Origin of the sequence: Marinobacter salexigens (genome assembly GCF_002806945.1) — a bacterium.
Taxonomy (GTDB): domain Bacteria; phylum Pseudomonadota; class Gammaproteobacteria; order Pseudomonadales; family Oleiphilaceae; genus Marinobacter; species Marinobacter salexigens.
Map to the genome: position 1 here is coordinate 576,716 of NZ_NIHC01000003.1, position 82,563 is coordinate 659,278.

At 54.2% G+C, this 82,563-nt stretch carries 78 protein-coding genes and 1 tRNA gene (1 of these 79 running past the window's edge); 27 read left to right on the top strand and 52 right to left on the bottom strand.

The features are described from left to right. Positions 1 to 254, top strand: the final stretch of a protein-coding gene (gene trmB, locus CDH47_RS07585; RefSeq protein WP_100639237.1) for a tRNA (guanosine(46)-N7)-methyltransferase TrmB. 499 nt of this gene lie to the left of the window's left edge; only the last 254 of its 753 coding nucleotides appear in the window; its start codon lies beyond the left edge, outside the window; it ends in the stop codon at positions 252 to 254. 17 nt (positions 255 to 271) lie between these two features. On the opposite strand, the gene CDH47_RS07590 is transcribed toward trmB, so the two are convergent. The 10 genes from CDH47_RS07590 to CDH47_RS07635 all read right to left on the bottom strand — a co-directional run bounded on the left by CDH47_RS07590 (position 272) and on the right by CDH47_RS07635 (position 9,332). Further along, positions 272 to 805, bottom strand: a complete 534-nt coding sequence (locus CDH47_RS07590; RefSeq protein ID WP_100639238.1) for a hypothetical protein — start codon at positions 803 to 805, stop codon at positions 272 to 274. Continuing rightward, positions 805 to 1,941 (bottom strand): radical SAM family heme chaperone HemW, encoded by a 1,137-nt coding sequence (hemW, locus tag CDH47_RS07595; protein ID WP_420843664.1) that lies wholly within the window; start codon positions 1,939 to 1,941, stop codon positions 805 to 807. Before hemW ends, CDH47_RS07590 begins: the two co-directional genes overlap by 1 nt. Positions 1,942 to 1,958: 17 nt before the next feature. Beyond that, on the bottom strand, positions 1,959 to 2,558 hold the full coding sequence (rdgB, locus tag CDH47_RS07600) for an RdgB/HAM1 family non-canonical purine NTP pyrophosphatase (RefSeq protein WP_100639240.1): 600 nt from the start codon (positions 2,556 to 2,558) through the stop codon (positions 1,959 to 1,961). A gap of 7 nt (positions 2,559 to 2,565) precedes the next feature. Next, positions 2,566 to 3,024: a DUF4426 domain-containing protein gene (locus CDH47_RS07605; protein ID WP_420843665.1), complete on the bottom strand. Its 459-nt coding sequence runs from the start codon at positions 3,022 to 3,024 to the stop codon at positions 2,566 to 2,568. Continuing rightward, the gene (gene metW / locus CDH47_RS07610; RefSeq protein WP_100639241.1) at positions 3,024 to 3,626 is read right to left on the bottom strand and encodes a methionine biosynthesis protein MetW; all 603 of its coding nucleotides are present in this window, start codon (positions 3,624 to 3,626) and stop codon (positions 3,024 to 3,026) included. The genes CDH47_RS07605 and metW overlap by 1 nt, the downstream gene beginning before the upstream one ends. Further along, positions 3,623 to 4,771, bottom strand: a complete 1,149-nt coding sequence (gene metX / locus CDH47_RS07615) for a homoserine O-succinyltransferase MetX (RefSeq protein WP_100639242.1) — start codon at positions 4,769 to 4,771, stop codon at positions 3,623 to 3,625. Before metX ends, metW begins: the two co-directional genes overlap by 4 nt. A 133-nt stretch (positions 4,772 to 4,904) precedes the next feature. Further along, positions 4,905 to 6,869: a dynamin family protein gene (locus CDH47_RS07620; protein ID WP_100639243.1), complete on the bottom strand. Its 1,965-nt coding sequence runs from the start codon at positions 6,867 to 6,869 to the stop codon at positions 4,905 to 4,907. Between the two features lie 249 nt (positions 6,870 to 7,118). After that, positions 7,119 to 7,703, bottom strand: coding sequence for a YggT family protein (locus tag CDH47_RS07625; RefSeq protein WP_100639244.1), 585 nt, complete (start codon positions 7,701 to 7,703; stop codon positions 7,119 to 7,121). A 30-nt stretch (positions 7,704 to 7,733) separates the two neighbouring features. Then, a complete protein-coding gene (proC, locus tag CDH47_RS07630; protein ID WP_100639245.1) occupies positions 7,734 to 8,567 on the bottom strand; it encodes a pyrroline-5-carboxylate reductase in 834 nt (277 codons plus the stop codon). A gap of 60 nt (positions 8,568 to 8,627) precedes the next feature. Then, positions 8,628 to 9,332, bottom strand: coding sequence for a YggS family pyridoxal phosphate-dependent enzyme (locus CDH47_RS07635; protein ID WP_100639246.1), 705 nt, complete (start codon positions 9,330 to 9,332; stop codon positions 8,628 to 8,630). A gap of 139 nt (positions 9,333 to 9,471) precedes the next feature. Between CDH47_RS07635 and CDH47_RS07640 the strand changes: the two genes are divergently transcribed. The 3 genes from CDH47_RS07640 (at position 9,472) to CDH47_RS07650 (ending at position 13,428) form a co-directional block, all read left to right on the top strand. Further along, a complete protein-coding gene (locus tag CDH47_RS07640) occupies positions 9,472 to 10,506 on the top strand; it encodes a type IV pilus twitching motility protein PilT (protein WP_100639247.1) in 1,035 nt (344 codons plus the stop codon). 175 nt (positions 10,507 to 10,681) lie between these two features. Then, positions 10,682 to 11,803 carry a PilT/PilU family type 4a pilus ATPase gene (locus CDH47_RS07645; RefSeq protein WP_100639248.1) on the top strand — a complete coding sequence of 374 codons (1,122 nt, stop codon included), beginning with the start codon at positions 10,682 to 10,684 and terminating at the stop codon, positions 11,801 to 11,803. Positions 11,804 to 11,925: 122 nt separating this feature from the next. Continuing rightward, positions 11,926 to 13,428 (top strand): OmpP1/FadL family transporter, encoded by a 1,503-nt coding sequence (locus CDH47_RS07650; protein WP_100639249.1) that lies wholly within the window; start codon positions 11,926 to 11,928, stop codon positions 13,426 to 13,428. 64 nt (positions 13,429 to 13,492) lie between these two features. Here CDH47_RS07650 and polA read toward each other — a convergent pair whose 3' ends face one another. After that, positions 13,493 to 16,246 carry a DNA polymerase I gene (gene polA / locus CDH47_RS07655; protein ID WP_100639250.1) on the bottom strand — a complete coding sequence of 918 codons (2,754 nt, stop codon included), beginning with the start codon at positions 16,244 to 16,246 and terminating at the stop codon, positions 13,493 to 13,495. An 87-nt stretch (positions 16,247 to 16,333) separates the two neighbouring features. Between polA and CDH47_RS07660 the strand changes: the two genes are divergently transcribed. Both CDH47_RS07660 and CDH47_RS07665 read left to right on the top strand, forming a co-directional pair. Further along, positions 16,334 to 16,672: a DUF2782 domain-containing protein gene (locus CDH47_RS07660; protein WP_100639251.1), complete on the top strand. Its 339-nt coding sequence runs from the start codon at positions 16,334 to 16,336 to the stop codon at positions 16,670 to 16,672. A 214-nt stretch (positions 16,673 to 16,886) separates the two neighbouring features. Next, entirely contained in the window at positions 16,887 to 17,288 is a 402-nt protein-coding gene (locus CDH47_RS07665; RefSeq protein ID WP_100639252.1) for a hypothetical protein, read from the top strand. Between the two features lie 126 nt (positions 17,289 to 17,414). On the opposite strand, the gene CDH47_RS07670 is transcribed toward CDH47_RS07665, so the two are convergent. Together CDH47_RS07670 and pyrE are read right to left on the bottom strand one after the other, a co-directional pair. Then, positions 17,415 to 18,068 carry a DUF4124 domain-containing protein gene (locus CDH47_RS07670; RefSeq protein WP_100639253.1) on the bottom strand — a complete coding sequence of 218 codons (654 nt, stop codon included), beginning with the start codon at positions 18,066 to 18,068 and terminating at the stop codon, positions 17,415 to 17,417. A gap of 3 nt (positions 18,069 to 18,071) precedes the next feature. Continuing rightward, positions 18,072 to 18,710, bottom strand: a complete 639-nt coding sequence (gene pyrE / locus CDH47_RS07675) for an orotate phosphoribosyltransferase (RefSeq protein WP_100639254.1) — start codon at positions 18,708 to 18,710, stop codon at positions 18,072 to 18,074. A gap of 80 nt (positions 18,711 to 18,790) precedes the next feature. Between pyrE and CDH47_RS07680 the strand changes: the two genes are divergently transcribed. Then, positions 18,791 to 19,597 (top strand): exodeoxyribonuclease III, encoded by an 807-nt coding sequence (locus CDH47_RS07680; RefSeq protein ID WP_100639255.1) that lies wholly within the window; start codon positions 18,791 to 18,793, stop codon positions 19,595 to 19,597. 199 nt (positions 19,598 to 19,796) lie between these two features. On the opposite strand, the gene rph is transcribed toward CDH47_RS07680, so the two are convergent. After that, on the bottom strand, positions 19,797 to 20,513 hold the full coding sequence (gene rph, locus CDH47_RS07685; protein ID WP_100639256.1) for a ribonuclease PH: 717 nt from the start codon (positions 20,511 to 20,513) through the stop codon (positions 19,797 to 19,799). Positions 20,514 to 20,680: 167 nt separating this feature from the next. Between rph and CDH47_RS07690 the strand changes: the two genes are divergently transcribed. After that, the gene (locus tag CDH47_RS07690; protein WP_100639257.1) at positions 20,681 to 21,547 is read left to right on the top strand and encodes a YicC/YloC family endoribonuclease; all 867 of its coding nucleotides are present in this window, start codon (positions 20,681 to 20,683) and stop codon (positions 21,545 to 21,547) included. A gap of 35 nt (positions 21,548 to 21,582) precedes the next feature. On the opposite strand, the gene CDH47_RS17490 is transcribed toward CDH47_RS07690, so the two are convergent. Further along, positions 21,583 to 21,780, bottom strand: coding sequence for a hypothetical protein (locus CDH47_RS17490; RefSeq protein WP_153045472.1), 198 nt, complete (start codon positions 21,778 to 21,780; stop codon positions 21,583 to 21,585). A 453-nt stretch (positions 21,781 to 22,233) separates the two neighbouring features. Between CDH47_RS17490 and CDH47_RS07695 the strand changes: the two genes are divergently transcribed. Further along, positions 22,234 to 23,007, top strand: a complete 774-nt coding sequence (locus tag CDH47_RS07695; protein WP_100639258.1) for an enoyl-CoA hydratase/isomerase family protein — start codon at positions 22,234 to 22,236, stop codon at positions 23,005 to 23,007. 6 nt (positions 23,008 to 23,013) lie between these two features. Here the strand turns inward: CDH47_RS07695 and CDH47_RS07700 are convergent, their stop codons facing one another. Together CDH47_RS07700 and CDH47_RS07705 are read right to left on the bottom strand one after the other, a co-directional pair. After that, complete coding sequence (locus tag CDH47_RS07700) at positions 23,014 to 23,829, bottom strand: RluA family pseudouridine synthase (RefSeq protein WP_100639259.1); 816 nt, start codon at positions 23,827 to 23,829, stop codon at positions 23,014 to 23,016. After that, complete coding sequence (locus CDH47_RS07705) at positions 23,829 to 24,716, bottom strand: universal stress protein (protein WP_100639260.1); 888 nt, start codon at positions 24,714 to 24,716, stop codon at positions 23,829 to 23,831. Before CDH47_RS07705 ends, CDH47_RS07700 begins: the two co-directional genes overlap by 1 nt. Before the next feature lie 175 nt (positions 24,717 to 24,891). Between CDH47_RS07705 and gmk the strand changes: the two genes are divergently transcribed. The 4 genes from gmk to CDH47_RS07725 all read left to right on the top strand — a co-directional run bounded on the left by gmk (position 24,892) and on the right by CDH47_RS07725 (position 28,478). Then, on the top strand, positions 24,892 to 25,539 hold the full coding sequence (gmk, locus tag CDH47_RS07710) for a guanylate kinase (RefSeq protein ID WP_100639261.1): 648 nt from the start codon (positions 24,892 to 24,894) through the stop codon (positions 25,537 to 25,539). A gap of 86 nt (positions 25,540 to 25,625) precedes the next feature. Beyond that, positions 25,626 to 25,838 carry a DNA-directed RNA polymerase subunit omega gene (gene rpoZ / locus CDH47_RS07715; protein WP_100639262.1) on the top strand — a complete coding sequence of 71 codons (213 nt, stop codon included), beginning with the start codon at positions 25,626 to 25,628 and terminating at the stop codon, positions 25,836 to 25,838. Positions 25,839 to 25,867: 29 nt separating this feature from the next. Beyond that, the gene (locus tag CDH47_RS07720; RefSeq protein WP_100639263.1) at positions 25,868 to 28,012 is read left to right on the top strand and encodes a RelA/SpoT family protein; all 2,145 of its coding nucleotides are present in this window, start codon (positions 25,868 to 25,870) and stop codon (positions 28,010 to 28,012) included. Between the two features lie 79 nt (positions 28,013 to 28,091). Next, complete coding sequence (locus tag CDH47_RS07725) at positions 28,092 to 28,478, top strand: RidA family protein (RefSeq protein WP_100639264.1); 387 nt, start codon at positions 28,092 to 28,094, stop codon at positions 28,476 to 28,478. A gap of 65 nt (positions 28,479 to 28,543) precedes the next feature. On the opposite strand, the gene CDH47_RS07730 is transcribed toward CDH47_RS07725, so the two are convergent. After that, entirely contained in the window at positions 28,544 to 29,410 is an 867-nt protein-coding gene (locus tag CDH47_RS07730) for an NAD-dependent epimerase/dehydratase family protein (protein ID WP_100639265.1), read from the bottom strand. A 76-nt stretch (positions 29,411 to 29,486) separates the two neighbouring features. On the opposite strand from CDH47_RS07730, the gene CDH47_RS07735 reads away from it, so the two are divergent. The 3 genes from CDH47_RS07735 to CDH47_RS07745 all read left to right on the top strand — a co-directional run bounded on the left by CDH47_RS07735 (position 29,487) and on the right by CDH47_RS07745 (position 34,043). Beyond that, positions 29,487 to 30,446 (top strand): hydrogen peroxide-inducible genes activator, encoded by a 960-nt coding sequence (locus tag CDH47_RS07735; protein ID WP_100639266.1) that lies wholly within the window; start codon positions 29,487 to 29,489, stop codon positions 30,444 to 30,446. A gap of 8 nt (positions 30,447 to 30,454) precedes the next feature. Next, positions 30,455 to 32,530 (top strand): ATP-dependent DNA helicase RecG, encoded by a 2,076-nt coding sequence (gene recG, locus CDH47_RS07740; RefSeq protein ID WP_100639267.1) that lies wholly within the window; start codon positions 30,455 to 30,457, stop codon positions 32,528 to 32,530. Between the two features lie 145 nt (positions 32,531 to 32,675). Next, positions 32,676 to 34,043: an aminoacyl-tRNA deacylase and HDOD domain-containing protein gene (locus CDH47_RS07745; protein WP_100639354.1), complete on the top strand. Its 1,368-nt coding sequence runs from the start codon at positions 32,676 to 32,678 to the stop codon at positions 34,041 to 34,043. 277 nt (positions 34,044 to 34,320) lie between these two features. On the opposite strand, the gene CDH47_RS07750 is transcribed toward CDH47_RS07745, so the two are convergent. The 11 genes from CDH47_RS07750 to rpsU all read right to left on the bottom strand — a co-directional run bounded on the left by CDH47_RS07750 (position 34,321) and on the right by rpsU (position 48,376). Further along, complete coding sequence (locus tag CDH47_RS07750) at positions 34,321 to 34,776, bottom strand: DUF2489 domain-containing protein (RefSeq protein WP_100639268.1); 456 nt, start codon at positions 34,774 to 34,776, stop codon at positions 34,321 to 34,323. Between the two features lie 19 nt (positions 34,777 to 34,795). Continuing rightward, a complete protein-coding gene (locus CDH47_RS07755; protein WP_100639269.1) occupies positions 34,796 to 37,096 on the bottom strand; it encodes a molybdopterin-dependent oxidoreductase in 2,301 nt (766 codons plus the stop codon). Between the two features lie 152 nt (positions 37,097 to 37,248). Next, positions 37,249 to 40,539: an Ig-like domain-containing domain gene (locus tag CDH47_RS07760; protein ID WP_100639270.1), complete on the bottom strand. Its 3,291-nt coding sequence runs from the start codon at positions 40,537 to 40,539 to the stop codon at positions 37,249 to 37,251. A 13-nt stretch (positions 40,540 to 40,552) separates the two neighbouring features. Continuing rightward, positions 40,553 to 41,902: an alkane uptake protein AupA gene (gene aupA / locus CDH47_RS07765; protein ID WP_100639271.1), complete on the bottom strand. Its 1,350-nt coding sequence runs from the start codon at positions 41,900 to 41,902 to the stop codon at positions 40,553 to 40,555. A gap of 326 nt (positions 41,903 to 42,228) precedes the next feature. Continuing rightward, a complete protein-coding gene (locus tag CDH47_RS07770) occupies positions 42,229 to 42,486 on the bottom strand; it encodes an HP1242/YdcH family protein (RefSeq protein WP_100639272.1) in 258 nt (85 codons plus the stop codon). A gap of 45 nt (positions 42,487 to 42,531) precedes the next feature. Further along, positions 42,532 to 43,341 (bottom strand): outer membrane lipoprotein YfiB, encoded by an 810-nt coding sequence (gene yfiB / locus CDH47_RS07775; protein ID WP_100639273.1) that lies wholly within the window; start codon positions 43,339 to 43,341, stop codon positions 42,532 to 42,534. Positions 43,342 to 43,367: 26 nt separating this feature from the next. Further along, on the bottom strand, positions 43,368 to 43,742 hold the full coding sequence (locus tag CDH47_RS07780) for a DUF4398 domain-containing protein (RefSeq protein ID WP_100639274.1): 375 nt from the start codon (positions 43,740 to 43,742) through the stop codon (positions 43,368 to 43,370). 397 nt (positions 43,743 to 44,139) lie between these two features. Continuing rightward, positions 44,140 to 44,216: transfer RNA gene (locus tag CDH47_RS07785), tRNA-Ile, on the bottom strand. 100 nt (positions 44,217 to 44,316) lie between these two features. Then, positions 44,317 to 46,167, bottom strand: a complete 1,851-nt coding sequence (gene rpoD / locus CDH47_RS07790; protein WP_100639275.1) for an RNA polymerase sigma factor RpoD — start codon at positions 46,165 to 46,167, stop codon at positions 44,317 to 44,319. A gap of 107 nt (positions 46,168 to 46,274) precedes the next feature. Then, positions 46,275 to 48,011 carry a DNA primase gene (gene dnaG / locus CDH47_RS07795; RefSeq protein WP_100639276.1) on the bottom strand — a complete coding sequence of 579 codons (1,737 nt, stop codon included), beginning with the start codon at positions 48,009 to 48,011 and terminating at the stop codon, positions 46,275 to 46,277. A 149-nt stretch (positions 48,012 to 48,160) separates the two neighbouring features. Continuing rightward, complete coding sequence (gene rpsU, locus CDH47_RS07800; protein ID WP_072794797.1) at positions 48,161 to 48,376, bottom strand: 30S ribosomal protein S21; 216 nt, start codon at positions 48,374 to 48,376, stop codon at positions 48,161 to 48,163. A 249-nt stretch (positions 48,377 to 48,625) separates the two neighbouring features. On the opposite strand from rpsU, the gene tsaD reads away from it, so the two are divergent. Continuing rightward, on the top strand, positions 48,626 to 49,684 hold the full coding sequence (tsaD, locus tag CDH47_RS07805) for a tRNA (adenosine(37)-N6)-threonylcarbamoyltransferase complex transferase subunit TsaD (protein ID WP_100639355.1): 1,059 nt from the start codon (positions 48,626 to 48,628) through the stop codon (positions 49,682 to 49,684). A gap of 1 nt (position 49,685) precedes the next feature. Here the strand turns inward: tsaD and plsY are convergent, their stop codons facing one another. Beyond that, positions 49,686 to 50,276 (bottom strand): glycerol-3-phosphate 1-O-acyltransferase PlsY, encoded by a 591-nt coding sequence (plsY, locus tag CDH47_RS07810; RefSeq protein ID WP_100639277.1) that lies wholly within the window; start codon positions 50,274 to 50,276, stop codon positions 49,686 to 49,688. A 141-nt stretch (positions 50,277 to 50,417) separates the two neighbouring features. Between plsY and CDH47_RS07815 the strand changes: the two genes are divergently transcribed. Beyond that, a complete protein-coding gene (locus tag CDH47_RS07815; RefSeq protein WP_193601595.1) occupies positions 50,418 to 50,774 on the top strand; it encodes a dihydroneopterin aldolase in 357 nt (118 codons plus the stop codon). After that, positions 50,774 to 51,298: a 2-amino-4-hydroxy-6-hydroxymethyldihydropteridine diphosphokinase gene (gene folK / locus CDH47_RS07820; RefSeq protein WP_100639279.1), complete on the top strand. Its 525-nt coding sequence runs from the start codon at positions 50,774 to 50,776 to the stop codon at positions 51,296 to 51,298. The genes CDH47_RS07815 and folK (CDH47_RS07820) overlap by 1 nt, the downstream gene beginning before the upstream one ends. On the opposite strand, the gene pgi is transcribed toward folK (CDH47_RS07820), so the two are convergent. From pgi to dksA, 11 genes are all read right to left on the bottom strand, one after another. Continuing rightward, the gene (gene pgi, locus CDH47_RS07825) at positions 51,281 to 52,942 is read right to left on the bottom strand and encodes a glucose-6-phosphate isomerase (protein ID WP_100639280.1); all 1,662 of its coding nucleotides are present in this window, start codon (positions 52,940 to 52,942) and stop codon (positions 51,281 to 51,283) included. The two genes, folK (CDH47_RS07820) and pgi, sit on opposite strands and share 18 nt — an antisense overlap. Positions 52,943 to 52,977: 35 nt before the next feature. Then, positions 52,978 to 53,826, bottom strand: coding sequence for a pantoate--beta-alanine ligase (gene panC, locus CDH47_RS07830; protein ID WP_100639281.1), 849 nt, complete (start codon positions 53,824 to 53,826; stop codon positions 52,978 to 52,980). Then, on the bottom strand, positions 53,823 to 54,620 hold the full coding sequence (gene panB, locus CDH47_RS07835) for a 3-methyl-2-oxobutanoate hydroxymethyltransferase (RefSeq protein WP_205077548.1): 798 nt from the start codon (positions 54,618 to 54,620) through the stop codon (positions 53,823 to 53,825). Before panB ends, panC begins: the two co-directional genes overlap by 4 nt. 91 nt (positions 54,621 to 54,711) lie before the next feature. Beyond that, positions 54,712 to 55,209 (bottom strand): 2-amino-4-hydroxy-6-hydroxymethyldihydropteridine diphosphokinase, encoded by a 498-nt coding sequence (gene folK / locus CDH47_RS07840; protein ID WP_100639283.1) that lies wholly within the window; start codon positions 55,207 to 55,209, stop codon positions 54,712 to 54,714. Further along, positions 55,209 to 56,531, bottom strand: coding sequence for a polynucleotide adenylyltransferase PcnB (pcnB, locus tag CDH47_RS07845; protein WP_420843670.1), 1,323 nt, complete (start codon positions 56,529 to 56,531; stop codon positions 55,209 to 55,211). Before pcnB ends, folK (CDH47_RS07840) begins: the two co-directional genes overlap by 1 nt. A 168-nt stretch (positions 56,532 to 56,699) precedes the next feature. Next, positions 56,700 to 57,071 carry a hypothetical protein gene (locus CDH47_RS17690; RefSeq protein ID WP_239985630.1) on the bottom strand — a complete coding sequence of 124 codons (372 nt, stop codon included), beginning with the start codon at positions 57,069 to 57,071 and terminating at the stop codon, positions 56,700 to 56,702. A 216-nt stretch (positions 57,072 to 57,287) separates the two neighbouring features. Beyond that, on the bottom strand, positions 57,288 to 58,685 hold the full coding sequence (locus CDH47_RS07855) for a sigma-54-dependent transcriptional regulator (protein ID WP_100639284.1): 1,398 nt from the start codon (positions 58,683 to 58,685) through the stop codon (positions 57,288 to 57,290). 7 nt (positions 58,686 to 58,692) lie between these two features. Continuing rightward, positions 58,693 to 61,656 (bottom strand): ATP-binding protein, encoded by a 2,964-nt coding sequence (locus CDH47_RS07860; protein ID WP_100639285.1) that lies wholly within the window; start codon positions 61,654 to 61,656, stop codon positions 58,693 to 58,695. Then, entirely contained in the window at positions 61,646 to 61,822 is a 177-nt protein-coding gene (locus CDH47_RS17580; RefSeq protein ID WP_193601597.1) for a hypothetical protein, read from the bottom strand. The genes CDH47_RS07860 and CDH47_RS17580 overlap by 11 nt, the downstream gene beginning before the upstream one ends. 50 nt (positions 61,823 to 61,872) lie before the next feature. Then, the gene (gluQRS, locus tag CDH47_RS07865) at positions 61,873 to 62,745 is read right to left on the bottom strand and encodes a tRNA glutamyl-Q(34) synthetase GluQRS (protein ID WP_100639286.1); all 873 of its coding nucleotides are present in this window, start codon (positions 62,743 to 62,745) and stop codon (positions 61,873 to 61,875) included. Positions 62,746 to 62,808: 63 nt separating this feature from the next. Continuing rightward, on the bottom strand, positions 62,809 to 63,249 hold the full coding sequence (gene dksA, locus CDH47_RS07870; RefSeq protein ID WP_100639287.1) for an RNA polymerase-binding protein DksA: 441 nt from the start codon (positions 63,247 to 63,249) through the stop codon (positions 62,809 to 62,811). Between the two features lie 181 nt (positions 63,250 to 63,430). On the opposite strand from dksA, the gene sfsA reads away from it, so the two are divergent. Beyond that, positions 63,431 to 64,162 carry a DNA/RNA nuclease SfsA gene (sfsA, locus tag CDH47_RS07875; protein ID WP_100639288.1) on the top strand — a complete coding sequence of 244 codons (732 nt, stop codon included), beginning with the start codon at positions 63,431 to 63,433 and terminating at the stop codon, positions 64,160 to 64,162. Here the strand turns inward: sfsA and CDH47_RS17695 are convergent. Beyond that, positions 64,146 to 64,529, bottom strand: a complete 384-nt coding sequence (locus CDH47_RS17695) for a Rieske (2Fe-2S) protein (RefSeq protein ID WP_275667846.1) — start codon at positions 64,527 to 64,529, stop codon at positions 64,146 to 64,148. The genes sfsA and CDH47_RS17695 overlap by 17 nt on opposite strands. Beyond that, positions 64,522 to 66,099, bottom strand: coding sequence for a bifunctional aminoglycoside phosphotransferase/ATP-binding protein (locus CDH47_RS07885; protein WP_100639290.1), 1,578 nt, complete (start codon positions 66,097 to 66,099; stop codon positions 64,522 to 64,524). The genes CDH47_RS17695 and CDH47_RS07885 overlap by 8 nt, the downstream gene beginning before the upstream one ends. Before the next feature lie 121 nt (positions 66,100 to 66,220). Between CDH47_RS07885 and mrcB the strand changes: the two genes are divergently transcribed. Then, positions 66,221 to 68,554, top strand: a complete 2,334-nt coding sequence (gene mrcB, locus CDH47_RS07890; RefSeq protein WP_100639291.1) for a penicillin-binding protein 1B — start codon at positions 66,221 to 66,223, stop codon at positions 68,552 to 68,554. Then, the gene (locus CDH47_RS07895; protein WP_100639292.1) at positions 68,551 to 69,120 is read left to right on the top strand and encodes a tetratricopeptide repeat protein; all 570 of its coding nucleotides are present in this window, start codon (positions 68,551 to 68,553) and stop codon (positions 69,118 to 69,120) included. The genes mrcB and CDH47_RS07895 overlap by 4 nt, the downstream gene beginning before the upstream one ends. A gap of 54 nt (positions 69,121 to 69,174) precedes the next feature. Here CDH47_RS07895 and CDH47_RS07900 read toward each other — a convergent pair whose 3' ends face one another. The 6 genes from CDH47_RS07900 to CDH47_RS07925 all read right to left on the bottom strand — a co-directional run bounded on the left by CDH47_RS07900 (position 69,175) and on the right by CDH47_RS07925 (position 75,363). Continuing rightward, the gene (locus CDH47_RS07900) at positions 69,175 to 70,089 is read right to left on the bottom strand and encodes a lipase family alpha/beta hydrolase (RefSeq protein WP_100639293.1); all 915 of its coding nucleotides are present in this window, start codon (positions 70,087 to 70,089) and stop codon (positions 69,175 to 69,177) included. A gap of 320 nt (positions 70,090 to 70,409) precedes the next feature. After that, a complete protein-coding gene (gene hemL / locus CDH47_RS07905) occupies positions 70,410 to 71,690 on the bottom strand; it encodes a glutamate-1-semialdehyde 2,1-aminomutase (protein WP_100639294.1) in 1,281 nt (426 codons plus the stop codon). Positions 71,691 to 71,693: 3 nt separating this feature from the next. Continuing rightward, on the bottom strand, positions 71,694 to 72,374 hold the full coding sequence (thiE, locus tag CDH47_RS07910) for a thiamine phosphate synthase (RefSeq protein WP_100639295.1): 681 nt from the start codon (positions 72,372 to 72,374) through the stop codon (positions 71,694 to 71,696). Then, positions 72,362 to 73,150, bottom strand: a complete 789-nt coding sequence (gene thiD, locus CDH47_RS07915; RefSeq protein ID WP_420843671.1) for a bifunctional hydroxymethylpyrimidine kinase/phosphomethylpyrimidine kinase — start codon at positions 73,148 to 73,150, stop codon at positions 72,362 to 72,364. Before thiD ends, thiE begins: the two co-directional genes overlap by 13 nt. Before the next feature lie 12 nt (positions 73,151 to 73,162). After that, positions 73,163 to 73,585 carry a protoporphyrinogen oxidase HemJ gene (gene hemJ / locus CDH47_RS07920; protein WP_100639297.1) on the bottom strand — a complete coding sequence of 141 codons (423 nt, stop codon included), beginning with the start codon at positions 73,583 to 73,585 and terminating at the stop codon, positions 73,163 to 73,165. 2 nt (positions 73,586 to 73,587) lie between these two features. Then, positions 73,588 to 75,363: a chloride channel protein gene (locus CDH47_RS07925; RefSeq protein WP_100639298.1), complete on the bottom strand. Its 1,776-nt coding sequence runs from the start codon at positions 75,361 to 75,363 to the stop codon at positions 73,588 to 73,590. Between the two features lie 170 nt (positions 75,364 to 75,533). On the opposite strand from CDH47_RS07925, the gene argC reads away from it, so the two are divergent. From argC to erpA, 4 genes are all read left to right on the top strand, one after another. Beyond that, on the top strand, positions 75,534 to 76,571 hold the full coding sequence (argC, locus tag CDH47_RS07930) for an N-acetyl-gamma-glutamyl-phosphate reductase (RefSeq protein WP_100639299.1): 1,038 nt from the start codon (positions 75,534 to 75,536) through the stop codon (positions 76,569 to 76,571). A gap of 9 nt (positions 76,572 to 76,580) precedes the next feature. Next, a complete protein-coding gene (locus CDH47_RS07935; RefSeq protein ID WP_100639300.1) occupies positions 76,581 to 77,321 on the top strand; it encodes a DUF6776 family protein in 741 nt (246 codons plus the stop codon). A 2-nt stretch (positions 77,322 to 77,323) separates the two neighbouring features. After that, entirely contained in the window at positions 77,324 to 77,806 is a 483-nt protein-coding gene (locus tag CDH47_RS07940) for a bactofilin family protein (protein WP_100639301.1), read from the top strand. An 84-nt stretch (positions 77,807 to 77,890) separates the two neighbouring features. Next, positions 77,891 to 78,223, top strand: coding sequence for an iron-sulfur cluster insertion protein ErpA (gene erpA / locus CDH47_RS07945; RefSeq protein ID WP_205077552.1), 333 nt, complete (start codon positions 77,891 to 77,893; stop codon positions 78,221 to 78,223). 42 nt (positions 78,224 to 78,265) lie between these two features. Here erpA and CDH47_RS07950 read toward each other — a convergent pair whose 3' ends face one another. After that, positions 78,266 to 79,363, bottom strand: coding sequence for an anhydro-N-acetylmuramic acid kinase (locus CDH47_RS07950; RefSeq protein WP_100639303.1), 1,098 nt, complete (start codon positions 79,361 to 79,363; stop codon positions 78,266 to 78,268). Between the two features lie 5 nt (positions 79,364 to 79,368). Beyond that, on the bottom strand, positions 79,369 to 80,772 hold the full coding sequence (locus CDH47_RS07955) for a M23 family metallopeptidase (protein WP_100639357.1): 1,404 nt from the start codon (positions 80,770 to 80,772) through the stop codon (positions 79,369 to 79,371). A 305-nt stretch (positions 80,773 to 81,077) separates the two neighbouring features. On the opposite strand from CDH47_RS07955, the gene tyrS reads away from it, so the two are divergent. Further along, positions 81,078 to 82,280, top strand: a complete 1,203-nt coding sequence (gene tyrS, locus CDH47_RS07960; protein WP_100639304.1) for a tyrosine--tRNA ligase — start codon at positions 81,078 to 81,080, stop codon at positions 82,278 to 82,280. Positions 82,281 to 82,291: 11 nt separating this feature from the next. On the opposite strand, the gene CDH47_RS17605 is transcribed toward tyrS, so the two are convergent. Then, the coding region (locus CDH47_RS17605; protein WP_205077545.1) for a hypothetical protein at positions 82,292 to 82,563 on the bottom strand (272 nt) is incomplete at its 5' end.

Genomic DNA, 82,563 nt, shown 5'->3' on the forward strand with positions numbered 1-82,563 from the left:
TGGTTCAGCCTGAATTTGTTCAGCGCATTCGCCATAAGTTGCGAGTCGGTGGCATTCTGCATCTGGCCACAGACTGGGAAAACTATGCAGAGCATATGATGGAAGTAATGGGTGAATCTGAAGGGTTTGCCAATACCCAGGAGCAGGGCGAATACTCACCACGGCCTGACTACCGCCCGATTACCAAGTTTGAAAAACGTGGCGAGAATCTGGGGCATGGTGTTTGGGACTTGCTGTTTCACCGCACTAACTAAACTACGCGGTGAGGCATTTACCCTGGCGTCAGTGGATGACGCCGGGCTGCGCGGATAATCACCAGGCCTGCAATGCCAAGTGTGAGAGCTGTAAACTTGGCCAGCGCGCTGATGGCAGCTGCGGAGCTGATAGCATTGGTGGGTGCATCAAGGTTGTTCAGCAGGAGCATGTTCTCCGTAATATCGACGACACCAGCAGTTATAAACAGGGCGCGAACCCAGCGTGCGGCCGTGCGCTCGCGAACACCGGGCCTGTCCTGAGTGCAGTGCCGGGTGAGCAGTATCAGAGTCAGGCAATAAATCGGAATAAACAGGAAATCCAGCCACAAGGAGAGCTTGGCCCATTTCAGGTTCTCAGCGCCCCAGCTTTGTACAATCGCCAGCGCCTGCTCGGCACTTCCCGCCAGCTGAAAACTCACAATACCCTGCTGCGCAGCCTCTGTTTTCAGGGGCTGGTTGATCAACACCAAGGCTGCCAGTAACACCACCGTTGCTATCAGGCAGGCTTTCAGGCTTTTGGGGAAAGCCGGTAATCCCTTTTCCGTGTCCATTACAGAAAACGCTCCAACAGACTATTCAGATACCTTTGCCCCAGGCTTGTGGCTTGAAGGCGGTCACCCATGAGCAATTTATCATCACGCAGCTTCTGAAGTTGTACCGCAACGGATGCCAAGGGTAAACCCGTGCGCTCATAGAAAAGGCTTTCATCCACGCCTTGCCGCAGCCGTAGTGCGTTCATCAGAAACTCCAGGGGCAGTTCCTCAGGCTCAATATTAGCGCTCCCGGCGGTACGGCTACCTATGCGGTTGAGGTAGGCCTCAGGCTGTCGTGTTTTCCAGTAACGTTTGATCGTGCCATCGGGAAGGCTGATTTTACCGTGCCCTCCTGCCCCCAGCGCCAGATAATCTCCGAAGGTCCAGTAGTTAAGATTGTGTCTTGAAGCTTTGCCTTCCCGGCACCACGCAGACACCTCGTAATCCTTGAATCCGTGCAGGTGCAAGTATTCGCTCCCGCGCTGAGCAATCTCCCAGAGCAGGTCGTCGTCTGGCAAATCCGGTGGCCGGCTGTAGAACTCTGTATTGGGCTCAAGAGTCAGTTGGTACCAGGATATATGAGGCGGTTCATGGCTCATTGCAGTCTTGAGATCTTGCAGGGCCTCGTCTGGGGTTTGGTCTGGCAGGCCGTGCATCAGGTCCAGATTGAAGTTATCGAAGCCCGCTTTTTTGGCGGACTCGATTGCTCTATGTGCTGCTGCACTGTCATGGATACGGCCGAGGGTTTTCAGGTGTATCGGGTTAAAGCTCTGCACACCGATAGACAAGCGATTGATGCCGGCGTTGCGGAAGGCCTCAAATCGCCCTTCTTCAAGGGTGCCGGGGTTGGCCTCCAGTGTGATTTCAACATCCGCAGCAAAGTCCAGGCGCTCCCGCAGTCCTTCAAAAAGCGTTTGGTAAAACTCACCGCTCATCAGGGAGGGCGTGCCTCCGCCGATAAACACGGTTTCCACGGGGCGGCCTGATGCCAGTGCGAGATCCTGGTCAATGTCTTCAAACAGTGCGTTCAGGTAGGCGGATTCGGGGATGTCACCCTGGATGGCGTGGGAATTGAAGTCACAGTAGGGGCATTTACGCACGCACCAAGGCACATGAACATACAGGCTCAGAGGTGGAGTTACTGGCGCTGACATATTCACCGCCATGGAGGTCAGGCCTCTGCCTTAAGCTGTTCCGTCAGCAATGCCAAGGCCCGGCCTCGATGGCTGATCCGGTTTTTCTCGCCCCGGCTCAGTTCCGAGGCGCTGCAGTTCTTTTCCGGGCAGAGAAAGATGGGGTCGTAGCCAAATCCACCGTCGCCCCGGGGTGCTCTGAGGATTGTGCCGGGCCACCGCCCATGGCAAACAATCGGTGTCGGATCGTCTGCATGGCGCAAGTACACCAGTACACAGTGAAATTGCGCGCCCCGTTGGCCATCGGGTATATCAACCAACGCTTTCAGCAGAGCGTTTAGATTGTCCAGATCGGACGCACCAGCGCCTGCATACCGTGCCGAGCGCACTCCCGGTGCACCGCCTAGCGCATCCACTGCCAGCCCGCTGTCATCTGCCAGGGCAGGCAAGCCGGTTTCCCGGGCGGCATGACGTGCTTTCAGAATGGCGTTTTCCACAAAGGTCACCGCCGGTTCTTCGGCCTCGCCAACCCCCAGTTCGCCTTGGGATACGGGCACCAGGTTTAACGGTGCAAGAAGCTCCGTGAATTCGCTGATTTTACCTTTGTTGTTACTGGCAATAACAAGTTGCTCAGACATAGGCTGCTCAGTCGCCAAAAAGGGTGTGGGCAAACCGTACCGGCAATTCCTGCTTATATCCGGTAGGGCGGGCGGTAACGTTGAATGTCATCAGCTCTCCGGACGAATACTGATACTGGGCAATAAAGTAAACGGAATCGCCTTCCTGTATTCTGCGAAAGGCCAGAAACTTTACTTGCTGGATATCGTTTGAAACCTTGCCTTCCACCTGGCCGGATACAGGGCTGATAACACCGTTTGCATCTTCCTGCATAATAGAAATATTAACGACGCCAATACTTCTGCTACGCTGAAGGTTGTTTGTCTTTGCTACTTCAGGTGTCAGAAAGGTGCTTGGGAACACACTCCAGTGGATCTGGTAGTCTCCGAAGTCTTCCGACCCGGCGAGAGCAGGAAAGCTCAAGAAGGCGGCGAAGAGAGCAGCTGCCGCCATGCCAAGAATGTTGTGCAGGGCTATGGTTTTCATTACATTTTCTCCCGGGTGATGCGGTAGATTGCGATCTCGCCCAACAGGTTTGGCCAGAAGCGCGCCAGCCAGTTGTTCTGGTGCTGACCATCTACTACGCGACGGCTTTTTATGCGAATGCCCTTCTGACGGCATAGAGCTTCAAAATCCTTGAAGGTACATAACCGTATGTTGGGGGTGTTGTACCATTTATATGGCAGGGCGTCTGATTCGGGCATACGGCCGCTGAGGGCCAGCCCCCAGCGTAGCCGCCAGTGCGCGAAGTTGGGAAAGGTGACTATTCCTTCGTCGCCCAGGCGCAGCATTTCATCCAGTACCTTGTCTGGGCGGCGTACCGCCTGCAGTGCCTGTGTCATTAGTACAATGTCAAAACTGTTGTCTTCAAAGTTATCCAGACCCTGGGTGTCCAGGTTCTGCTCAATGACGGAAACTCCGCGGTTCATGCAGGTGGTTATATGGTCGGGGTTAATTTCCAGACCAAACCCGCTGGCATTGCGTTCCCGCTTGAGGTAGTCGAGCAGTGTGCCGTCGCCACAGCCAAGATCCAGTACATGGTGGCCAGGCTTTACCCATTGTTGAATGATTTCAAGATCCGCCCTCATGCGCCCACCTCTCTGGCGACACGATCCATGTACGCGGTAAAGATATCAGTATAGCGCGGGGTTGGAATAAGAAACGCATCATGACCCCAAGGTGCATCAATTTCTGCGTAGCTCACCTTCCGGCGTGCGGCGATCATGGCATTCACCATTTCTTCCGAGCGGGCCGGTGTAAAGCGCCAGTCCGTGCTGAACGAGAGCACCAGAAACTCACAACTGGCTTTGGCCATCGCTTTTGACAAGTCGCCGCCAAACTCGTAGGCCGGGTCAAAGTAGTCCAGGGCCCGGGTCATCAGCAGATAGGTATTGGCGTCGAAACTTTCAGAAAAGCGCTCGCCCTGATAACGAAGGTAGCTTTCCACCTGAAACTCCGCATCGTAACCAAATTTGTAGGCCTGATCTCTTAGCTCCCGGCCGAACTTCTCCCCCATGGAAGCATCTGAGAGATAGGTAATGTGGCCTACCATACGGGCAAGCATCAAGCCGCGGCGAGGCAGCGCATTGAAATCGGAGTAGCGGCCTTCATGGAATTCCCGGTCTGAGGTGATGGCCTGACGTGCCACTTCGTTAAAGGCAATGTTCTGAGCTGTAAGACGGGGGCTGGATGCAATGGCTACTGCATGCTTCAGGCGGTCCGGGTAGTCCAGGCTCCATTGCAGCGCCTGCATGCCGCCCAATGAGCCGCCCACCACGGCTGCCCAGCAGTCGATCCCGAGGCGATCCGCCAGCAGTGCCTGGCTTTTTACCCAGTCACCCACCGTAACCACGGGAAAATCCGGGCCGTAAGGTTTGTTTGTGTTCGGGTTTATCGAGTTGGGGCCTGTGCTGCCATGACACCCACCCAGGTTGTTAAGGCAGACTACAAAAAAACGGTTGGTATCGACTGGCTTCCCGGGGCCTATGCACGTATCCCACCAGCCTGGTTTGCGATCGTCCATGGAGTGGTAGCCGGCGGCGTGGTGATGACCGCTCAGAGCGTGGCATATGAGCACAGCATTGCTGCGGTCGGCATTGAGTTCGCCATAGGTCTCAACGACGAGATCATAGCGTTCCAGAGTTTGGCCACATGCGAGCTCAATGGGCTTTTCAAAGTGATATGTCTGCGGGGTGACTACCCCGACAGAATCCACAGGCAGGGATTCGGGCATCGGCGCGACAGGTTCCTGGTTCGGTCTGTTGATAACTGCTTTACTGGTCAGGGAGAACCTGAACCAATAAAACAGTTTAAAGGCGGGTCGTCACGGCTGCAACTGACAGACTGTGCAGGAATGTAGCAGGAGGCTAGATTGCGCCCGAGATATTGACCACTTTTTGCTGGATCATGGTGGGTGCGGGCTTGCGAATTTGTCGCTGCATGGCATCTGCCAGTTCCAGTTGCCGGCGCAAATCGGTGATGGTATTGCGCAGTCTTTCCCGTTCGGAGCGGCTGTCACGATCGCTTCTTACCATATCCCGCAGGCGCTGTATTTGATGCTCCAGTAGCTGCTTTTGCTCCATGGAGTATTGCATGATCGGAAGCAGCGCTTCTGAGGGCCAGCGCTCTACATCACTTTGTACACGGGCGTGCAGGGTTCTGGCTTCACTCACCATGACATTGAAAAAGCGACGTACCAGAATCGACTGTTCTGTGAGAAGGTTCTTGGGGTTGGCGCGGAAGCGACGTGCTTTTTTACGCAGTTCTCTTACTGCGATGACGTGGCGGCCGGCACGTAGTGGAATGGGTTCCAGATGCCGTGCACGGGTATCCTCGTTGTAGCGACGGTAAATGGCACCAACCATTTTCTCCGCGAGACGCCCCTCGCTAAGCAGATTGGCGAAATCACTCTCCAGCAACTCAAAAAACTGGTCCATGGCATTGTTCATGCCCGCCGTGGTCCAGCTTTTCGACATGCTTTTGCGGACTTTTTCGGCATGAGTCTCAAACCGACTTTCATCTACAAGCTTTTTCAGCATGTCGCCCTGGGAGTTCATAAGCCGCCGGCTCGACCTTAGCGTTATCAGCTTCTTGTAATAAAAATCGTAATCTTTCTGGGCGCGATCGGCTAGCCGGGTGAGAGCAGCTTTATCCATGGTAGTTCCGGCACAGGCGTTGAATTCCTCATTAAGGGAATCAAGCCGGGTTTGCATGGCCGCCTGGCTGTTCTGGAGCATGCCCAGCAAGTCGTTGATCAGGCTCTGGGTGATCAGTTGCTCCTTGTGCATCAGGATGCGCTGAATGATCAGCTGCTCCAGATTGCCAATGTTTGAACGCGCGAACAAATCGGGGTCTTTCCGCACTCTGGCAACCAGCCCCTGTTTTGCTGACAGCGGGATGACATCTTGCTGGCGGATGCCCAGGTGGTCTGCGGTATAGCCACGCACCCGTTCAATGGCATCGTGAGTGTGTTTCTCACCCTGCAGGTCGTCCCATAGCACGTCAATCTTGTTCAGTACCGCAAAGCGCCCGGCACGGTGGTCAGCGTGCTCTATATCAATGTACTCTTTCCAGATGGTCATATCGCTGGCGGTGACGCCAGTATCGGCACTTAGGACAAAGATAATGGCGTGGGCCTGGGGCAGCATGCTGATGGTAAGCTCTGGTTCGGAGCCAAGTGCATTCAGTCCCGGCGTGTCCAGAATCCGCAGTCCGCGCTCAAACAGAGGGTGGCGAATACTGATCTGGGCGTTGCGCCAGGCAGGAATCAGAACTTTGCCGGGAACGTTACGATCATGCTCCAGCATGCTTTCGTCGAAGCCCAGAGCGCGGGCTTCTGTAGGGGAAACGCTTTTGACCCGGGCCACTTCACCCAGTATTTCACGCATGATTTCAGGATCGCTCTCATCCAGTTCGTGCTTTACCCAGCGCTCCGGCTGTTTACGCAGTTGCTGCAGCGACAAATCGCCAGTGCGGGTTTCGATGGGGAGCAGCAGGAGGTAGTTTTCGTTGGCGTTGCGGTCAAAAAACAGCTCTGTGGGGCACATGGTTGTGCGCCCAGCCTGGGAAGGCAGCATGCGCTGGCCGAATTCTGAGAAAAACAGGGCGTTTATGAGTTCGGTTTTGCCGCGAGAATATTCACCGACGAACGCGATGGTCAGCTCGTCTTCAATCAGCAGTTCAAGCCCGTGGCGAATCCTTGCACTGATGTCGTCAGAAAACAGGTTGTTGTCCTGAAGCCACAGGCGGTAACGGCCGATCTGGCGGATCAGCTCTTTTTTCCAATTATGGTAGGCCTCTACCTGCTGGGTAAGATTTCCCTGAAGGCTCATCGGATATTCCCTCTGCACGACTTCCGGCATTTTCCCGGCTAGCTGAGCCAGGATCCGCGTGATGGACGAATTAATTCCTTTTAATATTAACCTGTTCCCGAGTGTTTTGCGGGGCAGTGTATGCGGGTGTGTCGTACTTTCAGGCAGGATGTAAAAAATAAAAGCCGGAAAATCAACAGGTTAATTTTCCGGCTTGCAGATCAGGCTTTTTGTGGAGAAGTGTTACAGATTGTTTGTTTGAGACTTGGGTTACATCCCCAGCCCAATAGCCCCAAGCCCGACAGCCATTTTCATGTGCTCAATGACAACAGAAATGACATTGAGAATAAGGAATACGATAATGGGTGACAGATCCAGCCCACCCATGGAAGGCATCAGGTTGCGCACCGGGCGCATCACCGGCTCAGTGATCTGTGCAACAAGCTGAATGGCTGGATGACTGCTGCCAGGCGCAATCCAACTGATAACCACTACGGCGATAACGGACCAGAAATAGATCTTTACGATCAGATCCAGAACATTCAGCACGGCCCAGACCAGCAGGGTGAGCGGATTAAATGATGGAATGCCGCCACTCAAGGCCACAAGAATCAAAAAGAAGGTAATGGCCTGGATAACGATGGCAAGCACCAAGGCGGCACCGTCAATTCCGCCCCAGCCCGGAATAAAACGGCGCAAAGGCCTTAGCAATGGGTTGGTTGCTTTCACCGCGAACTGGGAAATCGGGTTATAGAAATCGGCCCGGGCCAGTTGCAGCAAAAAGCGCAGCAGAATGATGGTCATGTAAAAAGTGGACGCGATCAGCAGGATCGTAATCAGGATGTCTGCCAGCATGTAGCCTGTTCTCCGTTGTCAGTGACTGTTTTACTCTTTGCCTGCCAGTTCTTTGGCCATTTCTTCCGAGCGCTTGTAAGCAGCGTTGTACGCCTTTTTAACCAATTCACGCATGCCGCCTTCTTCAAAGGTATGAACGGCCTGTTCAGTCGTGCCGCCCGGAGACATCACGTTTTTCTTCAACTGCGCTGGATTGTGTTCGCTCTTGGCAGCCATTTCAGCAGCGCCTGCCATGGTCTGAATAGCAAGTTGACGGGCGGTTGCAGGGTTTACACCGGCTTCTGTTGCCGCAGTCTCAAGGGCCTCCAGCATCAGGAAGAAATAGGCTGGGCCGCTACCTGATAGGGCGGTTACGCCATGAAGCAGCGCCTCATCCTCAACCCATACTGCAATGCCTATGCCTTCGAAAACCGACTGCACTGCTTCTTTCTGGGCTCTGGAGACGCTTTCGTTGGCAAAAAGCCCGGCTGCGCCCTTGCCCACCAACGACGGTGTGTTGGGCATAACCCGCACAACAGGAAGGCCGCCACCAAGCCACTCATCAAGGGTTTCTGAGCCCAGGCCAGCTGCGATAGAGACCATCAGCGGGCGAGTGTTCTGAGCGATGGGCGCGATGTCACGACACACGTCGGCCATAGCCTGGGGTTTGACTGCGAGTACCACTATATCTGCCTGTTGTGCGCAGTAGCGGTTATCTGTTGTCACGCTGATTCCAAAACGCTTACGAATGGATTGCAGGTGCCCGTCGTCCGGCGCACTGGCCCAAATGCTGCTGGCTTTGAAGCCGCTATCCAGCATGCCGCCAATAATGGCGCTGGCCATGTTGCCCGCACCGATAAACGAAATGGTAGGTGATTTGCTCAAGGTTTGCTCCAGCGGTTATTCGGTTATATCCGGTTCCGATAATAGCAGGTACGGGCCTGTTCAGCTCTTCTGTGAGCGCTCACCAAAGATAGCCGTACCAATGCGAACACAGGTGGCGCCTTCGGCTATTGCTGTTTCGAGATCTCCGGACATGCCCATGGACAAGGTGTCCAATGGCCCTGCCTCCGGGTATCTCAACTGTAGCTCTTTCAGCAGGTTGGCCAGGTTGCGAAAGCTCTCCTTGAGGGCCGATTCAGTTTGGCCCGGATCGGGGATTGCCATCAGCCCCCTGAGCCGGAGCCCCGGTAACTGGCTTACCTGAGAGGCCAGTTCTGGCAGTTCATCTGGCCGGCAGCCAGACTTGCTCGGTTCATTGTTAATATTGACCTGAAGGCAAATATTCAATGGGGGTAGACCGGTTTCTCTCTGCTCGCTCAGTCGTCGTGCCACTTTCAGGCGATCTACGCTGTGCACCCAGGAAAAAGCTGAGGCAATCTGCCGGGTTTTGTTGGATTGAACCGGGCCAATAAAGTGCCAGTCGATGGCAGTCAAGTCGCGGAGTTCTGCAATTTTGTCGAGGGCTTCCTGAAGGTAGCTCTCCCCGAATGCCAGTTGGCCAGCCGACACGGCTTCTCGCAGTTCTTGTGCGGAGCGTGTTTTGCTGACCGCCAACAGGCTCACAGAACCGGGTTTACGGCCTGCCTGCAATGTTGCTTTTTGTATGCGTCGGGTTACGCTCCCGAGGTTGTCTGCTATGCTGCTCATAGTATGAAATAGTCGCGTTTGGTCTGCCCATTCTATGGCGACACGTTACTCGCAGGTCACTGAAATGCCAAGTGATCAGAGTAGGATCATGCCAGACAGGCGCTACCTGGATAAAAGAATAAGCCTTCCGAGGACTTGTATGGATATTACTGAACTGCTTGCCTTCTCGGCGAAACAGGGTGCGTCTGATTTGCATCTTTCCGCCGGCCTGCCACCGATGATTCGTGTTGATGGCGATGTTCGCCGCATCAACCTTCCGCCCATGGAGCACAAAGAGGTTCACGGGCTGATCTACGACATCATGAACGACAAGCAGCGCAAGGACTACGAGGAATTTCTGGAAACGGACTTTTCCTTCGAAGTGCCCGGTGTTGCCCGCTTCCGTGTTAACGCCTTTAATCAGAACCGTGGTGCTGGTGCCGTTTTCCGTACTATCCCCTCAAAAGTTCTGACAATGGAAGACCTTGGCATGGGCCAGGTGTTCAAGGATATTTCCTCTGTGCCCCGGGGGCTAGTGTTGGTTACCGGGCCAACGGGTTCGGGTAAGTCGACCACCCTGGCGGCCATGATTGATTACATCAACGATACCCGTTACGAGCACGTTTTAACGATAGAAGACCCGATCGAATTTGTGCATGACTCCAAAAAGTGTCTGGTTAACCAGCGGGAAGTGCATAGGGATACCCTCGGTTTTAACGAAGCTCTGCGTTCCGCCTTGCGGGAAGACCCCGATATTATCCTCGTTGGTGAGCTTCGGGACCTGGAGACCATCCGTTTGGCGCTTACTGCGGCAGAAACAGGGCACTTGGTGTTCGGCACCCTGCACACCACCTCGGCAGCAAAAACCATCGACCGGGTTGTGGATGTTTTCCCGGCTCAGGAAAAGTCCATGGTGCGCTCCATGCTTTCCGAATCTTTGCAGGCGGTTGTTTCCCAGACTCTGATGAAAAAAATGGGCGGTGGGCGTATCGCCGCGCACGAAATCATGATTGGTACATCTGCCATCCGGAACCTGATTCGCGAAGACAAAATTGCCCAGATGTACTCATCCATTCAAACCGGTGGCTCGCTGGGCATGCAGACGCTGGATCAGTGCCTTGAGCGTTTGTTGCATAAAGGTCTGATTTCCCGCGAGGCTGCGCGGGTGAAAGCGAAGATGCCAGACAACTTTTGACCCTGAGCTGCTCGGGCAGGAGAGGGGTGGCAAGGGGCGCAGGGACACGCCGTGAATACGTCCGTGTAGGCTTGACGGCAGCATCCTTGCTGCCGACAGTCCCTGCGCCCCTTGCCACCCCTCTCTCAGATTCTGACGAGTAGTCATTTAGTACAGAAAGCATAGGTAAAATAAAATGGAATTCGAAAAGCTGCTTCGTCTCATGGTCGAGAAAGGGGGGTCAGACCTCTTTATCACCGCAGGTGTTCCTCCCAGCATGAAAGTGCACGGTAAAGTGCTGCCGGTTACCAAAAACGCACTAACGCCGGAGCAGACGAGGGAGCTGGTTTATGGCGCGATGACGGATAAGCAGCGCGTTGAGTTTGAGGAGTCTCACGAGTGCAACTTCGCGATCAGTGCCCGCGGCATTGGCCGTTTCCGGGTAAGTGCTTTCTTTCAGCGCAACCTGTGCGGCATGGTACTGCGACGGATTGAGGTGAAGATTCCTCAGGTTGACGATCTGGGGCTGCCGGATATTGTAAAAGAACTGGCCATGACCAAGCGTGGCCTGATCATGTTTGTGGGCGCCACAGGCACTGGTAAATCAACATCGCTGGCTGCCATGCTGGGCCACCGCAACCGCAATAGCCGTGGTCACATCATTTCCATCGAAGATCCCATTGAGTTCGTGCACCAGCACCAGGGCTGCATTGTGACCCAGCGGGAAGTGGGCATTGATACCGAGAGTTTTGAAGTGGCGCTGAAAAATACCCTGCGCCAGGCTCCAGACGTTATCCTGATTGGTGAGGTGCGCACCCGCCAGACCATGGAGTATTCGGTTCAGTTTGCCGAGACCGGTCACCTTTGCCTGGCAACACTGCACGCCAACAACGCCAACCAGGCGCTCGACCGGATTATCCAGTTCTTCCCGCCGGAACAGCACAACCAGATATGGATGGACTTATCGCTGAACCTCAAGGCCATTGTGGCGCAGCAGTTGATTCCCACACCGGATGGTAAAGGCCGTAAGGCTGTTGTTGAGGTTCTGATCAATACGCCACTGGTTGCCGATCTGATTCGTAAGGGCGAGGTTCACAAGCTTAAAGAACTGATGTCCAAGTCCAACGAATCCGGTATGCGGACCTTCGACCAGGCGCTTTATGAGCTGTACGCTGAGGGCTCGATTACCTACGAAGATGCCTTGGCTCACGCCGATTCTGCCAACGACCTGCGCCTGATGATCAAACTGGGCGCGGATGCCCAGGGGGCAGACAAGCTTTCGTCCTCTGTTGACAAGTTGACCATACAGGATAACTGACAAAGTATTGGCCGGTCGGGGTCGAAGTAGTTAGTAGTGTAAATTATTAGGATTGGCATTTGAGGCCATCAACCCCGGCTGCGTATACTCCGCCACATCCACACAATGGAGTTACCGCTGTTATGAAAATTACAAATCTGAATCGAGCTATTCGGCTGGCCGCGCTGGCCGCAGTAGCTGCCCCGGCCAGCGTTTTCGCTGGTGGTTACACCCTCAACGAGCAGAGTGCGAGTGCCATGGGTGTTGCTAACGCCGGTGCGGCAGCAAATCCGGAAAATGCGTCTACCGTGTTCTTCAACCCAGCCGGCATGAGTCAGCTGAAGGGTACCAATATTTCTTTTGGTGCGGCTGTTTTGAGTATTGATGCTGAGGCAAAGAGAGCAGAGGCCCGGCGTAATGTGCCTGGTGCAAATCCAGTAATGGTTGATGGTAATCTTGGCGGTGATATTGCCGACCTGGCCGTACTCCCTAACTTTTACCTGACCCACGAAATCAATGACTCCGTTGATGTGGGATTTGGTATCCATGCCCCATATGGCTTAGCTGCAGACTATGACGACAATTTTATTGGTCGCTATTTTGCTGATAAAACGGAACTGACCGCGATTGCATTTACTCCATCCATTTCTGTGAATAACGGCAATGGCTTATCGATGGGGCTAGGGTTTAACGTTATTTATGCTGAGGGTCGCCTGACAAAATATCAAGATGTGTCGGCTTCTGCCGTTCAGCAAGGTGCTACTCAGGGTGCACAGCAGGCTGTAGCTGCGCTCTTGGCTAACAACCCTCAAGCTACGTCTCAGCAAATTGCTGCTGCCCAGCAGGCGGGTGCTGCGGCTGGACAGCAGCAGGCTTTGAACAATCTGCCAGCAGATCCCTATGCTGATATAGAAGGTGACGATATTGGCGTGACGATGCGGGTTGGATTCCTCTATGAATTGAATGATCGTACCCAGTTTGGGTTGTCGGCTCAAACAGGCACGGAACTGCGGCTGAAAGGGGATGCCAAGATCTCCAATTTCCCGGGTTCGTCACAGCCCTTGACGGAAAAAGTAGAGGTTGCGCTGCCAGTTCCAGAAAGCATTACCTTTGGGGCCAGGCACAGGTTAACCGATGAGTTCACAGTTCTGGCCGGTGCCACCTATGCTCGCTGGGGGCGCTTTGAGGAGCTGGATATCTATAGCCGGGAAGGTGGCACTGGTGCTGTTTCCAGCCTGGCTGGTGATCCTATAACCCACATTACCGAAAAGTGGCAAAATACGTGGCAGTTCAACCTTGGTGGTATCTGGCAGGCTACGCCTGAGTGGGCGTTCAAGGCAGGCTACGCTTGGGATGAGTCACCAGTCGACCAATATATTACAGCGCGTATTCCTTCCAGCGATCGTCACTGGTTAACCCTTGGTGCGCAATGGAAAGATATTCAGAGCGGTTGGGGTGTCGACGTGGCAGTGGGTACGCTTCTGTTCACCGACGATCCCGAGTTCACCGAGCGAAATTATCAACATGCCAATCCGGACCAAGTGGCCAACCTGCCAGGAACAGCCATCGAAGATCCGAGTTATTATAAGGCGAAGTATGATCTGTCTGCCTGGAGTGCAGCCATCGAGGTCAGCAAAGCTTTCTAAGCACAGACTTAGCTAACTGGAAATGAAAAACGCCCGGTCGAGTCCTCTCACCGGGCGTTTTTATTCAGTGTGCCTGATCCCAGTTATCACCCACGCCAGCTTCCACCAGCAGTGGCACTGCAAGCTTCGCCGCTTCAGACATGCGTTTGATCAGCCCCTCGCGAACCGCATCAACAGTTTCTTCTTTCACTTCAATGATCAGTTCATCATGTACCTGCATGGTCATGCGGGCGGTATCCGGGTGCTCTGAAAGCAGCCAGTTTTCCACTTCAATCATCGCCAGCTTGATGATGTCCGCAGCTGTGCCCTGCATGGGGGCGTTGATCGCTGTGCGCTCGGCGGCCTGTTGAAGTTGCTTGTTGCGGGCATTGATTTCCGGCAGGTACAGGCGTCGGCCAAACAAGGTTTCAACAAAACCGTCGTCGTGTGCCTGCTTGCGGATGTTGTCCATGTATTGCAGTACGCCCGGATAGCGCTCGAAGTAGCGGTCTATGTATTGCTGCGCCACCTTGCGCTCTACATCCAGCTGGCGAGCCAGCCCGAAAGCTGACATGCCATAGATCAGGCCAAAGTTGATGGCCTTGGCGCTGCGGCGCTGGTCGCTGCTAACGTCACTTAAAGGCACACTGAACACTTCTGAGGCTGTCGCCTTGTGAATGTCTTCACCGTTCTCGAACGCTGTCAAAAGCCCCTTGTCACCAGACAAGTGAGCCATGATCCTTAGCTCAATCTGGGAATAGTCAGCAGCCAGAAGCTTGAAGCCTTTTTCGGCAATAAACGCCTGGCGAATACGTCGGCCCTGTTCTGTGCGTACCGGAATGTTCTGCAGGTTGGGTTCTGATGAGCTCAGCCGGCCGGTGGCGGTTACAGCCTGGTGGTACGAGGTATGCACACGGCCTGTGCGATGGTGAATCAGTTCCGGCAGAGTGTCCGTATAGGTGGACTTGAGCTTGCTCAGGCTGCGGTGTTCCAGAATCAATCTGGGTAATTCGTGCTCATGGGCCAGCTCCTGCAAAACAGGTTCTGCGGTAGAAGGTGCGCCTTTTGGTGTTTTCTTGATGACTGGCAGCCCCATTTTCTCGTAGAAGATGGCCTGCAGCTGCTTGGGTGAAGCCAGGTTGAAGTTTTCGCCAGCCACATCGTGGGCAGCTTTTTCCAGCTCTGCCATTCGTTCTGCCAACTCCTGACTATGCTGGCGCAGGGTGCTTGCACTGATTAAAGTACCGCGCTGCTCCATGCGAGACAGAACAGGTACCAAGGGCAGGTCTATGTCTGTATAAACTGATTCCAGCTTGCCCACTTTGGTCAGTTGCGGGCGTATAGCCTGGTGGAGACGCAGGGTTATGTCTGCGTCTTCAGCGGCATAGGGGCCGGCTTTTTCCAGATCCAGCTGGTTAAAAGTGAGTTGTTTGGCCCCTTTGCCGGCAATGGATTCAAAGGAGATGGTTTCCTCACCCAGGTAGTTTCGGGCCAGAGTGTCCATGTCGTGGCGGGAGGACACGGAGTTCAGCACGTAAGACTCCACCATGGTGTCTTCGGCAATGCCTTCCAGGCATATGTCGTGGTTGGCCAGCACGTTTTTGTCGTACTTCAGGTTCTGGCCCACTTTTTTCAGGTTCGGGTCTTCCAGTAGAGGTTTGAGTTGCGCCAGAACGTCATCGCGATCAAGCTGCTCCGGGGCGCCCATATAATCGTGCCCAAATGGCACATAGGCGGCTTCGCCTGCTTCAATGGCAAAAGACACGCCCACCACTTCAGCGCTCATGTACTTCAGACTGGTTGTTTCGGTATCAAAAGCGAACAGCTCGGATTCCTTAAGCCTTGCTACCCACTCATCAAGCTCTGTTTGGCTGGTGATTACGCTGTAGCGCTTGTCTTTTGGTGTCTGCGGGGTGTTGTCTGGGGCGCCGGGGCTTGAGGTTTCCTGGTCCTGTTCTTTTGTAACAGATTCTGATGTTTTTGCTTCCAGCTCTTCGGTCCAGCCGCGTAGCTCATACTCCCTGAACAGTTGCAGCAGCTCTTTGTCACTTTGTTGCCGTTCCTCCAGGTCTTCCAGGCCGAACGCCAGTTCCACATCCATTTTGATGGTGGCCAGTTCACGGCTTAATGGCAGGGTGTCGAGTGATTCGCGAAGATACTCGCCAATTTTCCCCTTGATTTCATCGGCATGCTCCATTACTCCATCCAGGTTACCGTAGGCCTGCAACCACTTTGCCGCTGTTTTCGGGCCGCATTTATTGACACCGGGAATGTTATCCACCTTGTCGCCCACCAAGGCGAGATAGTCAATTATCTGGTCTGGGCGAACATCAAACTTTTCGACAACGCCGTCCCAGTCCGTGTGGACTTCGGTCATAGTGTTGATCAGGGTTACATGATCGCTCACCAGCTGAGCCATATCCTTGTCGCCGGTTGATACCACTACATCAATGCCCTTGCTGGTCGCTTCGTTGGCCAGAGTGCCGATCACATCGTCAGCCTCAACCCCTTCCACAATCAACAGTGGCAGGCCCATGGCTCTAACCATCTGGTGAATGGGTTCAATCTGTATAGCCAGGTCTTCCGGCATCGGTGGCCGGTTGGCTTTATACTCTTCGTACAGATCGTGGCGGAAGGTTTTTCCTTTGGCATCGAATACCACAACCACTTTGGAGCCGGGAAAGTCCTGGTCAAGGCGCCGAATCATCGCGATAACGCCTTTTATGGCGCCAGTGGGGTGGTTCTTGCTGGTGGTCAGTGGCGGAAGTGCATGATATGCACGGAATAAATAGGACGAACCGTCCACAAGCACCACGGGTGGGGTCTTTTGTTCAGTCATGTCAAAACGGATCCGGATTCTGATTGAAGCGTGGGTTGGCTTATGCAACTCTGTACTTAAAATGATGATCGAAAGGGTATCACGAAAATGAAACGAATCACCTGCTCTGCTTTTTTGCTAGTTTGCGGCCTTGGTTCGGCACTGGCGCAGGAAAGCGGTGCCTTGAATGAGGGCCTTGTAGAAACGCCCAAAGAGCCGGTCGTGATTTCTGACTATCAGCCATCCAGCGCTGGCCCCCAGATTGTTATCCGGCCTGGCGAGGGTGAGGTGTTCTACGAGTACCGGGTGAACGGGCAGCTTATGGAGATCAAGGTGGTGCCAGAAGTGGGCCGTGAATATTACCTGGTGCCCGCGGATGGCGGCGGTTGGATCCGGGAAACCGATTCCGGCATGCTGGTGCCTAGCTGGATTCTGTTCCGCTGGTAACCTGGCTGACAAGGGAGGAGTCCGTAAAAGTAACTATGCTGCATCGAGTGCGCCAAGTTGCTTTTAGTATGAACATTCTAATTTTTCACCGTAACCTTAGTTACAGATTCAGAGAAAGACGCTCAACCCTTTACTGGCTCAGCAAGTACAAATTGTGGTCAGAGTTGTAGGCAAGAGAGTCTGGAAAATCTTCATCAAGCTAAGGAGAAGTGATATGAGCAAACTTAAAACTTATCAGGAACAGCTTCAGGAAATCGTTGAGAAAGGCATCAATGCCGCTGAAGAGCAGCAGAAGAAGCTGGCAGCCAAGCCTTTCGACTTCGCTGAAAAGCTCGAAACCGAAGCGCGTGAGTACAGCGTTAAGTCTCTGCGTAAGCGTTACAACGGCTACAGCGACAGCTTGTTTGGCCAGCTGCGCACCCTGAACGACCGCTTTGGCAACTTTGCCGCTGAGCTGGTTGCGAAGCTTGAGAAAGAAGCAGCTGAAGGCGCAGATGCGGTTTCTGAAGCAGCAGACGATGTATCTAAAGCTGCCAAGGATGCCAAGAAGACTGTAACCGCCAAGAAGCCGGCCGCTAAGGCGACTGCGAAGAAGAAGCCAGCTGCTACTGCCTGATTTCAAGGTTATGCAGTGATGCTTGCACGAAGTTAGTGCAGGCGAACAAGAAGGGGCACCAAGCTAGGTTTGGATGCCCCTTTTGTTTGGCCGATGGTATTGCGCTTACTCTGCAGCGAAGGCCGGCTAATCTTCGGAGTCAGCGGGTTCCAGTGACAGCGTGCGGGTTTCCCCGGTCACTCTTTCGAGTCGTTCGATGTCTGTTTCGTACACTCGTTTCAAAGAGTCTATTTCCTGAGCTTGCCAGGAGATTTCCCGCTCAATATCACGAATCTGGGATTCAAGGCGGCGGATCTTGTCGAGGGTTGCCTCGGGTATTTTCTGGCCGGATCGCTCCATATTGGCTGCGCGGCTTTGTTCGCTGTCGAGCTGGCTTGATATAACGGAGATGTTGCCCCGCTTGAGCTGAATCAGTCCCCGCAGTTCATCCAGTTTGCGGTGCATGGCCTTGATGGCCTGATCAGGGTGGCTGAAACGTTTCAGGAGCTGTGCGTCTTGCTCGCGCTGAATCGCGAGTTCTTTCTGGCGCTGCTTTTCGGCCTCGCGCGCAGCGATTTCATCTGCAGTTGGCGCCGGGGGGATGGTTTCTATCACACGCCCGCTGGAGTTGAGGATGTCATAGCCGCGCTTGGTGGCCGGCTGTGGAATGGTGTTGCTGATGACGAGTTGGCCGTCTTCATCCGTGAAGCGATACATGCTGGCCTCTGCTTTGGCTGGCATAACCAGCGAAAGCAGAAATGCCGAGGCAGTAGCTGAAAATACGGTGCGGCGTTTGTGCATCAATCAGACTCCATAGCGTTCCCGGTAGCTGGCTACCTTTGCGGCATGGCCAGAAAACTCCGGGTTGGTCTCAAGATAGTCTAAAATCTGTTCCAGGCGGATGATACTGACCACCGGAATACCAAATTCGCTTTCTACTTCCTGTATTGCAGAAAGCGCGCCTTTCCCCCGCTCCTGCCTGTCCAGCGCGATAAGTACGCCGGCCGGTTCGGCGCCGGAAGCGCGAATAAGGTCGATGGATTCGCGTATCGCAGTACCGGCAGTAATGACATCATCGACGATTAACACTTTGCCCTGCAATTGGGCGCCGACAATATTACCGCCTTCACCGTGATCTTTCTTTTCTTTACGGTTGAAGGCAAAGGGCTTGCTGTTGCCCTCTTGGGCCAGCGCCATGGCGGTTACAGTGGCCAACGGAATGCCCTTATAGGCAGGCCCGAATATGATGTCATAATTAACGCCGCTGCGGTCGATGGCAGCTGCGTAGGCCTGGCTCAGATGTAGTAGGTCGTCTCCGGTGTTAAATAGCCCGGCGTTAAAAAAATACGGGCTGGTGCGACCGGATTTAAGAGTAAAATCACCAAAACGAAGTACATTGCGACGGATGGCGAATTCAATGAATTTTTGCTGATAGTCGTGCATGGCAAGGCTTCTGGCGGTGTGAATCTTTTAATAACGTGTGAAATCGGTATCATACACACAAACCGAATCAGGGAACATGTATGCGGGTAGTATCAATCAGCGTCAACGGTCTTGCCCAGGCCGTTGAAAAGGGTTTTTTTGACTGGCTGGCCGAGCAGGATGCAGATGTTGTCTGTGTTCAGGATCACCGCATGCGTGCCTATGAGATTGAGGACTTCAACCTCATTCCAGAAGGCTATGATGCCTACTTCATAGATGGCGAAAACAATGAGGATGGTGGCGTGGGTATTTACACGCGGCATTTCCCCAAGGCTATCATGTACGGTTTTGCCAACGAGCAGGCGGACCGGGAAGGGCGTTTTATTCAGGCGGATTTCGACAAGGTTTCAGTTGCCTCTGTGTTGGCACCTTGTGCCCTGGGGCGTGAGGAAGAGCTGATCAGTGAAGACGATCTGACAGTTCTTGACCATAAAGATGACTTTATGGACGCTTTTGGTTTGCACATGCAGAAAACCCTGCGTAAGCGTCGGCAGTTTATTTTTGGTGCCAACCTGCAGACTGCCCATCATGTAACGGATGCAAGCCCGTTGTATCACCGGTTGGACTTTTCCGGGTTTCTTCCCCACGAGCGGGCCTGGCTGGATCGTTTGTTTGATGAAATGGGGTGCGTGGATGCGTTCCGGGATATCAACAAGCAGAGTAATCAGTTTACCTGGTGGCCGGAGCAAGCCGAGGGTTCTCGGAAGAAGGCGGGGATTCGGGTGGATTATCAATTGATGACACCGGGTATTCGCAAGACCATTCAGGATGGCTGGATTGATAGCACGACCCGCTTTTCGGATCACGCTCCGGTGATTATGGATTACGATATCGAGATTGGCATTTGAGGTAGGCGGTCGCGTGTTCGGCGGGGGAAGCCTCTCCGAAACACGCTACAAGCACATCCCTGTGCGCTCGACTCCGGCCGTCCTTGGCCGGAGACGGTTTCGGAGAGGCTTCCCCCGCCGAACCCGCTAGATTGCAATAAGCTTCAACAGTCTGGGGCAGCGTCACCGCGCAGGCACCCAGACTTATGAGTTGCCTTCCTTAGCCTTCCAGCGCTTCTTTCTGCAGTTCAAACAGCTTCTCAATACCTTGCTTGGCCAATGCCAGCATGCTGTCCAGTTCTTCCTGGACAAACGGCGCAGCTTCTGCAGTTCCCTGAATTTCGATGAAACCACCCTGGTCGGTCATGATTACGTTCAGGTCGGTATCGGCTTCGGAGTCTTCCGGGTAGTCCAGATCAACCACCGGTTCTCCTTTGTAAATGCCAACAGACACGGCCGCTATCATCTGCTTCAGCGGTGATTTTTTCAGGCGCTTGGTTTCAACCAGGTGGTTCAGGGCGTCTGCCAAGGCCACGCAGCCGCCAGTGATGGCTGCAGTGCGTGTGCCACCGTCGGCCTGGATTACGTCGCAGTCGATGGTGATGGTGTGCTCGCCCAGCGCTTTCATATCGACAGCCGCGCGCAGGGAGCGGCCAATCAAGCGCTGGATTTCGACGGTGCGGCCGCCTTGTTTGCCGCGGGCGGCTTCGCGGCCCATGCGGCTGCCGGTAGAGCGGGGCAGCATGCCGTATTCGGCGGTGATCCAGCCTTTGCCTTCGCCGCGCAGGAAGGGTGGTACTTTGTTTTCTACAGAGGCCGTGCAGATAACCTTGGTGTCGCCGAATTCCACCAGTACGGAACCCTCGGCGTGGCGGGTGTAGTTCCGGGTAAGGCGAATTTCTCTGGGCTGTTCGGGCGTTCTGCCGCTTGGACGCATAGTGTTTCCTGATTTCTGAGGTAAGTGTCCGGGATGTCGCCCCGGGTGAGTTCGAATTTGGTAGCCGGCAAGTATATCACGTTGGATCTGGGTGCCGGGCTGGCTGCTGGCTGTTAGACTCTGGCTTTACGAAAACTATTACGATTAGCAACCAAGCCGGAGCTGCCATGATCAGAAGTATGACCGCATTCGCCCGGAAAGATGTTCAGGATGGCCAGGGAACGCTCACCTGTGAGATTCGTACCGTAAACCATCGGTATCTGGAGCCATCTTTCAGATTGCCAGAGGCTCTTCGGGAGCTCGAGAACCCTTTCAGGGAGGAGCTGAGGAAGCAGTTGAAGCGAGGCAAGGTGGATGTGTCGATTCGCCTGCAGTCTGCGGAAGCGGGTGTTCCCGGGTTTGAGATCAATGAGGACATCGCCAAAGCAGTTAATGATGCTGCCAACCACGTAAACCGCATGCTGGATAATCCTGCGCATATTAATGCTTTGGATATTCTGCGCTGGCCGGGAGTGCTTTCAGTGCCCGAGCAAGACTACAGCACTGTTAAAGAGGCAGCTCTGAGGTTGTTCAAGGAGACCGTTGAAGAGCTCTCGGTTGTAAGAGCGCGCGAAGGGGAGCGGTTGCGGCCTCTATTTGAAGATCGCCTCACGCACATGAAAACCCTGGTAGAAACTGTCCGCGAAGGCATGCCAGGGCTGCTTAAAGCACAGGAAGAGCATCTGAAGGAGCGATTCCAAAAGGCTCAGGTAGAGCTGGATCCCGAGCGCATCGCTCAGGAAATGGTCATGCTGGCGCAGAAGATTGATGTGGCTGAAGAGCTGGATAGGCTGGATGCTCATATCAGTGAGGTGACGGACACCCTCACGCGAGATGAGGCTATTGGTCGCCGGCTTGATTTTCTGATGCAGGAGCTGAATCGGGAAGCCAATACCCTGAGCAGCAAAAGCATTGATGCCGGCGTAACCAGGGCAGCAGTGGATTTGAAGGTGCTGATAGAGCAGGTGCGTGAGCAGGTGCAGAATATAGAGTGATTCCCTCCCGGGGGCGGCTTTTGTGCTGTCGCCCTTTATTGTTGCCCAGCCGCGACCCGGTGAATCAACTGCTCCGCCGTGGGTGCCAGTGCCATCAGAGAGTTGCCATCTTTTTCAGTGAGCTCATAGAGAATGAGCTCGTTGATCCCCGCCACCAGCGCCATGCTCATTAGTAGGCTCAAAGGCTGCAGTGTCGTGTTATCCGCGCGCTGCTGCTCCACTTGTTTCTGCAAGAATACCGGTGGCACCTGCCCCGATTACCAGCACTGAAGGCTGCCTTTTATTTTTCATAATATCTCCCTCTAGCTGGCCGACATCCGGCCCTCTGCACTCCGCTGTATTCCGAGCGTTTATCTGGATCGGCTTTTCGTGAACACTTGTGGTCAAAAGTGTTCATGGGCGGTTAACAGCTAATTATAAAAGAAGTGCAGAAACAAACTTTTTGAACCTTGGTGACTTGTTTTAGATATTGATGTTCAAATTTAGGTTTGAGATCTAAGAAAAATCGGTTCCTCATGAAAGATATCGCAGATGAATATTTGCGTTCAGAGGTACAGTCTAGGTATACGGAAAATAGCGGCCGTGATCTTGGCAAAGTTGCGAGACTCATGGCAGCCGGGGTGCAGGTTCTGGTTGATGCCGGCGCGAAAACAAAAGAATCGATTTAACTGAGAAGGAACGATGAAATGAGTGACACGCCAGTTCTTTTGTCCCGCGATGGGCAAGTTGCGACGATTACACTCAATCGGCCGGAGCACTACAACGCTCTGAATGCGCCTATGCGCAAAGCCTTGACCTCGACTCTGGCTGAGGTGGAGGCAGATCCAACCATTCGGGTTTGCATTATCGGTGCAGCCGGTAAGGGCTTTTCTGCAGGGCAGGATTTGCAGGATTTCGATTATGAGCAAATATCCGATCTGTTGCTGGACGAATACGAGCCGCTGCTGAAAACCATTCACCATGGCAACAAGCTGTATATCGCGCGGGTACATGGCCAGGCTGCCGGTATTGGTGCCGCGTTGGCGCTGACATGCGATCTGGTGATGATGGCGGAAGATGCCAGGGTCTATCTGGCATTTGCAGCCATTGCGCTCGTGCCGGATGGCGGATTGACCTGGCACCTGCTGAATGCCATGGGGCGTCACCGTGCGCTGTCGGCAATCATCGAAGGAAAGCGGCTTGATGCGGCTACTTGTCTCGATTACGGGCTTGCCAATAAAGCTGTGCCTGCTGATAGCCTTGAGCAAGAAACCTTTGATTGGGCCAGTTCATTAGCAAGCGCTGCGCCACTTGCTGTCGCAGGGACCAAGCGCTTGCTGAGAGAAGTGGCCAGCTGTGACTGGCGCTCGGCGTTAGCCGCAGAAGCCAAGGAGCAGAACGTTACAACGAAATCAAAAGACTTTATGCGGGGCGTTCAGGCGTTTGCTGATCGCCGTGCCCCAGAGTTCAAAGGTAACTGAGTGTGCTCACTCGGCCAGGGTGGCAAGCTCTTTCGGCAGTTCCAGTTTTACCCGCTGGTGGCTGAGGGGGCAGTCAAACTCCAGGCCGGCAGCGAGTAGTTGCAGGGGCGCTCGCGCAGGTTTGCCGTAGAGGCGATCGCCAATAATCGGGTGCCCAATGCTTTGCAGATGCTTGCGGATCTGGTGTTTGCGTCCCGTCTCGATAATAACTTGCAGAAGGCTGGTTTCGGCGGCGTCATCGATGCTTAGCGTAGACGCGTGACTGATGGCGGCCTTGCCGTCAATCGGTGCGTCTATTCGCTGGTTCTGGGTGTTGATGACACCGGCTACTCTGGCAAGGTAGCGCTTGGCCATGGTGCGCCCGGAGAAACACTGGGACAGAGACCCTGCGGCTTTTGAGTCGTGGGCAATCAGCATGAGCCCGGCCGCGTCACCATCCAGCCGGTGAATGAGGAAGCAAGGGCGCTTCAGCTCAAGCTCAGCCGAGCGCAACAGGCTGCAGTGGTCTCCCCATTGGGAGCCTTGGGCCAATAAACCGTGTGGTTTGAACCAGACACTGTAGCGGCTTTTATCCTCGATCAGAATTGCCGCTTCGGGTTTGCGGTTCAGCACATTCTCATCGTAATAAAGCTGTAGCCGGGTACCGGCTTTTACCTCTTTGGTTGCGCGCCGCAGCCTTACTTGCTTGCCTTTCAGTGTCCACCAGCAGGCACCCTTGTTCATGGCATCTTTAATGCGCTGGCGAGACAGCCCTGATGCCTCGCTCAGGGCTTCACTCGCTGTGGTGGGCTGGTCCGTTGTAACGTCGAATTTCCTGCGCATTATTGGCCGGCGTCCCCGGGCTTGATGGCAAGCAAGTCGGTCCTCAGGTGAGTGAGCACCTTCTCTGCGGTGTTGCCAATCACTCTTGCCCGGAGGCCGGTTTTTCCGCTGGTGCCAATCACTACCATATCGGCCTTCAATTTACTGGCGACACGGGGGATAACCTTGTGTGCAGGCCCGACGGGCAAGTGAATTTGTTCCGGGCTCAGGCGCCAAGTGTTGCAAAGGTGGGTGATAACCGGCTCCAAAGCCGCCCTGCGCCTTTGCTCATGTTCGACCACATTGATGATCTCAAGGTCTGCGAGTACCTCGGAAATGTGCAGGGCGTGTACCAGATGAATTTTCGTGTCGAGGGCTTTCGCAAGTTCGGTGGCCTGCTCAATGATTTTCGCATTGAGGGCTTTTTTGACCGGCTTGGTGGAGCTTAGATCGACCGCCGCCAGAATCGGGTGAGCATGATTCCACTTTTGTTCTGCAACCAGCATGACCGGTACCGGGCATTCACGGATCAGATGCCAGTCGGTTGGTGTATACAGCAAGGTTTCCGAGCGGCTTCCAGTTTTGATTATGGCCTTGAAGCGGTTTGGGTGGCAGTGCTCAATGATCCATTGGTGGATATTTTTCTCCCACACAGTATGCGTGGTGACCTGCAGATCGCTGCAGTCTGAAAGGGCCAGCATCTGGTCGAGCCAGCGCTGGCGAAGTTCAATCAGGGCATCCCGGGCACGCTGCTGCACAGTGGGGTCCGAAGGCAAAGCGCCGAGATGTTCATGGGTGAAAGCCACAATTTCAAGATGGGCGCCTGTGGCGCGTGCCAGTTCGATTCCCCGGGCCAGAGCCTTCTGGTGCTTGTGGGCCGGATCCATGACAATCAGAAGTTTATCCATGCTGCCTACCGTCTTTTGTTGAGCTTGAGTGTGGTGCGTTGTCGTTCCACTGTTATACCCTAGATGTTACCAGTTGTGGCCGCATCCGGGATGCGGTGTTTCGTCAAAGGTCGTATAATTATTCGCTTTGCGGGCCCCGGTAAGGGGTCGGGTCCAGTGCAGGAGTTGTTCAGTCATGAGCCAGGCCGGTGAAATGGGTACGTTGTTTGTTATTTCTGCGCCATCGGGTGCTGGCAAGACCAGTCTTGTAGCAGAAATGCTGCATGCTGACCAAAGGCTGGGAGTGTCTGTTTCCCACACTACACGCCCCATGCGTGAAGGCGAGAAAGACGGAATTAACTACCACTTTACGAGCCGTGAAGAGTTTGAGGCCATGATTGGCCGTGGCGATTTTCTGGAGCATGCTGATGTTTTCGGTAATTACTATGGCACCTCCCAGGTGTGGGCCAGGGAAATGCTCGCCAGTGGTCATGACGTTATTCTGGAAATTGACTGGCAGGGCGCCGCTCAGGTGCGCCGATTGATACCTGAGTGTGTGAGCATTTTTATTGTTCCGCCTTCGGCTGAAATTCTCCGGGAGCGCCTTGTGGGCCGGGGTACCGATGAGCCGGAAGTTGTGAATCGGCGCCTGACGGAGGCCAGAGAAGAGTGCCGCCACGTTGGCGAGTTTGACTATATAGTTGTAAACGATGATTTCAAGGAAGCGCTGGCAGACTTGCTGGCGGTTGTTCGTAGCCAACGTTTGCATGTAACGGCACAGCGCTTACGGCACAGGCAACTGCTTGCGGGGCTTTGTGGTGAAAGCGAGAGCCCGGGCGCATAGGGGCTTTTGCTGTATACAAATTGTGCCGCTGGCAGTACACTACGCGGTCTGCTAAATCAGTCATTTTTATTATTGTCGGGGATTTCATGGCACGAGTTACTGTTGAAGATTGTCTGGAACACGTAGATAACCGGTTCCAGCTGGTCATGTTGGCTACCAAACGCTCCCGTCAGATCGCCACTAAAGGTGCCGAGCCGATGGTTCAGGAAGAAAACGACAAGCCGACGGTTATTGCCCTGCGCGAAATCGCTGGTGGTTTGGTGAGCCGCGATCTGCTGACCGAAATCGAAGAGGATTAAGACGGCTGCAAACAGATTATGGAGGCGAGGTGTCGCTTGACGAGGCTACGGTAGAAGCGCTGGCTGTTGAGCTCAGCACCTATCTGGATACCAATCGCATTAATCAAGTGCGACGTGCCTACTATTATGCCGAGCAGGCCCATGAAGGCCAGATGCGCAAAAGCGGCGACCGCTACATAACGCACCCCCTTGCAGTTGCTCATATACTCGCTGGCCTCAAGCTCGACCATCAGAGCTTGATGGCCGCGATGTTGCACGATGTTATTGAAGATACCGGTATCCCCAAGGACGCCCTTGCTGAGCAGTTTGGCGAGGATGTGGCGGAGCTGGTGGACGGTGTCAGCAAACTGACCCAGATAGAATTCCGCTCCCGTGCGGAAGCCCAGGCTGAAAACTTCCAGAAAATGACTCTGGCCATGGCCAGAGATATCCGCGTTATTTTGGTGAAACTGGCTGACCGCCTGCACAACATGCGCACTCTGGGCCCCATGCCCTACGAAAAGCGCAAGCGTATAGCCACAGAAACCCTCGATATCTACGCTCCCATTGCCAATCGTCTTGGCATGCATGCCATATCCACAGAACTTGAAGATTTGGGCTTCGCGGCACTGCACCCGATGCGTTCCCGCTATATCTCCAAAGCCGTGGACAAAGCGCGCGGCAGCCACCGTGAGATTATTGAAGAAATACGTGGTCGATTGCAGGAAAAACTGCAAGAGCGTGGCCTTCCGGGCCGGATAATGGGGCGTGAGAAGCATCTGAACAGCATCTATAACAAGATGAAGCTCAAACAGAAGTCGTTTTACGAGATTATGGACGTATACGCCTTCCGCATCATTACCGACACAGAAGACGATTGTTATCGAATCCTGGGGGCAGTTCACAGCCTCTACAAACCAATGCCGGGCCGCTTCAAAGACTACATCGCCATGCCCAAGGCAAACGGTTATCAGTCTCTGCATACCACACTCTTTGGGATGCATGTAAATATCGAAATTCAGATCCGCACCGAGGAAATGGAGCACATAGCCAACGATGGTATTGCGGCCCACTGGATGTATAAAAACGAGCCAACCGGTGTTACCAGCGCGAACCAGACGCGAGTCGATCGCTGGGTTAAAGGCTTGATGGAGATGCGTGAACGTGCGGACGACTCTCTCGAGTTCATCGAGCATGTAAAAGTGGACCTCTTCCCGGATGAAATCTATGTTTTTACCCCGAGGGGCAAGATCATGGAACTGCCAAGAGGTGCCACTCCGGTAGATTTCGCTTATGCAATCCATACGGACATTGGCAATGCGACGGTCGCTTGCCGTATCAACCGGAATCTCGGTTCTTTGAGTAAGCCTCTTCAAAGTGGTCAAACGGTCGAAGTCATTACAGCGCCGGGCGCTCGCCCCAATCCTGCCTGGCTCAGTTTTGTGGTGACCGGCAAAGCGCGCAGCAGCATACGCCACACCCTGAAGAGTCAGAAACTGGCAGAATCTCTGGAGTTGGGGCGCGTGTTACTGAAAAAGTCCCTCAATGGGTTTGGCAAGCGCTTGTCGGATATTGATGATGCCCAGAAGCAGGCGGTTGTGAAGCATAACCAGGTGAACAATTTCGATGAGCTGATCAGCGAGATTGGCATGGGTAATCGAATGGCGTATCTGGTTGCACGCCAGCTAGTGGTTGATTCTGAGGGCGCAGAGCCCGGTGAGGCTGCCATGGATATCCAGGGCGGCAGCGACGCGCCAATCACCATCCAGGGCACCGAGGGCATGCTGGTTCACTTTGCCGATTGTTGCAAACCGATCCCTGGGGATCCGGTGGTTGGTGTTATGGGTACAGGTAAGGGAATGGTTATTCATTCCGACACCTGTTCCCGTTTGCCGGAAGACAGCGAAGGTCGCTCCCGCTTGACCCATCTTACCTGGGCCAAGGATATTACTGACGAGTTCTCCGTAGAGCTGAGGGTTGAGCTGGAGCGGCACCACGGGGTGATCGCCGAAGTGGCCAATGCGGTGGCTATGGCAGACGGTAATATCGAGCGGATAAATGTAGACGAACAGAATGCCCGGTATGGCGTGGTCAGCCTTGTGGTGAAGGTGCATGGGCGTAAACATCTGGCTCGCGTGATGCGCAGGGTTCGAAACATCAAAGCCATAACGTCGATCAACCGCGTGAAATACTGAGTTCTGCCAGAATAACCTGGTTGACAGCTCGCGTATGGAAGGGCGACGATTAGCGTTTTAGACGAAAGGGAAACGCGGTATGACCAACAAATCCATAATTCAGACTGAAAGCGCACCCAAGGCAATAGGGCCTTATTCCCAAGCCGTAAAGGCGGGTGATACGGTCTATATTTCTGGCCAGATTCCGCTGGATCCTGAAACCATGGAAGTGGTTGCCGGGGACTTCTCAGCCAAGACCCGTCAGGTATTCGATAACCTCAAAGCCGTATGTGAAGCTGCTGGAGGTGGATTGAAGGACATTGTAAAAGTGAACATCTACGTGACTGATTTGGCAAACTTTGCCACGGTCAACGAGATTATGGCGACCTATTTTCCAGAGCCATACCCCGCTCGGGCGGCAGTTGAGGTTTCAGCATTGCCCAAGGCTGTTCCAGTAGAGGTAGAAGCAGTCATGGTGCTGAGCTGATATACAAGTGCATCAGGATGTTCAGAACAAAGGCGGCTTTCGAGCCGCCTTTGTGCGTTTAGGGCTTAGCCACTATCGATCATTTCGCGGTAGCCGGTGCGGAAGTCCGGGTAGCGAAAGGAAAAACCGGTTTGCAGTAGCCGCTGATTGCTGCAGCGTTTACTGCCAGCCCGGCCACCCTTCCTGGCGCCGGCTACAGGCTCAGCGCAGGGTACCTGCTGGCGCACCCAGTCAACCACCTCGTCAAGTCGAACCGGTTCACAATCGCTGGCAATATAGCAGTTACCCAGCGGCATACCTGATAGCGCCAGCCCGTTGAGGTAGGCAACGGCTGCTGCAGCATCGTCTTCATGAATACGGTTGCTGAACGGCGCCGGCTTCACCGGGTTCATGCGGCCTTCAATCACCTCCTCCAGAAAGCGCCTTCTTGATGGCCCGTAAATCCCGCTAAAGCGAATAATGGTGGCGGGGTGGCCACTGTTCAGAGCCGTTTTCTCCCCAGCCAGAATTTGCTGGCCTGTTACCCGAGTGGGCTTGGTTGGGCTGGTTTCATCAACCAAACTGTCGTCATTCTGGGCATAAACGCTGGTGCTGCTGATAAAAAACAGCCGTTTTAGCCGCTGGTTACCTATCGCCTCCAGCAAATTGGATAAGCCGTTAACGTAGGCGTCGCGATAGCCCTGCTCGTCATAGCTTGAAGGCGTCAGGCAGTAGATAACTGTATCCAGAGTATCAGGCAGTTTGCCCACTAAGGTTTCCGGGCGGGTCAGGTCCGCGCCTATACTCGCAACGCCCTCGGGTACCTTGGCAGGGTTACGGCGTAAGCCATACACTTGTGCCGACTCTGTCAGCATGCTGGCGATGGCCCCCCCTAGCTTGCCACAACCTGCTACGAGAATTCCCGGCATACTATTGCGATCAGCGATTGCCATAGACAATATCAATCCTTATCCTCTGTCTCATAAATAAGTGAAACCTCGATCCGTATCCTTTTGACCGGAGATCACCATGACTCTTACCGAGTTACGATACGTCGTTACGCTTGCCCGCGAAAGGCATTTTGGCCGTGCCGCCGAACGCTGCCACGTTAGCCAGCCGACACTCAGCGTTGCGGTCAAAAAGCTGGAGGAGGAGTTGGGTATCCCACTGTTTGAGCGCAGTAAAAGCAGCATTCGTGTAACAGAAACCGGTCAGCGCATTGTAGCGCAGGCCCAACGTGTTCTGGATCAGGTGGGTGTAATCCGCGACATGGCACAGGATGGCAAAAACCAATTGAGCTCGCCGCTCAAGGTAGGCGCCATCTATACTATCGGGCCTTATCTGTTCCCGCACCTGTTGCCGGAGTTGCGCCGCGCCGCGCCAGACATGCCGCTCTATATCGAAGAAAACTACACCGCTAACCTGCGTAAGAAGCTGCGCCAGTCCGAGTTGGACGCCATTATCATTGCGCTGCCGTTTGAAGAGGCGGAAGTGCTGACCCTGCCACTGTACGACGAGCCGTTTGTGGTGCTACTGCCGGCGGACCACCCCCTTGCGGCCAAGGCGGAGGTCACAGGGGAAGAGCTGGCCAACGAGCAATTGCTCTTGCTGGGCCCCGGCCACTGCTTCCGGGATCAGGTGCTGGAAGCCTGCCCACCTCTGGTGGAGGCTGTCACTCGCCGAGCGGATGCAGGGGCGCCTTCGCTGGTTACTGAAGGCAGCTCTTTGGAAACCATACGCCACATGGTTGCCTCCGGATTGGGAATTACCGTACTACCACTTTCCGCCGCCACCGGTATGCGCTACCAGCAGGATGTGCTTGTAACCCGGCCTTTTGCCGCGCCGGTGCCATCTCGAACCGTGGCCCTGGCCTGGAGAGTCACTTTCCCACGGCCCAAAGCCATTGATGTTCTCTCGCTTGCAGCTGGCCAGTGCCGGGTGATTGAAAAGGCGACAGAGGACACCCCGGTTGCTGCCGCAACGGACTGACCCTAGCCATGGCCTCACTGGATGATATCCCGGTTACCGAGCTGAAAGGCGTAGGCAGCGCCCTTGCCGAGAAGCTTGGGCGGCTGGGTGTCGCCTCCATGCAGGATTTATTGTTCCACCTTCCCCATCGATACGAAGACCGCACGCGAATTATACCCATGGGTAGTTTGCGGGTAGGTGATGTGGCCGTTGTGGAAGGCGAGGTAATGAAAACGGATCTGGTGATGGGGCGTCGCCGTAGCCTGCAGGTTACCCTGAAAGACAGTAGCGGGTTCTTGGTGCTACGCTTTTTTCACTTTAACGCGGCCCAGAAAAATCAGCTGTCGGAAGGTACCCGGGTTCGCTGCTTCGGGGAAGTACGCCCGGGCCGTGCGGGTTACGAGTTTTACCACCCGGAGTACCAAACCAACCCACCGGCTATGCCCACAGGGGAGCAAGCCACCCTTACGCCGGTTTATCCACTGACTGAAGGCATACAGCAGCCCAGGGTGCGAGGGTTGTGTCAGCAGGCTGTGGGATACCTTAAGCGCCATCCCATACGGGACTGGCTGCCTGCTGAGTTGCTGGCGGGCTATCAGCTACCGGGAATTACGGAAGCCGTGCAGTTGGTGCATTCTCCACCGGCCAGTGCTCCGGTTCATCTGCTGATGGAAGGCCGCCACCCGGCGCAGCAGCGCCTGGTTATGGAAGAGTTACTGGCGCATCAGTTGAGTATGCTGCAGGTTCGCGAACAGATTCAGGCCCGGCAAGCATTGCCCATGCTCCCTGCGGGCGACCTGCCTGAGCGCTTTCTCGAGGAGTTGCCATTCAAGCTTACCAGTGCCCAGTGCCATGTAATGAGCGAGATCCGGCAAGATCTCAGCCAGCCCCTGCCTATGCTGCGATTGGTGCAGGGGGATGTAGGTTCAGGCAAAACCGTGGTGGCCGCGCTGGCAGCGCTACAGGCCATAGGCGCAGGTGCCCAAGTTGCGCTCATGGCGCCCACAGAAATATTGGCTGAACAGCACTACCAGAACTTTAAAGGCTGGCTGGAGCCTCTGGGCATCCAGCTTGCCTGGCTGACTGGCAAGGTAAAAGGGAAAGCCCGAAAAGAGGCGCTGGATGCAGTGAATACGGGTACCGCCAATGTTGTAATCGGTACCCATGCACTTTTTCAGGATGAGGTGTTGTTTCACCGTTTGGCCTTGGTTATCGTGGATGAGCAGCACCGGTTTGGCGTGCACCAGCGCTTGGCCTTGCGGGAGAAGGGTGTGGGTGGAACTCTGGCTCCACATCAGCTCATCATGACGGCAACTCCCATTCCGCGCACCTTGGCGATGAGTGCCTACGCTGATCTTGATACTTCGGTGATCGATGAATTGCCCCCGGGCAGGAAGCCGATTGAAACCATAGTGATTCCCGATAGCCGCAGGGAAGATGTGATTGAGCGCGTGCGCAACGCTTGCGCTGGCGGTCGCCAGGCCTACTGGGTGTGCACTCTGATTGAAGAATCGGAAGCCATGCAGTGCCAGGCGGCAGAAGCCACAGCGCAAGAGCTCACGGAGCGCTTACCCGATTTGAAGGTTGGGTTAATTCACGGCAGGCTGAAATCGGCGGAAAAAGCCGAGGTGATGGATCGATTCAAACAAGGTGAGGTGGATCTGCTTGTTGCCACCACTGTGATTGAAGTGGGTGTGGATGTGCCCAACGCTTCCCTGATCATCATAGAAAACCCGGAGCGCCTGGGTCTGGCGCAGCTGCACCAACTCCGTGGCAGAGTGGGGCGGGGTGAGCAGGCCAGCTTCTGCGTACTCATGTACCATCCACCCCTGTCTGCTAACGGCAAAGCGCGTCTGCAGGCCCTGCGTGACAGCCAGGATGGCTTTGTTATTGCCGAAAAAGACCTGGAAATACGTGGGCCGGGAGAGGTGCTTGGTACCCGCCAGACTGGCATGATGCAATTCCGGCTGGCAGACTTTGAGAGGGATAAAGGCTGGATTGAGCCGGTGCGCGAGATGGCGCCTGGACTTATGAGGCATCCACAGCTAGTGCAGGCTTTGATCCGGCGCTGGCTGGGAGGAAAAATACGCTATGGAGACGTTTGAGCCAGCTTAAGGTTAGCGGAGGCCGGAATGCATCTCCTTGAACGGGGGCTGCATCAACATTTACAGCGCAATCATGTCCTATACTAAAGACCCAACGGCAAATTGTGATGGCCGGATGGCAAACAGCGATACTCGGGAGAAAATGATGGAATTACCTGTCACGGTGCAACAAGCTCTGGGTGAATCTGCCAAGGGTGTGTCGCTGAGAGATATGCGCCAGGCTAACCAACACGAACTGTTGCGGATGGTTTTGCTCCACGATGGGGAGGGCAGCCTTCAGGTGATTTGCTGCAAAGACGACCTGATTGACCTCGAGAGGCTGAATAAGCAGCTGGACCGGGATTTCCGTCTGATGAAGCCCCGAGAGCAAATTCGCGTTAAAGAGCGGGCAGGGCTAAGGGAACTCCCCGCATTGCCGTCGCTTACCGGTTGGCCCACCATTGTGGACCGCCGGGTAGATGACTTGCCCTCAGTCGCTTTGGCCTTGGGGGAGCAAAATCTGGCCATGGTGATGCCCGCGGATGATTTTCGAGCGCTGACGGCTGATGCGGATCGCCGGCCGTTTACGGTTGTATCGGAAAACATAGTGGTAAATCTCGATGATTCAGCTAATGACCGCAGTCAGCTAACCTTCGCCATCAAAAAGTTTACCAGTCTGCGTATTCAGCAGCGCCTGGAAGACACGCTGGAATTACCGCCTCTCCCGGAAACAGCTCAGCGCATTATCCATCTCCGCGTAAATCCAAATGCAGCAATGGGTGATTTGGTCGATATTGTTGAGAGCGACCCTAGCCTGGCCGCCCAGGTGGTTAGCTGGGCATCTTCATCCTTTTACGCTGCGGCGGGGCAAGTGCGTTCCGTGCATGACGCCATCTCACGCGTGCTTGGCTTTGACATGGTGATGAACCTGGCCATGGGGTTGTCTTTGGGGCGTGCACTCAAGCAGCCTCAGGATAACCCGGAAGGCTACGTGGATTATTGGCAGCAAGCTATCTGGCAAGCCCAGTCTGCCGGAATTCTGGCGAGCATGATGCCTAGGGGCGAGCGCCCGGTATTCGGGCTGGCCTATCTCTCAGGCCTGCTTCACAATTTTGGTTACCTTTTGTTGGCTCAGATTTTTCCTCCTCACTTCAAATTGGTGTGCCGCTCATTGGAAGTCAATCCGGATATCGACTCTTCGGTCACCGAGCACTACCTTCTGGGCATTACCCGAGAGCAAATCGCAGGGCAGCTGATGGAAAACTGGGGTATGCCAGATGAGGTTACTTTGGCGATAAGGTATCAAAAGAGCCAAGGCTACCAAGGTACCCATAGCGTCTATGCCCGGCTACTCTGGCTTGGCCGGCAACTGCTGAGCGCCAGGGGTGTGGCTATGGGCGCCCATGTACCCGTAGGCCAGGAGGTCTATGACGAGCTGGGACTTAACCGTGAACAGGTAGAAGAACAGTTTGATGAGTTGGTGGCCAGCAGAGACAAGATTATGACCATGGCAGGGATGATGAACCAGTCATAAAAAAGCCGGCCCGAGGGGCCGGCAAAGCTTCTGCTCATAGCAGACTCGTCCGAACATAACAGGAGAAACAACACTGGGCGAGCAACGTAATAGAAAAAAAGCGAGTCGCCTTGGTTATAATCTAGACAATAACGTTGAAAAGAAAAGGCAGATAAGCTGGCAATAAGAAGCTGAGAACCTCGTCACTTTTTGTTTACAGAGCAAACGACTGATATCAAATCGTTAAAATTGTTTCTTGCACACACTCGAGTTACAAAAAGACACAAAACAATCCTGATTAAAACCCGTGATTCCGGATGGCAGTGGCCGCGCGGCGTATTTCATCAGCATAGCGCTCCTCCACTTCAAATCTCTCCTTGTCCATCTTTTCCACGAAGCGGGCTTCTGTGTTTTGGCGAGCCTGATGCGTTGGCATATGACGAAGCTGTTCGTATACCTTCATGAATACCCTATAAGGCGATCTTTCCATCAACTCTGGCGCAACATGATCCAGCAAGCCCTTCAGGCGTAAACAGGCCTCTGAATATTCGATCTGATCTTCCTCAACGGCCATCGCGATAACCCTGATGCTCTCGATCATGTCTCGCCGGCGTTTCGCGTGAAATGCCGCGGCCTTTTTTTCACGCCTGCGGTTTTCTGCCAATATAATCATTTGCCGCCGGATAAAACCCAGCAAGACAAGGATGGCGATTGTGCCTGCAATAATCAGGCTCCACTGCAGCCACTGAGGCATGTTGTTCTCCAATTCTATTTCAGGCGGCGGGTAAGGGTTGCTGTTTTGATTGCCAGACTTTGACAGTTACTGGCTGGCCATTCAATACAGAAGTGCCCGCTACGGGGTCGGTTATCTGATCACACAACACATCGTTGATACTCGCACCCGCATGGGCTGCCGCCGTTGATTGCACAGTGCCGTCACGGTTATGTCCCCAACCGTGGGGGATAGACACTACACCAGGCATCATATCTTCAGTAACTTCCACTGGCAGCACTACATAGCGCTCATCGGCACGGATCTCGGCGCTGCTGCCTTCATTCAGGTTCAGCCGCTTGGCATCATCCGGGTGCATAAGCACGGTGCAGCGGACCTTGCCTTTTACGAGCCTGTGGCTGTTGTGCATCCAGGAGTTGTTGCTGCGCACATGGCGCCGGCCAATCAGCAAAAGCTGGCCGGGGGATAATGAGGTGAAGAGTTTCTGATTGAGGCGCTCTACGTCTTTAAGGTAACGCCGCGGGGCCAGATTGATTTTACCGTCCCGGGTGAATAATCGGTTAGGTAGTGTTGGCCGCAGAGCGCCAAGGTCAACCCCGCTTGGATTGTCTTTTAATCGTTTCAGCGACAGTCCTTTAGGGAGTTCCCGCCATTGCGGATTGAGAGAACTCAGCTTGGCAAGGTCGCGCAGAGGGTGTGGTTTGGGGAGTAGATCCAGAAACAGGCTTGTGGCAGGTTCCAGAAGGCCGCGTGCTCGGCCAGCATCTGTGCCATAGGGTCCGGTACGCAGGAGTAAATCAATAATCGGGTCGGGGCCCAACCGTTTGAAAGCCTGCCAGCCCAGCTCTGAACGAATTGGTAGTTTTCCACCCTTGCGCAGTTTCTCCAGCCGATGAGCAAGCTCCAAAAGAATTTGCCAGTCGTGGCGGCTGCCTGGCCCCGCATCAAACAGTGCTTCGCTGTATTTCGACACGTTGCGAACCGCCAGCATGTTGAAAATAATATCGTAATGGCTGCGCTCAAGTGCGGCTGTTGGCGGCAGAATAATGTCCGCATGGCGAGTGGTTTCGTTTATGTAGTAATCCACCGACACCATAAAATCCAGCCCGGTTAACGCCTCATCCAGCCGGCGCCCATTGGGGCTGGAAAGCACAGGGTTGCCTGCCACAGTCACAAAGGCGCGAATTTGCCCCTCACCCGGGGTAAGCATTTCATCGGCCATGGTGCTGGCGGGATACTCGCCGGCAAACTCCGGTAGCCCTTTTACTCGGCTGTGGCGCTTGCCGAAATGCCCCCGCTGCCCAGACATGGCGCCAAGAGCGATCAGGTCAATGGCAGGTTGGGTAAACATAACGCCGCCTACGGTATCCAGCTTGCCGGTAAGAATATTCAGGCAATACGCCAGCCAGGTGGTGATACTGCCAAAGGTTTGGGTGCTGGTGCCCATGCGGGTGTAAAGTGCTGCTTTAGGCGTGTTGGCGAGCTGGCGCGCCAGGCCCCGTATGCTGGCTGCTGCAATACCTGTGCACTCTGCGACGGCGTCAGGCGTGAACGGAAGCGAGGCCAGACGTAAGAGATCCAGATCCTTTACAAGGTGTTCTGCGGCGCCGGGGCGGATCAAATCATCGGCAAACAGCGTGTTTACCATAGCCATCAGCAGAAATGCATCGGTGCCGGGACGGATAAAATGAAATTCTTCCGCCAGTTTTGCGGTTTCTGAGCGCCTTGGGTCCACCACAATCATTTTGCCGCCGCGCTGCTTCAGCGCTTTCAGCCGGCCACGGAAATCCGGCACGGTCATCAGGCTGCCGTTGGAAGCCATGGGGTTGCCGCCAATACAGATAAACAGATCGGTGTTGTCGATATCCGGAATAGGGAACAGAACCTGGTGCCCGAAAATCTCCAGGCTCGCAAGCATGTGTGGCAACTGGTCATTGGATGTAGCAGAAAAGCGGTTCTGGGAGCCAACAGCCCGCAGAAACGGCATGGTAGCGATTAGTGAGCCGTGGTTGTGCACATTCGGATTGCCCAGATACACGCCAATGCTGTTGCGACCATGGGTTGTACGGGTGCTGTGAAGTTTTTCAGCCACGATGGTAAAAGCGTCATCCCACTCAATTTCCTCCCAGCCGGCGGATGTTTTACGAACCGGCTTGCGTAAGCGCTCAGGGTCTTCGTGAAGATCCTGCAGAGCCACCGCCTTAGGGCAAATATGCCCCCGGCTCAATGGATCCTTCTCATCTCCGCGAATCGACGCGATCTTCCCTGCTTTCACTTCAACGGCAACGCCGCACATGGCTTCGCACAGATGACAGGTGCGGTAATGGGTGCCGTTTTGCATGAGAGGTCTCCCGAAATTATTGTTGTTACAGGTTGGGTTTCATTGTGCAACCAGATTAGCAGGAAAATGGTGGGGGTGGGTAATGCTGGTGCTTTGTTTTAGGCATGAAAAAGGCCAGTCCGGAGACTGACCTGTTATTTGTCGCCGCAGTATTACTGGACTGCGGGTAGGTCTTTTACAGGGTTGGATATAAAGTTTAAATATAGCCCCCGCTCTGGAATGACTAGCGGTATCTGCTTCTTCACCAAGCCCGCAAGCACTTCTGACTTAACTGTCACTTCAGGTATGTTCAGGTTGTACTGTTCGATTTGCATGCGCCCGTCATCGAAGAAAGTCACGTCCCCAACCAGGTCCAGCGTGAACTCGTAATTAAACAAGTTGTGCTCTGCTGTTAGGATCGACTTGAGGCGCAGGCCCGGTGCATCAAGGAAAACATCCACCTTTGTTTTGAAAACAGACTGGCCCTCATCATCTTCAATGATATAACCCGGGATCAGCTGGTCCCTGGGGCATTCGCCGCCACTTGCTACGCACTCAGCATCTTTAGCATACCGCATTCTGAGAATCTGGGGTCCAGTGGTAGAGACAATGCTGAAGAGCTCAAGGTGCACGTCCAGCGACGATGTTACGATTGTTGTTGGGTACAAAAGTACCTTTATCGCGTCCTTTCCTTTGTCAGGACCTTCTTCGATAGTTGTAACGCCAATGACTTCGGTGTTCAGGGCATAAGTTTGATAAATGAACTTATTTCGTTCGCAACTTTCGGTTTCCGTTGAACCGACAGCACATCCCACACGAGCCTCTTGCGTCTCACTTCCATAGTTGGTGAGAAGTTTCGCAGCGTTAGCTGATGGCAGATAGCCACCATTGCCGTCCGGCTTATGAGCAAATGGTTCGTTTTCCTCATCGATCTGGAAGTCTGCGTTGACGTCGCGAACCGGCAGATTACGCAAGGCAGTAAATACACTGTTTTTTGCTTCTACGCCTTTGAAATAAATTTTTAGAGACTGAACGGGCTCATTACCTTTTCCTCCTCCGTCATTGAGTCCTTCCAGTAGGTCGGTTTTCAATGGGTAGTTATTGGTTCCACAGATTGAGGTCGGCTCAGGCCCGAGACAGTATTGGGAGTATGCAGGTTTAGCGACCTCATCAGTCCCTCTTTTGGATACCAACGTGTACTGGTAGTAGGCGCCGTCTTCCCAGGCTTTGTCAGGGTAAAAACGAATACGTTGATTGTTTTTTTCCAATCGGCCTTTTACTTCTCCTTTCTCACTCTCGATGTCGCTTCCATCGGCGTTTACCTTCCTCACTATAAAGGTTTTACCAAGCTGGATTGACTCGAGGTTCATTGGTTGAGAGAAAACCACCATGATTGGGCGGTCTGCAGGCATCTCGCTTACGGGTAGGAAATCTCCACCAGTCGTGGTGTCTTTGCTCGATTCAATAGAGTTCGCGCCTTTTGTGTAGCACTCGCCAAGAATGTTATTTTCGAAGTCGAGCTGAGCGTAATTTGTTTCGCAAGGGAAACCTGGGTAGGTCGTGAGGGCAACGGGAGGTGCGGCGGCGGGCGCATCGCGCTGGCCATCAAGGCTGAAGGATAGATCACCCGTCAATACGAAAGGGTTTCCGGCCAAGTCGACTAAGCCTGGAGCTGAAACCTTGTATTGAACACCGGGCTTCAAGCCGCCTTGCGGGTTCACTTCCGGGTTCGCTGCCGGATTCAGTGTTAAAGTTGTCCCGTCGAGAGCGGTGTTGAGCAGGCCATTGGCTGCGGTAAGCTCTTGACCATCTGCATAGAGTTTTACACCTTCGGCGATTGACGCAGGGTCCAGCGGCTCATCAAAAAACAAAATCACTGGATCTCCAGGCCGGTGCATCGACTGCCGAGTTTTAGGGATGGCATCTGCTGCCCCAGGCGCCCAGCTCACCAATTTGGGTGGTGTGTTGTCCAGTTCGCGAAGCAGTTCTGCATCCAGAACCGATTCAGCATCGGTATTTGCCTTAAGGTGGAAGGCAATGGTGGAGTCGGTGTACTCCTGGCCAAGCAGGTTGGGTTCAACCATGCCGATGGCATCAATGGTAAGCACGCCATCTCTAACCAGCGCTATACCTCGCAGTTCCACGCCCATAAGATCCTGGGAGAGGGCGGCGTTCGGCTGTGCTTCTTCCGTGTTCATGGAAACATCCATGAACAAGGTGATTTGCCGGGGAGCATTTATATCGTTGGTGTAGGCGTTCGGGCTCAGGTAGCCGGATGCATCGGAGAGCATGGTTACCTTGATGTCACCCGTGGTTTGAAGCTGGTTGGTTGCAGCATCAAGAACGGGCACCTTGCCGCCAACGAGCACATCCAGGCTGGTGCTTCGAAGAACACTGCCCTTTGCAATGCGCAAAGGCAGGGCTTCGGTCGCCTCGAACGCAGGTGCATAAGCAAGCTCGGCGAACAGGTCGCCGGTCTGCTGGGAGGGGCCAGCCACGCCCTGCAGTACGGAATTCAGTGTAACGCCATTGATGATCTGGCCGTTGAGTATGGACTTGGTGAGGTTTTCCTCATTGCTCTCGCCGGCTGCCAGGCCGGAGTCAATCGCGCTTTGCTGCAGAACTACCGTCGGGCCCGTCTCCCGGGGGGTAAAGTTGAACTCACCGTTAAACCGGTTTTCAGCGCTGGAGTCAGTCAGGCTTGCCAGTTCAGTGAACTTTAGGGTGTAGGTTTCGCCGCTGTTGAGAACGTCGTCTTTGCCGCCGCACTGCACTTGGCTCGGCGCCACGCAAGGGTCAACTGTAATGCGGTTGCCTTTGGCCAGAACGGTTGCAGGTACTGGCTGGCCATCTTTGTCCAGCAGTTCAATTGTACCGCCAAGTTTTCTCCAGTCCGGGTGTACCGGCTGCGTCATGGCAAAGCGGAATGTGGAAAAATTGAGCGCCTCAAAGCGCTTGTCGGCTTGGCTGTCATCGGCCGGAACCTTCCAGGCAACATCAAAGCTGTTTGTGAGGTTCGCTAAACCTGCCAAGCCGGAATAGCTACTCCGGGTATCGAACTGAATACCCGGCTCACCGTCACCATTGGGTGTATCGATCAAGCGATTGCCTTCAGCCTTAAGTGGCTCTTTAAAAGCAATAGAATAGCCCGATGCTGTTTTAAGGGATGCGTCTGTGGTCAGTTTAAGGCTCTTTCCGCCGTCAATTTTCTCAAGACTGAAGTCGATATTGTCAGCGCCAGATGTCAGGCTGATTTTATCCTTCAGATCCTTCTGTTCTTCAATAATCGCATCGGAAAACCGAAGCGCAATATCTGTTTTAGGGCTGACATCCGCTTGGCCATCCGCCGGGTACGAGTAGATCACCGAGCCAGGTGTTGTTTTCTGGTTCATGGTCTGTTCATCCCCGCCACATGCTGCCAGCAGCAGGGCGGGAATCAGTGCCAGGGTCTTGTTGTACTTCATGGCAAACCTCTCCTCAGAACTTCAGGGTAACTGAGCCGCTTACAATGTGAATGTCGCCGTCTGCTGTTACGTCGGTATCGGTTACTACACCGTTGGTGTCGGTGGATACCACCGTGAAGTCGCGCTTTTTCAGCTGCTGGTATTGATAGCCCAGGTCAAGGCGAACAGGGAAGGCCAACAGGCGGGTGCGATCGTAGGTGGCGCTTATGCCGAGGCCAACGATCAGCTTGTCATTGTCCATATAGTTGATTTCGGGATTGCGCGTGGTTTTAAGAGGGGATTCCTCATAGGCCACACCGCCCCGCACCGAGAAGTTTTTGTTGAGGTCGTACTCGGCCCCAAGGCGTGGTATCAGGATGTCATCAAACTTTATCCGGCTGGCAGCAGGGGTTGTGGACTGGTTTTTGATGGTGTCGCCTTTGAAAATATTCGACAGCTCAGACCAGTTCTGTTGCTCAATGCTGCCCCCAATGCGCCAGCCATCGCCCTTGTACTGAGCGCCGAACCCAATGGTTTCGGGCTGATAGGAGTCGATGGTTGTTACCGCCAGGCTGAGGCCGGGGTCGGGAATGGTTTGTGTCACAATGATGCTGGAATCAACAGTTGTAGATGCAGATGACTTGGTGCGGTAGGTGAAAGCCGTTTCCCAGCCTTGCAGAAAACAGTCGCTGTCAGGGCAGAAGGTGCTACCAAGATCGATGCTGGTACCAAGAATAGTTTTGAGCTGGGGCTCGGCATCAACTGCCAAACGCTCCCGGCTGGTTTCGCCGCCGAGTGTAGAAACAGCTTCAAGGTTCGCCGTTGCATCCAGGGTGATACGAAAGGACGCTCCCACCGAAATGCCTCGCCATATTGGTGTGGCGCCGCCCAGGTTAAGGAACAGAGGTTCTCTTCCATGCTGCAGGAACTGACCGGTTTCTGATGTTCGTGAATCGAAGGCCATCATTTCCTGGCCGTACTTTTCTACACCGGCAATGAATCCCAGGTAGAGCGGGTGGTCAAAACGGGTCAGGGATCCCAGGTTGGTTTTCATGCCAATCAATACGTGCTGGCTGGGTGAGCTGGACACCACGTCTCCATTGGCGTTCGGGTTTTTGGCCCGCAGCTCCTGCTCGGAATGCAGGATGCCTGAGGTCAGTTCACCACGTTCGTCCCGGGTTAGGGAAGCCGGGTTGTAATAGGTAACAGAAACCTGGTCGTTAAACATGGAGAGAGACTGGGCGGTAGCAACATCTATGGGCATTACGCCATAGGTTGTACCTATGTTGCCCATGCTGGCAGAGGCCGACATGGCGAAAGTTGTGGATACCGCTGCAACCGCAAGGCTCAGCGCCCGTACTGATAACCGGGTGGTGGGAACCATTAATACACTCCATCTATCGCGTTGTTTTTATACTCTTATCGCGCGTTCATCACCTTGGGTGTGGGCAACTTTGCACGACTGGTACCTTGACTCGGGCGGCAGTGTATTCAGCTTGCTCTGGCAGGACGTTGGCATGATTGACATGGGAGCGTGTCGAAATGACCATTCCTGGTGAGTTGTTTCAATAAAGCTATTTAAAAACAGATGGTTATCGTTATATTAAATTTACGATACGCTTGGGGATTGCGGGGAGGAGGGGGGATGGCAATTGGAGGAGGGTAACAAGCCCCACATCATTTTGCGGGGCTTGCAGAAGCTCGCCGGGTTCAGCTTGCCATTGAGGCTTCATAGTCGCGGATCATGGCATATAACTGATCTTTCAGACTTAACCGCTTCTTTTTCTGTTCCTCCAGATACTCGTCGGAAGTGGTCTCCACTCCCTGTTCTATGCGGTAAACTTCATGATCAAGGTCGTGATAGGTTTCGAAGAGTTTCGCAAAATGCTGATCGCTTGTCTTCAGGGTATGAATTGTCTCCTTGGACTCCGGGAGGTCATGGGCAAGATCGTGTTTTTCAAGTGGCATTCGTTAGTGCTCCTTGGTTAGCGAAACAAACAGTTCAGTTCGAGTTTACCGCTCCTGGATATTCCCGTCTTTATCGGAGATGACAATTTCTACCCGGCGGTTTTGTTGCCGGCCTGCGGAGGTGTCATTACTGGCGACAGGGTGCTCTTCTCCAAAGCCTCTTGTCTCCACCCGGCTTCGGTCAATACCTTTTGAGACCAGTTCATCGCGAACCGCCTGGGCGCGGCGCTCGGACAGCTGTTGGTTATAGGTTTCGTCACCGGTGCTGTCGGTGTAGCCTTCCACCCTCACTCTTCTGTCTTCATACTCCCTCATGAACTCAGCCAGCCGCCCGATGGTTTGCTCACCGGAAGATTTCAGGTCGGCTTTGTTGAGGTCGAAAAGCACATCGCCCAGTGTCAGTACCATGCCACGGTCCGTTCGCTCAGCCTGTAGCTCTTCCATTCTTTTGCGCAGCATTTCAGCTTCTTTACGGGCCCGTTCGGCTTCACCGGAGCGTTTGTCAAGCATCAGGGTGCGGCGGCGCTCTTCTGCGGAATCAATCTGTTTTTGCAGCCTTGCGCGCTCTGCTTGTTCACTGGCAATCTGGGCGTGGCGGTTGGAAAGATAGGCCGCATGTTCAATGAGCACGATGTCTTCGCCCTCTTGCAGCAAGGACTCTGCACGATTCAGTTCGTCTCTTGCACTACGCAATTGACGGTCGCCGCTGCGGGCAACATCCGGATCATCTTTAATTTTGGCATAAGACGCGCGAGCTTCATTTACCATCGCGTTTTCAGACGGCGCTGAAGCACAGCCGGCAATCATGACTGACAAGCCCATCGCCATGCCCAGTGTTATGTTGCGTTTGTTCATAACAATCTCCTTTCCAGATGGGGCGGTTACTGGTCTTGATTGATTTGCTGGCGCAGAGACTCAATATTGCCATTGATCTCCTCTACGGCGTGCTTAGCCTTCGCAGTGTCCGCACGTGCTCCCGCAAGCTGTGCATCAACAGCAGCTTGTTCGAGTAGCCGCTCGGCCTGTGAGTACTTTTCCTGTTCAATCAAATTTTTAGCGTCGGCCACTTTGTTCTGGGCATTGTTGAGCAGAACAGGCTCGAATTCGCGGGCGTCTGCCGCAACGGCCTGCTGAAGAGAGCTCTCTGCGGATTGAAGGTCGGAATCCGGCCGTTCGCCAGAGCTGGCGCAACCACCCAAGGTGAGCACTAGTCCGGCAATGCCGGTGGTGTATAACATCGATTTATGCTTCTTCATGCACGGTCTCCTTTCAGCGATATATCTGCTCTGCAGGAAAGTGCTGGCTGCACGAATACAATCCTGCCGTCGGGTTTGACGGTCACTTACATGAACGGCAAAACGTGCCGTAAAACTGCGGAGTGCCATACGCACCTGTTTATAAGGTTAGCAGTCAGCTGGCAATCAACCATGACTGATTTGCAATAAATTCGGGTAGTAGGCCGCTGCGGACAAGCAGCACGACGGTTGTGAAGGGAGCTCAAGTGGCTGAAATAGGGGCTGTTTGGGCAGTCAGGCGTGGTGTGAATCAGCTGTCACGATGGGTGATTGGGTGGCCGGTAATCAAAATGCGCTGGTAAAGGTAAGCCGCAAACAAAAAAGCCCGCTCGAAAGCAGGCTAAGTTGTTGAAGAATATGGTGGGCCCAGGTGGACTCGAACCACCGACCAAAGGATTATGAGTCCTCTGCTCTAACCAACTGAGCTATAGGCCCGAAAGGCAATGCTTGCTTTAAGAAGTTTCCGGAAGGGGAAACAAAGCGGGCGCCATTATACCGATGAGGCGCGGCGCCCGCTACTGTTAGTTCTTAAGAATTACCCCTGATTTCCCTGGTCGTCTATAAAGCCGCGCAGGTGATCGGAGCGGGAAGGGTGGCGCAATTTGCGCAGTGCCTTGGCTTCGATCTGACGGATCCGCTCACGGGTTACGTCGAACTGCTTGCCGACTTCTTCCAGTGTGTGGTCTGTGTTCATCTCGATACCGAAGCGCATGCGCAGTACCTTTGATTCACGTGCGGTGAGGCCTGCAAGTACGGAGCGTGTAGCTTCGCGCAGCCCCTCTGCCGTGGCAGAGTCCACCGGTGATAGAGCCTGGATGTCTTCAATGAAATCTCCCAGGTGGCTGTCTTCATCGTCACCGATGGGTGTTTCCATGGAAATCGGCTCTTTGGCGATTTTCAGAACCTTGCGGATTTTGTCCTCAGGCATTTCCATGCGCTCACCCAACTCTTCCGGAGTGGGCTCGCGACCCATTTCCTGTAGCATCTGCCTGGAAATGCGGTTGAGCTTGTTGATGGTTTCGATCATATGCACCGGAATACGGATGGTGCGGGCCTGGTCCGCAATGGAGCGGGTAATAGCCTGGCGAATCCACCAGGTGGCGTAGGTAGAAAACTTGTAGCCACGACGGTACTCAAACTTGTCGACAGCCTTCATCAAGCCTATGTTGCCTTCCTGAATCAGATCAAGGAATTGCAAGCCACGGTTGGTGTATTTCTTGGCGATAGAAATAACCAGGCGCAGGTTGGCCTCAACCATTTCTTTCTTGGCGCGGCGGGCTCGCGCCTCACCAATGGAAACACGACGGTTGATTTCCTTGATGTCGACAACCGCCAGGTCCACTTCTGTTTGCACATTCATGATGCGCTTTTGAAGGCGGACGATTTCGTCCATACGCTCATTAATAGCGGCAGCGTAGGGTTTTTTGCTCTTGCCAATCTTCTCGCCCCATTCCTGGTTTGCTTCATTGCCCGGGAACGATTTGATGAAGTCTTTACGTGGCATTTTGCACTCGCGCACACAGATCTTCATGATTGCGCGCTCGTTCTCGCGCACCAAGTCGTTGGTAGAGCGAACAACGTTAACCAGCTCGTCAAAGGCTTTGTTGCCCAGTTTGAACGGAGCGAAAACCGCGCCCAGATCGTTCAGGGCAGCCTGGGTTTTCTTGTCAGCACGACCATGCTTGGCCAACAGTTTATCTGCCGCTTCCAGTTTTTCCTTGAGTAGCTCAAAGCGCAAGCGGGTCTCTTCAGGATCTGGACCACTCTCTGGTTCTTCTTCCTCTTCCTCATCGTCAGCATCTTCGTCGGTTGCGTCATCGGATGAGGTTTCGGGCTTTGGCGGTGGTTCCGGCATGAACGGTTCTGCGTCGTCCGGATCCAGAAAACCGGTGATGATGTCGGTGATGCGGCCTTCATTCTCGATGATGCGGTCATAGGCCTGGATAACGGTACCCACGGTGCCCGGGAAGTGGGCAACGGCGGCCATAACATCGCGAATACCTTCCTCGATGCGTTTGGCGATAACAATTTCGCCTTCACGGGTCAGCAGTTCCACGGTGCCCATCTCGCGCATGTACATGCGGACAGGATCTGTGGTGCGGCCTGCGTCTGACTCTACGGCGGCGAGAGCGGCAGCAGCTTCAGCAGCAGCGGCTTCGTCGGCGGTGGAATCACCATCGGTCATCAACAGGGTATCGGCATCCGGTGCCACTTCGGATACCTGAATGCCCATATCGTTGATCATGCGAATGATGTCTTCGACCTGATCCGGATCGGCAATGTCTTCCGGGAGGTGGTCATTTACCTCGGCGTAAGTCAGGTAGCCCTGTTCCTTGCCTCGTGCGATGAGGTCTTTCAAACGTGATTTCTGCGAATTGCCTGACATAGACACCCTGTGAACTCGCTTAAATAAATAAAAATGAAACAGCCATTATAGCTGTCGCTCTAATGCACTGCCACCGAATGGTTAGATGGTGATCAATGCGCAAAGTTTCAAGTGCTGTTATCCGGGGTTCCCCGGCTCAGCTCTCGCAGCTCCTGCCGTTGGTCGGCGGTAAGGTTTGAGAAGTTACGTAAAAGTGTAGCCAGTTTTTGCTGTCTTGCTGCTTCTTCGTTGGGGCTTAACAGTTCTCGTGCCGCGGCCAGCGTGCTTTCCCGGGTTGGGATGTGCTCAATGCCGTCAAACAGGTTGTAGAACCGTTCCCGTGCCTGGCTATCCGTTGCCAGGGTCGTTATAAGTGATTTCCGATCCCTGATTTTTTGCTCCAGAATAAAACCGGCAAATGACATGGCCTGATTGAATTGGCGGGAGCTGCGCGCCAGTTCTGTGACTTCTGTGGCCAGATCCGGCGCTTCCAGAAGGGCAAGGCACAAGATGCTGTCTTTGCTCAGCTTTACGTCAATGCGTTCTTCGGTAACTCGGTCCCGCCGTTCGCCTTTCCAGTTGCCCCACTGTTGTGGCTTACGGCCTTGCCATTGGTTGCGTCCCCCGCATAGCCGCAGCATTTCGTGCCACATGGCATCCCTTAGGGTGCTTCTGGGCATTTTGTTCAGAAGCGGTTCCGTTCTCGCTCTCAGCTCGCCGCGGTTTTCCGGCAGTTGCAAATCCAGGCCTTCGCTCTGGCGGTCAAATAGATACCGGGAGAACGGAGTAGCGCCATCAACTCGTTTCTGGAAGGCTTCCGGGCCCTCTTTACGTATCAGAGTGTCCGGGTCTTCACCTTCAGGCAGCATTAAAAATTGCAGGTGTAGCCCGTCTGCCATTAACTCCAGAGCATTCTCCATGGCTCTGTCTGCTGCTCTGAATCCCGCCTGGTCGCCGTCAAAACAGAACACGATATGTCGCACCTGTCTTAGCAGGGCAGTGAGGCTGTCCTGGTTTGTGGCTGTGCCCAAGGTCGCCACGGCGTAATGAATGCCATTTTGTGCAAGGGCAATAACATCCATGTAGCCTTCAACTACGAGCAGCTTGTCGAGCTGCTTTAGCGCCTGCTTTGCTTCAAACAGACCGTATATTTCACGGCTTTTGTGAAATACATCTGACTCCGGAGAGTTGATGTATTTGGCTTTGTCATCGCCAAGCGTCCGGCCGCCAAAGGCTATAGTTTTGCCCCGGCTGTTACGGATAGGGAACATTACCCTGTTGCGGAAAAGATCCCGCGGTCTGCCGTATTTGTCAGAGACAGTGCCTGTTTCCAGCAGTGGTCCCTGTAAATCTTTGTTTGCGGCATCAAACAGTGCAGTGCCTGTAGAGGGTGCATAGCCCACTTGATACTGCTGAATAATAGTGTCGTCCAGCCCCCGCTGCCTAAGATAATCGCGGGCGAAGGAGCCTTGCTGGGCATTAAGCGCCGAATGGTAAAAGCGGCTGGCAAAGTCCAGCGCGTCCGTTAGCGTTCGTGCCTGCTGAATTTCTTGTCTTGCAGCTTGGTCGTAAGGTACTTCGAGTCCGGCGCGGCGCGCCAGCTCTTCTACGGCGTCGGTAAATCCCAGGCCTTCAAACTCACGAATAAAGCTGATGGCGTCTCCGTGGGCGCCACAACCGAAACAATGGTAAAAGCCTTTGTCAGGCCGAACATTGAATGACGGCGTTTTTTCATCGTGAAAAGGGCAGCAGGCCTTGTAGTTGGCGCCGGCCTTTTTTAGTGTAATGCGCGAGCCGATCAGCTCTGCGAGATCCACCCGATCGAGCAGGTCTTCAACAAAGCGTTGGGGGATCAGTCCGCTCATAATGGCTCCACAACAGGCCGATAGTGCATAAGGGCCAATAGCCAAAAATGCCGCCGAAGCCAAGCCCCGGCGGCATTTTTAGTCGCTCTGTGCAGCCTGTGGCTGAACAGGCAATCAGTGCTTTGCAGTCAAGCGGCGTCTGCTGTAACTCAGTACAGACGCTCGAACTTGCGCTGTTCCCGCTGAAGCTTCTTGAGATGACGCTTAACGGCAGCGGCTGCTTTGCGCTTGCGAACGGAAGTCGGCTTCTCATAGTGCTCACGACGACGTACTTCCGAAAGCACACCCGCTTTTTCGCAGGAACGCTTGAAGCGACGCAGTGCTACGTCAAACGGTTCATTCTCTTTCACTTTAACAGCTGGCATTCGACAATCACCTACCTGATAGATTCGGTTTCAATTAGATGCGCATCTGGCATTGCCAGACTGGCTCGATTCTCTCGATTCCTGGTCTGATTGGCTAAAACTCGACCAGTTCGTAATTTAGGGCGGCAATGATAGCGCCTGGATCATGGCAAGGTCAATGTTTGTTCGATGAAACTGCCTGTGAGTTTCGGGTTTCTGCTAAAATACGGCCCGTTTATTCATTTACGCCAACCGATGTGGCCAGGTTATATGCTGATTCTGGGTATTGAGACTTCCTGTGATGAAACCGGTGTTGCGCTGTTTGATACCGAAAAGGGGCTTTTGAGCCACGCTTTGTTCAGTCAGATCGACATGCACGCTGATTATGGCGGCGTGGTGCCGGAGCTGGCATCCCGTGACCATGTTCGCAAGTTGCTGCCTCTATGTGAGCAGATTCTTGCAGAGGCGGGCTGTGTTCGCGAAGACATTGATGGGATTGCGTACACGGCAGGCCCAGGTTTGATTGGCGCATTGATGGTGGGCGGCTCAGTAGCGCATGCGTTGGGTTTTGCCCTTGGTATACCCGTGTTGGGCGTGCACCACATGGAGGGCCACCTGCTAGCGCCCATGCTGGAAGACAATCCGCCGGCTTTTCCGTTTGTGGCTTTGCTGGTATCGGGTGGGCACACCCAGTTGGTGCGGGTGGATGGCATTGGGGAATACCAAATGCTGGGGGAGTCGGTAGATGACGCAGCAGGCGAGGCCTTCGATAAAACCGCAAAAATGTTGGGTTTGGATTACCCCGGTGGTCCCCGGGTTGCAGCGTTGGCCGAAAAGGGTGTGCCTGGCCGTTATCGTTTTCCCCGGCCTATGACCGATCGCCCAGGGCTGGATTTCAGCTTCAGTGGGTTGAAGACATTCACCCTGAATACCGTCAATACAGAGAAGAAGACTGAAGAAGGGCTAAGTGATCAAGTTCGAGCTGATATTGCCTTGGCGTTTGAGACGGCAGCGGTTGATACCCTGGTGATCAAGTGTCGCAGAGCCCTGGAGCAAACAGGCTGTGACCGCCTGGTTATTGCTGGGGGAGTGAGTGCTAACAAGCGGTTGCGGGCTGGTTTGGAGAAAATGGCACAAAAGCTTCGAGCCCATGTGTTTTATGCCCGCCCGGAATTTTGCACGGATAACGGGGCGATGATTGCTTATGCCGGCGCACAGCGCATGAAGGCAGGTCAGCGCGACGGCGAACGCATTGTAGCGCTGCCCAGGTGGCCAATGGATAAGCTTCCATCTCTCAGTGAAACTCGGCTGGAAGGTCTTGTGGATTGACTCAGAGGCCGGCTTCACGGCCTTGAGCAAGGCGGATCAGGTTATTGCGATGGCGCACAACAACCAGAATCGCGAGAAAACCGAACATAGGGAGGTGTTCGGGTTCTATGAACGCGCTGATAAGAGGCCCGCTGGCAATAGCTATTACGGATGCCAGCGCGGAAATCCTCCAGCGCCACACCACCAGTAGCCATATCGCAGCCATAACCAGAGTGGTAACAGGTGCCAAAGCAAGGCCAGCGCCTAAAGCTGTTGCAACTCCCTTGCCCCCTTTGAACCGGTAAAAAACCGGGATCATATGTCCCATAACTGCAAATAGTGCCACCATCGCCTGAACTAGCGGTGACAGCCCCGCAAGATTAGCAAGCCACACTGGCAACCAGCCTTTTGCTGCATCCAGCGCCAAGGTTAGTGCTGCCGGAAGCCATCCTCCAGTGCGGTATACGTTGGTAGCTCCTGGGTTTGCTGAGCCTTGGGCACGAGGGTCTGGCAACTTCCAAAGCTGGCTAACTGGCAGTGCAAACAGCACAGAGCCTCCCAGATAGGCGGCCATGCACAGCAGAACGGTTACTACCGGGTCACTCAAGGGCATTTGGAGTCTCAGAGACGAAGACGTGTCAGGGTAAAATGTGCGAAAATGCCGGCCCTCAAAATAGTAGGTTGGCAAAGTTACAGTAGCCGCAGTTTGTATGTTATTCAATCAGTAGAGTGTGGGAATTCCCCGGGAGCCCTCTTGGCAGACAGCGTATTGATCGAAGGACTGGTTGTAGAAACCGTTGTGGGTGTTTACGACTGGGAGCGTGAAGTAACCCAGGCATTGGTTGTGGATTTGGAAATGGCTTGGGATAACCGTACCCCTGGCGCTTCTGATGATGTGGCAGATGCACTTGATTACGCCTCGGTCAGTGAGTGTGTCGCGTGCTGCCTGGATGAGCTCAAGCCAAAGCTTCTGGAGCACGGCGCCGAGGTGTTGGCTGGCGTTCTACAGCGGGAGTTCGGCATTGACTGGCTTCGGCTAACCATTCGTAAGCCGGGAGCTGTTCCGGCAGCACGGTCTGTAGGCGTTTGTATAGAAAGAGGTGTTCGGTAATGCCAGATCAGGTTCCGGTTTATATCAGCATTGGCAGCAATATTGACAGGGAGCGTTATGTGGGGGCTGCTTTGGATGCGCTGGAGGGCTGGTTTGGTGTGCTGGACATCTCTCCGGTGTACGAAAGTGAAGCAGTAGGGTTTGACGGCTCGCCGTTTCTGAATCTGGTTGTGGGAGTGAAGACGAATCTGTCTGTAGGTAAGCTTTCACAACACTTCAAACAGTTGGAGGCTGAGAACGGTCGGCGGCCCGACGCTCCTAAATTCAGCGCAAGAACTCTGGATCTCGATATTTTGACGTATGGTGAAGCAGTGGGTCAGCTGGACGGCGTTGAGCTACCCAGAAGCGAGATACTGAAAAATGCGTTTGTGCTGCGCCCATTGGCGGATCTGGCACCGGGAGTTAAGCACCCTATATGCCGTAAGAGCTACCTTGAGCTCTGGCAGGCTTATAACACCGCCCAGAAACTCTGGCCGGTGGATTTTGTCTGGCAGGGGAGAAAAATTTCAACTGCTGTTTGCTGAGCGGAACAGGGCAATAAGGTTGTCTGTAGCGCTGTCGCTTGGTTCGCCGGAGCGGGATGAGCCCAGCAGTCTCGGTAGAATGTTTTCGCCCAGCTTCTTGCCCAGCTCAACGCCCCACTGATCAAACGAATCAAGGTCCCAGATAACGCCCTGCACGAAGGTGCGATGCTCGTAAAGTGCGATCAACGCGCCGACTGTTTCCGGTGTGACCTTCTTCATCATCAAGGTGTTGCTGGGCTGGTTGCCTGGTATCACCTTGTGTGGCGCCAGGCGCTCGATCTCCGCTTCTGCCATGCCGCTGGCTGCAAGTTCGGCTCTCGCCTCTGCAAGTGTTTTTCCCGCCATCATCGCGCGGGATTGGCCGAGGCAGTTGGCGAACAAATCCGCATGATGGGTCGCAACCGGGTTGTGAGTTTGCAGCGGTATGATGAAGTCGGCCGAAATCAACCGTGTGCCCTGGTGGATCAACTGATGGTATGCATGCTGACCATTGGCACCAACACCGCCCCAGATAACGGGCCCTGAGTGGTATCCAAGGGGTTGGCCCTGCTGATCCACGCGCTTACCACTACTTTCCATATCCAGTTGCTGGAGGTGGTCCGGCAGGCTGCGCAGGTAGTGGTCGTAAGGCAGGATAGCGTGGGTTTCCGCGCCCCAGAAATTGCTGTACCAGATGCCCAGCATGGCCATGACAACGGGCAGGTTCTTTTCCAGGGGTGCATCCCGGAAATGGTTATCCATGGCATGGGCGCCTGCGAGCAGGGCCCGGAAGTTGTCCATGCCTATGGTCAGCGCTACGGGTAATCCGATGGCCGACCAGAGGGAGTAGCGCCCACCGACCCAGTCCCACATAGGAAATACGTTGCCGGGGTTGATGCCGAATTTTTGCGCGGCGCTTACATTGGCAGTCACCGCCATGAAGTGGCTGGCAACCGCCTGCTCGTTCCCGCTGCGCTCTATAAACCAGGTTCGTGCGACCTTGCTGTTCTCCAGGGTCTCCCGGGTGCCAAAGGATTTCGACTGAACCAAAAACAGAGTGGTTTCAGGGTTCACTTTCGCCAGGGTTTCGCTGATTTCTGTGCCATCAATGTTGGCCACATAATGGCAGCGAATGCCGGGTATCCGGTACGGTTGCAGCGCTTCGGTCACCAGCTTGGGGCCCAAAAATGAGCCGCCGATGCCAATGCTGACTACGTCGGTGAACGCCTTGCCGGTATAACCGGTGCGGGAGTGGTTCAGCACCTCTGCCACGAAGGTCCCCATGCGGTCCAGAGTGGCATTTACTTCCGCAATCACATCTTGCCCGTCGACTCTGAGAGAACCCGTTCCCGGGTTGCGCAGCGCGGTGTGCAGTGCTGGGCGGGCCTCGGTAATGTTTACCTTGTCGCCGCGCAGTAAAGCTGTTCTGCGATCTTCCAGCTTCCGGCTACGAGCCAGAGCCATCAGTGCCTCAAGGGTCTCATCGGTTAGCCGGTTTCTGGAGAAGTCGAGAGAAAGGCCGGCTCCTTCGATGAAGTACCGGGTTGCCCGCCCTGGATCTTCTGCAAAAAGTGCTTTCATGGGACGGTTTTGCAGGCGCTTCTTGCAGGCCTCCAGTTCGAACCACTCAGGAGACGATGTCAGTGCAGCGTCTGGAAAAATCATCAGAGAATCCCTTCTTCGAACTTTTGTATCATGTCTCAACGCGTTACTGAGATGTTATCAATTAGCCTGGTGGTGCCAAGAAAGGCCGCTGCCAGCAGGGTAACCTCTTGGTCTTCCGATGTGGCAGGCTTCAGGGTCTGGCTGTTTGCAATGTTGAAATAATCAAGGCGCAGGCCGGCTTCTTGCAGGCTTTCACCTGCCTCCTTTGCCAGTGCGGCGAAATCATCGCGCCCATCTGTAATCTTTGCGGCTGTGGCTTGAAGCACCTGATATATAGCCGGGGCAGCCTCGCGCTCTTCTACGGAGAGATAGCCGTTGCGGGAGCTTTTTGCCAAGCCATCTTCTTCACGCACAGTCGGTGCGCCAATCACCTCAACAGGCATCATCAAGTCCCGCACCATCTTGCGAATAACGGCAAGTTGCTGAAAGTCTTTTTCGCCAAAGACAGCAAAGTCAGGCTGAATCATGTTGAACAGAACAGACACTACTGTTGCGACACCTTCAAAGTGCCCCGGGCGGCTGGCTCCGCAGTGGCCATCACTCACCTCTGGTACCGCAATGCGAGTGTGTCGGGTCAGGCCATCCGGGTAGACCTCCTCGGCTGAAGGCGCGAATACCAGAGTGTTCCCGGCTTCCCCGAGTTTGTTCTGATCGTCGATCAGGGTTCGCGGATAGGTGTCGAGATCCTCGTTGGCACCAAACTGCATCGGATTCACGAAAATGCTGGTGACCACAATATCTGCCGCTTCCGCAGCTTTGCGAACCAGTGAAATGTGCCCTTCGTGCAGGTTGCCCATGGTGGGTACCAGGCCGATGGTTTTTTCCTGCTGGCGGTAACCGCGGAGGATGGCGCGCAGTTCTTTCAGCGAATGTACGGTTCTCATGCCTTGAACGTATGCTCCTCGGCGGGGAATGTGCGCTCACGCACTGCTTTTGAGTAGGCAGCAATGGCCTCCTGAATGGAGTCGGTCTCTGCCAGAAAGTTTTTAACAAATCTTGGTTTTCGGCCTGTGGTAACGCCCAGCATGTCGTGCAGTACGAGAATCTGGCCATCTGTGTCGGCGCCGGCACCAATGCCGATCACCGGAGCTGTTACGGCCTGGGAGATGCGGGCGGCCAGCGGTGCCGGTACGCATTCCAGCAGGATAACGTCAGCGCCGGCTGCTACCAGTTCGCAGGCGTGGTTGATCATCAACTCTGCAGATTTTTCGTCACGACCCTGAACCTTGTATCCGCCAAACTTGTTGACGAACTGGGGCGTGAGGCCCAGATGTGCGCATACCGGCACCGCTCGCTCGCTGAGCGCGCTTATGGTGTCTTTCATCCAGTCTGTGCCTTCAAGCTTGACCATGTGGGCGCCGGCCCGCATGAGCTCTGCGGCATTTTCCAACGCAGCCTCTACAGTGCCGTAACTCATAAAAGGCATATCAGCCATGATCAGGGAGCCACGGTTGCCTTTGGCGACACAGCTGGTGTGATACACGATCTGATCCATGGTGACGGGCAAGGTGCTGTCGTGGCCTTGAAGCACCATGCCCAGGGAATCGCCAATCAGGATAACATCCACGCCGGCTTCGCTGACTACCTGTGCAAAGGTGGAGTCATAAGAGGTGAGGGCGGAGAAGGCTTCGCCTTTTTGCTTGTATTCCAGCAGGGTGTTGATGGTAACAGCCATAATATCCTTGCCTTTTGGGTAGGTGGGCCAAGACCGTGCCGGGATGACCGGCGTTCAGTTGCTATCTAATTGCTATCTAATTGCTATCCAATTGCTAAGGGTAATCCCGAGGCGGAAGTTTGCGCAACCGGTTGTCAGGGCATTGTGCCCTCAAGTTAGCGATTGTGGTGCCATCAGGCAACTTCAGGTCGGGTTTTAGATCCAGTAGCGGCTGAAGGGCAAAGTTCCTGTTAGGGAGTTCTCGGTGGGGAACGGTAAGTCGGTCGTCGTCCAGTACCTGGTTGCCAAACACCAGCAGGTCAAGATCCAGAGTCCTTGGCCCCCAGTGCTTGAGACGTTCCCTGCCGTGGGCTTGTTCAATGGCTTGAAGCTGGTCGAGCAGGGCGTGGGGCCCAAGCTCGGTGGAGATCCATGCTGCGCCATTTACAAAGTCTGGCTGATCTTGCGGGCCCACGGGACTGCTGGCATAAAACGGCGATTGTGCGATCAGCGTCGTCTCGGGTAGGGCGGCCAACTCAGCTACCGCTCTTGCCAGCTGGGCTGCTGGCTCTTGCAGGTTGCTGCCCAAGCCAATAAAGGCATCGGTTTTCATCAGGGCGCAGGCCGTTTGACCGGCTTGCGGCGACGGCGCTTTTTAGGGGCGTCGCTGCTGAGTTCTGAAAGCATGCGCTCTTGCCCGCGCTCATCCATGCGCTGAAACTCTGTCCACCAATGGCCCAGGCCAGATTCGATCTCGCCGCAGTCTTCCCGCACCAGCAAGAAGTCGTAGGCCGCTCGGAACCTCGGGTGGCTCATGGTTACATAGGCTCGCTTGCCCTGGCGGCGGGGCAGGCGCATCTGGAGTTCCCAGATCTCCTTCATGGGGCCCGAAAAGCGTTTGGGTATAGACGTTGCTTGCACTTGGCGGCCAATGACCTTGCTGATTGCGCCATGCAGAGCAGGCTGTACCGGGTCGCCGTTATCCTGACGGTGGCGCCATTCTCTTTGCAGTGCAGGCCAAAGCATGGCTGCAAACAGAAAGTAAGGGGTAACGGACTTGCCTTGTGCAATCCGGCTATCGGTGTTGCGCAGCGCCTGCCGAATCAGCTCATCCGGTTCCCCCGCCCCAATAGCCTTTACGGTCTCAGGGAACAGGGGAGCCAGCAGATCGTATTCGGTAAGAAGCTCGTAGGTTGCTGCGCCATAGCCGGCAGAAAACAGCTTCAGTACCTCTTCAAATAACCGTGCGGGTGGGATATGAGTCAGTAACGGGGCTAATTCACGGATGGGAGCTTCGGTTTCAGGCTCAATTTCAAAATCCATCTTGGCGGCAAAGCGAATAGCCCGGAGCATGCGTACCGGATCTTCACGGTAGCGGGTTTCAGGGTCGCCAATCAGGCGCAACTGGCGGTTGCGAAGATCTTCAATGCCGTTGGCAAAGTCAACAACGGTAAAGTTCCGGATGCAGTAATAAAGCGCATTAACGGTAAAGTCCCGGCGCAGTGCATCCTCTTCCAGGTTGCCATAAACATTGTCTCGAAGTAACAGACCATGCTCACTGGTTTTGCGATCGTCGTCAGCGCTGTCGTCGGCTTCTGTCGCGTTGCCGCGGAAGGTAGTCACTTCAATGACTTCGCGCCCAAAGACAACGTGAACGATCCGGAAGCGCCGGCCGATCAAGCGGGAATTGCGAAACAGGTCGTGAACCTCTTCCGGGGTGGCGTTGGTGGCTATGTCAAAATCTTTAGGCTGTTCTCCCAGAAGAATGTCGCGGACGCCACCGCCGACAAGATAAGCCTCGTAACCTGATTTATTGAGGCGGCTGAGAACCTTCTTGGCAGGCTCGCTAATAGAGGAGCGCGAGACGTTATGCTGGTCCCTGGGAACCTCTCGTCGTTGGTAGACTCGGGCCTTTTTCTTCCCGTTTCCGGGCATGAAGGAGCGAAGCTTATCGACAGATTGCTCGAAAATAGAGGAGAGTGTTTTTGACATTGAAATCCGTGGTTGCGTTTAGCAAAACCGAGAGTTTAACGGTTTGCGCAGGATTTGCACACGTTTGCAGTGGAATCTTGCATACCCCGAATAATCAAAAGGCGGATTCGCTTACACGAATCCGCCTCCAAAACGTTGACGATCTGCTTTGTTTTTATTCTTTTCGGGATTTTTCTTCGTTTTTATACCCCACTGTATATCCCCAAAACTGGAGCTTCTCAGTAGTGCAAACGGAAAGCTTTGAACACAATGAGCAGTCAACGACATAGAGCAGGTTTTTGGTAGGTGCTGTGTCACCTCAAGGGTGATTCTTCTCTGCAACTCTACAACCCACACATGCCAAGGGACTACCAAAAAAGCAAAGTACCCAAAACACTCAGTTCGCTCACGCTCTATTTTTGTTTTTGTTACTGAGCGCATTCCCGCAGCTTTTTGTTTTTGTTGAGGCGCTGCTTTGTCACTGTTGTTTTTGTTGTGGTGCACTTAAATAGAGTGCAGTTGGCGTGCCAGTATTTGAAAGTCGTTTAATAACAATAGGTTATGATTTTGCGGAGTGTAAGTGTTACCCCGTATCCGATATAAGTGTTACCCGTAACCTGTGCTTTCTCTGAGAAGTGTTACCAAGAGGAACATGCGGTAACAACTGAGTGTTGATTCACGCTTTGTTTGGTGCGGGCGCGAGCCCGAGCAGTGGGGGAGTCAATTCCCGGAGGTTTTTTTACGGGGGATACCAAGTCGTTGCCGGCGCTCCCATAGAGATTTGCGGCTAATTCCCAACTTCTGGGCCAACTCGGTTTCGCTCATGCGATCCTGGTTCTCCAGGACAAAGTGCTGGAAGTAGTCTTCCAGTGAAAGGTCGCTGGCGCTGTCTGTCTCTCGGGATCGAAGTTGCTCGTTATTGCCTTCCACTAATGTTTCCGGAATGTATTCGTCGCCACCTTCGCCATCGAGATCCAGTAGGGATGGCGTGATGATATCGCCATCGCACAGGATGCTGGCGCGCTCAATGGCATTTTCCAGTTCTCTTACGTTTCCTGGCCAGCGATGTCGTTCAAGCGCACGCATGGCCTCGGGGCTGAGGTTCAGGTTGGGTTTGCCCACTCTGTCGCCTTGGGCCACAAGAAAGCGACGAGCGAGCCCCAGGATATCGCTTTGACGTTCTCGCAGGGGTGGGATTCTTATCTGCATTACGTTAAGACGGTAGTAAAGATCTTCCCGGAACTCGCCAGTACGGGTCATCGCTTTCAGGTTTCGGTGGGTGGCGGCAATCATGCGCACGTTCACCTTGCGGCTCTGGGTTGAGCCCACTTTGCGGATTTCGCCCTCCTGCAGAACGCGCAGCAAGCGAGCTTGTGCCTCCGCTGGAAGTTCGCCGATTTCATCCAGGAAAAGGCTGCCAGCGTCGGCTGCTTCAATCAGTCCGGTCCTGGCAGAAACCGCTCCGGTGAAGGCACCTTTTTCGTGGCCGAACAGTTCCGATTCGATGAGGCTTTCGGGGATGGCAGCGCAGTTTACCGAGATCAGTGGCTTGGCCGCGCGTGGGCTTGAAAGGTGAAGTGCGCGGGCAACCAGTTCTTTACCTGTACCCGATTCACCTTGCACCAGCACGGTGGTTTCCGTGGGCGCGACCTTACGGATAAGGGTGAACACTCTTTGCATGGGTTCGCATTTGCCATACATGATGCTGGCGGGGTCACCGTTTTCAGAAGGGTTCGAACCGCTTTCCCTGCGTTCCTGCGTGGGTGACTCGGTACGAGCAAGAATGCTTTCTACAGCGGCCAGCATTTCATCATGATCAAAAGGTTTGGCGATGTACTCCACCGCCCCCATTTTCATGGAATCCACTGCAGAGCGCAGGCTGGCGTAACTGGTCATGATCAGCACCGGCGTATTGGGTGCGCGGTTGATCAATTCTGTGCCAGCAGCACCGGGCAAGCGCAGATCCGATATGATCAGGTCAAATTGATCGGGGTCGTGGTTGAGTTCGGCCTCTTCTACAGAACCGGCATCCTCAACGTCATAGCCCGCGTGTAAAAGTAGTTTACGAACAGCGGAGCGAATAATATCTTCATCTTCCACGATCAAAATACGGGGCATAGCAGTCTCAGGACCTTTCGTTCGGGCGTGTGGCGGAGGACGCTGTCTCCGGCTCGTAAGCAGGCAGCTTTAATCGTACGCAGGTTCCTAGCCCGGCTTGGAGGTTGGCGGGGCTTTCAACCTGAATGTTTCCATAATGTTCTTCAATAATGCTGTAAACCAGCGACAGACCAAGACCAGTTCCTTTATTGGATGCCTTGGTGGTATAGAAAGGCTCGAAGACATGATCAAGCTGATCTGCGGGTATGCCCGAGCCCTGATCAATGATCTCGATAATAGCCGAGTAGCCGTCCTGCTTGCCAGCTACCTGGATTGAGCCCCCATCAGGTGAAGCGTCGCGGGCATTGGCCAGCAGGTTGACAAAAACCTGTACAAGCCGTTGTTCGTCACCCAGAACCTGTAGTGTAGCGGGACAATCATTAACATAGCGAATGCCCATGCCTTTATCGCTGAGGGATAGAAGGTTGCGAGCCTCGTCCACGCAGCGGCGGATGCTCACAGGCTCATAGCGGTTGTTACGGGAGTGATTGCCGGTGCGGGCAAAATTCATTAGCGATTGCAGAATGGTTGATATGCGGCGCGTTTGCTGTTGAATCTGGCTGGCGGTTTCGAGAATGTCCGGGTTGTCTGTCTCCAGCTTCAGGTTTTGTGCCAGGGAAGAGATGCCCGTTACCGGGTTGCCGATTTCGTGGGCAACGCCGGCGGCAAGCCTCCCCACGGAGGCCAAACGCTCACTGTGCATCAGTTCATCTTCCAGCAAGCGGGTTTCAGTTTGGTCCTCCACCAGGATCACACTGCCGCCATCCGGGTGATCCGGGCCACTCAGCAGAGCCTTGTGCAAGTTCAGCCAGTGCGGGCGGCCTTTCAAGTCCAGGCGGTGCTTATAGCGATGAAGATCTTCACCTTTGTTAAAATCATCAAGCAGATGATGCCAGTGATCAGGCAGAGCCATCAGTCGGGCACCGACAACATCGTCGGCCGTGATGCCGGTGAGCTCTTCCATGGTCTGGTTCCACATCAGTATCTCGCCGTCTTCACCAACGGAGCAGGCAGGTATTGGAAGGTTCTGAAGCGTTTGCCGGTAGTGCCGGCGCAGGGTGTCCAACTCCCCCGCGAGCCCTGTAAGCTGGCTCTGATAATCACCTAGTGCACGTTCAACATAGTGAATGTCTTGGGCCGAGCCTCCCCTGGCCATCGGTTTGAAGCCCAAGTGGCGCTTAACCATATCTCTGGCCACTGACGGGCCGAGCAAGCCAGACAGGTTAGCTTCAACTTGATCGCGCAATCGCCGTAGTTGGTAGGGCCGGTATTCAACGGTTGGTAGCTTAAGCTGCCCAAGAGCTCTCTCTATTTCACGCTTGGCGGCATCTGGCCCAAGTGGTTTAATCAGTTGGCGCACAAAGTCATCGGACGAGCTTGCCGTTAGTTCACGGCGCTGAGGGCGCGACAGCGCTCCCATTGAGCAGGCTTGGGCGGCACTTGTTTCTTCATTTGAGGTGGGGCTTAGCATTGACGTCAGCGTAAAGACGGTCAGATTTGCAGTGAGGCTTACAAACGTGAAGATGTGCCAGTTGCCGTAGTCTGGAACGACAGGAGCATTCAGCCAGTCAAGTAGATTGGCAGTATGGGAAAATGGCAGCACCAACGTAATCAGCCAGATGGCCAGGCCGGTAATCAGGCCGGCAATCAGGCCCCGCCTGTTCCCTTCGGGCCAGTAGATAACGCCCAGAGCCCCGGGCAGTAACTGCAGTGTTCCTGTGAGGGAAATGGCACCAAGAATCGACAGGTCCAGGTTCTTTCCGAGGGTTTCATGGAACAGTAAGGCCAGCAGAATAATAGCCGCAATCAGCAGGCGTTTAACCCACTGGAGCCACCTGTAAATATCCCCTTGGTCTTTTGGTGTTTTCAGAGGAAGGACAGCATGGTTGAGAACCATGCCTGCTAACGCAAGGGTGCTGACAATCATCAGGCCACTGGCGGCTGACAACCCCGCGATGTACATGAACAGAGTTAGTGCTGGGTTCTCAAGTGCCTGGGCAATACCGAGTGTGTAAAAGTTCGGGCCGGTGGGGACAGCCAGTTCCTGGCCCCCCCACAAGATCAGCGGCACAGGTATGCCTAGCATCAGCAAATAGAGCGGAAGTCCCCAGCTTGCTTTGGCCAGTGCTTTTTGTGATGGGTTTTCGCTGAATGTCATGTGGTACATGTGCGGTAACACCAGTGCCCCTGCGAAGGACATCAGCATCAGCGCTCGCCAGCTGCCGTCGTCGATGCTCAGGGACATGGCAGCTGCAGGTGTAGTGTTGCCGGCCAGCCAGATTTCAAGACCGTCCATACCGCCAAAAACACTAAAAAGAACAACGCCGCCAATTATCAGCAGGGCGATGAGTTTCACCAGTGAATCGAAAGCAATGGCCAGTACCAGCCCAGGGTGATTCTCCATTTCCTGGTTGCGTCTCGCCCCAAAGAGCATGGCAAAGAGCACGACTATCAAGCTGAACATAATGCTGATCAGGTGGGGGGAGGTATCCGGAGCAAGAATGCTGGCGGATGTAGAAACAGCCTGTATCTGCATGCTCAGCAGAGCCAGGATGGCGAAACCCGAGCACAGGGTAACCAGTGTGCCTGCCCACTGACTGCGATAACGATAGGCGAACAAGTCGGCCAGAGACGTAAGCTGGTAGGCGCGCCCAATCCGCATAATGGGGTTCAGCAAAACCGGCGCCAATAAAAAAGCACCGCTGATTCCCAGGTAGTAAGCAAGAAAGCCGTAGCCGGATTCCGCAGCTAGCCCGACGGCAGCATAAACTGCCCAGATGCCAGCATAAACGCCCAGGCTAAGGGTATATACAAGCGGGTGGCGTACCCAGTGGCGGGGGATGATGCCGCGCTCGGTTATCCAGGCAATGCCGAACAGGAGAATAAGGTAGAGAAGACTGGCAAGCAGTAGCCCTGGTGCACTAAAACTCATTGGGATCCCTTCGCCACTCCAGCCAAAAACCAACGGCAATAAGGCCGCCCCAGATCACGAAGGGGCTGTACCATGCGTTCTCGGGGGAGGTCCACCAGTCGAGAATGTTGGGTGAAAAAATATAGATGGCCAGAACCAGCAGAAAAACCAGGCGATATATATACATCCTGCATGCGATCCGTGCTGATGATTGTGAATGGCTTTATACCACGGCAGTCACCGGGATGTCAGGTGAATGGCCTCGGGCTTCCAGTGCGAGCACCCCCATTCCAGAAGATTTTCTGGCGACCCTGAAAGCAGGGTTTGTGGCGGCTGCTGGTTTAAAGCGTTGAGTGCGGAAAACAGGTTGTGCACCGGTTTGAGGTTATCCAGCCCGGGGGCATGGTTTTGTTTGGACAGTTTTTGCCCTTGTTCATTAACAATCACAGGAATGTGAAGCCAGCGCGGTGGCGTTGCATCCAGTGCGCGGTATATCTGTATCTGCTGTGCGGTCATATCCAGCTGGTCAGAACCCCTTACCACATCGGTAATGCCTTGTTCGATGTCATCTACTACCACCGCAAGTTGATAGGCGAAAAAGCCTTCCTTCCGGAGCAGTACAGGGTCGTCAATTTCTGCGCGGACAGTCTGTTGTTGTGGTCCCAGTAACTGATCCTGCCAGTGGCAGAGTTCATCCTGGAGCGCAAAGCGTATGGCAAATGGCTGGCCAGTGGCTGTGGCGCCGTCCCTGCAGCGCTGCGGGTGTCGACCATGGTGCGCCTGCAGTTGCTTGCGTGAACAGCTGCAACGGTAGGCCAGGCCTTTGTCCAATAGCTGTTCAATGGCTGCATGATAGGCAGGATGCCTGTGGGATTGAAAGAGCACAGGCTCGTCGGGGAACAGTCCGTGGGCATCGAGGCTGTTCAGAATTTCGCCCGTAGCTTCCGGGGGCTCCCGAAGTGGGTCAAGATCCTCAATTCGAATCAGCCATCGCCCGCTACGGGATTTGGCTTCCAGGTAACTTGCCAGAGCGGTAACCAGCGAACCAAAATGCAGAGGGCCAGTGGGTGAGGGCGCAAAACGGCCCCGGTATCGGCTTGGCTTGGTCATGGGTTCGACTCATTGGCCGGCTGTGCCTTATCAGGCTGCGCCGGCCAGGTCGGGGGTGTCGCCTCAGATACCAGTTTGGCGCTCGCGGATTTCAGCAAGGGTTTTGCAGTCAATGCACAGTGTTGCAGTAGGGCGCGCCTCAAGGCGACGGGCGCCAATTTCCACACCGCACTGATCACAAAAGCCGTAGTCGTCTTTGTCGATACGCTCAATGGTTTGATCAATCTTCTTGATCAGCTTGCGCTCGCGGTCGCGAGTACGCAATTCCAGACTGAATTCTTCTTCCTGGGTTGCACGGTCGCTGGGATCCGCGTAGTTTGCAGCGTCTTCCTGCATGTGGTGCATGGTGCGATCCACTTCTTCCATGAGTTCCTGCTTCCATTGCAGCAGCAGCTCTTTGAAGTGCTCCCGCATGCCAGTGCTCATGTAATCTTCACCCTTTTTCATCACGTAAGGGGTGAAGTCGGTGAAACGCTCGCGTGATTGGTCTGCTGTGGTTGCCATATGTTCCGGCCTCTTTTTATATACCTCACAAGAACGCTGTGCTTCCCTGCGCGCCAGCCCCCGTCGCGGCGCGGTTATCACTTGGATGAAGCAGTCGTCCTGAAACGGGATTTTGCGGAAAATAGCAGATTAGTCACAGAGGTGCCAGCCCTGTGATGCCTGCATCAGTATTGGAGAGCTTATGAAATTCCCCGAACCTTTGATAGAGGGGCGCTTGATTCGACGTTATAAGCGCTTCCTGGCCGACGTACGATTGCCTGGTGGCGAGGAGGTAACGGCCCACTGCCCGAATACCGGCTCCATGCTGGGCTGCCAGCCATCTAATGGCAGGGTGTGGCTTAGTCGTAGCAATAACCCCGCACGCAAGCTGCCGTTCACTTGGGAGCTGGTTGAAACTGCCCCTGGAATGCTTGCGTGTGTGAACACAGCAAGGCCCAATGCCCAAGCGAGGGAGGCTATTGCAGCGGGGCGTGTTACTGAACTTTCTGGTTACAGCGATATTCGGTCGGAGGTACGGTATGGCGAGGAGAAGAGTCGGATCGATCTATTGCTGGCGGGCCATGAATCAAAGCCAGATGCCTGGGTGGAAGTAAAAAACGTAACTCTTGAGGAAAGCGGCCAGGGTTACTTTCCTGATGCGGTAACAACCCGAGGCCAGAAACATCTGCGCGAACTCATGGCTCAGGTTGCCTTGGGTGATCGTGCAGTGCTGTTTTTTGTGGTGAATCATACCGGCATTAACAGCGTGCGGCCCGCGGATCATATTGATCCGCGCTACGGTCAGCTCTTGCGACAGGCGAAGGATGCGGGCGTGGAGATCTTGGCCTACCAGGCAGACCTGAGCGGAGCCGATGGCAACCCATCAGGCAGGATGGCCCTGATGGAGTCAGTTCCGGTTATTCTGGAAGCCTGACTTCCAGAACCCCACCAGATTCCTGCAGGTCCAGGGCGGTGAGGGCATCGCCTTGGCAAGGCCCTGCAATGCATTCTCCATCCTTGGGCTTGAACAGGGCGCCATGAGTTGAGCATTGCAGGAACAGATTGTCGGAATCCATAAATCGGCCTGGTTTCCAGTTCAGTTCAACGCCCATATGAGGGCATCGGTTCAGATAGGCTCTGGGCGTGGCACCGTCGAGAAACACGAAGCCTGTCAGCGGCAAAGTGTCGGGGTGCTTTGCAAGTTCTGCCTCGGTGCGGGGCATTGTGAATTCTATAAATCGCCCCGCCTGCAATTCCGCCCTGGTGCACACCGGCAGCCAGGAGCTGCCAGTTTTAACCAAGGGGCAGGCCAAAATGTTGGCGTATGCGCTCTGCCACAGCTTCTGCAACGTGTTCCTGATCGCTGCGCAGTTGGACCGTGTAGGTTTTTTCTTCGGCTGTGAGGGGCTCATACCAATCTTTCTGTGCATCCAATAGCTCCACTGTCGCCTCGGAAGCATCGCCCTCGCGGTTGCGTATCCATTCTTTGCGTAGGTCTTCAGGCGCTTCGCAGTGAACCAGGGCAAAGGGCACACCCTGGCTTTCGGCCACTGCTGCAAACAAGGCACGTTCCTTTTCCTTCAGGCAGGCGGCATCGATGATAACGGGCATGCCAGCAGCGAGCAGGTTGGTGGCAAGAGTCGCCAAGCGCACGTAGGTTTTTTCATTGACCTCGGCAGAATAAAGGTTTGCTCCGGTGGGCGATTGGCTGTCTTCTAGCGGCGTAAGCCCATACATGCGCTTGCGCTCTATGTCTGACCTTAGGCGGATGAGGTCCAGTTCGGCGGACATAGCTGCACTCACACAGGTTTTTCCACTGGCAGAGAGACCTACGGTGGCCAGCAGGAAACGATTTGGAATGTTGCTGTAGCTCTCAGCAAGCTGGGCGTAGTCGCGGTAATGCTGCATCAGCTTGTCTTTTTCCTGCTCATCCAGGGAAGGATTTCCCAGCGTAAAGAGTGCAATTTTGGCCCTGACCATTGCGCGGTAGGCCTTGTACAGCGGCAGCAGGGGCAAGGCTTCAAAGTCGCCCCGGTATTCCAGGTAGGTGTTCAGAACAAGGTTCGCCAAGGCTGACTCGCGCCGGGATTCAAGATCCATCAGTAAAAACGCAAGATCATTGATGACATCAATCCAGCGAAAGGGCTCGTTGAATTCGATGCAGTCGAATACGGTGACTTTGCCCTTGTAAACAGTGATGTTAGCCAAATGCAGGTCGCCGTGGCACTCACGCACATAGCCGTCTTGCCGGCGTTGTATAATCAGATCACGGTGGCGCTCGAAGGTGGTCTGGGTCCAGGCTTCGAGGTTGTCGAGCTGGCTGATCAAGGCTGCATCGCTGATTAGTGGTCTGATCTGGTCAAAGTTTTCCTGCATGGCCGCGTAGACGGCTTCCGGCGTGCCCAAGGGTTTGTCGTCGGGAATCGGCTCCAGGCTGTTGTGGAAATTAGCCACCTGTTGCGCCAGGCTGGAAAGCAGTTCTGGTTTCAGTTCGCCTGACTCCTGCTGCTGATCAAGCAACTGGTTTTGCCGGAATTGACGCATTTTAAGCATGTATTCAAATGGCTCGCCGTCACCCCCAATAACGGGTTTCTCAGGGCTGCCGGTAATCGGAACCACTTCGAGGTAAAGCGGCTCAGCAAGGCGACGGTTCAGGCGCAGCTCTTCTTCACAAAAGTGCTTGCGGCGTTCCAGAGTGGAGAAGTCAAGAAACCCGAAATCCACAGGTTTTTTGATTTTATAGGCATACTGACCCGTCAGAATTACTTGGGATATGTGAGTTTCGATAATCTGAAATCCATCTACCGGGTGGTGATATAATGCGGGGTTCTGCAGTGCCAGCAACAGATTGCCTGGGGATGTTTCACTCACGGTGTGCTCCTCGCTTCCCTGAACTTATTGAAGTTTTATCGTCCCATCATAACGGGCAGGTTACAGAAATAACACATAGTTGGCCTGCCTTATCTTGTACAGGCTTCGTTATAATCCTTACATGAAAAAAAACAGCGCCTCTGCAAAAAAGCCCAATAGAAAAGCCCAGAAGAAAAACCTTCGAAACTCACGCCGGCCCTGGTTCTGGAAATTGGTGATGCGAGTGTCGGCCGTAGGCCTTGTGCTACTCGCTTGCTGGATGGTCTACCTCGATGCTGTTGTTACGTCCAGATTTGAAGGGCGGCGCTTTGAAGTGCCTTCCCGGGTGTATGCACGGCCCCTGGAACTCTACGATGGAGCGAGTGTGGGCTCGGGTGCTCTGGAGCGGGAATTGGCGCTTTCGGGCTATCGTAAGGGTGACGGCGCAAAGCCAGGCAGTTATCGCCGCAGTGGCGGCCACTTTGTTATCAGCACCCGCGGCTTTCGTTACCCTGATGGCGATGAGCCCAGAAGAAAACTGTCGCTGAATATCTATGGGGACCGGATTCAGGATTTTTCTGTGTCTGCGGGCGACAAAGCCGCCATAGTGCGGCTTGAGCCCGCCCGAATTGGTGGAATATACCCGGCACACAAGGAAGATCGCATTCTGGTGCGCCTTGAAGAAGTGCCTGAGCTGTTGCCTGAGGCCTTGATGGCAGTGGAAGATCGAAAGTTTTATAGCCACTTCGGGATAGCGCCAGCCAGCATAGCCCGCGCCATGCTGGCAAATATACGTGCCGGGCAGATCGTTCAGGGCGGCAGCACCCTCACACAGCAACTGGTAAAAAACTTCTTCCTGACCCGGGACCAGACCCTGCTCCGCAAGGGAAACGAAGCCTTGATGTCCATCTTGCTCGAGCTGCACTACGAGAAGGACGACATTCTGGAAACTTACCTGAATGAAGTGTATCTGGGACAGGCGGGTACTCGCAGCATCAATGGGTTTGGATTGGCCAGCCAGTTCTTCTTTGGCGAGTCATTGAAAGATCTGGATGTGCACCAGATAGCCTTGCTGGTGGGCATGGTCAAAGGGCCAAGCTATTACAACCCCCGCCGGCACCCGGAGCGGGCAACAAAACGCCGGAACCTGGTTATTAGCGAAATGGAAGATGCGGGCCTTGTGGAGCCCTCAAAGGCTGCCAGAGCCCGAGGTTTACCGCTGGGTGTTAGCGCTAAACCTTCGTACTCGGAAAACCGCTATCCCGCCTACATAGACCTTGTTCGGCGCCATTTGTCCCGGGATTACAAAGAGGAAGATCTGCGCAGTGAAGGCCTGCGGATATTCACAACCCTGAATCCTGCGATTCAGTATGCTGCCGAGTTTGCCGTTACGGATACTTTGCCAAGGCTGGCTCGCGGAGAAGCTGCAAAAGCCTTGGAAGCTACACTCGTAGTGACCGCCAAGGATACGGGTGAAGTGTTGGCTTTGGTTGGTGGAAAAGACCCGCAGTTTGCCGGGTTCAACCGGGCGCTGGATGCCAATCGCCCCATAGGATCGCTGATCAAGCCTTTTACCTATCTGACCGCACTGGAACAGCCTGATCGCTATACCTTGATGACACCCGTATTGGATAAGTCATTCACGCTCGAGTTTGATGACGGGCGGCGCTGGCAGCCAAAGAACTACGATGGCGAAGAGCGCGGTGAAGTGCCTCTGCATCGTGCCCTTTCCAAATCTTACAATCTGCCCGCAGTGCGCGTAGGCTTGGACGTTGGTGTGCCGGCAGTTCGCAAAACCCTGCGTGCCTTCGGTGTGGTTTCGCCAATTTCGGAATACCCTTCAATGTTGCTGGGTTCTGTTGCCATGAGCCCCGTTACCGTCGCCCAAATATATCAAGGTCTGGCCACATCCGGGTTTAACACGCCGCTGCGCACCATCAGAGAAGTGACGGATTCCAGTGGCGGAGCCCTCTCGCGCTATAGTCTGGAGGTGGATCAAGTGGCAGACCCGGCCGCGGTGCATCTGCTGCAGTACGCCATGCAGGAAACCATGCAGGAAGGCACAGGGCGCTCAGCGTATTACACGGTTCCTGAAGAGTTGACCCTGGCCGGTAAAACCGGAACTACGGATGGTGGTCGCGATGCCTGGTTTGCCGGGTTCAGTGGTGACTTGCTGGCGGTTGCCTGGGTAGGGCGGGACGATAATGGACCAACTGCGTTAACCGGGGCGTCGGGTGCCTTGCCGGTTTGGTCGCGTTTCATGGCGCAAGTGCCACAACACGGTTTTTCTCCGGTAATGCCTGATGGGGTGAGTTACCACTGGGTAAACCCCGAAAAACAGGCATTAACCGATGAGCATTGCGATAATGCCCGCCTTCTGCCGTTTATATCGGGCAGTGAACCAACGCAAAGGGTGTCTTGTGGTGGCACCTTTGAGCGTAAAATTCGAAGCTGGTTTGAAGGATTGTTCCAATGAGTAGGCAAGGTGTTTTACACGCAGGTATGTTGGTAGCTCTATTGAGTCTGGCCGGCTGCGCGGCTGGCCCGGGCGGCCCTGTTTATGTGCCTGTTGGGGGTGCTGAACCTGCACCGGAGCCTCCGCAAACAGCGGAGAAAGAAGAGGTGCAAGTTTGGCGTAAAAGCGAACAAACGGTAGACAGGGAGCCAGCACCACAGCCCCAGCGCAGTAACAAGCCGAGCTATCGAGAAGCAGGGGATGAACTTTCACCGGCAGCACTTGGCTTGGTACGAGAAGCGGATGGCCTTTTAAAAAGTGGTGATACCCAGGGGGCGATTGTTCGTTTGGAGCGAGCCCAGCGCATCGCGCCTCGGTCCGCAGAGGTCTACTTTAAACTCTCGGAAGCCTACGTGGCGGCTAACAAGCTCGGTCCTGCTGAGCAGTTTACGCTGAAGGGGTTGTCGTTGGCCGGTAGTGATGCTCGTATGCAGCGGGCAGGCTGGCTATTGCTGGCGGATATCAGAAGGGCGCGGGGCAATGTGGCTGGGGCGAACCAGGCTGAGCAGCGCGCATCAGCCTTGTAACCAAAAGAGCTGCTGACCCTGCCGAAACCTACACCCGGCAGGGTCTTTCCTCACTTACAAGCCAGCGTTCTTCAACCGGTTTGCATGTTGCTTGATCACAGCTTTCGGGTCTGTCTCAAACAAGCTGTGCAAGCCCAGCGCTTGGTTAACTTCATCAAGATGGTTCATGAAGTAGTTGTCGCGGATAACCTTGCCGAAGCGGCTGCTGCAGCGCTCTACAAGGCCGTCATGCTGAGATGAACCCATTGCCAGGCTGGTAACGCCGAGCAGGGCATCAGAAGGGTCCAGAACGTTGGTGAGTACGCCAGTGCCACCCCAGGAATAGAAGCGAACGCCGTTTGCGGAGTAAGCACCTTCACCGCATGCGGTTGTCGGAATGCCTGCTGGTGCAAAGTTATTGAACTGTGCACTGCCTTGGGTTGTGAGAGATTGCAGGCTTGCTTCCATATTCTGGTCATACCCGCCGCCAGAAATCAGATCGATCAGGCCACCAAGTGCGTTGCCCAGAGTGCCTGCCAAGCCACTGGCCGGTGAGTTCACGATAACATCGGCAACGTTGGAACCCTTGTGAGGCGAGCCTATGGAAGTGACTGAAGCAACCAGATCAGGCCGTACCCGGGCAACGTAACGGGCAGTGGGCCCACCGTGGCTATGGCCTACCAGGTTTACTTTGCCGTGCACGGCAGCAATGGATTCTACTTGCGAAAGCAGCACCTCACCTCGGGCAATGGTGCTTTCCAGCGCAGGAACCTGAGAGGTGTATACATCTGCTCCGTTCCTGCGAAGATCTTCCGCAATGCCGTACCAGTAGTCTACGCCGATAATGGAATCGAAGCCGAACATGCCGTGTACCAGCACTATTGGATATTGAGTGTCGGCATAATTTGCAGGCTTCCACCACCAGGCGGCGGAGGGGGCTGACCAGGCTATGGTCACAACCAGAGCGAGTGTTTTGATCCAGAGTTTCATGGCTTTTCCTACAGTTTGAGGTTGTGTTTTTTATTCAAACTGCGGCGCAACCTAACGGGCTGTTCCAGATACTTCATGCCTGTGCCAAAACGAATGGCGCAGAACCTCTGTGCACTGACTTCCATGTTTTTTTTGTTAGATGTTCGCCGTCAGCGTATCTCTACGGACACTTGGCCATAATTTGATCAGCTGGGTTTTATAGTCAACGGCTAAAAGGGCAAATCTTACGAGGATAGGAAGGAAGTGTGACGGGGGTCTCAGGCTGCCCCGGCAGGACGTGGCTTAGAAGTCCTGCCGGGTGCCGTTTATCGCTTGGTCAATTAAAGCGTTGCGAATACCTTTGTAGCTGCAGCAATCGTATCGGCAATATCTTCGTCCGACAGTGCATCGCTGGTGAAACCAGCCTCGAAGGCAGACGGCGCGAGGTATATGCCTTCTTGCAACATGCCCTGGAAGAACTTCTTGAAGCGCTCAGCGTCGCAAGCCATTACCTGCTCAAAGCTGGTAACGCTGGATTCTTCTGTAAAGAAGAAACCGAACATAGCGCCTGCGCCCTGAACAGCCAGAGGGATGCCAGCAGCATCTGCCGCAGCTTTCAATCCATCCCGCAGCGCAACCGTTTTCTTGGTCAGGCGATCGTGAAAACCCGGCTCGGAGATCGCATTCAGAGTTGCCAAGCCGGCGCTCATGGCCAGAGGGTTTCCGCTCAGCGTGCCAGCCTGGTACACCGGGCCAAGTGGTGCAATATGCTCCATGATTTCACGCTTGCCACCAAAGGCGCCCACAGGTAGACCACCACCGATTACCTTGCCTAGCGCTGTCAGATCCGGAGTAACGCCATATAGACCCTGAGCCCCGCCAAGAGATACACGGAAACCAGACATTACTTCGTCAAAAATCAGAACGGTCCCATGCTCATCGCAGACTTCGCGCAGGCATTCAAGAAAGCCCGGAACTGGAGGAATGCAGTTCATGTTGCCCGCAACAGGCTCGACAATAATGGCCGCGATCTCGTCGCCCATTTCTTTAAAGGTATTACGAACACCTTCGATATCGTTGAAGTCGAGAGTCAGGGTGAGCTCTGCAAGGCTGGCAGGTATGCCCGGTGAGTTGGGTACGCCCAGCGTTAGAGCGCCAGAGCCAGCCTTAACGAGCAAAGAATCCACATGCCCGTGATAGCAGCCTTCGAACTTGACGATTTTTTCGCGCCCAGTGTAACCGCGAGCCAAGCGAATCGCGCTCATGGTGGCCTCGGTGCCTGAGTTAACCATGCGCACAAGATCAATGGAGGGTACGAGTTCGCATACCTTTCGCGCCATGTCGGTTTCAATGGACGTGGGTGCGCCGTAACCAACGCCAAGGTCGACTTGAGCATGCAGAGCCTCTTTAATGCGGGGATCTGAATGACCAAGAATCATCGGCCCCCAAGAGCCAATGTAATCGATATAGCGCTTGCCATCTTCGTCGTATAGATAGGCGCCTTCGGCATGTTTGAAAAAAACAGGGGTGCCGCCCACACCGCGGAATGCGCGAACCGGGGAGTTAACACCCCCCGGGATATACTTCTGAGCCTGTTCGAACAGGGATTCGGAATGTGACATGTGCTAAGACTCCTGTTTATGGGGAGTTGAAAAGAATGGATGGTGGCTGGCAAACAGCCTCTGAAAATCTTTTGCCTTCTGTTTTGTGGTTTCGGGATTACCCCCGAAAAGCCCGCCAACGACGGCCAGTAAATCGGCGCCAGCCCGGATAAGACGCTCACCATTATCTGTGGTGATGCCGCCAATGGCTGTGACCGGCAGGCTGAAACGTTTGGCTTCGGCCAATATGTTGGTTGCGGCGGGCGGGGCATCCGGTTTGGTTGAAGATGTGAAAAACCGGCCAAATGCCAGGTAATCAGCGCCTGCCGCGGTGGCAGCCTCGGCCATCTTGATGTTGGCATGGCAGGTGATGCCGATAATTGCATTATCACCAAGCAGCTGGCGGGCCTCGGTAGCTGAGCTATCGCCTTGGCCAAGGTGGACGCCGGCTGCACCTATGCGTTTTGCCAGTTCTATATCATCGTTAATCAGCAGGGGGATGTCTGTAGTGGCGCATACGGATTGCAGATTTCTTGCTTGGGCCAGGCGCTCCGCCATGGGTGCAGACTTTTCCCGGTACTGCACGATTACTGCACCACCGAGAATAGCTGCCTCCACTGAAGCAACCAATGTTGCCGATGGTGTAAGCTGGCTGTCGGTAATGGCATAAAGCCCAATCGGAACCGGATTGTCTACTGTTCCCACAGAATGCCTCGATCCGGAACCGGCTGGCCTTTACCTACCTCAAGAGCATGCAAAATCGCTCGGTGTACGTAGTTCTGAGCTTGGGAAATGGCGGCTCGGGGGGAGAGCCCCAGCGCTCGCCCTGCAGAAATTGCCGCTGCAAGTGTGCAGCCGGTACCGTGATGCTCGCCGCCAATACGATCAAGTTCCCACGAGATGGGTGTGGGGGAGTGGTTATAGAGTGTATTGGTGATGCGAATACCGGTGCCATGGCCGCCAGTTGCCAGCACCGACGTGCAACCCTTTTCGAGCAGCTTGCGTGCGGCCTCGGCCGGGCTGGAATTTTCGCCCAGCAACTCCAGTTCAATGCCATTCGGGGTGATCATTTCGGCCAGTGGGAACAGCCGTTCCTTCATGGTGACAAGCAATTCGTCATCCGCCAGGTCACCACCACCCGCCGCCTTGATTACCGGGTCGGTTATCACCGGGATATCCGGGTGCTTTTCAAGAAATTCCACCAAGACGTCCACCACCTCAGAATTACCCAATGCACCGGTTTTCACCGCATGTATGGGGGCATCCTCGGAGATGCATCTGAGTTGTTCGCGGATCAGTTCGGGGTTGACGGCTTCGGCACCGTATACATTCCGGGTATCCTGAACAGTCAGGCAAGTCAGCACTGGCAGCGGGTGGCACCCCAGTGATGTGATGGCCTGAATGTCCGCCTGGATGCCGGCGCCGCCGGAAGGATCCAGGCCGGAAAGAACAAGTACTTGGGGGCGAGTGTAGTATTTGATTGCTAAAACTCCCTAGAACGGCTTAACAACAGCGAGAATAACAACTGCGAGCAAGATAAGCACCGGCAACTCGTTGAACCAGCGGTAGAACACATGGCCGCGAGTGTTGTGGTCGTCGCGGAACACTTTGACGAGATGCCCGCAATAAAAGTGATAGATGATCAACAATGCCACGAGCAACAGCTTCACATGCAGCCAGCCTTGGCTGAAGTAGCCCGACATGTTGTAAGTGAGCAGCCAGGTCCCAAATATCACTGTGGCAACCATTGAAGGAGTGGTAATGCCCCGGTACAGCTTGCGCTCCATGATTTTGAAACGCTCTCGCCCTGGCTCGTCTTCGCAGGCGGCATGGTAGACAAATAACCTGGGCAAATAAAACAGGCCGGCAAACCAGCACACCAGAGAAATTATGTGAAAAGCTTTAACCCACAACATTACTAGCTCCGTCGATATTGATAATAACTTTCGATATCAGATTTAAGAACAACGCCGTAGACCCGTTGAATCATGGGGGCCACAAGGCGCTGCACGTACAGTGCTTCTGCACTGGTGTTCTCGAACTCGTGCATTGCCTCTTCAAGGGTGGCCTGATATTGCACAGGTGCGATGTCACGCCTGTGTGCGGGGATATCTATCAGATCAATGGATTCCACGGGTTCGCCCGTATCGCCCGAGAGCGCTTCTGCAGCATCTTCCAGATAGCGGGCGAGGTCAACCGCGGGCAGCAAGGCTGTGGGACCGTTTTTGCCATCAACTATCAACCACTTAGGTTCTGCCTGGAGCGCCTTGCGGGCTTCTTCCACCGTAAGGTGCCTGTTAATGCGCAGTATGCCCTTATCCATAATTGCTGCCACGGATACCCGGCGCAAGGCCTGGATAACCGGTGAATTCTGATAGCTCAGGCCTTGGCTTTTAAGTACGGTCAGGAACAGGGATTTTTTTCCGAATGCCTCGCTCGTAATGAGCGTGGCTGTGGTAATTACCAGCATCCCCGGGAGAATAATGTTGGGGTTTCGGGTTAGCTCCATCAATGCCATGAGCGCAGCTAGTGGAGCCTGTAAAACCGCGCCCATCATTGCGCCCATTCCGAGCATGGCATAAAAGCCAACGGAAGAGGCATGGCCAGGAAATATGTCGGCACCGATGAGCCCCAGGGCACCACCAAGTGTGGCGCCCATAACAAGTGTTGGGCCAATAATGCTGCTAGGCATGCCCAAACCTACTGTCAGAGCGGTAATGATCAGTTTTGCAGCGCCTACACCCAGCAGCAGCCAGAAGCCGAGTTCGCCGTTCATGGTTTCGTTTACGGTGTCGTACCCAATCCCCATGGTTTCAGGAACCACTACAGCAGCCACGGCCATCAACATGCCCGCAATCATAACTCGTAGCAAAACAGGTCGGTGGCTGAAACGCCCCATCGCGTCGACAAGATGAATGAACAGTGCCGCCGAAAGACCGATAATAACAGCAATCACCAGAACCCATGGGATCTCTAGAAATGTGTTCATGGTCAGCGCGGGCACGTTAAACGCCGGCTCCGCTCCATACACAAGCTGGGTAACCACCGCAGCACTGACCGCCGCAAGAATAATGGGGGTAAATCCGGCTATGGTGTACTCCATCATCACCACTTCCATGGCGAAAATAACGCCTGAAATCGGCGTGTTAAATGAAGCGGAAATGGCAGCAGCGCAGCCGCAGGCCACCAAGGTGCGTATGCTGTTGTTGGGTAACCGCATCCATTGGCCCATCAGGCTCGAGAAGGCTGCGCCCAAATGAACGGCAGGGCCCTCGCGGCCAGCGGACTGCCCGGTGACGACAGTGCCCACGCCCACGACGAACTGGATAATGGCACTTCGCACAGTGATGTACCCTTGGTGGTAATTCAGGCGTTCCATCACATGGACGACACCAACCTTCCGATCGTGAGTGGCAAGGTGGTGTAGAAACAGGCCAATACCGAGCGCGCCCGCCAGAGGTAGTATGCCGCGGGTAATAAGGTCCAGGCTCTCAAAGGCTTCCGAGCCTTCACCGGGAAGGAAGTGCTCCAGCGGCCATTCAATAGCCAGCCGGAATACGAGGATCACGCCACCTGTAACCAGCCCGGATAACAGGCCGAGAAAAGCCAGTTGCGGCAAAGAATCCACTCCCGACAAGCTGCGAGTGAAAACAGAGGATATTGCTTCGTTAATCCGATGCCAGACTTTAGTCATGAGTGCCGGTGTTCCGGTACAAGAGGGTGGCCTTCCACAGGGTTTCTGACATCATTGTAACTGCCGCCCTGCAAGCTGCAATGAGTCGTTGGTTTATCATGATAGACTAAGGCGTTAAGCTACAGAGAAAGACCCTTCTAAATTCTTACCCAACGTCGCTGGAGAGCAAGTTGATTAAAGTAGGCATTGTGGGCGGCACCGGCTATACCGGCGTTGAGCTCCTCAGAATTCTCGCTGTTCATCCGGAAGTCACGGTCAGCTGCATAACCTCAAGATCTGAGGCCGGAGTTCCGGTGTCCGATATGTACCCGAATCTTCGTGGGCACTTTGATCTGGCTTATTCTGAACCAGACCCCAAGGTTCTGGCTGCCTGTGATCTGGTGTTTTTTGCAACGCCGCACGCCGTTGCCATGGGGTTAATTCCGGAGTTGATGGCTGCGGGGGTGAGGGTGGTGGATCTCTCCGCAGACTACCGACTGAAGGATCTGGAGGTTTGGTCTCAGTGGTACGGTATGCCCCATAAGTCACCAGAGTGGGTTGAGAAAGCCGTTTATGGGCTTCCGGAAGTTGCCCGGGACGAAATTGCCAAGGCGCAACTGGTTGCCAACCCGGGATGCTATCCAACAGCTATCCAGCTAGGTTTTTTACCTCTTCTGGAGCATGATCTGGTTGACCCAACCCGACTGATTGCCGATGCGAAATCCGGTACCAGTGGCGGTGGCCGTCAGGGCAAAATTGGTATGTTGCACGGTGAGGTGGGCGAGAGTTTCAAGGCCTATGGTGCGTCAGGTCATCGTCACTTGCCGGAGATTCGTCAAGGGCTTTCTGATGCTTCAGGTACAGAAGCCGGGGTTACCTTTGTGCCTCATCTTGTACCGATGATACGTGGCATAGAAGCAACGCTTTATGCAGAGCTGAAAAATCTTGCCGATTTCGATCGCCTGCAAGAGTTGTTTGAGGAGCGCTATCGTAGCGAGCCATTTGTAGACGTGATGCCATTTGGAAGTCATCCGGAGACCCGGAGTGTGCGTGGTGCCAACTTATGCCGCATGGCTCTGCACCGACAGGAGCAAAGCAATATCGTGATTGTTACCTCGGTGATCGATAACCTCGTTAAAGGGGCAGCTGGTCAGGCAGTTCAGAACATGAACATCATGTTTGGTATAAAAGAAACGCTGGGCCTTGAAGCTCCTGCGCTACTGCCGTAAGGAGTGCCAGTGAGCGAACGACGCAAGCCGAATGAAGAATATGTTGTTATCAGACATCGACCGGGATACCGGTTGAGGCGGCTGCTGATTCTGATTGTATTCACGGTCGGGGCTGCAGTAGCAGGCTACACGGCCGGTTTGGCCCAAGGCGGCTTTCGCTCTACCAGTGTGGCGGCATCCAATGAGCAACTGGAAAGCAAAATCGCAGCCTTGGAAGCCAGTTATCGCGAAGCACAGCAGCGTCTGGTTAATCTCGAGCGTGGCAAGCTGATTGATGAGCAGGCGCTCAATCAAGCCAGGAACATAATTGTTGAGCTCGAAACCCGGGCAGCTTCCCTGCAGTCGGATCTTACATTCTACAAGAACATCATGGCGCCCTCTGAGACCAGCAAAGGGTTGCAGGTTGATCGGCTTGCACTGGCAAATGATCGCGAAGCAGGCGTTTACAATTTCAAACTTGTACTTACGCAAGTTGGTAACAACAAGAGCTATATTGGCGGTGTTGTTGCCGTCAACGTAATTGGTATGCGCGATGAGGAAAAGGAAGTCATTGCGCTGCGAGACCTTTCTGAGGAAATAGACGATCTTGGTGTGAAATTCCGGTTCCGCTATTTTCAGGATGTGGAAGGAAGGCTGACATTGCCAGATGGTTTCGAACCACTTGAAGTACAAGTGGTTGCGCAGGCCCAAGGGCGCAAGTCCTCTCAGGCAGAGCGCACATTCGACTGGAATGAATTAACGGAGAATTAGAAATGCTTGGCAAGAAAAAAGCGAAACCCCGCCGGCCTGCAGGCAACTTTGACACACTGATTTCCTCCCGCACGACCATAGAAGGGGACGTGCACTTTTCTGGGGGCTTGCATGTTGATGGACGCATACGCGGTAAAGTGCTTGCTGAGGATGGCAGCGATGCCGTCCTGCGAGTTTCTGAGGTAGGAGAGGTGACCGGGGATATAGCGGCGCCCCACGTAATTATCAATGGAACAGTTCATGGCGATGTCTACGCCTCAACGCATCTGGAACTTGCAGAAAAGGCGGCCATTAACGGTAGTGTTTACTACAATCTTATCCAGATGGCGATGGGATCGTCAGTAAACGGTAACCTTGTGCATCAGCGTGAGCCGTCGGCATTGCTGGCCCAGGATAATAAAGCCCCGCGCTCTGAAGCGAACGGGGAGCTTCCTGACGAAAGTGAAGAGGAGTTGTCGGCGGCAGATAGTGGTAAACCTGAATAGTTGATTGTTTTACTCAGGAATACCATAATCCATGTAGTTGTATCAGGTAATCCGGAGGCAAATTTGAGTGTAGTCCAGCAGCAAATGGCAGCCCCGCTGTTTTTCAGCGATAGTGCGGTCAACAAAGTACGAGAATTGGTTGATGAGGAGAACAATTCCGACCTCCGGCTGCGCGTTTTTGTCACCGGCGGTGGATGTTCCGGCTTCCAGTACGGATTCTCGTTCGATGAAACCCAAGATGAGGAAGATACCGTAATTGAGCGGAACGGAGCGGTCTTGCTGGTAGACCCCATGAGTTATCAATATCTTGTAGGTGCAACCATAGATTACCAGGAAGGCTTGCAAGGATCTCAGTTTGTGGTGCAGAACCCCAATGCTAGCTCCACCTGTGGTTGCGGAAGCTCCTTTACGATTTAACCTGCCGAAAAAGTCGGTGACCAGCAGGAATGTTCACCGACTTTATGCGGGGTAGATTGCCCCCAGTATCCTTGGTCCTTTTGCGCCTGTTACTTCCGCCAGGTTCCCTGGTTTGCGGTTCATTGTTTGTCTGGCTAGCCATGCGAAAGCTGTGGGCTCAACCCATTGCGGATCCAGGCCTAGCTCAGCGGTGCTGAGTACACGGATTGGGCTTAGCGCTTGAGAAAGTTCCCTCATGAATGGTTGGTTCCGAGCCCCTCCTCCACACACGTAAACTACCATGGCAGGTGACTGGGGCATTTGCCGGGTGGCCGTTATCACCGACAACTGCATTAGCGTGCGCTGAACATCTTCCGGACGAACCGTTTCGTGCCGCTTCAACAGAGTCTTGATCCACTCAAGGTTGAACTTTTCCTTGCCAGTGCTCTTGGGGGGCGGGCGTTCGAAATAAGCGTCTGAAAGCATGTCACTGAGCAATGACTGGTCAATAATGCCTTCATTGGCCCACTGGCCGTCTTCATCGTAAGAGCGGCCGGTTTGGTCCTGGCACCACGCGTCCATCAAAGCATTGGCAGGCCCGGTATCAAAGCCGGTCACCAGAGTATTTGGGTCAGATGGAATCCAGGTTATGTTTGCTATGCCGCCGAGATTCAGGATGCATCTGTCTTCCGTTTCTGAGCCAAAAAAGTGCTGATGGAAGGCGGGTACTAGCGGAGCCCCCTGGCCACCTGCCGCCATATCCCGGCTGCGGAAATCACCGATAGTTGTAACTCCGGTCCTTTCTGCAATGATTGAAGGATTACCTATCTGCAGTGAAAATCGGCCAGGGCCGGAAGGCTGATGGCGCAGGGTTTGTCCGTGGCTCCCGATGGCACGAATTGACGATCTGTCAGCTGAGGATTTGCGAATCAGGTTTTCTGCTACATCTGCGAAAAGAGTGCCCACTAACGTGTCTAGTTCACCCACTTCGTCCGGAGAAGCCTGGTTCTGGCTTGCCAGCGCCAAGCGCTTACGAAGATCTTCCGGGTAGGGGGAGGAATGTGTTTCGTAAGTGTGGATAGCCTTGCCCTGAAAGGACACCAGCACGGCATCTATGCCATCCATGCTGGTGCCAGACATCAGTCCTATCCAGGTGTCCATGTGGCTCAGTTTTCCGAAGCCAAAGCGAGATGCTGGTAGTTCATCCGGAAAGCTTCAAATTGCGCAACCTGCTGCTGTGTATGCTTTCTGAATCGAGCCATTTCGGCTGCCGGAATTGGTTGTGCATCCGGGAGTTTTACAGTCCGGGAATTGCGGGGGGAGCCATTAACCCGGAACTCATAGTGCAGGTGCGGGCCGGTTACCATGCCTGACGAACCAACGTAGCCAATGGTTTGCCCCTGCTTGACCCGGGCGCCGTTTTTTACACCCTTGGCAATCCGGCTCATGTGTGCGTATAGCGTGGTGATGTTGTCACCGTGCTTCAGGACAATTGTGCGGCCATAGCCACCTTTCCAGCCAGAAAACTGAACCCTGCCATTGCCGGCCGCTTTGATCGGAGACCCCGGAGGGGCGGCATAGTCTGTGCCTTCATGAGGGCGTACTACATCTAGTACCGGGTGACGGCGTTGGAGGTTAAAGGAAGAAGAGATGCGTGCGTCGATAGGCGTGCGCAGGAAAGCTTTGCGCATGCTTTTGCCAGCGGGCGTGTAGTAATCGCTATCGCCATTGCTGTCCGTATAAAGGAGCGCAACGTTTTCTTCGCCACGGTTTATGAAGCGGGCAGACAGAATGCGGCCTGTGCTGAATTTTTCACCGTCGAGATACAACTCTTCATAGACAACTTCGAACTGGTCGCCTTTACGGACGTCGTAAACAAAGTCGATGTCCCAGCCGAAAATTCCTGAGAGCTCCATGGTCAGGCGGTCGTTAAGTCCCGCTTCGCGCGCTGCAAGGTAGAGAGAACCATCAATGGTGCCGGAAGCATAAGCTGGCTTGGGTTCAGGCTTACGCATTTCGGTTTGGCCTGAATAGGAGTCTTCCTGCTTTTCGATTTTTAGTGTTTCGAGGCGGCTGCGCTGGAGTTCCACTGCTGCAAGCCCGCCATCCTTGTCAATTGCGAAGCGGATGGTTTCACCGGCGTAAAGGCGTTGCAGCTTGTCAGCTTCACCTTCGCCATGAATAACGGAAAGCATGGTGCCGTCGTTGAATCCCGCGTTCTTGAAGAGGGAAGACAGGGTGTCGCCCGATTTAATATCGAATGTTTGCCAGGTAAGGTGGGGCGAGGGCTCTGGGATTTCAGGCACTGAAGTCTCTGATACCTCTGGAGTCTCTGATGCCTCTGGGGTAATAACTGCGAGTTGATCCTGCCCTTCTACAGCAGGTGCAGTCAGGGGTTTCTGCTGCTTATGAGAGGCGACAACTGAGGCCTTGCCTTGCTCTAGGTCCAAAGTATAGGACATCCGGTTAGCCTCAACTTCTGCGCTGGGGCTCATCAGAATCGCCGCAGACACTACAGCGGTTGCAGCGGCAGCAATGGTAATATGAGTTTTTGGAAACATTTTTAGCACGTGTCGCATCTGTTTCAATCCGTATTCCGACAGCTTGTGCTGCCAAGTTAAAGCTGTTGTTCAAGTAGAGAGCAACAGATTACCGTATAAAAAGCACGCGGAACAGCGCTGAACATTACGGTTAATGCGCTGTCAGCCGGATTTTTTGCGGTGCCATTGTTATAATGCGACCGCTAAAAATGCCCGGTTCTGTTTAAAAATTGAGCACTCACACTTTAGCAGGGCTCCAGGTAACTCACAGAGTTCTTTTGTTGAAGTCTGTAACTGATAATTTATATGCAAAAACGATTGGGGATAAATGATTCATGGCATCTATCGATGAAGCGCTTGCGATACTAAAGCGGGGTGTAGACGAGCTGATACCGGAAGACGATCTGGTTGCGAAGTTAAAAGAAGGGCGCCCTTTGCGTATCAAGGCAGGATTTGATCCTACTGCCCCGGATTTGCATCTTGGGCACACTGTGCTCATTAATAAGCTGCGCCAATTTCAGGATCTTGGGCACGAGGTGATCTTTCTTATCGGTGATTTTACCGGAAAGATCGGCGATCCGTCCGGCAAGAGTGCTACTCGTCCCCCGCTAACGGATGAAGAGGTCGCCCAAAACGCGATTACCTATAAAGAGCAGGTGTTCAAGATTCTGGACCCGAAGAAAACCCGGGTGGTCTTCAACTCCGAATGGATGAGCAAGATGGCCGCAGCAGATATGATCCAGCTGGCGGGCCAGTATACCGTTGCCCGCATGTTGGAGCGTGATGATTTCACCAAGCGCTACCGTGCCGAGCAGCCTATTGCCATACACGAGTTTCTTTATCCCTTGATACAAGGCTACGACTCTGTTGCGCTGGAAGCGGATGTTGAGTGTGGTGGTACAGATCAGAAGTTTAACCTTCTGATGGGGCGTATCTTGCAGAAGCACTATGGGCAGGCACCCCAAGCTGTCTTGACCATGCCGATATTGGAGGGGCTGGATGGCGTTCAGAAGATGTCCAAGTCGCTGGGCAACTATATAGGTGTTAATGACGCGCCCGGCGAAATGTACACCAAGCTTCTTTCTGTGCCTGATGAATTACTCTGGCGCTACTTTGAGCTGTTGAGCTTCCGACCGCTTGCAGAAGTGGCCGAGTTCCAGAAGGCGGTAGAGGAGGGGGCTAACCCACAAGACTATAAGAAGCTGCTGGCAGAAGAGATTATTACTCGCTTCCATAATGAAGAGGCGGCAAGGACGGCGCATAAGTCTGCTGGTAATCGGGTTGCGCTGGGTGAAATTCCAGAGAACGTACCTTTGGTAGAGGTTTCTCTAGAGGGGCAATCTGAAATAGTCATGGCGTCTTTGCTGCGAATGGCGGGTCTTGTTAAGAATGGGGCTGCTGCCCGAGATGTTCTGGGGCGTGGTGCTGTTTTTGTTGATGGTCAGAAATTTGAGGGCGATCGCGCCTTCGTTGAAGGTGATACTTGTGTGATTCAGGCGGGAAAGAAGAAGATTGCCCGTATATTGATCACTGTTTGATCGATTTTCGGCTATTTTGAGTTTATTTCAAAATGGCCGTTGACAGATTCCTGTGCGTCTGTAGAATGCGCATCTCCTTCGAGGGACACACCGCTGAGACGGGTGATCTGAGAAGGACAACTGTTTGAAAGTATTAAAGAAAACGAGTTTGAAAATTCTTTAATTAAACGGTTGACAAGGCGGCGAGACGATGTAGAATACGCCACCTTGATTGAGCAACGGCTCAAACGCTCTTTAACAAATTGACCAAGTAATTCGTGTGGGCGCTGACTGGAGTATTTCG

Coding starts and splice junctions, on each gene's coding strand:
- CDH47_RS07590 (WP_100639238.1), bottom strand. CDS start 805: ATGGACACGGAAAAGGGATTACCGGCTTTCCCCAAAAGCCTGAAAGCC.
- hemW (WP_420843664.1), bottom strand. CDS start 1,941: ATGTCAGCGCCAGTAACTCCACCTCTGAGCCTGTATGTTCATGTGCCT.
- rdgB (WP_100639240.1), bottom strand. CDS start 2,558: ATGTCTGAGCAACTTGTTATTGCCAGTAACAACAAAGGTAAAATCAGC.
- CDH47_RS07605 (WP_420843665.1), bottom strand. CDS start 3,024: ATGAAAACCATAGCCCTGCACAACATTCTTGGCATGGCGGCAGCTGCT.
- metW (WP_100639241.1), bottom strand. CDS start 3,626: ATGAGGGCGGATCTTGAAATCATTCAACAATGGGTAAAGCCTGGCCAC.
- metX (WP_100639242.1), bottom strand. CDS start 4,771: ATGCCCGAATCCCTGCCTGTGGATTCTGTCGGGGTAGTCACCCCGCAG.
- CDH47_RS07620 (WP_100639243.1), bottom strand. CDS start 6,869: ATGAGCCTTCAGGGAAATCTTACCCAGCAGGTAGAGGCCTACCATAAT.
- CDH47_RS07625 (WP_100639244.1), bottom strand. CDS start 7,703: ATGCTGGCAGACATCCTGATTACGATCCTGCTGATCGCGTCCACTTTT.
- CDH47_RS07635 (WP_100639246.1), bottom strand. CDS start 9,332: ATGAGCAGCATAGCAGACAACCTCGGGAGCGTAACCCGACGCATACAA.
- CDH47_RS07640 (WP_100639247.1), top strand. CDS start 9,472: ATGGATATTACTGAACTGCTTGCCTTCTCGGCGAAACAGGGTGCGTCT.
- CDH47_RS07645 (WP_100639248.1), top strand. CDS start 10,682: ATGGAATTCGAAAAGCTGCTTCGTCTCATGGTCGAGAAAGGGGGGTCA.
- CDH47_RS07650 (WP_100639249.1), top strand. CDS start 11,926: ATGAAAATTACAAATCTGAATCGAGCTATTCGGCTGGCCGCGCTGGCC.
- polA (WP_100639250.1), bottom strand. CDS start 16,246: ATGACTGAACAAAAGACCCCACCCGTGGTGCTTGTGGACGGTTCGTCC.
- CDH47_RS07660 (WP_100639251.1), top strand. CDS start 16,334: ATGAAACGAATCACCTGCTCTGCTTTTTTGCTAGTTTGCGGCCTTGGT.
- CDH47_RS07665 (WP_100639252.1), top strand. CDS start 16,887: ATGAGCAAACTTAAAACTTATCAGGAACAGCTTCAGGAAATCGTTGAG.
- CDH47_RS07670 (WP_100639253.1), bottom strand. CDS start 18,068: ATGCACAAACGCCGCACCGTATTTTCAGCTACTGCCTCGGCATTTCTG.
- pyrE (WP_100639254.1), bottom strand. CDS start 18,710: ATGCACGACTATCAGCAAAAATTCATTGAATTCGCCATCCGTCGCAAT.
- CDH47_RS07680 (WP_100639255.1), top strand. CDS start 18,791: ATGCGGGTAGTATCAATCAGCGTCAACGGTCTTGCCCAGGCCGTTGAA.
- rph (WP_100639256.1), bottom strand. CDS start 20,513: ATGCGTCCAAGCGGCAGAACGCCCGAACAGCCCAGAGAAATTCGCCTT.
- CDH47_RS07690 (WP_100639257.1), top strand. CDS start 20,681: ATGATCAGAAGTATGACCGCATTCGCCCGGAAAGATGTTCAGGATGGC.
- CDH47_RS07695 (WP_100639258.1), top strand. CDS start 22,234: ATGAGTGACACGCCAGTTCTTTTGTCCCGCGATGGGCAAGTTGCGACG.
- CDH47_RS07700 (WP_100639259.1), bottom strand. CDS start 23,829: ATGCGCAGGAAATTCGACGTTACAACGGACCAGCCCACCACAGCGAGT.
- CDH47_RS07705 (WP_100639260.1), bottom strand. CDS start 24,716: ATGGATAAACTTCTGATTGTCATGGATCCGGCCCACAAGCACCAGAAG.
- gmk (WP_100639261.1), top strand. CDS start 24,892: ATGAGCCAGGCCGGTGAAATGGGTACGTTGTTTGTTATTTCTGCGCCA.
- rpoZ (WP_100639262.1), top strand. CDS start 25,626: ATGGCACGAGTTACTGTTGAAGATTGTCTGGAACACGTAGATAACCGG.
- CDH47_RS07725 (WP_100639264.1), top strand. CDS start 28,092: ATGACCAACAAATCCATAATTCAGACTGAAAGCGCACCCAAGGCAATA.
- CDH47_RS07730 (WP_100639265.1), bottom strand. CDS start 29,410: ATGGCAATCGCTGATCGCAATAGTATGCCGGGAATTCTCGTAGCAGGT.
- CDH47_RS07735 (WP_100639266.1), top strand. CDS start 29,487: ATGACTCTTACCGAGTTACGATACGTCGTTACGCTTGCCCGCGAAAGG.
- recG (WP_100639267.1), top strand. CDS start 30,455: ATGGCCTCACTGGATGATATCCCGGTTACCGAGCTGAAAGGCGTAGGC.
- CDH47_RS07745 (WP_100639354.1), top strand. CDS start 32,676: ATGGAATTACCTGTCACGGTGCAACAAGCTCTGGGTGAATCTGCCAAG.
- CDH47_RS07750 (WP_100639268.1), bottom strand. CDS start 34,776: ATGCCTCAGTGGCTGCAGTGGAGCCTGATTATTGCAGGCACAATCGCC.
- CDH47_RS07755 (WP_100639269.1), bottom strand. CDS start 37,096: ATGCAAAACGGCACCCATTACCGCACCTGTCATCTGTGCGAAGCCATG.
- CDH47_RS07760 (WP_100639270.1), bottom strand. CDS start 40,539: ATGAAGTACAACAAGACCCTGGCACTGATTCCCGCCCTGCTGCTGGCA.
- aupA (WP_100639271.1), bottom strand. CDS start 41,902: ATGGTTCCCACCACCCGGTTATCAGTACGGGCGCTGAGCCTTGCGGTT.
- CDH47_RS07770 (WP_100639272.1), bottom strand. CDS start 42,486: ATGCCACTTGAAAAACACGATCTTGCCCATGACCTCCCGGAGTCCAAG.
- yfiB (WP_100639273.1), bottom strand. CDS start 43,341: ATGAACAAACGCAACATAACACTGGGCATGGCGATGGGCTTGTCAGTC.
- CDH47_RS07780 (WP_100639274.1), bottom strand. CDS start 43,742: ATGAAGAAGCATAAATCGATGTTATACACCACCGGCATTGCCGGACTA.
- rpoD (WP_100639275.1), bottom strand. CDS start 46,167: ATGTCAGGCAATTCGCAGAAATCACGTTTGAAAGACCTCATCGCACGA.
- dnaG (WP_100639276.1), bottom strand. CDS start 48,011: ATGAGCGGACTGATCCCCCAACGCTTTGTTGAAGACCTGCTCGATCGG.
- rpsU (WP_072794797.1), bottom strand. CDS start 48,376: ATGCCAGCTGTTAAAGTGAAAGAGAATGAACCGTTTGACGTAGCACTG.
- tsaD (WP_100639355.1), top strand. CDS start 48,626: ATGCTGATTCTGGGTATTGAGACTTCCTGTGATGAAACCGGTGTTGCG.
- plsY (WP_100639277.1), bottom strand. CDS start 50,276: ATGCCCTTGAGTGACCCGGTAGTAACCGTTCTGCTGTGCATGGCCGCC.
- folK (WP_100639279.1), top strand. CDS start 50,774: ATGCCAGATCAGGTTCCGGTTTATATCAGCATTGGCAGCAATATTGAC.
- pgi (WP_100639280.1), bottom strand. CDS start 52,942: ATGATTTTTCCAGACGCTGCACTGACATCGTCTCCTGAGTGGTTCGAA.
- panC (WP_100639281.1), bottom strand. CDS start 53,826: ATGAGAACCGTACATTCGCTGAAAGAACTGCGCGCCATCCTCCGCGGT.
- folK (WP_100639283.1), bottom strand. CDS start 55,209: ATGAAAACCGATGCCTTTATTGGCTTGGGCAGCAACCTGCAAGAGCCA.
- pcnB (WP_420843670.1), bottom strand. CDS start 56,531: ATGCCCGGAAACGGGAAGAAAAAGGCCCGAGTCTACCAACGACGAGAG.
- CDH47_RS07855 (WP_100639284.1), bottom strand. CDS start 58,685: ATGCCCCGTATTTTGATCGTGGAAGATGAAGATATTATTCGCTCCGCT.
- CDH47_RS07860 (WP_100639285.1), bottom strand. CDS start 61,656: ATGAGTTTTAGTGCACCAGGGCTACTGCTTGCCAGTCTTCTCTACCTT.
- CDH47_RS17580 (WP_193601597.1), bottom strand. CDS start 61,822: ATGTATATATATCGCCTGGTTTTTCTGCTGGTTCTGGCCATCTATATT.
- gluQRS (WP_100639286.1), bottom strand. CDS start 62,745: ATGACCAAGCCAAGCCGATACCGGGGCCGTTTTGCGCCCTCACCCACT.
- dksA (WP_100639287.1), bottom strand. CDS start 63,249: ATGGCAACCACAGCAGACCAATCACGCGAGCGTTTCACCGACTTCACC.
- sfsA (WP_100639288.1), top strand. CDS start 63,431: ATGAAATTCCCCGAACCTTTGATAGAGGGGCGCTTGATTCGACGTTAT.
- mrcB (WP_100639291.1), top strand. CDS start 66,221: ATGAAAAAAAACAGCGCCTCTGCAAAAAAGCCCAATAGAAAAGCCCAG.
- CDH47_RS07895 (WP_100639292.1), top strand. CDS start 68,551: ATGAGTAGGCAAGGTGTTTTACACGCAGGTATGTTGGTAGCTCTATTG.
- CDH47_RS07900 (WP_100639293.1), bottom strand. CDS start 70,089: ATGAAACTCTGGATCAAAACACTCGCTCTGGTTGTGACCATAGCCTGG.
- hemL (WP_100639294.1), bottom strand. CDS start 71,690: ATGTCACATTCCGAATCCCTGTTCGAACAGGCTCAGAAGTATATCCCG.
- hemJ (WP_100639297.1), bottom strand. CDS start 73,585: ATGTTGTGGGTTAAAGCTTTTCACATAATTTCTCTGGTGTGCTGGTTT.
- CDH47_RS07925 (WP_100639298.1), bottom strand. CDS start 75,363: ATGACTAAAGTCTGGCATCGGATTAACGAAGCAATATCCTCTGTTTTC.
- CDH47_RS07940 (WP_100639301.1), top strand. CDS start 77,324: ATGCTTGGCAAGAAAAAAGCGAAACCCCGCCGGCCTGCAGGCAACTTT.
- erpA (WP_205077552.1), top strand. CDS start 77,891: ATGGCAGCCCCGCTGTTTTTCAGCGATAGTGCGGTCAACAAAGTACGA.
- CDH47_RS07950 (WP_100639303.1), bottom strand. CDS start 79,363: ATGGACACCTGGATAGGACTGATGTCTGGCACCAGCATGGATGGCATA.
- tyrS (WP_100639304.1), top strand. CDS start 81,078: ATGGCATCTATCGATGAAGCGCTTGCGATACTAAAGCGGGGTGTAGAC.